Raw genomic sequence first — 87,837 nt, 5'->3', positions numbered from 1 at the left:
TTCCTCCCAAATCATACAGTTCTCGACAAACTTATGATAAGGGATGGGTGTTAAGGGTGGTCAACTTTTTGGTTAGCGAAAACCGCTAAAGTGGTCAACTTTTATTTTAGCGTTTACATATAATTTGTGAACAGATGTATTTAAAGAAAAGGGGGCATTATTCTAGAAGGATTAATGTTCTTTATTATGGAGACTCTTATGCTTAAACGGGGCGGGTTTGCCGAAATAAACCTTTTGCTTAGTTAGAAACTATCTATAGAAGTTGTATTTTGAATTGTAAAAATTATTGGCGAGCTGGTTTAAAAGAAACGATTCTTTATAGTGATTGACGGAAGCTAGTTTAATAAAAAGTAAGCAGCAGCCACTTCAAGAGTAGCAGCTCTTTGATTCAATATATGTTTAGTAAGAAATGAAAATCATTAAAAGAATATTAAATTATGTTTTTCTTAAATAAAAATAAGGCTTGAGGAGTTCCCCAAGTCCCTAGGTTGTTCTTTATCTCCAAATTTTCTTACCTCTAAGCACTGAAGTTAGCATTTTTTATCGCAGTAAAAGCTTGCCCCCACAATGATAAGTAAAATAAACAGAACTACAATTAAGAAAAAATCGTTCCGGTGACTAGGGCAGCTATAACTATAAGCAGGATATGGAGCTCCATAATCATATGCTGGGGATGTATAGGTAGGCATTGGGGCGACATTTGGAGCAACGTTTGGAGGAACATTTGCACTAAGAGTCGGCGGGGCGTTAAGATTTGAATACATGTATCATACCTCCCTCGAGTAATGAATTTCTCTATATAGTACTCTCGAAGGTGAGTTTGGAGCCCGTCTATAAAAAAATGGGCGAATGTCCGGGATTTTTGATATGTCCGGCTATTAGATTGAATAATAGAGATAGTGTACATATGAAATGGAGCTTTGGTTATGATGCACGATTGGTCGATGGGGTTTGTATGCTGCACTGTTCCTTTGCCAGCCTGCAGCTCTTAATAAATACTTAAAAGAAGGCCTTGTCACCAATTTTGTTATATATGCTGATTGCTGACTGTCCGGTTTTCTCGTCTCATTAAGGAGCCGAATCATCTCTTCTGATGTCCTTATATTAAATCCGTGTCCAAACAACCTGCCATCCTCAAGGAGCACAGCATTAACACCTCTGAAATGTGGTGTTTTTCGATCAAAGTCAGGATTATTTACGTACAGGACATCTCCAGGTATAAAATGATCAGAGTAAAAGGTGATGATGCCCAGGTCTGTATCTGTATGCCAGCTGTAGAGATATAGATTCTGAAACAGTGAATTAAACCCTTCGCTGCCGATACTATTCAATATGGCATGGTAATAGATGATTGGAATAGCTGTCGCACATTCAAATGCATAAAATGAACCGTTCCGATAAATATCTATGATTGCATCAGCCGGCCGCACATCTGGCCTTAATAGGAATCCGCCCGCTCTTGTTAATTGCCAGTACCTGGGATTGCAGCGGGCATATTCAAAGCTTGTAAACACAGCCTGACTTTTGTCCATTTCTTTCGCGCTTTGAATGATGTTCCTTCGCACTATAAGTTCAAAAAATAATTCATACTCGGAATTATAAGAAAACAAAACTGGTGCAGTCTGCATTTGTTCCATAATCGTTTTCTCAACACTTCCAAGGTGCCCATTTCCTTGATTTTGAAAAGGTACCCCTGATACTTGGATCATACAATCCCCCATTCCTGTTTCACTTTTCATTTGCACTCATAACTATCGTATTCTCTTATTTATGAATCATGTTAAAAAGAGCCAAGGGGTCAGGTCCCTTGGCTCAACAAACAAATCCGTTAAGGTAAATGATGTTCAGATTAGGAGTCCTAGAAAAATGAAGATACAGCTGCTTATGCTTATCCTACAGAACTTCTGCTCGGTGAAGGTTCTAATGAGGAAATAATTAAAAACAATGGACAAGTACTCGTTTCATCTGAAGTTGGCTTGAAAATTATTAGGGACTGGGAAGAAGAAGCCCATTTTATTCAAGATTTGCTGCCAAACCAGGCAGCTTTTATTATTCCAGAAAAGGGGCGCAGGATCGTGAAGGAATGGTTTTAAGAAAAACAGGAAGTTTGAGTGACCAGCAAGCCTTAACATAAGCGGAGATTCTCCAGTTAGGCCGCTGAATATGGCACGGGTGGGTGAAAATAAGCGGAGAATTTCCGGTTATTCGAAGCGAAGTAGTCCATTTTCCTGTTTTTTGAGTCGATAGGCGGAATTTCTCCATCTATTTGAGCTATTTTTAGAGGTTTTTTGAAAATAGGGGGAATTTCTCCGCTTATTTTTTAAACTGTCCCTGATCTCCTCATTGTGGTCCTGGAAGGTCCGCTCTTTTATGGCTGGGCGGGTAAGATGGGGGCTAACTGAAGAGGGTAGATTGAATTTAGTATTTTTTTCTCAGACTAAAGTCCAGCTTAATTTACACTTACATATAAACTATCCTCTAAACCGTGTCTTTCTAGTATATAATATCTACTAAACAAAATTATTAGAAAGCCAAGGAGAGTAGATCATGCAATACCAATATGAACAAATTAACTATCAAGCTGATCTGCCGGTTAATATATTCACCCAGACGGTCGAACGTTTTCCATATCATTGGCATGAAGATACAGAAATCCTTCTTATCTTGGATGGAGAACTCGAGATACGGATTGGCCAGGATCGTTACCAACTGAAGACTGGGGACATTTTTCTTGTTAATGGGAATGAGCTTCATTTTATTCATTCTCATACTAGCTATGGAAAAACTCAGGTATTAGCCATGCAGATGGATAGCAGGTATCTTAAAGATTTTGGTATTGATATGGAGTACAAACGATTCTACCTAAACTCAAGAGATGAACAAAACGCACCAAAAGCGATTATGGATGAACTGAAATTTATTCTTGCGAATATGATGGATTTGGTCATAAATAGGAAGAGTCACTACCATCTCAAAATGAAAAAGTGGTTATTGGAACTTGCAGTCATTCTTTTGGAGCATTTTGAGGTAAAGTCCAAAGCGGATTACAAGCAGCCTGATAGTGATCAGAGGCTCTTGGATATTTTAAAGTTTATGAATAAGAACTGCATGAAAGCAGGATTAAGCTTACAAGATACCGCAAATGAATTTACACTGAATCCTCAATATTTATCCAGATATTTTAAAGCGAAGGTAGGCATGTCATTCAAAAAGAAGCTGGATAATATGCGATTGAATAAGTCGCTGCAAGCGCTGCAAATAACGGATCAGACAGTTACGGAAATAGCATTGGAATATGGATTTCCCGATAGTAAAGCTTATTACCGTGTATTCAAAGAGGTTTTGGGAATAACACCCAAAGAGTATCGGAATGCTTATAAGGTGGAAATCGAAAACAGCATTTCTAAGGATTATCTTAGTATTAACAGCAGTGAGTCACTAGCCAGTTTGTTTAGGTATCTCAAAAGAGAAAGTAGTAACCAGGAAGTATTTAAGCGTGAGGCTCAGTTTGTTATCGTTGATCTGCACAAATTAAAAGAACCAATCCTTCATACATTTACTAATTTGCTGACTTTTGGGTATGCGCCATTAGCTTTGAGAAATGATTTTAACCAGCAGCTAAAACAGATTCAAAAGGAAATAGGCTTTAAGTATGTTCGATTTCATGGGATTTTTGCAGACCAGCTGCGTGTATATAATTCAAAATCCGATGGAACTTACTATTTTAATTTTAATAACATTGATGTGATTTTAGATAACTTGCTCGAGGCAAAGGTTAAACCGTTTATTGAAATAGGGTTTATGCCTAAGGAATTGGCAACGACAGAGCATACGATCTTTTTATGGGAAGCTTACGTGTCACCACCAAAAAGAATGGATAGATGGAAAGAGTTAATTGAAGCATTTGTCAGGCATTTGATTAATCGATATGGATTGGATGAAGTGAGAACGTGGTATTTTGAGTTTTGGAACGAGCCGGAAGTCCCATTCTTCTGGAGGGGGACCAGAGAGGAATTCTTCACCCTGTTTGCCGAGACATATAAAACAATTAAATCAATCGATGCCAAAATTAAACTAGGTGGATTTGGTGGTATTAACTTTAGTAACTACCAATCATGGATGGATGATTTTAATCATTATGCATCAAGAAATGATATAGATCTCGACTTTTTCACTTTTCACGTCTACAATCTTGCTCGAAAACCAGATACCGATGCACAAGTGAATCATAAAACGTCAAGTGCGGATATCAATAGTGTGACTGATTTTAAGACCATCATGATTGGTGATGAAAAAAATCTAATGTTAACTATTGACTCAGTGGTTGAAAAAAGCAGGGCACTCCACAAAGATCCCAAAGAGATTTGGATTACTGAATGGAACGGAAATAGTGACAGCCAGGATTTACTTCATGACACATGTTACATGGCAGCTTTCATTGCAAAAACGGCGGTTGAAAATTTCGGAAAGGTAAGTGGAATGGGATATTGGACATTTACCGATTTGTTTGAAGAGTTTAGGCAAAAAATGCCCCTATACCATGGAGGATTCGGCCTCATGACCTATAACGGCATTAAAAAAGCCGGCTATCATGCTTTCTATTTTTTAAGTAAGCTAGGAGATAAATTAGTAGCGAAAAACGAAAATATGATCGTTACTAAAAGAGGCGAGGATTATCAAATTTTGATTTATAACTATAGCCATCCTAACTATTTATATCGCACCTTTGATTACTCCCAATTGTCGCAGACCAGCCGGTATTCTGTCTTTGATAATGAGAAGGTCCAGGCATATCAGGTTACTTTAAATGGCATTGATGGCAACTATCGCATTAAAAAACAATATGTAAACCGAAAGCAAGGTTCATCCTACGATGCCTGGGTCGAGATTGGAGCTCCCATCGATATTGACGATGAAACGGTTTCCTACTTAAAGGGAAAAGCAGAACCTGGTTTAAAAATAGAGAATATAATTGCAAATCAGACCTATACACTGAATACAGAACTGCAGGCCCATGAAATACAATTAATTGAGATCAAAAAAAGTTATTGAACATCTGTTATTAAGCCATTCGCCAAAGGTTAAGCGAATGGCTTTTTTTACTTTAGGTCACTAATGGGTAAAAAGCACCTTCAGGTCAGTTCAATGTCAAAAATCGTAACAATCTTTTAGAAGATTTTCTTAAATATTTTTAAAGGCAGTCAACAATTGGAATTTAAATTCTATTGTATTGGAATGAAGTATGCCAAAAGTCTCTATATACTTGGCTTACCTGCTTCGATTGTTTCATCTGAAATTTGGTACCGCTTTCTGTTTACAACATCAATATCCAAGGAGAAAGACAAAATGCTTAAGCGGTACGATATAATTCATACTCTTTCAGACAATAATGGAAGCGTTAACTTTTTGGATTTAAAGAGAAGATTCATCAGAAATTATTTGTTTGAGTTGGAAAAGTGGCTCTTTCTAATAGCGAAAGCAGGTATCTGTGCACTTAATAAAAGTTCACCATGATGTTTATTTGAAATGAAATAAGGGCGATAGGGCAGGAGGGGTTCATTATGTTTGATTACTATAAAAAGAGAAAAGCCTGGAAGAGAGAAATTTTGGATCGAGTGAAAGAAGATAAAGCAAAGCATAAAGAAAGAAAGCAAGAAATTTCTGCTTTGCCTGAAGCAGAAAGAAAAGAAGCCATAAAACGTGAAAAGCTATGGCAAAAAGAACAGAAACTTCAAAGAAAAAAAGAATTAAAATCATTAAGCCGCAAGGAAAGAAAAGTAAGAAAAAAAGAAAATAAAATGTACAAAAAAATGAAAAATAGACCAGCAAGGGCTACAGCCTGGTCAGTTGCTGCTCTGCTGTTGCTGGCAGTTGGTATAACAGCGGGACCAACAGTTTCCAGCATCGCCGGGAACGTGACTGGCAGGCATATTACACTTAATACCACAACTGCAGAAGGTGTCAAAGCCAGAGAAACTGCTGATGCTGTCGCAGAAGATATTTCGAATGAGGGAATCGTGTTATTGAAAAATGAGAATAACTCACTCCCGCTTGCAGACAAAAAGATCAATGTATTTGGTACTGCTGCATTTAGTTTTAAATATGGCGGGGGCGGCTCTGGTGCTTCAGATCAATCTCGGGCTGTAAATTTATTTGAAGCACTTAAGAATGCTGGAATTGATTATAATCAGGAATTATATGATTATTACGCAGGGTTGCTAGAACTGAAAGAGGTTTCAGGCAAGTCTGATACTGGAGTTGTTCAAGTCGTTAAAGGAATGGTAAGCAGTGAAGAGGCAGCTGGAGAACCAGATGTAACGGATGAAGCTCTAAATCAGGCGAAAGAGTACTCTGAAAATGCGATGATTATAGTTCAAAGTGATGCTGTTGAAGCATCAGATGTAAGCAGTGATCAATTAGAGTTATCAGATGAAATGCATGATCTAATTGGAGAAATAACGGAGAACTTTAGTAATGTTACAATCGTCGTAAATGCTGGAAACACTTTGGAATTAGGATTTGTGGATGAATATCCAAGTATTCAATCGGTTCTCTGGGTGGGAACCCCGGGACCATTTGGAACCAATTCACTTGCCAAAGTATTATCAGGTGAATTAAACCCTTCTGGCCGCATTACTGATACGTATGTCTATGACGTAAATTCTTCGCCGGCGAGTGAGAATTTCGGAGACTATCAGTATGAGAATTTAGATAAAGCTTATCTTAATTATGAAGAAGGAATCTATGTAGGCTACAGATTCTACGAAACTTATTATCAAGGAAATGAAGAAGGATACCAGCAAGCTGTTCAATTTCCTTTTGGTTCAGGCTTAAGTTATACAAAATTTGATTGGAATATAACAGATCAGCGATTAAATAATGATTCTATTGAAATAAAAGTAGAGGTGAAAAATACTGGTGCAGCTGCCGGTAAAGATGTTGTTCAAGTGTACTATTCTCCTCCCTATTCACCAGGAGGAATTGAGAAGTCTGCCATAAACTTAGCTGCATTTGCAAAAACAAAAACTCTTGAGCCAGGAGAGTCTGAAGTATTAACTATAAATTTTGACACAAGAAATATGGCTTCATACGATATGGGGAATGAGAAATATATTTTAGAAAAAGGAACTTATCAAATAAAACTTGGTAAAAATGTGCATGAGATTGACACCACTATAAACTTTGCACTATCTGAAGACATTGTGTATCAAACAGATGCTGACACAGGAACTGAATACAAAAATCGGTTTACACAATCAGAAAATGAACTAACTGTACTTTCCCGTAATGATTGGGAAGGAACATACCCATCAGATAAAGATGATTCAAAAATTGCTTCAGATAAAGTCATTGAGAGAGTACAAGGGAATGATATTGGTGAAGATGCAGAAATGCCTGCCACGGGTGCTGACAATGGTCTCAAGTTAGAGGACTTAAAAGGACTGGAATATAATGATCCTTTGTGGGGTGATTTCTTAGACCAGCTAACTATTGAACAAATGATCGATTATGTGACGGAAGGAGCATACCATACAAGAGCTATCGATGAACTTGGGGTACCGAGGACGGTGTTATTGGATGGACCTGCCGGATTTAATTTCTTTTTTAAGAAGTTTGAAGCCGGTGCTTATCCAAGTGAAATCGTCATAGCCTCAACCTGGAATAAAGATTTAGCCTACGATATGGGAGAAGTAATTGGAAAAGAAGCAAGGGCTTACGGAATTCACGGATGGTACGCTCCAGCTCTAAATGTTCACCGCACTGCACAAGGCGGGAGAAACTTTGAATATATGTCAGAAGATCCTGTATTAAACGGCAGAATTGGTGCTAATTTATCAAAAGGTGCTCAAGACCAGGGGATTATTGTATTCATGAAACACTTTATCATGAATGAGCAAGAAACAAATGCCCGTTCCGGTATGCTTGTATGGTCAAATGAACAAGCCATGCGGGAGATACACCTGCGTCCATTCGAAATCACTGTAAAAGAGGCTGGTGTAACTGGGGCAATGTCCAGTTTCTCTTATATTGATGGAAAATGGGCAAATCCAGAATTATTGAATGGAATGCTAAGAGATGAGTGGGGGTTTGAAGGGATCGTATCATCGGATGCTGTGTTCGGCTTCATGGAACCGCAAAAAGCCATTACTTCGGGCAATGATTTGATGTTAGATATTCTGTCGGTTCCAAAAAATAAAAAGCTCTTAGAAGAATCATATAATGAGCATCCGGAAGCGATTACAGCAGGACTGCGGAATAGCATGCATCATTCACTATATGCAATACTTCAAACGTACCTTTTTGACTAAACAACTTAGATATATGGGGAGGGCGGATCCGCCTTCTTCCTATTTTTTATGAAAGAGCGGCGGTGTAGAATGAAACATACAGATCTAATTAAACAAATGACATTGGAAGAGAAAGCTTCCCTTATGTCTGGACAAAACTTTTGGAATACGAAGCCGATTGAACGTCTCGGCATTCCTTCCATTATGCTGACCGATGGACCGCATGGACTGCGCAAACAAGGCGGGAAGGCTGATCATCTCGGATTAAACAAAAGCTTGCCGGCAACTTGTTATCCAACAGCCGCAACCCTGGCGAATAGCTGGGACAAGTCACTTATATATAAGGTAGGACAAGATATTGGCAAGGAAGCCCGCAGTGAAAAAGTAAGTGTTTTACTTGGACCGGGATTAAATATTAAACGTAACCCACTATGCGGACGTAATTTTGAATATTTCTCTGAAGATCCGTACCTGACTGGTGAGCTGGCCAGTGAAATGGTAAAAGGCATTCAGTCAAACAGTATTTCAGCTTGCCCTAAGCATTATGCAGTCAATAGTCAGGAGCATATGCGAATGACGATTGATGAAATTGTAGATGAACGTTCGCTACGGGAAATTTATTTAACAGGTTTTGAGAAGGTTGTAAAAGAAAGTAACCCATCTACAATGATGTCTTCTTATAATAAGGTGAATGGAGAATATGCAAATGAAAATCAGCATCTTGCTGATATCCTATATTCTGAATGGGGATTTGAAGGTGTCGTCGTAACTGACTGGGGAGGAAATAATGACCGTGTTGCAGGGTTAAAGGCTCATAATCAGTTAGAAATGCCATCTACTAACGGAATAACAGATAAAGAAATTGTTGAAGCAATAAAAACAGGAAGACTTGATGAATCAATATTGGATGAAGCAGTGGATCAATTGCTGAATCTAATTTATAAAGTTCATGTTGATGATAAAGAAACAGTGCAGGTTGATTATGAAAATCATCACAACAAGGCAGTTGAAGCTGCCCGTCAGTCTATAGTACTTCTTAAAAATGAAAATAATATACTCCCACTTAAAGCAGGAACGGAAGTAGCAGTTATTGGTGATTTTGCGAAAGATCCAAGATATCAAGGTGCAGGAAGTTCATTGATAAATCCCTATAAACTAAGTAATCCGTTTGATAGTTTACAAAAGTCTTCTTTGAAAATAGCTGGCTATGCACAAGGTTTTAAGCGAATGGGAGCCAAGAGCAGCACATTACTTCAAGAAGCAACACGCCTTGCGGAATCTGCTGAAGCAGTGCTTTTATTTATTGGGCTTGATGAAAGTAAAGAAGCAGAAGGGGTAGATAGAAAAGATTTAAAACTAGCGCAAAATCAGTTAGAACTTGTTGAATCTTTAGCTAAGGTAAATGAGAATGTGATTGTTGTATTATCTGGTGGCGGAGCCCTTGAATTACCATTTGCAGATAAGGTATCAGGAATTATACACACTTATCTTTCCGGACAAGGCGGAGGGGAGGCTGTCGTTGATATATTGCTCGGAAAATCGAATCCAAGCGGAAAATTAAGTGAAACATTCCCAATCCGTTACACCGATGTTCCATCCTCCTCGTACTACCCTGGAAATCAAGCGACCAGTGAACATAGAGAAGGGCTGTTCATTGGTTATAGATATTATGAAACAGCAAATATCCCTGTACGTTATCCATTTGGATTTGGGCTTTCGTATACTACTTTCGAGTACACTGATATTGCAATCGATGGCTTAGCTGTAAATTTTAATCTAACAAATACAGGCAAATTCGCTGGGGCAGAAATTGTTCAACTGTATATTGAAAAAGAAGATTCGGTCATTTTCCGTTCAAAAAAGGAACTCAAATCGTTTGAAAAAGTCTACTTGGAACCAGGTGAGACGAAGCAAGTAACTCTAGTTTTAACAGAACGTGATTTCTCTTACTATAATCCTGAAATCAAAAATTGGGAGGTAGAGTCAGGGAATTATAAGGTTCAAATAGGAAGCTCAATTCAAGATATTCATCTAGAGAAAATGATTGAGATGGCTGGTGTTTCTCCATCTGTGTTCTTAAAAAGTGAATATCCCCATTATGCATCGGCTAACGTAAAGGACATCCCTGATTTAGAATTTGAAAAGGCGTTAGGAAGAAAACTCCCCGCTGCAAATTGGGATCCTCATAAAGAATTAGGGATGAATGATACGATAAATCAAGCACAGTATAAAAACTGGTTAGGAAAATTGCTATATCGTTCTATTATGTTTTTCCATTACTTTTTTAACAAAATAGGAAAACCATTAACGGCAAATAACGTGTACTTTGTTATTAATATGCCATTTAGGCAAATTGACCGCTTCTCAGGCGGGAAAGTAAGTAAAAAGAATGTCGAGAGATTACTGCGCTGGATAAATCGATAATATTCAACTCTTTCACCAATAGTAATGTTAGGATGGCAAAATGTTATTGTACTGACATGAATCTTAATCGGCCATCAAGAAATTAGATGCTTTGTTATTCACCTAAAAATGCGTTCATATTTTAGAGTTAACCAGTTTTTACTGGTTGCTCTTTTTTATTGGACAAGTTTCAGTATTTACCTAAAATGCAAAAAACAACAGCTCAAGAAAAACATTTTCAAAAGCTGGCGTGTCCCTAATTGATGTAATTTACAGGTTCACTCTAAATGTTTTAGATCAACATCTTATATTTCGAAAAACGAAATTTTCTTCTAAAACTAAAAGGAATTTGTCTCAATCTGCCGAAATATGTACGTATGATATTTTTACTACATAAGGAGGATACCTTCATGAACTTTAATGACTACCCATACACAAGACCTAATATGGAAGAGGTTGAAGGAAATTTCAATCAATTATTAGAGAGGTTCCAATCTGCTGAGTCCTTTGAGGTACAGGACGGGGTCATGCAGGAAATCAATGAGCTGCGTTCTGAGTTTGACAGCATGAGAACGATTGTTCAGATCCGTCAGACGATTGATACGACGGATGAGTTTTATAAGAAAGAAAAGGATTTTTTCAATGAAGTGGGGCCAGCCTACAAGGGTCTGATCACAAAATTTTATGAGGCCCTCACAGGTTCAAAATTTCGCTCTCAGCTGGAAGATAAGTGGGGTAAGCAGTTATTCTTATTGGCGGACAGTCAGTTAAAGACGTTTTCTCCTGATGTGCTGAAGGAAATGCAGGAAGAAAACAAGCTGGTTAGTGAGTATGTTGATCTGCTTGCTTCAGCTAAAATCCCATTTGATGGGGAAGTAAAAAATCTGGCCCAGTTAGTTCCTTACCACCAGTCACCTGACCGCAGCATCAGGAAGGAATCCAATGAAGCGAAGTACAGCTTTTTCGTTGAGCATGCCGATCAATTGGATGAATTATACGATAAGCTTGTAAAAGTGCGTACTCGTATTGCCAAGAAGCTGGGATTCTCTTCTTTTACAGAGTTAGCTTATGCCAGGCTTTCCCGTACGGATTATGATGCTGAATTGGTAGCCAAGTTCCGTGACCAGGTGAAAGAGTACATCGTTCCTTTGGCAACCAAACTAAAGGAAAGACAGCAGGAACGCATTGGCGTTGATACATTTAGGTATTATGATGACAGCTTCAGCTTTAAGACGGGGAATCCTGATCCGAAAGGCGATGCAGAGTGGATTGTCGATCAGGCGAAGAAAATGTATGAGGAAATGTCCCGGGAAACGAATGAGTTTTACACTTATATGGTGGAAAACAACCTGATGGACCTGTTAAGCAAAGCAGGTAAGGCTGGCGGTGGGTACTGCACTTATATCCCGCAACACAAGTCACCATACATATTTGCAAACTTTAATGGGACAAAAGGGGATGTTAAAGTATTAAAGCATGAAGTGGGGCATGCGTTCCAGGTATTTGAAAGCCGTGGATTTGAAGTGCCTGAGTATGGTTTCCCTACGCTGGAAGCATGTGAAATCCACTCGATGAGCATGGAATTCTTCGCCTGGCCTTGGATGGACCTTTTCTTCGGGGAAGATACGGATAAGTATAAATTCTCTCATTTAAGTGAAGCGGTACTGTTTATTCCTTATGGTGTAGCAGTCGATGAATTCCAGCATTTTGTGTACAGCAACCCGGAAGCAAGTCCAGCTGAGCGCAAGCAGGCCTGGAGAGAAATCGAGAAGAAGTACTTGCCGCATCGCAATTATGAAGGAAATGACTTCCTGGAAAATGGCGGCTTCTGGCAGCAGCAGGGACATATTTACAAAGTTCCTTTCTATTATATCGATTACACACTGGCTCAAATCTGCGCACTGCAATTCTGGAAGCGTACGCAGGAAAATACTGAAGAAGCCTGGAAGGATTACCTGCACTTAAGTAAGCTGGGCGGAAGCCAATCGTTCACAGAACTTGTTAAAGAAGCGAATTTAATTTCACCTTTTGAAGATGGCTGTGTGAAGTCTGTGATTGATGAAATTGAAGCTTATTTGAATACAGTTGATGATAAGGCACTTTAAAAGGTATTATTTTGGGGATTGGCCGATATAAGGGGCCAATCTCCTTTTTTGCTGCCTCTAATTGTAGTTTATAATATTCAAAATTTACTTTAGTTTGATAAAAACTGCCTGCTCGTGCTATAAGTGTATATGGAGCAAAAACTTTTGCCTAAGTTCTGGGATGAAAGTATGATAGAATATCCCATGATGAAAGGATTTGATTTTCAACATGACTAACAATTTCTGGCGTGAATTGCCACGGCCATTTTTTATACTTGCACCAATGGAAGATGTGACGGATGTTGTGTTCCGCCATGTCGTGAGCGAAGCAGCTAGGCCTGATGTGTTTTTTACTGAGTTTACGAATACGGAAAGCTATTGCCACCCGGAGGGAAACCAGAGTGTGCGCGGGCGTTTGACTTTTACGGAAGATGAACAGCCGATGGTTGCCCATATTTGGGGAGACAAGCCAGAATTTTTCCGGCAGACGAGTATTGGTGTGGCGGAGCAGGGTTTCCGCGGCATTGATATCAATATGGGATGTCCGGTCCCAAATGTGGCTCAAAGAGGAAAGGGAAGCGGCCTGATCCTCCGTCCTGATGTGGCTGCAGAGATTGTGCAGGCAGCAAAAGCGGGCGGATTGCCTGTCAGTGTGAAGACTAGGCTTGGCTATACTGAAGTAGATGAGTGGCAGGACTGGCTCACACACATTCTGGAACAGGATATCGCTAATCTTTCAATCCATCTTCGGACTCGCAAAGAGATGAGTGAAGTAGATGCTCACTGGGAGCTGATCCCGGAAATCAAGAAGCTTCGTGACCGTGTGGCTCCGGATACTCTTTTGACAATCAACGGAGATATCCTTGACCGCCAAGCCGGCCAGCAGCTCGTTGATCAATATGGTGTCGATGGTGTGATGATTGGCCGCGGTATTTTTAAAAATCCATTTGCCTTTGAAAAAGAGCCGAAAGATCATACTCCTAAAGAACTGCTTGATCTCTTGAGATTGCACCTGGATCTTCATGATAAAAATTCGAAAGAACTGGAAGCACGTCCGTTCAGGGCCCTTCACCGCTTTTTCAAGATTTATGTGAAAGGGTTCCGTGGTGCGGGTGAATTAAGAAATAGACTGATGAACACGGATTCCACAGATGATGTACGTGCAATGCTTGATAATTTTGAGGGTACGATAGAGTGATGTGATTAAGACTTCAACTATAGGTTGAGGTCTTTTTTCTATGTGTTCAGTGTGCCTCAACGTCATATATACCAATCATTACCTCATCTTTTATCCACACTCCAATGACAATTTCTGCAAATAATATGCTACCATACACAAGGGTATTATTACTTATAACAGCTAGAGATATTACACAGGGGGAAACATCAGGTATGGACAAGTGGATTGGGAACCACCCGACAGTGCGGCAGAAGGCGCTTAAGGCGAAATATAAAAAAATGTTAGAGGGGGATAAATGGGGGTTCCTTGGTGAACATGAAATAGTTCTAAAGATCATCGAGGGTGAGATTTGTAAAGAAAAGCAAGGCATTTTGGCACTTACTGATAGACGCGTGATATTAATCTCACAATCTGATAATAGTTCGCATCCTTATTCCTCTATACATAGCATCCGTATGACGCAGGATGAAAAAAATAAGCATGAATGGAAGCTGAGCTTTTATTCGCGCATAGGTTTTGTTGCTGTAGATAAGATTTCGAAGAATGATGATTTTGAAGAATTTTTCTTTATTCTCAACCAAAAGGTGCAAAATCCGGAGCGCAGTGTTAGAACATCAGTGACACATGACTTCAATTACTTTTTGCATGCAGAGCGCTTGAAAGAATTAAGGAAGCAAGGTGTGGTCCTTACACCTTTTTTGAAGAAGAGGGATGATCAGGGAACCAAGTCAAATGGTCTGCGGCTGCTGAAAGAGAAGCACCCTGATGCTCTATTTATAGTCCAGGGCAATTGCGTTAAAGAGAAGACAGAAGGCAATTTTATTGTTGTTGATGATGCAGTGTATCTCTATCAATATGATGATAAAGAGCGGATTGCAGCCGTTCTATACACCTGGGCTCTTAGGGCTTTCAATGGAAGCACGATCGATTATTTTGCCCTTAAAACAGTCGTTGCTTTTGATGGCGGGGAGCTGACTTTCCATTCCAAAGGGAAAGAGTTTGCTGAACTGCTCAATGGAAAAGGCGCCTTTTTCACGGTTCAAAAAAGGAAGTGGCATCAGAAATTACTCGGTTTTCGGAGCGGTAAGCTCTGGAAGAAGGGCATAGCCTCTCTTTCTTACCTTCTCATTTTAACTTTATGCCTGACGATGATTTTTTGGGAAGCAGAGGCTGAGGATAAGAAACCTTCACACCAGGAAAGTGTGAAGGTGAATGCCGATTCTGATAAAGCTGCGGCTGAATCAGAAGAAACAGCACGTTTAGCTGCTGAACAAAAGAAGAAGGAAGAAGAAGCTGCACGACTGGCTGCAGAGAAAAAAGCGAAAGAAGAAGAAGCTGCCCGGATTGCAGCTGAACAAAAGCAAAAGGAAGAAGCCGCGCGTCTTGAAGCAGATAGAAAAGCAAAAGAAGAAGCAGCCCGTCTTGCAGCGGAGCAAAAGAAAAAAGAAGAAGCTGCAGCAGCCAGAGTGACTTATAAAAATTGCTCTGCTGTAAAAGCTGCAGGAGCCGATCCAATCAGGACCGGTGATCCCGGGTACTCAAGAAAACTTGACCGTGACGGGGATGGAGTAGCCTGTGAATGGTAAAGAGTGATTTTATCGGTCTATTGTTGTAGTTAATCTTCATTAATTCGCCGGAGCCATTTAATGCCTTTTCCTTCTAAAATTAAAGCATCACTTATAGGAAGGAAGAGGCATATGAAAAACGCTGGACTATATGAAACACACGTTAGCACGAAAAATCTAAGCAATGCTATTCAATTTTACCAGGAGCTGCAATTGGAATTGGCTTATACAGTTGAAGAAAGAGGAGCTGCCTTCTTTTGGCTGGGGGATCCATCCAGGAAAGAACAAATGCTGGGTATCTGGGAGGTGCCTGAAGACAGGTTCACACCTTCTCACTTCGCTTTCTCAGTGTCACTTAAGGAGCTGTTGGAGGTACCTGATTATCTGGCCCGGAAAGGGATAGACCTTTCCCCATCATTTGGCTTAGATGCGAGCGAACCTGTAGTTCATCCATGGATGCCTTCTGCCAGTTTTTATTTTATGGACTTGGATGGTAATTCATTGGAATATATAACAGTACTAAATCAGGAGCCTAATTATAATCTTAATGCAATGCATCTCAGTAAGTGGTTAGAGATAAATAATCATTTTGCAGGTTAACAGGTGCCTGTCACATGTGGAAATTGTCGCTCAATCAATTCCCGCATGTGATGGGCATCTTTTTTTAGAAAGATGGACTGTTATTTTTTTGATAATAAGAAGGTCTTTGTAAAAGGAATCTTGTATTAAATATAAAGAACCGCATCATTAGTAACTATGAAGATCATCTCTGTGAAAATAACAAGTCTCTTTATGTATGTTTTCAAATACTTTTTTGTCGGAGGAGAAGAAAAAGTGGAGATTGAAATAGATAATTACAATATAATAAAAGCAGATGGGTTTAAGGGATTTGAGATCAATTTTGAAGTAGAGGACCAAGCTTTTTTATTCATACTAGGCGATAACAGTGAACCTTTTACCATAGGAGTAAAACATCATTTTAGAGTTAAAGCCATTTGCACACGCTGTGGTAAAGTTATTTATCCATCACTTTTTGGACAACAGCTTTGTACATATTTTTCTTATAATAAGCAGCAGGAATTAATGGATTATTTTGCTCCATCTTTGCCAAAATAATAAAATTCTCTCTGCAGAAGATTTTTATTTTTTTATAAATGTTTAAAGTAAACTATTTTCTAATAAAATGGCAAATTAAATTATCTGATAATTAAGATAACTTAACATTCCTTATTAGTCTTAAAACGCGAACTATAAATGAAATCACTGTTTGGTGGGGGAGGAATTAGAATGCTGAATGCCCGAATGAGCAGTATTCTAAAAGCTTTAATAGAGACAGATGATGTTATCACAAGCGAATACTTGGCAAATATCATACAGGTTACTTCCCGTACAATTAGGAACACGATTAAAGAGTTAAATCTGCTGCTTGCTGAAAATGGAGCTGAAATTAAATCGGTCCGCGGAACAGGATATAAATTGACTGTTGGGGATGATGCCAAATTTCAGAATTTGCTGGCTCAAGTTGCAGGTGAAGATTCATTAAAAAGCGGGCATATACCAAACCTTCCGGAAGAACGTGTCCAGTTTCTGATCAAGCGGCTCCTTTTTGCTGATAAATATGTAAAACTGGATGACCTGGCTGAAGAATTATTTATTAGCAAATCATCCATTCAAAATGATTTAAGAGAGGCCAAAAGGATTTTACAGCAGTATGGGATAGAAGTTGAGAAGCGGCCGAATTATGGTCTCAAGTTAAAGGGAGATGAAGTTAAACTTCGCTTTTGCATGTCCCAGTATATATACAATCGTGAAAGAACGGTTCTTGACATATTTGAAAGCCGCATATCTATTCTTCCAAAAGAAGAAGTGCAGCTCATCCGAAAAATTATTCTTGATCAAGTCAGGGTAAACCATATATCACTTTCCGATATGGGCCTGAATAACTTGATCACTCATATTGCCATTGCTTGCTGCAGAATACGAAGTGAAAAATATGTAATGATAGTCCCGAAGGACATGCAGGAAATAATAAACCAAAAGGAGTATATGGTAGCTTCTGAAATAGTCCAGGGAATAAACAAGCATCTATGCGTAGAGTTTCCGGAATCAGAAATTGTTTATATAGCCATTCATTTAATGGGAATCAGAATGATTGCTCATTTAAATTTGGATGAAACAGAAATACGCAGTTTTGTTGATGAGGAAGTCTTTAATCTGGCTAAAAAGATACTGAGTATGATTGAACAAAAGCTAAAGCTGGGGATTAAAAGTGATAAGGAACTGTTTGTTAGTATGTGTTTGCATCTAAAGCCGGCATTAAATCGGTTCCGCTTCGGCATGAACATCCGGAACCCGATGCTGGATGCGATAAAATCCAACTATCCGGTAGCCTTTCAGGCAGGCCTCCTGGCTGGAATTTGTATTAAAGAAGAACTTGGATACCAAATTGGTGAAAGCGAGGTCGCCTATCTGGCTCTTCACTTTGGAGCGGCGATGGAGAGAGTCAAGGCAAATCATTCAGTCAAACGCTGTCTGATTGTCTGTGCTTCAGGTGTTGGCAGCGCACGGCTTTTATATCATAAGCTGGAGTCCCAATTTGGTTCCAGGCTTGAGCTGGCAGGCACAACAGAATATTATAAGATAAATGAAATTCCGCTGGAAACGATCGATTTTATTGTCAGTACAGTTCCCATTACCTGTGAATTCCCCGTCCCGGTCATTCAGGTAAACACAATACTTGGAGGGACTGATTTATTAAAGATTGAAAAAGTATTGGAGGATCATACCGAACAGTCTTTTGCTTATACAAGAAAAGAGCTGGTTTTCCTTCAGAAGGAATTCGAAACAAAGGAAGAAGTATTAAAGTTTTTAGCAAATGAGTTAATAGATCTAGGTTTGACTGATGAACACTTTTTGCCAGCTGTTTTGGAAAGGGAGGAAGTTTCACCCACTTGCTTTGGAAATTTGGTTGCCATACCCCATCCAGTCATGCCGCGAACTGATGAAACCTTCTGGGCCATATGCACACTCCAGAAACCTGTCGGCTGGGATGATAAGCGGGTCCAATTTGTTTGTTTGCTATGTGTCAGAAAAAACAGTAAAGAAGACTTAGTCAATATGTACAAGCTACTGATAGAAGTGGTAGAGGACAGTACTCTGGTACAGCAATTACTAAAGTGTAAAACCTATAAAGAGTTTATATCTGTTTTTCTGAGCAAAAAAGAATAAATAAAGTTCCGCCATGCTATTTAATTCAGCATGGTGTTTTTATTTTGAAAACAGGAGAACTGACTAAAGAGACTTGCTCCAAAATTTACATTACGGAAGAAATTAAAATAATCTGAATTATCTAACATATTTTTTCCGTTATCCAACGGAAAAAGTGTAAGTGTAAATGGAAGCGTTTTCAATTTATGATTAAAGTACGAGCAAGGAGATTCCACTTAAAAAAGGGGTGATAAAGTGGTGAACATATTGCTGTGCTGTTCAGCCGGGATGTCTACAAGTCTGCTAGTTACAAAGATGGAGAAAAGTGCATTTCAACAAGGTAAAGAATATACAATTTGGGCCGTTTCAATCGATGCGGTGCACCATCATATTGACAGGGCGGATGTTCTGCTTCTAGGGCCTCAAGTGCGTTTTATGCTTCCTCAATTGAAGAAGCTGGGTGAAGAAAAAAAGATCCCGGTTGACGTAATTAATATCGTTCACTATGGCACATGCAATGGTACCGAAGTATTAAGCTTTGCAGAAAAATTAGTAAATAAATAGGGGGAGTGAGTTTAATGAGCAAAATGAATGATTTCCTTGAAAATAAGGTAATGCCTGTTGCAGGCAGGGTAGCGGGCCAGCGCCATCTTCAGGCACTGCGTGATGGAATAATCCTGACTATGCCGTTGATTATTGTTGGTTCATTGTTCCTGATTCTCGGTTTCTTGCCTATTCCTGGCTATGCCGATTTCATGGCAAATACATTCGGCGATCAGTGGCTGACCAAGCTGATGTACCCAGTGGGTGCGACCTTCGATATTATGGCCTTAATTGCCGCCTTTGGCATAGCTTACCGCCTTGCTGAAAAATATGGAGTGGATGCGCTTTCTGCAGGCGCAATTTCTGTTGCGGCCTTTTTATTGGCAACTCCGTACCAGGTCTCCTTTACTCCGGATGGTGCTTCAGAAGCAGTACTTGTAGGCGGAGCGATCCCGGCCGCTTTAATGGGAAGCAAGGGACTTTTTGTAGCTATGCTTATTGCCATGCTTTCTACAGAGATCTACCGTTTTATCATCCAGAAAAATATTATTATCAAAATGCCTGACGGCGTACCGCCTGCTGTCAGCAAATCATTCGTTGCACTTATTCCAGGTTTTATAGTTATCGCGGTAATTTGGGTTCTTCGCCTGCTGGTAGAGCAGACCGATTTTCAGAGCTTGCATAATATCATTGGCGAAGTGCTGGGAAAACCACTTGGCATTCTGGGCGGAAGTTTGATTGGCAGCCTGGTTGCAGTATTTCTTGTACAGCTTTTATGGTCATGTGGATTACATGGAGCTTCCATTGTTGGAGGGGTAATGGGGCCAATTTGGCTGTCAGCAATGGATGCAAACCGCCTGGCGTTCCAGGGAGGCGAAACTTTGCCAAATATATTCACACAGCAATTTTTCGATATCTTTGTATATATAGGAGGAAGCGGCGCAACTTTAGCATTGGTGCTTGCGATGATTTTGAGGGCACGGAGCAAACAGATGAAGCAACTGGGCCGTTTAGCTATCGGGCCGGGACTGTTCAATATTAACGAACCTGTTGTATTTGGAATGCCGATAGTGATGAACCCTATTTTGATCGTTCCATTTATACTTACACCGCTTGTAATGGTCTTAACCACCTATATTGGCATGAGCACAGGTTTGGTCGCAAAACCGGCAGGAATTGCGGTTCCATGGACAATGCCTCCCATTATCGGGGGATATTTGGCAGCAGGAGGAAAGATGTCAGGAGCTGTCCTGCAACTAATAAACTTTGCCTTAGCGTTTACCATCTATTATCCATTCTTCCGCATCTGGGATAAACAAAAGCTCGTTGAAGAAGGCGGTTTTCAGCCTCCCGTCGATGCCAATAAAAAAGTTGCAAACATGTAAGGAGCTGAATGAATGAATGACTAAGTTAATCATCAATGCCGATGATTTTGGCTACTCTAAAGGAGTTAATCTGGGAATTATTGAAGCCCATCAAAATGGTGTTGTTACTTCGACTACATTAATGGCAAATATGCCTGGAGCACAACACGCTGCCGACCTGGCGAAGAAAAACCCTGGACTGGGAGTGGGTATCCATTTCGTGTTGACCTGCGGAAGGCCTGTAAGCAATGAAGCGGCATCGCTTGTAAACAGTAAAGGGGAGTTTAACAGGATATCTGAAATAAAGGAGCTCGGAAAGGCAGAGGAAATTGAACTTGAATTAAGAAGCCAATTTGAAAAGTTCATTTCTTTTAACATAATACCCACTCATATTGACAGCCATCATCATGTGCATTCACTTCCCAATGTGTATCCCGCTGTAGAAAAGATAGCAAGGGAAAACCAATTGCCGATTAGAAAAGTAAGTTCAGATCCAAATCCATTGCAGCCTGTCCAATATTTTAATCATGAATTTTATGGAGATCAGCTGACGACTGAGTATTTAATCGGACTGCTGGATAAAGCCCTTCCATATGAAACTGCAGAGTTAATGACACATCCCGCTTTTGTTGATGAACAGGTCTATGCTGGCAGTTCATATGCTTTACAGCGTGTCAGAGAACTAACCATATTAACCGACCCTGCTGTCCAGGAGGCCATTGCTGAAAGAGGCATTGATCTTATAACCTTTAGGGAGGTTTCGATTAAGTCCGTGGTTTGAAAGGGCTGAACAGGTTCCTGGGCTGTATAGTTCGGAGCCTGTTTAGATGATTTTTTTGCAAGATAATCCCATCTTATTTTTTGTAATATTCTAACAATAAACAATTATCACTAAGAGAACAAATTAGGGAGGAATAAGAGGATGAATATTTTGTTATGCTGCGCAGCAGGAATGTCTACAAGCTTATTGGTGACTAAAATGGAAACAGCAGCTAAAAGCCAGGGCATTGAGGCTAAGATTTGGGCGGAAGGGGCAGATGCAGTTAAACGGCATATTGACAGCGCAGATGTGTTGCTCCTTGGTCCGCAGGTGCGCTATTTGATGCCTCAAATGAAAAAGCTATGCGAGGAAAAAAATATACCTGTAGATTCTATCAACCCTGTTCATTATGGAATGTGCAATGGTCCGGAAGTCTTAAAGGCAGCTATTGATCTGATCAACGGTCAAAAGGGATAGTTTCATATAGTTCTTCATGCGCATGAAAAGGTAGTATGACTCTTTTTTATAAAAATCTTAGAAGGAAGTGATGTTTTCTTTATGGCTAGCATCGAAGAGACAATCTTTCAGATCATCCTTCATGGCGGCAATGGCAAAAGCTCTGCTATGGAAGCAATTGCTGCTGCCAAGAGCGGGGACATTGCTGGTGCAAGAAAAAAAATAGAGGAAGCTGCTAATGAGTTAAATAGCGCGCATCTAATCCAAACATCTTTGATCCAAAGAGAAGTGAGAGGAGAAAGTACAGAGATTACTTTGTTAATGGTGCATGCTCAGGACCATCTTATGAATGCTATTACAATAAAAGACATGGCAGGCGAATTTGTAGACTTGTATGAGCACGTAAACTTATCCGGAGGTGTGAATGCATGAAAAAAGGTTTAAAAATCGCTACCATTGGCGGGGGATCAAGTTATACCCCTGAGTTAGTTGAAGGTTTTATTAAGAGGTATAATGAATTGCCGGTAAGTGAGCTCTGGCTGGTTGACGTAGAAGCCGGGAAAGAGAAGCTTGAGATTGTAGGAAATCTCGCTAAACGAATGGTTCAAAAGGCAGGGCTCCCTATTGAAGTTCATTTGACGCTTGATCGTAAAGAAGCTTTGAAGGAAGCAGATTTTGTAACAACACAATTTCGTGTAGGTTTGTTGGATGCACGGGCAAAGGATGAAAGAATCCCTTTAAAATATGGAGTGCTGGGGCAAGAGACAAACGGTCCTGGAGGATTGTTTAAGGGATTGCGGACAATACCGGTTATTTTAGATATTTGCAGAGATATGGAAGAGCTGTGCCCTGATGCCTGGCTGATTAACTTTACAAATCCTGCAGGAATGGTAACTGAAGCAGTGCTCCGCTATTCTAATATAAAAAAGGTAGTAGGCCTATGCAATGTACCTATAGGAATGGAAATGGGAATTGCTAAATTGCTTGATGTGGAACATTCCCGGATCCGGATCGATTTTGCGGGACTGAATCACATGGTATATGGTCTTGATGTGTACCTGGATGGGGAGAGTGTGAAAGAAAAAGTGATAAACCTTCTCACAGATCCGCAGAACAGCAGTTTTGTAAAAAATGTACAGGGACTAGGATGGGAACCATCTTTTCTTAAAGCCTTAAATGTTCTTCCATGTCCATATCATTTGTATTATTACAAAACGAGGGAAATGGTTGAGAAGGACCTGAAAAATTCAGAGATGGAAGGCACCCGTGCAGAAGTGGTTCAAAAACTTGAAAATGACCTTTTTGAACTTTACAAGGATCCCAATCTGGACATTAAGCCGCCGCAGCTTGAGAAACGGGGAGGAGCATACTATTCTGATGCAGCTGTCCGTTTGATTTCTTCTATGTTCAATGACAAACGTGATATCCAGCCTGTCAATACATTGAATAATGGAGTAATAGCGAGCATTCCTGATGATTCAGCAGTCGAGGTAAGCTGCATTATTACTAAGGACGGCCCTAGACCTATTGTCATGGGCGACCTCCCTGTGCCGGTCCGCGGATTGGTCCAGCAGATTAAATCTTTTGAACGAATCGCTGCAGAGGCTGCTGTTACTGGTGATTATGACAAAGCTGTCCTGGCACTGACAATCAATCCTTTAGTGGCATCTGACAAGCTTGCAAAGCAGATTGTCGACGAAATGCTTGAAGCCCACAAAGAACATCTGCCGCAGTTTTTTAATAAGGTAGAAGCATAGAATACATAAGAATCTGGCTGACAGGGCTGGATTCTTTTTTTTTGCTTCAAGGCCAGTGTAAGAAGTATTTATTCGCAAGAAGGATTCAATGGATTATTGCTGTAGAATGCCTTATAATCTTCTGAAACACCAGCTGGACATAATGGAGGATTGTGCACCACATATAATATATCTTTAAAGCAGAAAAACTCTTTGTAAAGGAAGTAACCATGACACTACAACAGCTAAAATACGTAATCGAAGTAGCCAGAAGCCGCTCGATCAATAAAGCGGCACAAAGGCTTTTTATCAGCCAGCCCAGTCTTTCGAATGCACTGAAAGAGCTGGAGGAAGAAGTAGGTATCACGATTTTTTCGCGTTCCAATAAAGGGATTTTGATCACTCCTGAAGGGTCGGAATTTCTTGGCTATGCCAGGCAGGTGGTTGAGCAGGCGGAGCTTCTGGAGAATCGGTATACGAATGCGCGTTCTCCGCAGCAGCATTTTTCTGTTTCTGCCCAGCACTATGCCTTTGCGGTCAGTGCGTTTGTCCGCCTGTTAAAAGAATATGATCCGGAGGAATATGAATTCAGTCTGCGGGAAACGAAGACCTATGAAATCATTGATGATGTGAAAAATCTGCGCAGTGAGATCGGCATTTTGTATGTGAATGAATTTAATAGAAATGTGATTTATAAGTTCTTGAGGGAAGGAAGCCTGGAGTTTCATGAGCTGTTTGAAGCAGATCCCCATATATTTATCAGCTCCACAAATCCGCTTGCTGAAAAGAATTATGTCACTTTACCTGATTTGGATCCGTATCCATATCTTTCTTATGAGCAGGGAGACTATAATTCCTTCTACTTTTCCGAGGAGATACTCAGCACCCTTTCAAGGCCGAAGAATATCCGGGTGACGGATCGCGCTACTTTGTTTAACCTGCTGATTGGTTTGGATGGCTATACTATTTCAACAGGTGTCATCAGCCATAAATTAAACAGCAAGGATATTATTGCCGTTCCATTAAAAGTGGATGAGAAGATTAATGTTGGTTATATAACGCATAAAAACGTGACAAACAGCCCGCTTGCAAATATCTATATCCAATACCTAAAAGAAAGCATAAAAGAAGAGCTTGGCGGGTTATAGCTTTAAGCTATAACAAGGCATAGCGACATTGTGTTACGTTATAAGAATTTCCCTGTGCTACACTTACTTTAATTAAAACAAGCCAACTTCCAGGGCAGCATTTTTTTAAAAGATAAGAGCCTTCGAATTTTGGGGAGAGGGAGTTCACTATGACTAAAACACTTGTTAAAGCACCATTCAGAGCAGATCATGTAGGAAGCTTATTGCGTCCCGAGAGGATCCATAAGAGCAGGAAGGAATTCCAGGAAGGCACGATTACAGCCCAGGAGCTTCATGCGATTGAAACAGAAGAAATTAAAAAGATTGTGGACAAGCAAATCGAGGTCGGCCTTCAGGCTGTCACAGACGGGGAATTCCGCCGCAGGTTCTGGCATACCGATTTCCTTGAGCATTTGAATGGGGTAGAGGGCTATGTGCCGGATCATGGCTTTGCCTTCAAAGGGGAAGAAACGGAAAGATACGATGTCCGGGTCACAGGAAAAATTTCATTCAATCAAGATCACCCGCATGTTAAAGACTTTATCGAATTTAAAGAAATTGTCGGTGACCGTGCGGTTGCAAAGCAGACCATCCCGAGCCCGAACCAGCTGTTTAACGCAGGCATCCGCAACCTTGACATTTATCCGGATGTTGAAGAATATGCGAACGATATTATCCAGACTTACAAGGATAGCATCCAAGCATTCTATGATGCAGGCTGCCGCTACCTTCAATTTGATGATGTATACATCACCGGCCTGAATGCGCCGGAGATTCCTTTCAATGACAGCGGCTATTCACGTGAGGAATTGATCAGCCTGGCATTAAGAGTTGTGAACGGTGTGCTCGAGGATAAACCGGAGGATCTGACTGTAACCACTCACCTTTGCCGCGGGAACTACCGCTCGAAGTGGGCATTCGAAGGCAGCTATGCCAAGATTGCGCCTGTATTATTTGCCAAGGAAAAGGTAAACGGATTTTTCCTGGAATATGATGATGACCGTTCCGGCGATTTCGGTCCTCTGGAGTTTGTTCCAACTGGCGGCCCGTTGGTGGTGCTGGGTGTATTCACGTCCAAGCATGGCACTCTGGAAGACAAAGAAAATATCAAAGCGCGCGTTGAAGAAGCCACAAAATATCTGCCGCTGGAGCAATTATGCATCAGCCCGCAATGCGGATTCGCTTCTACCCATCACGGCAATATCCTGACAGAGGAAGAGCAGTGGGCGAAGCTGAAGTATATTGTAGATATTTCTAAGGAGATTTGGGGATAAAATATTTAGCGGACAGCTCTTGGCGGCTGTTCGCTTTTTTCGTACTGATTATAAAAAGGACATCCCCATTCCACAAACACTAACATTCAAACAGGCCATCCCATCATACACTGTCATGGAGGTGAGAAATATGCCACGAGTGAATTACCGAAGTGCTGACGTGGACCTGATGGCCAGGATGATGCGGGCAGAGGCAGAAGGGGAAGGCAAGCAGGGGATGCTGTATGTAGGAAATGTAATTGTGAACCGTCTTTTAGCCAATTGTTTGGACTTTAAGGATTTGAGATCTGTTCGGGATGTCATTTTTCAGGTGCAGGGCGGGAATTTTTCTTTTGAAGCTGTCCAAAAGGGGAATGTGTTTTATCAAAGGGCAAGAGAAGCGGAGAGAAGATTAGCCAGACAGAATCTTGATTATTGGAGACAGCATCCGGGGAAATATGCTCTCTGGTATTTTAATCCTTACGCCCCTTGTCCTCCTACCTGGTATGATCAGCCATTTGCCGGCCAGTTCAAGAATCATTGTTATTATGAACCGAAGGCAGGGACTTGTGAGGCTGTTTATAGTGGTTAAAAAAGAAGGATCCGGATCTCAAAATTGTAGGGCGGCCATAAAGTCAGATTCATTCCGGCTTTATGGCCGCCTGTTTTTTGTTAACCTTTAAAAGAATGCTCTATAGAATCTGCATTAGTGTGCAGGATCTTTTTAACAGCTTCATCTATACTGCTTTTGTTCAGATGTTTTCGATATTCTTCAAGATGCTTTATAGCTTGCTTTAAGTTTCCTTTCCTGTAATGATGGTCAGCTTGTTTTAACGAGTTTGTCAGCTGCTTAGAAAGGGGGTGTGGAAGAACACCTTCTTCTTCTAATCCAAGTATTTGACTGAATAAGCTCTCGGCAGTTGCTTGAATTGTGATAGTAATTTTATTAGTGATCACTTTTTCGCCATTATAGGAGACCTCTGCAAATATCTCTACTGTTCCTGCATTGGCTGCATGCACCATTCCTTCTTTAATGGTTGCAGCCACTGGATTGGATGTAAACCACTTAATCTCCGCACCGGCGAGATTGATTTCATTTCCATTTGAGAGGGTGACGGATAGCTCCAGCTGCTGCTGACTTCCTTGAATAATCACGTTATTTTCTGCGGATAAGGCACCTTTTTCTAATTTAACAGGCAATTGATATAAATTATGGTCTGCCGTATAGTATATATTTCCTTCATTGTCTACATCCATTAGTTGGACAGTTCCTGTAACCAATTGTTTGCTTTTCATAGTATCAGGGTCTATGACCGTTAACTTGCGGCCAGCTGTTGTGTAAAGATACCCATTATTATCCCAGCGAAGGAAAAATGGCCGCCATTGGCTTCCACGGTTTTCACCCTTATAAAGTTGTGTGCTTTTTATAACTTCTCTGCTTTTGGGGTCCATTGCAAATACAACAGAGTTATATTGACCTTTTTCATCTAATCCCCAAGCGATTCCCCAGACTTTCCCGTCAGGGCCAATAGATAGCTCGCCAATCATTTCCGGCTTTGCCAGCCCCTCTACATTAAGTTCAAAGACTTCATGCTTTTCTGTTTTCACATCATATTGGAACATTTTGGCGGTCGTCTCAGTAGGCTCTATCCCCAACCCGCCTGATATTGTTGATCCGCCAAACACGACCCCATTTTGGTAGGCTAAGCCAATAATAGCTTGATTTTTAATAATGTTACGGATTGTTTTCCATTCTTGATTGACAGAATCATAAATAGTAAAGGCACCGCCTAACTTTCCGTAATCAGGTATTGTTCCTGTGAATAGCTTATTATCCCCTGATGTAAAAGTAAAAGGCCTGCTTTGGTCATCACCCATATCATAAACCATTTCCGGATTATCCCCATTACTGCCATTAGAATATTTAAATGGCAAGTCAGGGTCAAATTTAAAGATTCTGGCACCGCCATACGTTCCCAAATAGACATCGCCATTCAGAAAGCCTATTCCTTCAATTTGGTGAGGGTCACGTTCATGTAGCGTGAATTTATCTATAGATGTATCAAAAATGCCAAAGGAACCTTGATAGCCACCCATGTATATCCTCTGGTCCTCCCCAATTTCCAGGCTTTGCATCAGCAAGCCTTGCATATCCACTTCAGGATATTTTACTTCAAGCGTTTTCTCTGCAGGATCAAAGAGGGAATATTCAATCTGGTGATGAAGAATTGCCAGCACGTCTTTGCCGTTCTCATCCTTAATCCAGCGGATTGCTTTAGCAGGAGAAGCTGGCAGCTGTATGGCAGGTTCCACTTTTGATGTTTCATGCGTTCTCATATCATATGTCCATAACTGCTGTGTGTTTTTGTTAATATAATAAATTAAATTTTCGTTATATGGAGAGGGAGGGGATATTAAACCGTCAAATGCATTTTCATCCTGCCAGCCCATAGTTTTTTTAACTTCTCCAGTTGTTTTATCTATAGTGACCATAGATGTTCCGTAGGCAACAAAAATATTGCTGCCATATTCCCATATATTTGATATTTGGGTAGAGGTGCCGGTAATCGGTGTGGTGATTTCAGTTCTCTCTCCTGTTTCCAAGTTCATTTTCATAAGGTAGGCAGTGGTGCCTGTTCCAACATATAGATTTTCATTAGTTATTCCGAGCCCTCTTGCATATTGCTGCCCGTCATAAAACGTACCTAAGTCAGTGAATTCACCACTGGCTATATCAAACTTAAAAACCTTTGCATTTGGATATGTTGCACCATAGATGACCCCATCGTGCGAAGCTTCCAGCTGCCAGACCCAATTGTCAGAAGGGTTTTTTCCCAGTTGTTCAATCCGCTGCTCTTTAACCAAGTATCTGTAAAGGATGCCATTTTGAGTACCGGCAAAATAAACATTGCCATCCGAACCGATAACCATCCCCCATATGACATCATTCCCGGGCAGGCTTTGAGAGAATATCTTTTTGCCGGTAAGAGCGTTTGCAGCATAGAAGGTTGAAGGTGAGCCGTTAGTAGCGTAATATAATTCACCCTCACCAATGGCTACGCCTTGTGACTTTGCAGCAAGCGCAGCCGGACCGTGATTAATGGTTTCTCCATATTTTATTGGAAATTCCAGTACGTCTGATTCTAATTCGAATAGTTTAATATCATCATAATACCCTTTCATTTTAGCTGTCGAGGCTTGATAGATAAAAATCTTTAAAGCTTTGGCACCAGCTGGGGCTGTCGCTTTAATATCAACACTTTTCCATTCGTTAAAAGAGCTGATATCGAAATATTGCGGGGTGTCAGACATAATCTTTCCTTGCTCATTTATCCAGCGAAGCCAAATTCCTGGCCTTCCTTTTAATTCTTCAACATAAATCTTTGCAGAAAGTTGATATTTACTTCCTTCTTTTATTGATATTTCCTGGCTGAACAAACCAACTACTCCAGTGTTTTGCACTGACAGACTTTGATTGCCTGTATTTACGACTTCCTTTGATACCGACATACCCGAACGATATCCGCCAGTCCAATAATCCCATGATGGAATCACTGATGTGGAGGAAGATGCGGTTTCAAAATCACCATTTGGAACCAAGAGCTCCTTGCCTATTCCATCATCAGCAGAAATTGGAAGGGGAGTAATGGAGAGAGAAGTTAAAAATAATAGAATAGTAAGCAAAATACACAAGAAATTTTTATTCAAATACTTCATTGGGGAGTACCCTCCTATAATCTTTATATAGATACAAGATAAAGAATCTCTTGATCCTCAAGAGTAAGCTTTATAAGTGTTCACCTCCAATTTTTGGATATTAAATAGAAGTTAATACAGATAGAGTTTAGAAAATTCTGAATTAATATAAGGATATATAAAGTGCCTTGTCTTTAAAACGTCTAAAATTGGGGGCTCTTTCAGCGGATTGCTAATAAAAATCATAATAGGCCACCATAAAAAATGGTGGCCTTTGTCAACTTTTATTCTTTACCAAATGTCGATTCCATACGTTGGACTGGGTCATCCTCGATTGTCTCATCCCACTCAAGAACCTGCCCATATTTGACAAGCTCCTCTTTTAAGAGTTCATATGGAACTGCTTGAACCGCTGAACCCATTCGCAGAGCTAGAGCTGCAGCTGCGCCGGCAGATTGCCCGAGTATCATGAAGACTGGCTCCATCCTGATTGATCCATAGGCAATATGGGAACTGGATAAACAAACAGGAACAAGTAAATTTGTACATTCCTTTGATTTCGGAAGGATTGAACGATATGAGATTGGGTAGGGGGAAATCGGAATTTCCACATCACCTTCATTGTAAACTCTGCCGTCTATGACCATTCGTCTGCAATGGTGCGAGTCCATCTGATAGGAGGCAAGGCCGATTGAATCTGTCACCAAGGCTTCGCCCAGGCAATTATGGTCAGTCATTATATAGTCTGATATCATTCTTCTTGCTTCCCGGATGTAAAGCTGATGTGGCCAGTTACCGGTATCTGTAAATTCGTCACGGGCCAGTCCCCATTTCCTTACTTCATCTTTTATGCCTTGAGGAACCTCATCATCATTAGCCAAAAAGTACAGCATGCCAAGATTATATACAAAATGATCCTGAAATATTTTTTCCCGGGTATCATAGCTTCCTTCAGGCCATTCATAATTCCGGCCAATATTATCAGTGGAGAATCCTCCATAGTTATTCAAGTCTGTTTTTTCGTTTGGGAGCATAGTATGCAGATTCATGGCATCCCATACCCCTGCCTTTATATAACGCAGCAATAGCTTGAAACGATCCCTGCTGTATGAAGGCGGTTTTGGAAATGGAATTAGGTTTTTCCTGTTTTTTGTCAGGCAGATACGGAAATTGTAAGCCTGTATCCGATGGTCGCCTTGTCCTTGATATCCTATAGTGTCAGGATTGTTTTCTGTGATTCCTTGAAGAAAACCGCTAGATGGATCACCTTCAACGATATATGGATCGACCCATTTTTCAAATTGATGATGCGGGTGGCCGAATTGGATCCCATTATATGTTTCTTTGTAAGTGGCGTTTGACTCTCTTCCTACAAAGTAAGAAACATTAGATTTAGCCATCAGGTCGCCTTCGTAGCTGGCATCTATGAAATAACTTCCTTTGTATACAGTCCCGTCCTCCATGATAGCTTCAGTAATTCTTTTGCCTATAATTTTTACTGCCTCTAAATGCTGGTTGTAAAATACCTCAATTTTGTATTTATTTATCCAATCTTCAAATACAGATTTAGCTGCCTGTGGTTCGAAGGTCCATTGTTCATCAGTGTTGTAGTAATTCCCCAACTCACGGAAAAACTCCCTTGATAATCCTCCAATCGCTTCCTTTGCCCCACAATCAGAAGCACCCAGTCCACTTGCAGTAATCCCTCCAATATGCTGTCCGAATTCAGCAATCACCACTGAGGCGCCCATCTTTTTTGCTTGTATAGCTGCTGTAATGCCGGAAGGAGTTGCACCATATACAATAACATCACTTTTCACTACTTCGGCAGACAGTTTTGGGAGGGGCTTATAATAATAAAGCTTACTGAAATCCATCTATTAACCTCCTTGGCAGGGAATCCACGATACTCTGAAGAAGAATAGAGTATAACTTTAACCGCACTCGGCGAATCAGTGGAATTTATACTAAAGTCTAAAAGAAAAAAGTGATTTTTCAAGACTATAATGGGTCTTTAAATCCTCGGATTTTTAAAATTCTTTTATAAAAGGAGTGCCAATCGTTTGGCACTCCTAAGATGAGGGACTGTTAATCATATTTTTGCGGGCTGCTATTTTCCGCAGGGCTCGATTGCTGCACCAGGTTATTAATAATGCCAGTACGCTTCCGGGAAATAAAGGAATGATGCCTGGTATTAACCTCACTGTTACGATAACCCCCATCACTGTAACGAATAAAAGTACTGTTTCAACTATACATGTTGCCCCGATGAGGAATGATTGCTTGATATACTGAAAAAACTTTAAATCAAATTGATTGTAAACAGGGAAGAAGTAGAGAAGTGTCATAGTATAAGAAAGAGCCGCGCAGATAATTAGCGGTAGTAATAATTGCAGGTTAATGCCATTTAAGTGTAAGAATAAAAAGTCATAAACTAAAATATAGCCAATTACAATAAAAAACAAGCCAAATTTATTAAGGGTGAAAAATTCTTTTTTATAAGTATTCCAAAACGCAGAAAAAATCTTTTCCATCGGCTCTTTCTGCAGCCATTTACGTGTAATGGCAAACATGGCACCAGTGGATGGAAACAAACCAAATAGGCCCAAACCTAAAAAAGTAAAGCCGATCCAAAGGATATTTAAGTAGGCTGCCTTTAGCATCCAAATTGAAAAGAGATTGAACTTTTCCCAACCACCCAAGAAGTTTCCCCCATTCCCTTTCAGTTACAAATATTGAGAAAAATTTACATAAAGTAGAAATTTATTGTATGTATTATAACACGGTTTTGGTAACAGGGGCTTGAATTTAGATAAGTACATAAGAGGGAACAAGCAGGCAAATAAGTTTTTTGATAATTTAGAATTAAAGACCTTTTATAGACTTGTCACAATATTAAGAAAAAAATAAAATGGATTTAATAAGTTTATTTGATTCATTGTTACCGCTTTCATGGCTCATAAAGCAATTTCAAGGAGGGATCAGAAACAGATTTGGATTAAAGTTGAAAAAGGTGATAGCTTTTCAATCCAATAATCGGGGGGTATTTTTAAATGAAAAAGAAAAAAATATGGTTTTTGGCTCTTTTGATGACATTCTGCCTGGTAATGGCAGGGTGCAATAATGAAACTGGAACAACATCTGATGAAAAATCTGACGGCAAATTAGGCGGAGAGATCACTGTCTGGGTTCATCCTTATACAGGTGATGCCAAGAAAGAAGAAGAAATGTGGAAAGAAATCGTTGCAAATTACAATAAAGACTTTCCTGATGTAAAAGTGAATATTGAGACGATCCCCTGGTCTAACCGTGACCAAAAAGTCCTTACAGCATTAGCAGCCAATAATGGACCGGATGTGTTCTATGCCATTCCTGACCAAATGCCGCAATATGCTGATGCAGGAATGCTGTTAGAATTGGATCCTTATTTGGAAGATAGTGACCTAGAAGGATTTGTTGAGTCTTCCTTGGTATCAACAACATGGAAGGATAAAAAATATGGGCTCCCAATTTTACAAGAAGCTTATACATTCTTCTATAACCTGGATGTTGTTAAGGCGATTGGGGAAGACCCATCCAAGCTTCCGGCAACATGGGATGAGTTTGAAGATTGGGCTGCTAAGGCAAAAGCAAAAGATTTCTATGCATTGTCTTATGCTGGCGGAGGTTCCATGAATGGTACGATCTATCCATGGATCTGGCAGGCTGGCGGAGATGTTGTGACTGAAGATAACAAAGTACTTATCAATAGCGATAAGAGTGTCAAAGCCTTCGAAATGGTAAACAATATGTATAAGAATAAATATATTCCTGAAGACTCAGTAACAGCAAGCAACCACAATGAACTGTGGTTCGGCGGGAAAATACTGGCGATTCTTGGATCCGGAATTGATATTACCATGCTTCAAAAAGAGGGAAAATTCGATTTTGCTATTGCGCCTCCTTTAAAAAATGAAGAGCAATTAACCTACGGAACTACAGGAATGTTCACAGTGCCATCTAACAGTGATAATCCTGATGCGGCAGCGGAATTTGTAAAAGCTGTCACGAATGCAGATAATCAGCGGATATTCAACACTGTAACCCAGTACATCCCAACTCAGGAAGAAGCAAAAGATATCTTTGATTCTAACGAATATATGAACCAGTTATCCGGATATACCCAATATGCGCTCCCGGGAGTCATCCACCCAAAAGGCCGGGCAATCATGCCATTTATCCAGGCAGAGGTGCAATCAATGATGGCAGGAGAGAAGACTCCTCAGGAAGCAGCAGACGCAGCGGCTGAGCAGATCGAAGCAGAACTGGCTAAGCCGTAGAATTATAGTCATAGCATAGAGGGTTTTATTCCATTGCGGATAAAGCTCTCTATTGCTTAATAGCATAGTTCCATGAATTGGGCAATTATTCTCATGACCTCAGCTGTCTGCCTATTAAAAATTGAAATTAGGTGATTCCTTGGAAAAGATCTTAGCAAATGATAGCAAGATGCCAATCATAGCCAAGAAGCCTCTGGTAAAAAGAATAAAGGATGAATGGAGGAAGAATGCTCTTGTTTATATTATTCTCGTACCCATCCTCATCCATTTTCTTATCTTTCAGGTTTTCCCGTTTGTTTACAGCTTTATTTTGACTTTCCTGAATTACCGTATAATCGGTACTTCTGAATTTGTAGGGCTGCAAAATTGGAAGCAGTTATTCCAGGACAAAATAGCATGGAAATCCATATGGAATACAGTTTTATTTTCATTTTATTATATTGCGCCAACAATGGCGTTAGGACTGATCCTTGCACTCGTTCTGAAATCCGGGGTCAGGTTCACAAAATTTTTTAAAGGTATTTTCTTCCTTCCGGTCGTCACTTCATTCGTTGTTGTGGCTGGCATTTGGGAATGGCTTTTTTCAGGGACAGATTCCGGCTTTATTAATTATTTGCTTGGTTTTTTTGGTGTAGATACCCAATTATTTCTTTCTGATTCTTCACAGGCTCTCATTGTATTAGCTGGTTTAAGCATTTTCAAAGTATCTGGAAGCACCATGATTTATTATTTTGCCGGGCTGCAGTCAATACCTAAAGATATGTATGAAGCAGCAAAAATTGATGGAGCTTCTGCTCTGAAATCATTTTGGATGATTACATTCCCATTGTTGAAACCAATCCATTTTTATGTGCTGATCATTACAACGATTGGTTCCTTCCAAATCTTTGACTCTGCATTTTTGTTAACGAATGGGGGACCGAATTTCTCAACCAGTACAATCGTTTATTACCTATATTCGATCGGCTTTACAAATTTGAACTTCAGCTATGCGGCGGTATTATCTTATGTACTATTTATCATCATCTTAATTATATCGCTTATTCAGAGGAAATATTTTGGTAATGATCAAAGCATTTATTAACAGCAGTGTGGCAGTAAGGGGGATGAATCCGTTTTGGGAAAAAAGACACTGAAGTATTTATTGACATTCTTTCTGGCTTTTTGTTTCCTGCTTCCTTTTTTAATCATGGTCTTGAGTTCATTTAAAGTAACAACTTTCGCTGCTTTGGATCCCTTGTTTTGGATCCCGACAGATCCTTCATGGAGCAACTTTGCCTACCTGTTCAGGAATGACAATTTTCTTCGCTGGATCATAAACTCTATTATTGTGACGGTAATACCAGTTTTTTCTCAAATGTTCTTTGCCGGGATACTGGGTTATATTTTTGCCAGAAAGCAATTCATTGGAAGGGAAGTTATATTCTGGACGTTCATGGCGGTCATTATGATTCCATCCCAATTATTAATCATTCCGAAATTCATCATGTTCTCTAAGTTTGGCTGGATAAATGAATATCAAGCATTAATTGTTCCGGAATTGTGGGCGATCATGGGAGTTTTTCTGGTCCGTCAATTTATGCAGGGAATTCCTATGGAACTTGATGAGGCAGCCCGGATGGATGGGGCCAATGATCTTCAGGTATTCCGCAAGGTTTATATGCCATTGGCATTCCCGGCAATTGCAACTGTAGGGACTTTTGCTTTTGTAAGCAACTGGAATGATCTTTTTCAGCCATTGATTTATATGACAAATGAAAAAATGTACCCTATTACAGTAGGGCTCGCCTCAACTTTAAACAAAGAAGGAAATTTCGGGATTGAAATGGCAGGAGCTACAATATCCTTTATTCCAACCTTTCTGATATTCCTTTTCTTCCAGAAATATTTTACAGAGGGCATCCAGTTATCAGGGTTAAAATAAGTCTTCAAACCTGGAGGAATAGACTATATGGCCACACTTAACATAGGTATGATCGGACTGGATACTTCCCATGCTGCTATATTCACAAGACTGCTGAATGACCCTACGGACCCATTTCATGTTGGAGGGGCTAAAGTGGTCATAGCCAGCCCGGTCGGATCACCGGACTTTGACTTAAGTTCATCTCGTATAGAAGGGATTACAAAGGAAGTTGCAGCTTATGATGTAGAGATAGTTAAAACTATTGAAGAGGTGGCAGAAAAGTGCGATGCCATATTGGTTGAGTCTGTAGATGGAAGGGCTCATTTAGAGCAGGTGAGAAGACTTGCTCCTTTTCATAAGCCGCTTTTCATTGATAAGCCATTTTGTTTAAGTGCAGCGGATGCAGCCAGAATGATAGAGATAGCAGAGCAGAATCAGGCTCCAATTATGAGTGCTTCTGCATTGCGTTTTGCTGATGCGCTGCAGAAGTCCCTGGCTGCTTTGGAAAAAAGTAAAATCACCGGGGCAGACTGCTTTGGCCCCATGGAAATGGCTGTGACTCAGCCAGGGTACTTCTGGTACGGAATCCATGCCATTGAAATGCTTTATGCCATTTTAGGGAGAGGTATGCATCATGTTACAGCTGTAAGCAATAGAGATCATGATCTGATTGCGGCCCAATGGGAAAATGAAAGAATCGGTACGGTTAGGGGAAATAGAAGGGGCAATTACACATTTGGAGCGGTTATACACCATGAGCAAGGAAGTGAATATATCTTGATTGATTCATCTGCAAAGCCTTTCTATGCAAGTCTTTTGGAGCATATTATTCATTTCTTCTCTACTGGAAAAACAGCTGTCCCTTTGGAAGAAACCCTTGAAATTATCCGTTTTATCGAAGCAGCGAATAAGAGCAGGGAGACAGGAATGAAGATTTTTCTGTAAAAGGATCTGGGGTAGGAAAAGGATTCAGCAGCGATAAATATGCAGCTTCCTCCTTTTGTAACTCTTTTACCAGTTTTCTTTCTGATGCTCATCGATAATGAAGCTGAGGGAATAAATGCGTCTTGGCCTTCCTTTATAAGTGATTTTTTCTTCTCCAGCAATATCTACCAGGTTGGCATCCATCCATTTTAGCAGAATCCGGTGAGCGCTTCGGATAGTGATATTTAGCGTATCGGCCAATTCCTGTGCTGTGTAATCGTATTTCTTGTGCCGTGCTACACGAGCCATCAGTTTAGTCATATATGCTGCTGACATTCCGGCTTTTTCAGCTTTTTCAAGCAATTCGGCATCAGTAATGGAAAGGTCATATTTTTCATATTGAGTGTCTGTGATTATATCAACCGGGCCAATGACACTTTGATCTTCACGGACTATATAGCAGACGTTCCCATTCAATTCTTTTGATTGGCGCAGTGCAAGCCTGGCATGATTGCCTGCTTCCGCTGCGGAACGGCCAAAACCGACTCCTATGCTGATTGTAACTCCAAGCTGGCTCTTGACTGAATTAAGCAGCGGTATATATTTATACCCGCGTGTTTCTCTCTCAAAGATACCGCGCGTTGTGATGAATGAAAATTCCTCTCCTCCTGAATTGATTAAATGTCCATCCAGGAGTTTTGTATAATTCAACATGATTTGCTGGAACTTCAGCTTAAATAATTGCACCTCATGTTCTGTCGTATATTTCTCTGTAGCTTTATCAAACTTATCAATGTCGATGATACCGAACACTATTTGAGATTCTTTATTTTTCCTTGCTTCCGTTGCCAGCAATGCCCTTTCAAGTGAAACCATTAAATCTTGATAGGTTGGTGTCACCCACTCGTTGGGAACTTTCAGTAGAGTGAGCTGCAGGGAAACTTCAAGAATACCGGTAATTGCAATGGAGTCGAATTTTTCATGGTTTTCTTGGTGAAAAGCAATAATTGATTCAATTGAATCAGGCTGATCATAATCAGGCAAATAAGATTTCCATTCATATTTGTCTGCTTTTAATTCAAAGAGGATTCTTTGGATATATTTTTCTTCTACGGTATCAATAGAAAAGTGATTAAATTCATTATGCGTCTTAATTAGGAATAAAGAGCGGTAAAGACCTGTTCCCATAAGCGGTACATATTGAGCCGGAATCGGAAAATTTACAAGCTGCTTAGCTTTAGAGTAGCATGGAAACTCGGTGAAAAGCAGGACTTCCACTTGCGAAATCAGTGAAGACAATATTCCTTGTTCAATCGTTGAAGATGTTGCTTCGAGAAAGACCGGCTTGAAATTCGGGAAAGCTTCCAATGCTTTTAACATTTCCTTCTTTAAGGCATCGGGACCTACAATGCCAATGATAATTTCCGTCCCGTAATCAATAAAATGGCTGTTTTTCATATTTTTCACTCCATTAAAAGACTTTATAAAGAAATGTCTTTAATTATGATAATACTAGATTAGGTTTAATTTTTGTAATTGTCAAATTATTTAGAGGGCTAGCGTTCATTAAAAGACCTTTAAGTGACTTGTCTTTTATTAAAGCCCTCTATAGAATTAAAATAATTCTAAATTATCTGTAAAAATAGGAGGCATTGGAAAAATGCGAACAATCGAAGAATTAGAGGATTTTATGACTGAACCAAGTAAACAGTTAGTCAAAGATATAGAGCAGGTTGATGGAGACATCATGATTTTGGGTGTTAGCGGTAAGATGGGGCCAACGCTGGCAAAGATGGCAAAAAGAGCAGTAGACCAATCTGGTATTGAGAAAAAAGTAATTGGGGTTGCAAGATTTTCCGAAAAAGGTTTACAGGAAGAATTAGAGAGCTTGGGCATTGAGACAATCAGGGCAGACCTTTTAAAGGAAGACGATCTCAGCAGCCTTCCATATGCCAAAAATATAATCTATATGGCGGGAACCAAGTTTGGAACTGTCGGCAATGAGCATTATACATGGGCAATGAACGCTTATCTCCCTGGAAGAGTTGCTGAAAAATTCAAAGACTCACGCATTGTTTCTTTCTCAACAGGTAATGTGTATCCATTCACGAACGTTGCAAGCAATGATTGTACAGAGGATATCCCGCCAAACCCGGTAGGCGAGTATGCACAGTCATGTCTGGGCAGAGAAAGGATTCTTACGTATTTCTCAAAGAAGTATGATACTCCGATGGTGATTTTTCGATTGAATTATAGCATTGATCTTCGCTATGGTGTGCTTCTTGAAATTGCAAAGCAGGTTTATCAAGAAAAGCAAATCGATCTGACCATGGGGAATGTAAATGTCATTTGGCAGGGGGATGCAAATGAATATGCCATACGCTCGTTATTGCATACAAATCATCCTCCTAAAATAGTAAATGCCACCGGACCGGAAACTTTATCAATAAAATGGCTGGCAAAGGAGTTTGGTAAACGGATGGGCAAGGAACCTTCATTCATTCACTCGGAAAGTCCGACTGCCTTACTGAATAATGCTTCAAATGCTCATAAATTATTCGGCTATCCTAAGGTAACCGTCCAGCAGATGATTGATCTGATTGCAGACTGGGTGGTTAAAGGAGGTCATACCATCAACAAACCGACTCATTTTCAAGAAAGAGAAGGTGCTTTTTAATGCTGAAGGAAGCTGTTAAAAGAAAGCTTTATTCAGGAACAATGATTCCGGCTCATCCACTTGCTTTAACAGAAAACAGACAGCTGGATGAAGTTAGCCAGAGGGCCTTAACCCGCTATTATATTGATGCCGGAGTGGGAGGAATAGCCGTCGGGGTCCATACCACTCAGTTCGAAATTCGCGATTCAAGGTTTGGCCTCTATGAAAAAGTGCTTGCCATAGCCCTGGAAGAAACAAAGCGGGCCAATGTGCCCGATGATTTTATAAAGGTGGCGGGTATTTGCGGAGAGACAGAAGAAGCGATTAACGAAGCAAAGTACAGTAAATCGATAGGCTATGATTTAGGTCTCTTAAGTATGGGCGGGCTGGATCATTTGTCTGAGGACGAACTGCTGGAGCGGGCTGAAAGAGTCGGGGAAATCATCCCCTTATTCGGTTTTTATTTACAGCCGGCTGTAGGAGGAAGGGTGTTTTCATTTAATTTTTGGGAGCGCTTCGCCTCCCTTTCTAATGTTTTTGCGATAAAAATTGCACCTTTTGATCGGTATTGTTCAATTGATGTAGTCCGGGCGGTTTGCCATTCTGCCCGCAACAAGGAAATCGCTTTATATACAGGAAATGATGATAATATCGTAAATGATCTCACAGCCAATTATGAATTTAATGTAGAAGGGCAGAAGGTTCAGAAGCAAATTGTCGGCGGCTTGCTTGGACATTGGTCTGTCTGGACAAAACAGGCAGTTGAAATATATGAACAAGTAAAAAAAACACAGACAGAGTCCATGATACCCAAGGAACTGCTCACCTTGGGACAACAGATAACAGAAGCCAATGCAGCAATTTTTGATGCTAAGAACAGATTTAAAGGAAGCATTGCAGGAATAAACGAGATATTATCCAGGCAAGGGTTATTGAAAGGAAACTGGTGTTTGTCTGAACGAGAAGTATTAAGTCCAGGCCAGGCAGAAGAACTGGATCGTATATATGCCAGCTATCCGCATTTGCATGATGACGAATTCGTTAAAGCAAATCTATCTAAATGGCTGAGAGAATAATTGGGGAGGCTGTCCCGGATGAAGAGGATCGTAGCACGCAACAAGCAAGTGGAAATTATTGATGAAGCAGTGCCAAGTATTGAGGCAAAACCGTCTTATGTGCTGATTAAAACATTATATTCCGTCATTTCACCCGGCACCGAACTGACGATACTATCTAATAGTGAAGATAAACAAGTTCACCTTGGCTATAGCGCAGTCGGAGAAGTAGTCGAGTGTGGAGAAGAGATTACCAGTATGAAAAAAGGAGATTTGGTAGCCTGCTATGGCGCGCCCTATGTTCATCATGATGAGTATCTGCTCGTTCCGAAAACCCTTTGTGCCTTGGTGCCGGAAACAGTCGATCCTAAAGAAGCAGCGTTAGGCGGTTTAGGTGCGATTGCAATTCATGCACTCAGAATCGCCGGACTCCAATTTGGAGAGACGGCCGTAATCGTCGGGTTAGGTGTACTTGGTCAGTTGATTGCTCAAATTGCACATGCAGCAGCATATAATGTCATTGCGTATGATCTGCAGGAAAGCCGGGTCGAAATGCTGCAGCAGGAAAATATCAAAGCATATCCATCAGCTGAGGAAATGGAAGAAGCGATACAGGCTGAAACAGATGGCCGGGGAGCTGATGCCGTCCTATTATGTACGGGGGGAAAACATTCTCCACTTACTCATGAATGCCTGAAATGGATACGTGTTAAAGGGAAAGCGGTCATTGTAGGAGATATCGAACCGGATTTCCCGAGAAGCTTAATGTTTGCAAAAGAAGCACAGCTGCTGATATCCAGAGCGGGTGGACCGGGGAGATATGATGCAGTCTATGAACAGGAGGCAATTGATTATCCTTATGAATATGTTCGCTGGACGGAAGGAAGGAATATAGGGGAATACATCAGATTAGTCCATGAAAGGCGCATTAATGTTCAACCCTTCATATCAAAAGTCATTGAGGCCGATCATGCAGCTGGAGAATTTAACAAGTTATTGGATAAGAATTCTACTACCTTGACGGCATTAATACGATACTAATCTAAAGAGGCAGCGAAAGCCTTTCGAGTGAGAGTACCAGAATTCGGCCGGAATCCATTACTGGTTTAATAGAGTGAGGTCTTGGTCTTTTATTCTTGTTATTTAGCCAAATCCTTTTTTGTTTAGAGGGTTACCTTAATAAGAAAAGAGGTGTTGTCTGTATGCAAATTAATTTGACAGGAGACACAGTTGCAATAATAGCAGGCCTGGAATCTTTGGCTGATCAGCTGGATATTCAATTACATAATGATGGATATCCTATTGAAGTTAAACAAAGGGTTGGTCCGATTACCTTCAGCAATAATGGCGGGAAAGGTGAAATATGCTTTCAGGAAAAAATTCATTTCTTTCGGGCCATCGGGCTTTGGATAGAGCAATATCAGAAGAATGGTGAATTCAGTCTTTCAGAGCAGCCGCAATTTCAAACCAGCGGGGTCATGCTGGATGTATCCCGAAACGCAGTTTTAAAGGTTGAAGAAGTACAAAAACTGTTAAAGCTTATGGCAATTATGGGGCTGAATGTCGCAATGCTTTATACCGAGGATACCTACGAGGTCCCTGATTATCCTTATTTTGGTTATATGCGAGGCAGATATACGGAGGAAGAGCTGCGGCATTGTGATGAATATGCGGATATATTTGGAATTGAAATGATACCCTGCATTCAAACTCTCGGGCATTTGGCAATGGCTTTAAAATGGGGCTATGCACAGGAAATCAGGGATACTAATGATATTATACTGGCTGGTAATCCTAAGACCTATCAATTTATCGAAAGTATGATGGCTGCAGCTTCACGTCCATTTAAGTCCAAGCGGATCCATGTAGGAATGGATGAGGCGCATCAGCTTGGTCTGGGCCATTTTTTAAAACAAAATGGGTATAAGAATCGTTTTGATATTATGAACCAGCACCTGCAGGAAGTAGTTTCAATCGCAGATCGTCTAGGCTTGAGCCCTATGATCTGGAGTGATATGTACTTTCGCTTAGGCTCTAAGGATGGAGAATATTATGATCCTGCCGCATGCATTCCCGAAGAAGCAGCCAAGTCCATCCCTGCCAATGTTCAACTGGTTTATTGGGATTACTATCATGATGATGAAGAGTTTTACAGAAGCTTCATTAAAAAGCATACAGAGCTGGGAAGGAATACGGTGTTTGCTGGCGGTGCATGGACTTGGAATGGAATCGCTCCCAATTACGGCAGGGCTTTTAAAACAACAGAATCGGCTTTATCAGCCTGCAAAAAGGAAGGGATTCAAGAAATCTTTACAACATTATGGGGTGACAATGGTGCGGAAACCCCACTTACAGCAGCATTGCCAGTCATGCAGCTTTTTGCTGAACATACCTACAAAAAAACAGTTGATATGGAGCGGATCAGAGAACGTTTTCTATTTTGTACGGGCTGTTATTTAGATGATTTCCTTCTATTAAACAGTCTTGATGAAACGCCAGGTGTCATGGCAAATAATCTTTACTCTTCAAACGCTTCAAAATTTTTATTATGGCAGGATGTATTAATTGGACTATTCGATGAAAACATCAAGGGGCTGGAAATGAATGAACACTACAAAAATCTTGTACCTATGCTTAAAGCAGCAAAAGATAGAAATCCAGGGGCATCAGAAATATTTGGATTTTATGAACAGCTTGCTGTCTTGCTGAGTCTGAAGTCAGAAATCGGAATCCAGGTAAAGTCAGCCTATGATCAGGGAGATAAGTCTGCTATGGCTGGTCTTTCAGAAACTATCCAAAAGCTGATAAATATAGCGGAAACCTTGCATGCTTTACACAGATCCATATGGTTTTCATTGAATAAGCCGTTTGGCTGGGAAATAATCGAGCTTCGTTATGGCGGCCTTGCAGCGCGGCTGAAAACAGCACGCTTCCGCATTCAGCAGTGGCTGGAAGGCGAGATTAATAAAATCGAAGAGTTGGAGGAAACCAGACTGAAGCATGATGGCCCTAATGGAATCCCCGAAGGATCCTTAGGCAATCATTTCTATTACCGTATTGTGACAGCGGGAAGCATGAACTGAATTGACGGCAATTCGTTCCATTGCTTTTGTTTGACGGCTAAAACCGATTGGCGGAAAGGGGGGCTGCAGGATGCAGAATATCTTATTGATAGGTGCAGGAACAATGGGGATGGAGCATGCTGCCCACTACTATTCAATGAAAGATGTCCATATTGCCGGCATAGTCGATATACGCACCGAACAAGCACAAAATCTTATTGAACACCATGAAACAAGGGTTTTTCAAACATTGGAAGAGGCAGTTAAACGCCTGGCTCAAATCGATGTAATCGATATTTGTGTTCCGACTCCCTTCCATAAGGAATTTGTTTTGCAGGCGGCAGACTTAGGGATCAATATCATTTGCGAAAAGCCTCTTGCTTACAGGGCACAGGACGCCAGAGAAATGATAGAGTATTGCCGGCAAAAGAATGTGAAATTATTTTTAGGGCATGTGGTGCGATTCTTCCCTCAATACAGCAAGGCACGTGAACTTGTGCTGAAAGGGACGATTGGGGAAATTGGTGTAGTACGCACCAAACGAGGTGGAAGCTTCCCGGCTGGCTGGGATGATTGGTACTCAGACCTGGGGATGAGCGGGGGTGTTATCCTTGATTTAATGATCCACGATTTCGATTTCCTGCGCTGGACTTTTGGAGAAGTTGAGAGGGTATTTGCAAAGGGGCTTGCTGAACACAAGCTAAAACATCTGGATTATGCGCTGGCAACTATAGTCTTCAAATCAGGAGTCATTGCACATGTCGAGGGCACTTGGGCTCATCAGACTTTTTCTACTCAATTTGAAATAGCCGGTAAGAGCGGCATTATTGAATATGACAGCTCTAAAGAAGAGCCAGTCTTATTTTCTCCCAGAAAGGCTCCTGCTGAAAAAGTGGGAGTGGCTGTCCCGTACAGCCCTTTAAAGAAATCCCCGTATTTTATCGAACTGGAGCATTACCTGCAGTGCATAAAGCAAAATGAAGAGCCTCTTGTCACAGCTGAAGATGCATTAAAGGCAATGGAAATATCTGCAGCAGCACTCCAGTCAATAAAAACAGGGAAGCCTGTGTACCTGGAACAAAAAGGTGGCGAGCAGTATTGAAGATAGGAATCATAAGTTTTGCCCATATGCATGCCATCAGCTATGCAACAGCGATAAAAGAGCTGGATGGAGTGATACTGGCAGGAATTGCTGATGAAGACGAGGAGAGGGGAATCAAGTATTCGCAGCAATTTAGAACTGCCTACTACAAAGACTATCGGGAATTGCTGAAAACTGATATTGATGGAGTGATCGTTACATCCGAGAACAGCCTCCACCATCAGCATGTGCTTGCTGCGGCATATGCAGGGAAGCATGTGCTGTGCGAAAAACCTCTTGCTGTCAATATGAAGGATATGGAAGAGATGATTCAATCATGCCGACAAAACAATGTTTTTCTGGGGACTGCCTTCCCTGTTCGCTTTAATACCCCAATTCAGCATGCTAAAGAACTGATTGATAGAGGTGACCTTGGGACCATTCTGGCTATAAAAGGAACGAATCGGGGCTCCAACCCAGGGGGATGGTTCATAGATAAAGAAAAGTCAGGAGGCGGAGCGGTCCTTGACCATACTGTGCATGTCGTTGACATTATGAGGTGGTTTACGGGTGCTGAGGTAAAGGAAGTCTACGCTGAAATTGGCTGTGTCTATACCGGCCATCATATTGACGATTGCGGAATCCTTACTATGGAATTTACAAATGGAATGTTTGCTACATTGGATTGCAGCTGGTCAAGGAATACAAGCTATCCCACTTGGGGCGATGTAACAATAGAAATCATCGGAACTGCGGGAACGCTTAAAGTTGATGCTTTCTCGCAGAAGGTAGATTTATATTCCAACCAGGATGGAGTCAAATGGCTTAGCTGGGGAGACGATATGGACGCTGCCCTCATCTATGACTTCGTGTCCTCCATTAAGGCAGGGCGATCGCCGCTGGCTTCCGGATATGCAGGCATGAAGGCTGTTGAGGCAGCATTGGCAGCCTATGAATCATACGCAAAGAAGGAACCCATAAAGTTATAAGCAGGCAGAGATCAGAGTTTCAGGGCTTATGACAGCCGAAGGAGGCGTAACATGGATTCTATATTGGAAAATCTAAAGGGAGGTTTGATCGTCTCCTGCCAGGCTCTTGAACATGAACCTCTTTACGGCTCATCCATGATGGGAAAAATGGCGCTGGCTGCCGCGGAGGGAGGAGCTGCTGCAATCAGGGCGAATACCGGTACAGATATTATGGAAATAAAAAAGACGGTTGAGCTTCCTGTTGTCGGCTTGGTGAAGAGAAATTATATAGACAGTGAAATCTATATCACTCCGACTCTGAGAGAGGTGCACGAGGCAGTGGAGGCGGGTGCAGATATCATTGCCTTTGATGCGACTGGCCGAATCCGCCCCGAAGGCCAGGTGCTTACTGATTTCATTAAAGTAATAAGGCAATGCTATCCCGGCCATTTGCTGATGGCTGATATATCAACACTTGAGGAAGGTATATTGGCAGCCCGTTTAGGAGTAGATCTCATCTCCACCACACTTTGCGGCTATACCCCTTATACAGCGCATATCGGCACATTCTGCAAACATCTATTAGCAGAACTGCTGCAGAAAACCGATGTGCCCATCATTGCAGAAGGCAGAATTTCTACTCCTTCCCTTGCTTTGGAATGTATAAAATTAGGGGCCCATGCGGTAGTAGTTGGCTCTGCGATAACCAGGCCACAGGAAATCACAAGGAGCTTTGTAAGGGAAATGAATTCTTAAAAGGAAGTGTAGCATGCTTACATTAGGGGTTGATATAGGCGGTACAAAGATAAAGGCAGGTGTAATCAACCAGGAGGGCCGGATAACCGCTCACATTGAAGAACGGACTGATAAGAACAGACTTATGGATCAGGTATTTTCATTATTAGATCGGCTGGCCGGCAAAGAAAATGACTTTTGGGGGATCGGGATTGCCACTGCCGGGATGGTGGATGCAGAGAAGGGCACAATTCATTATGCAACTCCCAATCTGCCTGGCTGGACCGGCACTCAAGTAAAGGAGTTAGTTGAAAAGCGCTATCGAATACCTGTTTATGTTGATAATGATGCCAATTGTGCTGCATACGCAGAGATGAAATTAGGAGCGGCAAGATATACTAAGAACTTTATGTGTCTCACCCTGGGCACAGGCGTTGGTGCGGGAATAATACTCAATGGCCAATTATTTCATGGGGGAAAAGGCGGTGCAGGGGATATTGGGCATATGATTTATATGCCAAACGGAACCCCTTGTAATTGCGGAAAAAAAGGGTGCTGGGAGCAATATGTCTCTGGCACTGCTTTGGAATCGGAAATAAGGAAGTCCTTTGAGGGGGAAGTCACACCAGAAGAAGTCTTCAGGCTGGCGGGAGAGAAGCATCCCGATGCTGCCCATATTGTCGACAGTTATCTCACAAACCTGGCTACAGGAATTATCTCGCTTCAAAGCATATTGGATCTGCAGTTATTTGTGGTAGGAGGAGGCGTCATTAACTCAAGCCAGTATTGGTGGAATCCTTTTCTGGGTAAACTGCGAAGCATCTCTAAATCTGCACCAATGGTAAAAAAAGCTATTCTGAAAAATGATGCAGGAATGATAGGGGCTTCTCTAATGCTGAGCGGCAAGGTTCATTGCTCTGCCACCATTCCGGCAGACGCAGGGGAACTCTAGTTTCTTTAAAATAAAGGGGTTGGCAAAATGAAAGTCTCTCAGAAATTATGTGCAGATCTGATCGTTATTGGCGGGGGACTCGGTGGGATCGCCGCCTCCCTGGCAGCACTGGAATCAGGAAAAACGGTCATTTTGACAGAGGAAACCAAATGGATTGGAGGGCAAATCACCAGCCAGGGTGTCCCGCCTGATGAACATCCGTGGATTGAAAGCTTTGGTGCTACGAGAAATTACCGCACTTTTCGAAAAAATATCAGAGAATACTATTTCCGCAGTTATCCTGTGAAGAATAGTGAACGCTTGAATGATCGCTTTAATCCCGGGAATGCCTTGGTCAGCAGCATCAGCCACGAACCCAGAGCGGCATTGCAAGTGTTCCACGAAATGTTAGCACCCTATTTGAGCACAGGGAAACTCACCCTTCTGACCGAATATAAGGCTGTAAATGCGGAAACACACGGCGATCAAGTGCAGGCTGTGGCAGTACAGAATGTAAGTACAGGCCATACATATCTTCTACAAGGTAAATTCTTTATGGACGCATCTGAAATGGGTGATTTGCTGCCTCTTGCGAATGTAGAATACGTAACTGGAGCAGAGGCACAGGCGGAAACCGGGGAAAAACATGCTCCGCCAAATCCGCAGCCATTCAATATGCAGGCATTTACCTATTGTTTTGCAATAGACTATCTAGAAAATGAAGACCATACAATCGAAAAACCTGAACAATATGACTTCTGGAAAGATTATCAGGCAGCCTTTTGGCCAGCTAAGCAGCTAAGCTGGTGGGGAGTGGTTCCTCACACGCTGGAACCGATAGAGTATTCCTTTTTTTATGAGCCGGATCGGTTTTCATTATGGAATTACCGCCGAATCATCGACAAAAGCAACTTTGAAGCGGGAACATTTAATAGTGATATAACCATTGTGAATTGGCCGCAGAATGATTATTGGCTGGGACCTATCATTGATGTTGCTGAGGAAGAACAGAAAAAGCATTCTTACAATGCAAAACAATTGAGCTTGTCTCTGCTTTATTGGATGCAAACGGAAGCACCGCGTCCAGATGGCGGGTTTGGTTTTCCGGGCATCCGTCTCCGCAAAGATATACTGGGTACAGAAGATGGTCTCGCCATGTACCCATACGTCCGTGAATCAAGAAGGATAAAAGCAGAATTTACTGTGAAGGAGCAGCATATAAGCGCTGAAGCAGAAGGGAAGGAGAATGCAGCATTCTTTGAGGACAGTATTGGCATTGGATGCTACCGCCTTGACCTTCATCCAAGTACAGGGTTGGATACGTATATTGATATATCCGCATTTCCTTTCCAGATCCCTCTAGGCAGCCTCATACCTGTAAGGGTGAAAAACTTCCTTCCTGCCGGCAAAAATATAGGTACGACTCATCTAACGAACGGATGTTACCGTCTGCATCCAGTTGAATGGAATGTTGGAGAATCTGCAGGCCATTTAGCAGCCTATTGCATTGAGAACAATCTTATTCCCAGTGAAGTTAGAAGTAATGAGATTCGGTTGAGAGATTTTCAGTCTCGTCTAGTAAAAGCAGGGATTGAATTGGAATGGCCGAAAGTTCATCAAGTGTGAAGGGGGATAACGAGTTGATCGCGTTAGTAGATGGAAGCATGAAAATGAAAGACCGTGTCCGCTTTACCGACTACTACTCTTCGCCAGAGCAGCTGCTGGCTGAAAATCTGCAAAAGTTTAACGTGATACTAATTAATGGAAATCAAAATGGGCACCCGCAGCTGCTTTCTTATCCATTGATTGAAAAGCTCTATAATTTTGTTGAGCAAGGCGGTATCTTATATGGTGAATTGATCAATTGTGAGAATTTCCCGGCTTCACGCCTCTTTGGGTTTAAACAGGACTTTGGTATCACCAGCCGCCGCCTTGAGAAATTAGTTATATCCCGTGAGCATCAATTTGCCCGCAAAGGCCAGCTAATGGAATGGCAGGGGCCGTTTTTAACAGGCTTCACCTTTGATACAGATAGATTGATAGATATCGGCCATTTTAAGGAAACTCACCTAACTGAAGTAAGGAAAGCTGACAGCTACCCTGGAATAGTCACAAAAGAGTATGGGAAAGGAAAGGCAATTTTCTCGAGTTTTTCTTTCCTGGGAACTGAAAAGAGCTGGGTGCTAAGGCCTAATTGGGCATGGAATAAAGTGATTGCCTGGCTGAATGAAGAGTATGGATTGCCTATCACAGAGCTGGAGCCAGTCATCCTTTTATCCGGATCTCAGGATGTTGATAAAGTTTTGAAAAAAGGGGTGGAGTGGTTTTTGCACTCAGGCATTCTGCCGGAGGAAAATGGCCGTTTGGGAGTATATGAAAATGTCCATTCCATCCGCAGTGATATCAGCAAGGATCTTCGCCCTGATTGCCATGCGCATACTGCATTATTTTTTTACTTATATGGAGAGTACACAAAAGAACGAAAATGGAGTGCCATGTCTGATAATATACTATCCTATTTGTTTAAGTCCGGTTATCAGGACAGCGACCCCGAATCAGCAACATATGGGTTTTGGAAATGGTTCCAGAGTCCAAAGGAAAAGCCGGATCAAATATTTTCTGATGACAATAGCTGGGTTGCGCTGGTTCTCCTCTATCTGTACCGGAAAACAGGCAATAAAGAATATAAGCGAAGAGGCCTGATGACTGCGAGAGCTTTATTAAGCACTCAAAATAAAAAAGGTCTCCGTCCGGAATGTATCCGTGAAAACGAATTAATAGTAAAAGGGGCTGATTACTTTAAAACGTCTGCACAAGCCAGCATGAACCCGCATTTTGAATCAATCGTGCACGCTGCCTTTATTCAAGCGTATTACGTAACAAAAGACGAAGCATTCCTTCAAACAGCCTATCTGGGTACACTGGCTTTGCTGGAGAATAAAGCAGAATTAAAGTATATGTACAGTCAAACAGCAGGCTGCAGCCGTTTTCTTTTATCACTGGCCCATCTATTTGCTGTAACAAAGGATGATCGAATAAAAGAGGGTTTATATGAAACAATTGAATATTTGAAAGACAATCAGCATAGGCTTGGCGGTATTGAAGAGAGTGATAATCCGGATCCGGACAGGTATGGGACAGAGGACACAGGCGTCTTCAGGCAGAATCATGAGGGAATTGCCGATCAGCTGTACACGAATAATTTCTTAATGATGAATGCTTGGGAGGCCTGGAAGGCAACAGAAGATCCGGTTATAAGAAATTTTCATGAGAATCTGGAAACCTTTATCACCCGAATTCAAATCAACTCAGCAAAAAATGAATTTAATGGCGGTTGGATGCGTTCTTTTCATTTAGACAGCGGCGAGTATTTTGGGAATAATGGCGATACAGGCTGGGGGGCGTATGTCATCGAAAGCGGATGGACAAATGCCATCATCTTATCAGGGTTGCTGTTAAAGAAGATGAATCAATCTTTACTAGAAATGTTGGAAGGTGTCTGAATGACTAGCATTCAATGTTCCATTTTAAAAGACGAAAAGACTATCAGATTTGCAAAAGAAGAATTGCAGAAATATGCAGAAGCAGCACGTATGGAAATTCCGTACTCTTTCGTGTTGGATATAGAAACTGAAGGTGAATCCCTCGCAGATCACGTGAGAACGGATTCTTTTAAACTCCTTAACAAGGGGGAGGAGATCCAAATAATAGGATCAAATCCCCGCTCTGTCCTTTTTGGCGTCTATCATGCCTGCAAAAATCTATTCGGATATAAATGGGTAAGCTTCTTATCTGCTGAGTCTTTAAGTGATTCTCTTTTCCATTTTGATAAGATTTCTCATAAGGGAAAAATGGAACGAAGAGGGCTGGTTGTTGAAAATTACAACGATGCTGCTTTTCTCATAAAGCTGGTTGACTGGGCGGCAAAACATTATATCAATGATTTATTTTTTACATTTATGCTCTGGGATAAAGTGAAGAATATTTTGGCTCCAGAGATTGAGAAACGCGGCCTGACTGTCACAATTGGCGGCCATAGCATGCACTACCTGGCAGGTGGGAGTGCATCGGAAAAGAACCAGTTCGATTTCCGGGACGATACCTGGAAAAGCCGCCTGCTTAAAAAAATCAAGGAAACATGTGAAGATTCAGCTTCCATTAAGCGGGTATCATTATGGCCCGCGGATGTTGGAATTGGTGGGGATCAGCATTTTATAGCCCAATATATCGAATTCACTGAAACGATTAAAAGGCAGCTGCCACACCTTGAAGTAGAGCATATTGCCTATAATGCAGGATTATCCTGGAATATGCTGGAGATTCCAGAAGACCTGGAAGGTGCCGAAAAAGTGGATACCTTATTTGCATACTGGGGCAGAAACTATAAACAGTCATTCGCAGATGAAGATAGAGCTTACAAAGCCATGCAGAAGTGGTGCAAATATACTAAGGAAAGCAATAATCGGATCACCATATTCGAATATTATAGCGATCATTTCATGCTGGGTGATTTATATCCGCCGCTGTTTCACCGTATCCAAGCGGATATTGAATTGTTTAGCAGAATGGGGATAAAGAGGATCGTAAATCTGATCGTACCATTTATTCCAAAAGAATCAGCTGCTGAGATGGATTATTTATATCCTTGGCAATCGATCCAGCTGATGAACAGCTATTTTTTTGCCAGATTGGCATGGGGTGATGACTTCCACGAGATTAAGAATGATTTTTATTCTATCTTTGGCGATAAACAAGCAGAGATTATGGAAGCTTATGAAAAAATGGAAGAAATACTTTCTGAAGCATCTAAAATGAATGTTCCATTATTTCCACAGCGCATAATCGATCCAGAAAAAGTAACAAAATATAATGATATACCAAAAGTGCTGAATGATATGAAAAAGTGGAGAATCGAGATAGAAAAAATCAGTTTGAAACCAACCGAAAACACGAATGAGGTATACAGTATGGCAGTTTTTTATAATGATTTTATCAAACAAAAATTAACAAGGTATATAACAATGTGGGAGGAAAAATAAATAGGATTACGGAGGGGCTGTATAGTTCATTTTATAGAAGGATTTAGTAAGAAACCGGGATCATATAGGGGGAAACCATGAAAAAGAAGGTAGTTTTTATTGGTGATAGTATTACATGGTCGGGAGTAAGTGAAAATGATAGCATTGGCAACGGCTATGTACGCCTAATTCATGATTATCTGACAGTCACCTGCCCCCGGCAGGACTTTGAGATACACAATAAAGGGGTAAGCGGTGATCGGATCATCGATCTTGCCGATAGGTGGGAAAGAGATGTCATACAGTTGAACCCAGATATCCTGTCAATCTCAATTGGCATAAATGATGTGGCAAGGCAGATGGATTCACCAGACATAAATCAAATGTTTCCTGACAAGTTTGAATCAATCCTTGCAGATCTCCTTGAAGAGGTCAAAAAGCGTACAAATGCGAGAATCATTTTGATGGAGCCCACAGTGATAAAAGAAGATATCACATCGGTTGGGAATTTGAAGCTCAAGCCGTATCTTGGCATCATTCACAAAACAGCGAAGAGATTTGGAGCAGCTACTGTTCCAACACACCAGGCATTTATATCTTATTTGGAAAAGAGGAAGAATCAGCCGCTCACCATTGATGGAGTACACATGAATGCATTGGGGAATATGCTGATGGCCATGACCTGGTTAGAGGCTGTAAAGGATATTCTGAAATTAAATGTTTTGATCCCAAATGTATCTGAATAAACGAATTGAATCCCAATAAGTTGATTAATATATTTTCCAGGCGCATAAACCATTCTGATCAGCAGAACTTGTTTATGCGCTTTTTGTTCTTAATACGCAATACTCCAGACTTGTTAACGCTTACTTTTTATTTTAATATAGGAATATAATGTTTAGTAAATTCTAATCCTGATATAATGAAAAAAGTACAGAATTTTTGATTTTTCCTGTATAAAGTGAACCTTTGCACTTTTTTCCAAACGAAAAATAATATATAATTATCAGATAATAGTAGATAAATTAACCAATAAATCATTATAATAGAATATGAAAGGGTTTTAATTGAAACGGAAGAGTGAATTTCTAGGTGAAATAGCGCACAATCTTTTTTCACATATAGGAGGCAAAGAACGTATTATGAGCAGCGTACAGAAAGCAACAGACGTAATCTTAATTGGTGCCGGGATCATGAGCGCAACATTGGGTTCTTTTCTGAAGGAGCTTGCTCCTGAGTGGGAGATCAAGGTTTTTGAGAAGCTTGCGGGTTCAGGGGAAGAAAGCTCGAATGAGTGGAATAATGCGGGTACAGGCCATGCTGCCTTGTGCGAGCTGAATTATACGCCAGAGAAGCCGGATGGCTCTATCGATATAAAGAAAGCGATTGATATTAACGAACAATTCCAGCTGTCACGCCAGTTTTGGTCTTATTTAGTCAAAAAGGACCTTATCCGAAATCCGCAGGAATTCATCATGCCTATACCGCATATGAGCCTTGTGGAAGGTGAGAAAAATGTAGAATTCCTGCAAAAACGATTTAAAGCGCTTTCAGGTGTCCCGCTGTTTCAGGGTATGGAATTCTCAAGCGACCCAAAGAAATTAAAGGAATGGATTCCTCTTATTATGGAGGACCGGAAATCAAACGAACCGATCGCCGCCACGAAAATTGATTCCGGTACAGATGTGAACTTCGGTGCTTTGACTAGGATGCTGTTCGACTATTTGAAGAAGCAAAATGTAGAAATGAATTACAAGCATACGGTGAAGGATATCAAACGCAACAGCCAGGGCATGTGGGACGTGAAGGTGAAAAATCTTGAAAGCGGCTCTGTGGAACACCATACTGCCAAGTTCGTGTTCATCGGAGGCGGGGGCGGCAGTCTGCCGCTGCTGCAGAAAACCGGGATTCCTGAGTCGAAGCGAATCGGGGGCTTCCCTGTCAGCGGTCTTTTCCTTGTCTGCAATAACCCTGAGGTCATTGCCAGGCACCATGCCAAGGTATATGGGAAAGCAAAGGTCGGAGCGCCGCCAATGTCGGTACCCCATCTTGATACAAGGTATATCGATAACAAGAAGTCCCTCCTGTTCGGGCCTTTTGCCGGATTCTCGCCTAAGTTCCTGAAAACAGGCTCTAACTTTGATTTAATCGGTTCTGTTAAACCGAATAATGTCTTTACAATGCTGGCAGCGGGAATGAAGGAATTTCCTTTGACCAAGTATTTGATCGAGCAGGTGCTGCTGTCTCATGAGAAGCGGATCCAGGAACTGCGCGAGTTCATCCCGAACGCTCAAAGCGGTGATTGGGATACAGTCGTAGCCGGCCAGCGTGTTCAGGTTATCAAGGACACAGAAGCAGGCGGCAAAGGAACGCTGCAATTTGGGACAGAGGTTGTGAGTGCTTCAGACGGTTCGGTTGCCGCATTGCTCGGAGCATCCCCAGGTGCATCAACTGCTGTACAGGTTATGCTTGAAGTTCTTGAGAAATGCTTTCCTGAGAATATGCAGAAATGGCAGCCAAAAATCAAAGAAATGATTCCGTCATTCGGTGTATCGCTGGCCAGCAATCCAGCACTTTTCCATGAAATCCAGACGTCAACAGCCGAGACGCTTGGCTTAAGAAAAAAGGAACTGGTTTCCTAGAAAAATATTATGTTAACTAAATACACCAGGAGCCTTTAATCGTGATAAGATTAGAGGTTCTTTTTCTATTTAAATGAGAAGGAAAATGGGAGGGAAAATGGATTATATAAGAACGATGAGAAAAATGATTGGACACGAAACGCTGTTCACTGTCGGCTGCGGCATCATCATTGAAAACGAGGGTAGAATTCTGCTGCAGCACCGTACAGACGAAGATAATTGGTGCATACCCGGCGGGGTGATGGAGCTGGGCGAAACGTTTGAGCAGACGGCTAAAAGAGAAACTTTTGAAGAAACAGGACTTGAGGTTCAGGAGCTTGAACTGTTCGCGATCTACTCAGGGGAGAAATGTTTTGTTGAATATCCCAATAAAGACAGGGTATTCAGTGTCCAGATTATATTCAAAACCAGCTCTTTCAGCGGGACCTTAAAGCAAACGGGAGACGAAAGCAGGGAGCATCGGTATTTTGAGAAGAACGGCCTGCCAGGGAATTTAAATCCAAGGCAGAAGGAGTTTATTAAAGATTGGGCTGAGGGGAAGAAGACACCTGTGCTGGATTAACATGAAAAAGTCGTACAAAGTTGACCAATTTTTGGGGTTATAGAAGTCAATGGCATTGAACAGATTCAACTATAGACATGACCAGTTTATATTTAGGATTTTTAAAAACCTCTCGTTGACATCCTTTACCTCAAGTGATAAAGTCGATCTTATTACAGATATCAAGAGTCTTTAATGTCTTTTTTATTCAAGGAGGTTATTATGAAATATTCAAACGCAACAAACTATGCTCTGCATACGATGGTCCATCTAATGCTGGAGCCTGGGGAGGGCACAGTGGGGGTACAGGAATTAGCAGAGATGCAGCATCTTTCCCCGACGTACCTTTCTAAGGTTTTAACCAAATTAGCGAAAGCGGGTTTGATTGAATCAACTCCTGGGGCGAAGGGAGGCTATAAAATTTCCAGAAAAAAACATGAAATATCCTTTTTGGAAGTTATCCACGCGATTGAAGGGGAGACTAGCTTATTCGATTGCTCCATTCACCATGAAGGCTGCTTGATTGAGAACGTCATGAGACAGGCAGAGGAAAATATGAAAAGTGAACTGGCATCAAAGCTTCTAATCGATATTGCTAAAGAGGCAGAATCACAACGGTAATAAGAAATATTAAATTCATTGAGGGAGTGAACACAATGATATTAGACTGCGCGGTGATTGGCGGAGGCCCGGCTGGGTTGAATGCTGCTTTAGTGCTTGGAAGATCCAGACGGAAAACGATCCTGTTTGATGACAACAAACCGAGAAATGCGGTAACTTCTGAGTCCCACGGATTTATCACTAGGGATGGCATACATCCGCAGGAATTCAAAAGGATTGCTCAAGGAGAATTGAGCAAGTACCCGAACGTGAGGCTTGAACGGCAGCGGGTGCATCGTATTAATAAAGAAAACAACTTGTTTCAAGTAGAGACAGAAAACGCGGAAGTATATAGTGCCAAAAAAATTATAATCGCCACAGGATTCAAGGAAATTCTTCCAGATATTCCAAAGGCGAAAGAGTTCTATGGCCAGAGCCTTTTCGGCTGTCCTTACTGTGATGGCTGGGAATTAAAAAGATCGGCCGCTGGCAGTGATCGCTGAAGAGCAGCAGGCGGCGTTTCATATGGCGAAAGTGGTGTCTAACTGGACGAATGATTTAATTATTTTTACGAACGGCAGGAAAGTCCTTTCGCCCGAAGAAAAAGAATTGCTCAAAAATAATGGCATCGGTATTAACGAAAAGAAGATTTCCTCTCTCATTGGAAAAGAGGGGCTGCTGGAAAAAATCCAGCTTGAAGATGGAACTTCAGTGCTTCTTGAAGGAGGGTTTATCGCATCGGAATGGAAACAGGCTGCTTCCTTTGATTCACTCGGCTACACACTAAATGAGCAGGGAGGAATTACAACTGACAGTTGGCAGCGCACGAACACAGAAGGGCTGTATGCCTGCGGGGATACGCGAATTGCCGGTGCTTCCCAGTTAATCATTGCGGCAGCGGAAGGCAGTATGGCTGCCATTGCTGTGAATGCAGCTCTTATAGAAGAGAGATATAGCCAGGATAAATAGAAGTTAAAGATAGGAGGATTTAAATGAACCATCATTCGCATGGCAAGCACGATAAAGGAAAAGTATCCTACTTGGAAAGCCCCGAGCGAAGAAAGGTATTATCTCCCGAACAATTACTGAACATGATTCCTTTAAAGGAAAATGATAGCATGCTGGATTTTGGCGCTGGGACCGGTTATTTTTCCATCCCTGCAGCGAAAAGGATCAATGGCAGCGTATATGCGCTGGATATCGATGCGGCTATGCTGGAGATAATAAATGAGAAAGCTTTGGAGGAACAGGTGACAAATATTGTTCCAGTGCTGGGGAGTATGGAGGCACTTCCTTTAACAGACAGTTCTATTGATATCATCATTGCTTCCCTTGTTTTGCATGAAATTCAGCCACTCGCACCGCTATTACAGCAAATGAGAAATGTACTTAAAAAAGAAGGTTATCTAATCTGTCTGGAACTTGAACCAAAGGAAGGTTCAGGGAAAGCGCCGAGAATTTCCTTGGAAGGAATGGAGTGTGAAATGAACGAAGCTGGATTTACAGTAACTGAGAGATCCTTTCCAGCAGCATCTTTATACATGCTAATTGCGCAGAAAACGGAGTAAGCATATATTTTTTTATCGAATTAAGGATATTAAGTGTCTCTAAAGTATTTAATTAGTAAAGTAAAGTGGTCTTTCCCTTTAATAGAGGGGAGACCCTTTTTCTTATGTCACAAACGTGGCAAGTTAGTTAGTAATATACATCAAGCCTGAGAAGTAAATTATGGGAGATCGAATCAAAACGACAAGCCTTAAAATAAGAGTAGAATTTCCTGCTATGTTGCTGAATATGACACGGGAGGGTAGAAATAAGCGGAGAAATTCCAGTTAAGAGGAGCAAAATTACCTATTTTCCTGTTTTTTAATCTGATAGGGGGAATTTCTCCGTCTATTTTGGCTATATTTAGAGTTTTTTTGAAAATAGGGGGAATTTCTCCGCTTACTTTTTCCACCTGTCACTGATTACCTCATTCAGAAGGTGGAACGCTCTCTACTTACTGCTTATAGGAGGCGTTAATTTTTGACAGCAGTATCCCTGAAATCACTTTAAAACAAGGGTTTTCACCTTATTGACGGACTATTTTCTATTTTGATTCATTTTATCCCTGCCGGCTCTTATGTGTATAATAGTAGATTGGAAATGTACATGTATTCATTAATGAAAAAATCGATGATTGATTGTGAATGAATAAGAGAGAAAGGAGTACATATACATGAGCGGAAATGCAGTACTTGAAAAACAGGTGAATAAGATTCTGGACGGATTGAAAGATTTGAAGAAAAGCCAGGAAGTGAAGCAGTTCAAAAAGCACTGGAGTGAACTGAGTGTCCCTTTTACACTGAATGAAGGGCTGAGCAGTTTCACAAAGGGTGAACTTGATCAAATAAGAAAAAATCTGGCTATTAAAAATGCGAGCAGCCTGAAAAAGGCGGAGCTGATCATCCTGCTCCAGGAAAAAATCGCTGAAAACCTTGAAAGCATTCCTCTTAACTGGGACAGCGAAAGGTTTAAGCTGCTGCTGGATATAGCCGGAAGTGGCGGAATAATGCCAGCTCCTGATCTTGATGCGCAGCAGATTGAATACTTCCGAGGAACTGGCCTTATTTACAGCGGTATTGTTGAAGGGGAGCCAGTTTTGGCTGTACCGGATGAGCTGGTTGAAAAAGTAAAAGAATTAAAGAACAGTATACATATCAGGTCTGCCGTCAGCAAAAATACAGAATGGATTAGGCTTACAGGCGGGCTTCTGTATTATTATGGAACACTATCATTTGTTCAGCTGGCAGAATTCCTGGAAAAACACCTTAAATATCAAATAAGGCTTAAAGAATATCTTAATGTCATCCATAACGCCAATTCTTTCCGCACTGAGCTGCAGATTAACGGAGATGGCTATTCTAATCGCAGGGTGTTTGATGCTAAACGAGTGATCCAGGAGCATCAGGCAAGGAAGAATCTATCATACTATCCTTTTACCAAACAGCAGCTGCTGGCAGCTGGTGAGCCTGGTTTTGTGGAAAGAAATAAAAGCTATATGGAGCTCGTCCAATTCCTGGCGCAGCACTTCGAAATCTCGAAAGAAGATGCGGACCAGGTCGCCGAAGAGTGTGTTTTTGCTACAAGAGTAGGCGATACACCTGAAGATCTGATGAAATACTTAACAAGCATGTTTAAGTTCGACAGTGTTGAAAAACTGCAGGCACTGATGGACATAGTGGTGGAACTGATGAACAGCACAAGGGAATGGTTCCTCAAAGGCTATACCTCCCTGGAGCTGAGCAGCATGGAGAAAAAGCAGTTAAAGCCGCTGCCGGCTGCCAATAAAGACAGCAATGTCGAAGCTAAAGTGGGAAGAAATGACCCTTGTCCATGCGGAAGCGGAAAAAAGTATAAAAAATGCTGCGGAAGATAATGAAAGTTAACTAGTCTAGCCGATGAAATTAAAGACGCCTGCCCTGATCAGTCAGTGGCAGGCTCTTTTTGTGCTGCGAAATCTAATAATATTTTTTGCAAAAACTTCATTCATCCCTCACATTTTCACATTATATTGTTTTATAGAATTTGATTATGAAAGGATTGCAGCCTCTATGGAAAATAAAACAAAACCGGAGGGCTCCCTCTATAAAACGATTTGGAGATGGCATTTTTATGCCGGCATTATTTTTGCGCCGTTCCTGATCATTCTGGCAGTGACAGGGTCGGTGTACTTGTTCAAGCCTCAGATTGAGCAGGTGATCTATAAGGAATATTATGAAGTCCAGCCGCAGGGGGATCGCATTCTTCCTTCTGAACAGCTTGAAGAAGTTAAGAGACTGTATCCTGATGCTTTTATATCGAAATACCGGCCTGGAGAAGAAGACGCCCGGTCCAGTGAAGTAAGCATCATAAATGGGGAAGAGTCACTTACTGTATTTATTGATCCTTATACGGGAAAGTCATTGGGGACATTGAACAATGAGGATCGGATCATGGATAAGATTGAGGAAATCCATGGCGAATTGATGGCAGGAACCCTTGGCGACCGGATCGTCGAATTGGCTGCCTGCTGGGCGGTTGTCCTGATTGTTACTGGACTCTTTTTATGGTTTCCGAGGAAATCAAAAGGGCTGGCAGGCGTGCTGCTTCCCCGTTTGAATAAGGGAAAAAGAGTTTTCAGAAGAGATCTGCATGCGGTGCCTGCATTTTGGGTGACGGCAGGAATGCTTTTCTTAATCATGACCGGCCTGCCCTGGTCAGGCTTCTGGGGAGTGAACTTCCAGAATTGGGCCACGAACACAGGGGAAGGATATCCGCCTTCCATCTGGACCGGCAGTGCTCCTGAGTCTCCAGTAAAAACAAAGGATATTGCAGAAGTGCCTTGGGCAGCCGAGAATCTCGAGGTGCCAAAATCGGAAGTGGAAGGCTTTATCCCGCTTTCCATTAATGATGCAGTCACGATTGCCCAGTATGAAGGCATGGATCCGGGTTATACAATCATTTTCCCTTCAACGAAGGAAGGCGTTTTTACACTCTCTGCTTTTCCGGCAAAAGCCCAGGATGAAGCGACAATCCACCTTGATCAATATTCAGGCGCGGTGCTCGCCGATTACCGCTATGATAATTACGGCTTTATCGGGAAGCTTGTGGCCTGGGGCATCACTCTTCATAAAGGAACCCAATTTGGACTGATCAACCAGCTGATAAGCCTGTTCATTTGTCTTGGCATCATTCTTGTCGCCGCCAGCGGGCTGTATCTCTGGATGAAGCGGAAGCCGAAAAAAGGGATGGGCGCCCCTGCAGGTCCTTCAGCAAGGAAAATGAAGATGTTCCTGCTCATATTGATTGCACTTGGGATCATGTTTCCGCTTGTCGGCCTGTCGCTTATCGTGGTCTGGCTTGCGGACTGGCTCGTCATCAGACGGATTCCAGCTGTCAAAAAATTTATGAATGCATAGGGGAGTCTTATTGTGAAAAGAGTTTTATTTTTAATCGTAATGGGAGTGCTGCTTGGCGGCTGCTCCCTTGATGAAAATACCGAGGAATTATATAAAACAGAACAGCCGCTCCACGCTGACATCATCCTGCCAGAATCATTCTCCGCAGGTGAGGAAGTGCCGATACGTGCAGTGCTTACGCAGAACGGTAAGAAAGTGGCAGATGCAGATTATGTCCATTTCGAAATCTGGAAGCGGGACGGGACTGTCCATTATCCAATGGAAGAAGCGGCTGATGCAGGAGAAGGCGTTTATCAGCTTGTCAAAAAGTTTGAACAGGATGGAATCTACATCATTAAAGTACATGCCAGCAGCGCCGGATCGCTCATCATGCCGCAAAAACGCTTTGTTGTCGGTGAGCTAACCGAAGCAGAGCTGGAAGAGCTGATAAAAGAAGGAGAGGCACCTTCCGGAAGCCATGAGGGGCATCATTAGGAAGCGAAGGAAAAGATCCCTTAACAGGTTCAATGGGTCTTTTTTCTGAATGGCTGTTTTCGTATAGATTGTTGCTTTCGAAAAAATCCCCAGAGCCGGATTTTTTCCCTTCATACAAAAACTTTCTCTTGAAAAAAGAGAGCAGCTCTTTTCCTATCATGATATTTCATGGTAAGCAGGGTGATATCTGAAAAAATTTTTTTATAGAAAACAACAAAGTTTAAGAAAAGAGCCTTCTGAATAAAGGATTTCACCAATCATTCCAGAATAGATGAATTTGGCAATTTTATGGTAAAGTATCCTAAAGGAGGCCAGATTCATGACCTTTCAAAAAAAGTACTATTTAGGATATCTCATTTTTGTCCTGATGCTGCTGATTGTTTATGTTACGATTCCTGTTGAATACGGCTTTTACGCTCTTATGGGGCTAACCATACTGTTTGTCCTGTATCAGTTCATGATTTTGCGTAAGAAAAGCAATAGAATGAAGGATCATTAGCGAATTTACATTTTGGCTGCCTTTCCCAATTATGGGGGGGAGCCATTTTTATTGAAGTCTTCACCTTATCTCATTCACCGGCTTCACAATTGAATCCGCCTGCCTGTGCCTTATGATTTCCAGCAGCTGCTGGGCCATATAGGATGGGCTGTATTTGAATCCGCCATTGACCCATTCAACGATCATGCCAAGGATGGCATATGCCTGGTAGCTGGCCTGCATTTCACGGTTGGTCTGCGGAACCGGAAAGGGAATATCCAAATCATTCAGGGCGAGATCCTTAAGGACAAGGCAGAACTGGGCTTGAAAGCCTGCCATTGTGTTCGACTGGACAATCAGCGAATAAAAGCCTGAGAATCTGCTGACATGGTCGAATACCTTGATGGCTGATGTAGTGAGCTTATTGACTTCCAGCACTTCCACACTTTTATAAGGCTCCCTGAATGATTCGATCAGGTCGGCGATCACCTCATCAATCATTTCCTGCAGCAGATCTTCTTTATACTGAAAATGCTTATAAAATGTCCCTCTGTTAAGGTCTGCACTTTTAACAATTTCTGTGATCGTTATATCCTTGAAGTCCTTCTCCTGCATCAGGCAGACGAGCGCTTCCTTCAGCGCCCGCTTGGAACGGAGTATTCTTCTGTCAGTATAATCATTTTTAATAGACATAAAAGGCCTCCCATGTTCAATAAGTCTTGTAATTCAACAGGCTGGCATTTCTTTGTTCATTAACAGACATTCTTCTTCTCTTTTGCTGATTGAACAGCTTGCTTAAGTAAAATTATACTATAAGTAGCTGTTCGTTAGTAAACAGCTGTTCATTAAATAGGATACATTCTATCATTTGGAGGAATGGTTATGAGACTTCAAAACAAAACAGCAGTTGTAACAGGCGCAGCATCAGGAATGGGAAAGGCGATCAGCGTCCTTTATGCAAAGGAAGGAGCAAAGGTTGTCGGATCTGATATAAATGAAGAAGCTGCCAGGCTGACAGTGGAAGAAATCAAGTCTGCAGGCGGGGAAGCTATCGCTGTTAAAGCGAATGTAGCGGATGAAGAAGATATCCAGCAGCTGATCGACAAGGCTGTCGAGGCTTACGGCACATTGGATATTCTCGTGAATAACGCCGGGATCATGGACAACTTCGAACCGGCAGGCGATATTACAGATGAGAATTGGGAGAGGGTTTTTGCCATTAACACGACAAGTGTGATGCGGGCAACGAGAAAGGCCCTCCAGATCTTTTTGGAGAAAAAGTCAGGTGTCATCATCAATGTAGCTTCAGCAGGCGGCCTGCAGGGAGCGAGGGCAGGTGCAGCCTATACTGCCTCCAAGCATGCAGTCATTGGCTTCACAAAAAATACAGGCTTTATGTATGCGAATGAAGGCATCCGCTGCAATGCGATTGCACCGGGCGGCGTTGAAACCAATATCAGCAGCTCCATGACCAATGTCAATCCATTCGGAATGGGACGGATTCAGCCTGGGCTGGCTGTCAATCCGCGTGTAGGCAAGCCTGAGGAAATCGCTCAGATTGCCCTGTTCCTGGCATCAGAAGATTCCAGTTTTGTGAATGGGACTGTCATTACCGGTGATGCCGGGTGGACGGCATTTTAAGCAATAGGCTTTTGGGGGGATTTCTTCCTTCCGGAGGCCTGTTTTTATTTCAGTGAAAAAGTCCTTCTTTTTTATTTCAAGAAATTTTATTAGACCAAAAGAGCTTCAAAAAAAAGAAGTTTTCCCAACTTTTTATGGACACCTTTCACAAAATCAGTAAAATCCGATTATTTTTTATTTCTCTTTTTTTCGAAAACCGATTCTTTCTGCTACAAACCTGCCGGATTTCTTTCCATTGTCCCATCATAGCTTTCCCAATTCAATCATGAAAGGAAACTGGAAGAAATAGAAGAATACCTCCTTTGAATAAAAATTCAAGGAGGTATATCTATGAAAAAACAGTTGAAGGTCTTATCATTATCATTGCTCAGCACCCTTGTAATCAGCTCAAGTGCTTATGCCGGGTCCGGGGAGCACCATCATGAGCATCCAACAGGCGCCGTACAATACATTGGCAATTCCTTGCCGAAAGCAGCGGATTTCAAGGATCTTGAAGAAGAAGCTATAGTGGAAAGAGATGCATCAGTCAGTATCCTTAATGAAAAGGGGACTGTGACTGGTATCATGAAGACAGACAAAAATACACAGGATGGAAAAGCGTCGCCTCAGGATACGGGCACCCGGAAGGTAACAGTCCTTGCTGTGGCAGATGAAGAGTACCGGAGCGCCTATAGCGATTGGCAGAATCGGATTCAAAATATCATCGAAACCGCTGACAATGCTTTTAACAGGGACCATGGCGTGGACTTTGTTGTTCAGGCGGTCGCAAGCTGGAGTTCACAAGGATCAAACAGTTCACAGATTCTCAGCGACCTGCAAAGGGACTGGGATGGGAGAGGCTATGATTTCGTAGCCGGTTTTACAAGAGATGCTGCTTTTGATGCAGGCGGTATCGCTTATGTGTATCAGGCTGCGCCATCAGGAAGTGCCATCAGTGTGAACCTGGACCAGGGGACTTCCAATACAGCCAAGGCAGCGCAGCATGAGTTCTCCCATAATTTCGGCCTCGGCCATGATGCACAGGGAAGCGGGATCCGCTGCATCATGAACTATGACTATTCTTATTCCATCGACTATTGGCACTCTCAGCATAATTCACAGATTGCAGCGAATAAATATTGGTATGGGAATTAGAAGACCTGCTCCTCCAATTTTGGGGGAGCTTTATTTCAGTTCTGCGCCTCAAAATTGGAAGGCTGCATAAAAGACAGCTTAATATTTAATTACTTAATATGCAGGCTTGTCTGGAATCTGGCTATAAGCTTTTGAACTGATCTTTGGTTATTACCATCATTTAATCGGGAGAAAGAATTGCTGCCCTTCCTGAACGGAAAAAAGAGCTTTTGGCGGGGTGATTAACAGGGTCCGGATAAGAGTTATATTGAAATAGTTTTTTTAGGCGCGTTTTATATTGATAATACTCCTCCTTTCCAAATGTATCCTTATGTTTATTTGGCTGTTTACCCTAAAAAACCTTATTCCATTGACGATATTAAGATTAAGAAATTATTCTAAATATAATGTATATGGAGGAAACTAGTGAAAATTAAAACGCGGTTAATCACAACTATTTCAATCCTGGTAGGGTCAATTGTCCTGCTTGGCAGTTTTTCGATCTATGTAATTAACGCACAGGTAAAAAGAACAGACCTGCTTCAGGATAAAATGGATTTTCAAAAAGATATTATAAAAATCCAACACCGCCTCGCCGGAATTTCAAACGATGAAAGAGCTTTGATTTTGACGGGCGATAAGCAGTATGCAGAGAGTATGAATGAGAAGGCTGAGGATGTCCAGTCCCTGATCAGGCAGGCAGAGGGCAAAGCGCTTGAAAAAAAGAATCTTGAGCAGATCGAGAAAATGGAGTCCAGCTTCAACATGTTTTGGGATATCAATCAGAGGGTCATTGGGCTTTATGAAACTGATCCGGAGGCAGCCAGGGACCTTCATTTCGGAGAAGAGCGCATGCTGAGAAAGGATGTGCTCGACCCGGCTGTGAATGAACTTGTTTCTGTCCTGGATAAAGAACTCGAACAGATTAATAAGATTAAAGAAGAGAACTCAGAAGGAAGTAAGGAGATTCTTATCGCCCTGGCTGTTGCGGCATCGCTGGCAGGCGGCATTTTAAGCTTCATGCTGCTTCGGTCCATACTGATTCCATTAGGAGCACTCAACAGGCAATTGAATAATATTGCATCAGGAGATGCCGACTTGACACAAAAGGTGGATGTAAAGGGCAACAATGAATTCGGTCAGCTTGCCCAATCTTTTAATGCTTTTGTAGGTTCGCTTAGAGGGATGATTGCGCACATTGGCATGTCCTCTGAACAAGTGGCGGCCGCATCTGAAGAGCTCTCTGCAAGTGCTGAGCAGTCAAAAGCTGCGTCAGGGCATATAGCAGAAACGATGCAGACTATTTCCAATCACAACCATATACAAACCGAGATGACTTCAGGCAGCCTGAGAACTGTAGCAGGTTCTCTGGACGGCCTGAAATCTGTAGCAGCCAATACGGATAAAGCTGCGGAGGTATCCGCAGAAATGAGGAAGCAGGCGGAAGACGGAGCTTCTGCGGTTAAGGAAATGCAAAAGCAAATGAATTCAATCAGCCAGTCAGTCGAGCGTGCAGGTGATGGTGTATCTTCGCTGGTTTCAAGTTCAGCTGAGATACAGAAGATTTCCTCGCTGATCGCTGATATTTCAGGACAGACTAACCTTTTGGCCCTGAATGCAGCCATCGAAGCGGCAAGAGCTGGAGAGCAAGGGAAAGGATTTGCTGTGGTTGCTGAAGAAGTGAGAAAGCTGGCAGATGAAACCAATTCTTCAGCCGTGCAGATTCACAAGCTGGTAGCAAAGATTCAAGAGGAGTCAAGCGAAACAGTGCAGGACATCCGTGTGGTAAAAGAAAATGTCTCTGCAGGCATCACCCTCTCGGAAGAAACCGTTTCTAACTTTGCCAGGATACTGGTACAGATTGAGCAGGTAACCTCCCAAATTCAAGAGGCGGCAACAGCAACCAGATATCTGACAGACGAGTTTGGGGGAGTCCACGAAACTATTGAAGGAATCGCCGCCGGCTCCCAGCAGACACTGGAAAGCTCTGAAACAGCAGCAGCTGCCAGTCAGGAGCAGCTTGCTTCTGCAGAAGATGTATCAAATGCAACACAATCCCTTGCCCGATTAGCAGAGGAATTGCAGCAAATGATCTCACGATTTAAATCATAACAAAAGGGGAAAGCAGACTTTATCGTTTGCTTTCCCTTTTTTTTTACTTTTTTAGGAAGCTCCTGATTGCTTTCTCCAGCCTCGCTATACCTTCCTCGATCCTGTCAGGCGTCAAGCTGCCGTACCCAAGCACAATCTTATTACTATGATGGCCTTTCATGATGCTGTAATCCTCTACAGGATATACCCGGACAGAATGGCTGAAGATCCAATCCAGCAGCTTTTCGTCAAAAACAGTGGAGGGAAATTCGGCAACCAGGTGCATCCCTGCCGCATGCCCCCAAATCCTGCAGTCAGGAAAATGGTTTTTCAAGCTGTCCACTAAAGCCTGACGCCGCTGCTTGTAGATTCTCTTCATCTTCCTGATATGCTTGTCAAAATGGCCGTCTTTCAAGAAACGGGCCAGAATCAGCTGTTCTATTCCTGAATGATGGCGGTCGGAATACCATTTAAGCTTCTTAAAGTCTGCCAGTAAATCAGCGGGCAGGACAGCATAGCCAATTCTTAGACCAGGAGAAAGAATCTTGCTGAAGGTCCCGACATAAATGACCCTCTCAGGATCCAGTCCCTGAATGCTGTGGACCTGAGAACCTTCATATGTGAACTCGCTGTCATAATCATCTTCGACTATATAAGTGCTATGTTTCCTCGCATACTCGATCAGCCTGATCCTTCTTTGAATGGTCAATGTACTGCCCAGCGGAAATTGATGTGATGGAAGTGTAAAAATAAAGCCTGGAGGCTCATCCTCAGGAAGATGTTCGGGCTTAAGGCCTTTTTCGTCTACAGGGATAGGGTCCAAAACAGCTCCATGATAGGTGAAAATATTCCTCATTTCATCCGTAACAGGATCTTCGACTGCTATGGATTGCTTGTTTTTGACCAGCAGTCCTGTTATAAGCGAAAGCGCCTGTGTGGCACCGCTGGTAATGACAATTTGTTCGGCCGTGCAGTTTACACCGCGTGTATGAAACAGGTATCTGGACAATTCCTCCCTAAGCTCCGGCATGCCTGACGAATCATGATACCCAAATGCCTGTTCAGCAGCTTCAGAGCATACATCCTTTGCCAGCCTGCCCCATACTTTTCGTGGAAAATGATCCATGGCCGGGGTGGAAGCTTTGAAGTCTATGATTTCCTCTATTGAATCTGGCAGCTTCTCCTTTTCTTCCCGTGGATGGGCCGTTTCTGACGGCAGAAAGGCTGCACCAGCAGCTATGTATGTCCCTGACTTCGGCCGGACTTCCAGGTACCCTTCTGATGCCAGCTGATCATAGACTTCCAGTGTGATATTACGGGAGACATGCAAAGAGGCTGCCAGCTCGCGTGTCGAAGGAACCTTTTCTCCTTCCTGCAAATCTCCATTTAAAATATATGTTCTCAGCTTCTCATAAATCTGCTGAGTCAATGTTTTTGTGCCTTCCCGATCAATTTGAAACCACATGAACATCTCTCCAATCCTCTAACTGGTACTATAAAAGCAGTTGAATTGTGGCTCTTTTTCCATCCAGTATAACATGTTATCTTTACAGTAACATTAGGAGGGTGATCACATGAAAACAATCGGATTAATCGGAGGAATGAGCTGGGAATCAACAAGCGTGTATTACTCATATATCAACCGCCTTGTTCAAAAAGAATTAGGAGGACTCCATTCAGCCCGCTGCCTGCTGTATTCTTTTGACTTTGAAGAAATCGCTGCCCTGCAAAGAAGCGGAGATTGGGAAATGGCAACTGAAAAAATGATTGAAGCAGCCAAGTTCCTTGAAAAGGGAGGAGCAGACTGCATTGTCATTTGCACCAATACCATGCATCTGATGGCTGAAGATCTGCAAAAAGCCTGTAAAATTCCAGTTATACATATTGTAGAATGTGCAGTGGAGGAGATTAAGAAACAGGGCATAGATTCTGTCGGCTTGCTTGGCACCAAATTCACAATGGAGCAGCCTTTTTATAAAAAAATCCTTGAGAAAAACGGCATTGAGGTTCTCGTTCCAGAAGAAGAAGATCGGGAACTGGTTCATGAGGTGATTTTTGGGGAATTATGCAGGGGTGAATTTAAGGGAGAATCAAAAACTGCGTACCTCGATATCATTAACAGGCTGGAAAAGAAAGGCGCCCAGGGAATCATCCTCGGATGCACGGAAATTCCCCTGTTGATCAGCCAGGAAGACTGCCGGCTGCCTTTATTCGACACAACCTTTATACATGCATCAAAGGCAGTAAGATTTGCACTGAGTCACTCTGAGAGATAGTATGGAGAGCCAGTCGGTGCATGATGGCATACAAAAGAAGCTGTTCATGTATAGAAAAGGGCCCAATCAATGCACGACTGCAATTAAGAGAAGCCGCTCATGTATAGAAAGAGGCCTAATCGATGCATGACGGCCCTCAAGAGAAGCCGCTCATGTATAGAAAGAGCCCCAATCAATGCATGAATGGCACTAAAAGAAGCCACTCATGTATAGAAAGAGCCCCAATGAATGCATGACGTGCACCAAAAGAAGAAGCTCATGTATAGAAAGAAACCCAATGAATGCATGACGGCCCTCAAAAGAAGCCGCTCATGTATAGAAAGAGGCCCAATCGATGCATGACGTGCATCAAAAGAAGCCGCTCATGTATACAAAGAAGCCTAATCAATGCATGACGGCCCTCAAAAGAAGCCACTCATGTATAGAAAAAGGCCCAACCAATGCATGACGTGCACCAAAAGAAGCCGCTCATGTATACAAAGAAGCCTAATCTATGCATGACGGCCCTCAAAAGAAGCGGCTCATGTATAGAAAGAGCCCCAATCAATGCATGACGTGCACCAAAAGAAGCCGCTCATGTATACAAAGAAGCCTAATCGATGCATGACGGCCCTCAAAAGAAGCCGCTCATGTATAGAAAGAGCCCCAATCAATACAAGACTATCACCAAAAAAAGCATTTCATGTTTAAAAGCGTCTTCCCCAAAAAAATTTTACATCTGCAGCTGCTTCAACTCATAAAAGCTCCCTTGCTGATGCATCAGCTCCTCATAGGTGCCGAACTCTATGCATCGGCCATCCTGGATGACGGCGATTTTGTCGGCGCTGCGGATGGTGGAGAAGCGGTGAGCCACGATAAAAGTAGTGCGGCCCCTGGTCAAGGTGTCCAATGCTTCCTGGATTTTTTTCTCAGAGTGGCTGTCAAGGGCCGAGGTTGCTTCATCAAGGATGATGACCTCCGGATCGCGGATCAGTGCTCTGGCTATGGATATTCTCTGACGCTGTCCGCCGGAGAGCTTATCTCCGTGTTCACCTATCCGTGTGTCGAGTCCGTCAGGAAGTTTCTTGACCACGTCCCACAGATTTGCGGCTTTCAAAACCCGCCTCAATTCTTCCTCGGATACCGAGAGCCTGCCATAGGTTATATTTTGCCGGATGGTTCCTGAAAAAAGAATCGTTGATTGCGGCACAACCGCGAGATGGTTGCGGAACGATCTTAGATCGATCTCAGACATATCATGTCCGTCCAGAAGGATCTTTCCTTCGCTCGGCTGAATAAAGCCAATCAGCAGATTGAGAATCGTTGATTTGCCGGAGCCGGATTCACCGACAAAGGCGATGGTTTCGCCTTGTTTGATCTCTAGGGATATATCCTGCAGGGTGTTTTCATAGGCACTGGGATATCTGTAGCTGACATGCTGGATGGAAAAGCTGCCGTTCACCTTTTTTAGCTTCGGTTTGTTTTCGTAATTTTCCACCTCTCCAGCGGTCAAAATTTCGCCGATTGAGTTGACTGACTCCAGTCCCTTGGCAATCGTCGGTATCAAAGTAATCATGCCGGATACCGAGTTTACTACAGTTGTAAAATAGGTCTGGTACATGACGACTTCACCCGGTGTGATAGAGCCGCGATAGGCAAGGATGCCGGTGAAGACCAGGCAGATGATCTGGAAAATCTGGAAGCTTGCCCAGCTGACTGAGCCGAATAAGGATTGGATGATGTCCAGGTGGAAGCCTTTTAATAAAATTTGCTGAAAGCGGTGGTTAAGGCGTTTGACCTCCTGCTTCTCCAGGGCATGCGCCCTAGCGATCGGAACAAGTTCAATCATTTCAATGACCCGGGCAGAGGTTTCCTCCATTTCCTGCCTGAATTCAGAATTCGAGTTTTTTATTTTTTTCCGGAAAACAACAATGATAAGAGCGGAAATCGGAACGGTAAGAATAAAAAATAAAAAGACGACAGGGCTGTTGTAGAGTGTGATGGCAAGCGCTACGATCAGATTGATAAATATATTCAGGAGGCTCACAAAAACCTGGGAGGACAGAGTTTGGACCGCTTCAACGTCGCGCATGATTTTCGACTGCAGCCGGCCTGACTGCATTTCCTTCTGGTAGGGGATGGAGAGCTCCTGCAGTTTTTTGATGAGCGATGCACGCAGGCCGGATTCAACGCTGCGGATCGCATAGCTGTGCAGCTTTGTATGATAATAGTTTGATATGATATTCTGCAGCACAAGGATGATCATCACGATGGCATTGAGATAGATGGTGCGGATGCCGTTTCCCCCGTGATTGGTGGCTGCATTGATGACATTGGCAATGGCGATGGGCATGACCCATGCAGGAATATGCTTGATCGTGAATAGGACGGCAGAATAAAACAGCTTTAAAGCATGGCCTTTATAAAGACCCAGCAGCACTTTAAGGGAATTCTGCTGATTTTGTTTATAAATATTTTGTATAAAAGAGTCCTCCAAAGCATTCCTCTCCTTAATGCCCATGTTAGCTGCTATTTCAGCAGGTTTTTTAATGGCAGATTGCTTTCTTTGATCTTTTCAGCAATTAAACGCGCTACTGCCTCGGCGCCTTTTTCATTGAAATGGGTGTTATCTTCAAGTCCATCCGGATAATTCGGTGATTCACCTGGAGCCAGATGCAGGAAGTAAGAGGCTGATTCCCTATGTCCCATGCTATTAAAAAAATCACGTGTGGCTTTGTGGATGTCCAGGAGCGGCACCTGATTTTTTTCGGCAAACTGCTTCATGGCTTCAGGAAAATCCCCGACTGACAGCTCATCAATGGTATCGCCGCCGTCATACTTTCTCCTTGTGACGGAAGTGAAGAGCACAGGATGAGCTTGATTCCTTCTGGCGGTTTCCACATACTCCAAAAGGTTTTCCTGATAGTCGCCATAGGGATGAGTTCCGCGTTCCGGGTCCTCTGTTTTCTGGTCGTTATGCCCAAACTGGATGATCAGGTAATCGCCTGGAGAGATGCTGCTTTCAATAGAAGCCAGATGTCCCTGGCTGATGAACGATTTTGTGCTTCTGCCATTGATGGCCCGGTTATCCAGGACAGCCCCCCTTTTGAGGTAATGTTCAAACGGTTCACCCCAGCCGGTTTCCGGCCGCTTCTCAGGCAATTTGACAGCGGCAGTAGAGTCGCCGGCGATAAAAATGGTGGTTTTTTGATCCATAATCATGCACTCTCTTTCCGGTAAATTTACCAGTCCGTCAATATGTTAACGTTAACATTTTTAGGGTAAGTTGAAAAAGCCACTATATTAATAGATCATATTATGCTATCATCTATTTAATGACGGACAAGTTCGAAATTTCTGTATATTTATGTTAACGCTCACATTATATAAAACCGGCTATCAGAAAGTCAAACAAATTGAAGCAGGCATCTAATCATTTCGTTTGATTCATTTACAGATTGTTGATAACGCTTTCATTCATGATATGGCGGAAAACAAGGAGTTGAACATTTTGAGGAATGGCAGAGTGTTTTACAAGCTGTTTATCCCGTTCTTTTTATTGGGGATAGGTCTAGTGGCAGGCTTCAGCATTTTTATCTATAACTCGACTTACAATTCAGTTGAGGAAAGCTTCCTAAAGGATAAGGAAAGCTACACCAAACAAATTCTGCATAATGTCGAGCAGAAGGTCAGGACCATTGAATATGGCTATACCGCCTACAGCTCTACAGCAAGCTTTAAGGAAGTGTTCACAAGGCCGCTTTCAGGCAGGGACTTTGAGGTATACCAGGATATCATCAAAGAAATGAGCTATATAGAGATGATGGGAATCGAGGGCAGCAAATACAGGCTCATCAGCCTGGCGGAAAAATGGGGAATCGTTAATGAATCTTTAAAGAAGCTGACCCCTGAAGAATATAAAGCGTATAAGGACCAATACATAAATGAAAATGACCGGAATCTCTTCTGGAAGCCGACGGATGAAGGCATAGAAATGGTCATGACACTCCCGATCTATCAGCGCGAGAAATTTGCCCTGGGAATTGCCAATATCCCGAGAAGGAGCATTGATCAAATCGTCGGGGAAAAAGATAACAGGGTTGAAATTTATAACAGTCAGGATAAGCTCTTATATTCCAGTTTGAATGAGGGAAGCAGCCTGTCAGAAACAAGCTTTAATGAGGTGAAAGCTGCCGCCGGAGCAGGGGGGGAGAAAGCGGAAGTCTATAAAGCTGAAAACGGAAAAACGTATGTTTTCCTTGAGGCTGATTATAACCATTGGCTGTATCTTGTGGAAATCAACGAAAACGAAATCGGAAGCATCATTCACAATACAAGGCTGGGGCTGATTCTTGCTTCTGTCATATTAATCCTTCTTGTTGGCGGCATATCCTATCTTTTGGCAGACTCTTATTCCAGGCCAATCAAAAAAATCCAGGATAGATTGTCACAGGGCGGGACCAGCCGTGAGCAAAATGGGCTTTCCTTCCTTGCTGCCTCTGTCGACCGGATCGTCGATCAGAATGAACTGCTCACTGAAAGCTTATCTAAGCAAAAGCCGGAGCTTGAAACATTGTTTGTACTGAGTCTGTACAGGAAGCGAATTGCTGAAAAGGATATCCAGCACAGGCTTGAGCAGTTTGACTATCATTTTGGGGCAGACAAGGTCTTTTATACCGGTCTTATCCAGATTGACCATATGGACGGCGGGCAGAATGCAGATAAAGATATCTTCCTGCTGGCAATCAATCATATTGTGCGCGAGGTCGTCCCGAAGGAGGAAAGGCTGATTCCGATTGTTCTCAATGATGAGATGCAAGCGACGATCTTTGCCTGCGACAATGAACAGGAAGCTGAACGCAGGATCATGATGTATTACGAGGAAATCCAGGAAAAAGTAAAGGAAACGCTCAATTTAATTGTAAGCGTTGGCGTCAGCCCGGTGTATCATTCACTGATCGACAGCAAAAAAGCAGTGGATCTGGCAAAAGAATCGCTTCATTACCGCGTAAATGTCGGGCCTGAAAGCATCATATTTTACCACGATATTTCCTCGATGCTGAATGATTCTTCTATTTCCAAATTTCCGATCGAATTGCACAATGAATTGATGAGTGCAATCCGCTCCGGCAGGGAGGAAGAGGTCCGGAACCTGACAGGTTTGCTTGTCGATGAAATTTTCAGGCTGAACAAAAACCGGATCAGTCTGGGTGTCACACTGGTCAGGGTTATCAATGATCTTGTCCAATTAGGACAGCTGCTTGGGGCGGAGTCGAATATCTTTGAAAATATCAAGAAGCTCTACCAGACAGCCATGAATGCCTATTATCCGGAAAAAATCAAAGACATGCTATTCCAGCAGCTGATTCAGCCGGTCATCATCAGTACACAGAGCAACACTGAGCAGGGCTTCAAAAACATATCCGATAAAATTGTCTATATTATCCAAAGTGAATTTGACCAGGAGATTTCCCTCGAAATCATTGCTGACAGGCTTCATTACAATCCGAATTATTTAAGCAATGTGTTTAAGAAGGAATATGGGGAGAATTTTGTTGATTATTTAATGAATTACCGGCTTCAGATGGCCCAGATGTGGCTGAAGGAAACAGAAATGACTGTTAAAGAGATAGCCGAAAAGCTGCAATACCGGAACTCGCAGAATTTTATCCGCTTTTTCAAAAAGAAATTGGGTAAGACTCCCGGGGACTACCGGAAGGAGTACCGCCGATAATAGAACAGCGCAAAAGCTTCTTTCTTTTGAAGAAGCTTTTGTTATGCTGCCACTGTAACTGAGCTTACCAGTAACTTTTATAAAAAAATTTTTGCACATACGCAATCCGCTAAAAGATATCTGTCTGCCATCATGGAAGGCTTCACCTTATAAAACAGCCTATATATATAAACAGTTTCCCGGCTTAAAAGTATCATTATTACGCAAATATATCTTGAATCCTTGATTTATCAGTATTTGTAAGCGTAATCATAAAATGATTATATACGGAATTTTCTTGCTTTTAGTATTCTTAAAGTACTGTTAGCCAGAAGGTCACACTTTGCCAAAAACGCTGCCAAGCACGAAACGCGCAGTGTAATGAAAGAAGAATATAAGGAAGCACAACGCAGCCGGAAAACAGAGATGGAGGCTAAGCAAAACTCTATGTCAACTTAAAACCGCAGTTAGAAACTGGAGGGATTTTACAGATGCAGGATAGAAGTTGGTCTGTCAGGACAGCCGATTCCATTATGGAGAGAACTCCCTTATTGTTCGAAGACAAGGGCTATAATGGCAAATGGGCATATGATTATGGTGTGGTTCTAAAAGGATTCGATCTCGTATGGAAGAGTACCGGAGACCGGAAGTATTTTCAGTTTATAAAAGAAAATATGGATCACTTCATCAATGAAGACGGCTCCATCAACCGGTATGAGATGGAAGAGTACAATATTGACCATATCAACAACGGGAAGCTGCTGTTTGTTTTATATCGCGAAACAGGAGATGAGAAGTACAAAAAAGCAGCCGGCCTTCTCCGCAGGCAGCTGGAAACACATCCGCGCACCTCAGAAGGCGCTTTTTGGCATAAAAAGATCTATCCCTATCAAATATGGCTTGATGGTTTATATATGGCTGCCCCTTTTTATGCGGAATACCAGAGGGCATTTATGGATGGAGAAGGGCTTGAAGATATCATCAGCCAATTCAAGATAAGCTTCAGCCATTTATTAGATGAAAAAACCGGACTGCTTTATCACGCGTGGGATGAGAAAAAGGAGCAGCCTTGGGCAGATAAAGAAACGGGTCTGTCGGCCAATTTTTGGGGCCGTTCCATGGGCTGGTATCTGCTTGCGCTCACTGATGTGCTGGAGGCCATTCCTGAGGGCACTGCAGGAAGGGGCTTTCTTGTCACAACGCTTGAAAATACGCTTGAAGCGCTGGTCAGCTATCAGGATGAAGAAAGCGGTGTGTGGCATCAGGTCGTCGATAAGCCAAATGAAAAAGGAAACTACCTCGAATCATCCTGCAGCAGCATGATAGTCTGTGCAATTGCCCGGGGAATCCGGCTGGGGGTCCTCGATCGGGAAAAGTGGGAATCGCAGCTGCAAAAATCCCATCAAGGTCTGCTGGATGAATTTGTTCTTTTGACAAAAGATGGCTGGGTGAATTTGAACAAAAACTGCCAGGTGGCAGGTCTCGGCGGCCCGGATAAGAGGGACGGGACATACGCCTATTATATTAGTGAACCGGTTACCTGCAACGACCAGAAAGGGCTTGGGGCATTTTTGCAGGCAGCGGCTGAGTTTGAATATCTGATGAACAGGAGCGTTGATCATGGCAGTCTATCATATTAGCGAATATATAAACGGGAATGCCGGACTTGCAACCGAAGGCATCCAAAAGGCAATTGATGAAGCCTATCAGAATGGCGGAGGCAAGGTGGTGATTCCAGCCGGCGAGTTCCTCACAGGCGCATTATTCCTTAAAGATAATATTGAACTTCATCTGGAGATTGGCGCCCTTTTAAAATTTTCCGACAAGCAGGAGGATTATCCGGTAGTAACATCGCGCTGGGAGGGTGTTAAGCGTGAGGTGTACGCATCGTGCCTGTTTGCAGAAGGAGCGAGGAATATTGCTGTAACAGGATTTGGCACGATTGACGGTAATGGAATGGAGTGGTGGGATGTTTTCAGGAACCGCAGGGAGGAGCTGAAATATCCGCGTCCGAAGCTGATCAGCTTTGACCACTGTGAGCATATTACACTGCGAGATGTACGCCTGATCAACTCTCCAAGCTGGACAGTGAATCCGATCTGCTGCCAGGATGTGACAGTCGATAACATTAGCATCCTCAATCCTGCCGACTCACCTAACACGGACGGAATCGACCCGGAATCATGCAGGAATGTAAGAATCAGCAATTGCCATATTGATGTCGGGGATGACTGCATTGCCATAAAGTCGGGCACAGAGGATACCGAAGAAAGAGTATCCTGCGAGAATATCACAATTACCAATTGTACGATGGTCCATGGCCATGGAGCTGTCGTGTTCGGCAGTGAAATGAGCGGAGATATCCGCAATGTGGCAATCAGCAACTGCGTCTTCCAGGATACAGACAGGGGAATCCGCTTTAAATCAAGGCGCGGCCGCGGCGGGGTCGTAGAGGATGTCCGTGTCGACAATATTGTAATGGAGGGTGTCATTTGCCCATTCATTATCAATCTCTACTATTTCTGCGGACCGCGCGGGAAAGATCAATATGTTTGGGACAAAAATCCATATCCCGTTACAGCTGAAACCCCTATGTTCCGCCGCCTCCATTTTGCCAATATTACGGCGAGGAATGTGCACGCGTCAGCCGGATTCATATACGGCCTGGCAGAACAGTATGCGTCCGATATTACGTTTAGCCAGATTGATATTTCACTTGCCGAAAATGCCGTACCAGGCAAGCCCGCCATGATGGCCGGGATTGAGGATATGGCGAATCGCGGCTTTTATGTCGGCTTTGCGAGGGATGTCCTGTTCAGCCGGGTGACGATTGGAAATCATGAAGGGCCAGCCTTCCATATAGAACACAGCGAGGATGTTGAAGTCATCTCCTGCAAATCAAGGAACACAAAGGAAGGAGAAGAGCTGGTCAGGGAAGTGGCGGCAAAATGACAGCTGCAGATAAACGCCGGAAGCTTCTGAACCTGCTGGGTGACCGCTCTGTTCCAGAAAATAATGAGCACCAGGTGCTGATGATTGAGAAAAGGCAGGGTTATGTTCTGGAAACATTGATGCTGAGCCTGAATGGCCTGGAAACAGTGCCGGCCTATTTTGCAAAGCCTCTTAATGCCTCTGCCCCTTTGCCTGCTGTCATTTACTGCCATTCTCATGGCGGGAATTTTGACAACGGTAAAGACGAGCTGCTGACAGGCAGCCCATACCTGGTTGAACAGCCTTTTATTGAAGAGATCACCGGGCTGGGATTTGCCGTTTGTGCCATAGATATGTGGGGCTTCAATGAAAGACAAGGAAAGCAGGAAAGCGAATTGGTCAAGGAGATGCTGCTGAAGGGCCAAACATTGTGGGGGATGAGGATTTTTGACAGCATGTCCCTGATTGATTATCTTCAGAGCCGCCCGGATGTAGACGGAGAACGCCTTGCCTCCATCGGGATGTCGATGGGCGGACTGATGAGCTGGTGGCTCTCCGCCCTGGACGAAAGGATCAAAGTATCAGTTGATATTGCAGCACAGGTGCATATCGAAACACTTATCGGCAAGCGCGGCCTTGACCATCATGGCTTCTATTATTATGTCCCTGGTCTGCTGAAGCATTCTTCTACTTTAGCTGTCCAGGAGCTGATTGTACCGAGAGCACGCCTTAGCATGATCGGCAAGGATGACCGCCTATGCCCGGCAGAAGGGGCTGTATTTTTGAACAGCCGCCTGAAGGATTTTTATGAAGAGCAGCAGGCTCCCGGGAATTGGGAAGGACGGATCCTGACAGGCGGACATCAAGAAACGAAAGAAATGAGAGAATTATGGAAAGCCTTTTTAATAGATCATCTGTGAACATCTCAAAAAAGATTTCAATAGAATGACATACACTTCGGACTTGGGCAATCGGCCTTTTGCGGTCCTGAGTAAGAAAGGCTTAAAAAGAAAGGGTATCGGAATAAACTATTCCGGCCTTTTTTTTTTTGCCAGCAACTTCCCGGGCCTATTGTCTGTTTCTCTATTTTACATATGTTTAAAACAGCATCCGCCTAACTGCCCGCTCACAAGCTAGCAAAGATTTCCTGCAAATAGGAATAACGAATGTATGGAAGGGTAATTTAAATAAAATTACAGCGCTTACATGAACAGGAGGAGAAACGGATGAGAAAGAAAATCACCCTTGTTGGCGGTTCGGGTACGATTGGCACGATCTTATATAACGGCCTTAGCTCCAAATACGATATCGTCATTCTTGATAAAAATAAACCTGAACAGACAGCAGCGTTTATTCAAACAGATGCTGCAGATTATGAGGACCTTGTGGAAAACATTCCAAAGGATACCGATGTGCTTGTTAATCTGCTGACAATCAAGACAGACAATGATCTGGAGAATCTCAAGGAATTCCACATGATGACCAGCATCCATTTTATCGCTTCATTTTATATCCTCCATGCTGCCGCTTCTCTCGGAATTCCCAAAGTCGTATTTGCAAGCAGCAATCATGCAGCTGATTATTATGAAAAGGATGGCTATTCTTCTTTGGGCAGAGAGATCACACCGCAGGATTTTCCTATATCCATAGGGCTGTACGGTGTTTTAAAGTATGCATCTGAAGGCATCGGGCGAATCATGGCCCGTAATGAGAACAATGGCCTTTCAGTGATCAATTTAAGGATCGGAAGCGTTCATCCAGATGAAAAGGAAGCCGTTAAGGATGATGACAGGCTGCACAGAACTCTCTTATCACATGAAGATGCTGTACAGCTGTTTGATCTGGCCATCCAGTCGACTGTTAAAAATGGCACCTATTACGGTGTGTCAGATAATCCTGACAAACCATGGTCTACAGAAACAGCCTGGAAAGAGCTTGGGTTTGTCTCGAAGAAAAATGCAAAGCAGGTATTGAAAGAGAGTCATGAATAAACCAAGGAGGCTGGTCCCGGAAGGGGGGCCAGCCTTTTAATATGGCACTTGAAATTAAAATGGCCTATGTCTGGCTGGAGGAATCTGATTGTATGACCCTGATTAATATTAAAGCAAAAAAAAGCAGCTGTAACAGCTGCTTTTTTTTGTTTTTATGCTTCTTATTTCATTGAAAATTGCAGGTATGCCAGGGAAAGGTTTTTAAGCCTTAACAGAACCAACCATTGCTCCTTTAACGAAGTATTTTTGCAGGAATGGATAAACGATAAGCATTGGAACAGTTGCAACCGTTATAACAGCCATCTTAACGGTTTGAGCAGGAGGTACAACATCTACTGCAGAAGAGTCTGCCTGCATGCCGCTTGATACGATAACAATCTGGCGAAGCAATACTTGAACCGGCCACTTATTGGAATCAGTCAGATAAAGGATGGCGTTTGTATACTGATTCCAATATGCCACCGCATAGAACAAAGAAATGGTAGCGATCGAGGGAAGCGATAATGGAAGCATGATTTTAAAGAAAATCATCAAGTCGTTGCATCCATCCACTTTAGCTGATTCTTCCAGGCTATCAGGAATGGCTGAAAAAAAGTTTCTCATGATAATAAGATTAAATGCATTAATCGCGATCGGCAAAATTAAGGACCAGTACGAGTCGATCAAGCCAAGGCTCTTTACTACTAGATAGGTAGGAATCATGCCGCCGCTAAATAACATTGTAAATACTACAAGAAAATTAATTGCACTTCTTCCTGTTAGATACCTTCGTGACAATGAATAGGCCATAAAAGCTGTTAAAACCATACTGACAAATGTTCCGACTAATGTTACGAGAATGGAGACAGTCATACTTTTAAAAATCGTTGGTGTCGAAAAGATATACTCATATGCACTCAGTGAAAATGTAGTAGGGAACAGGATGAAGTCTTTAGCCACCATCTCTTCTGTAGTTGCGAACGAGCTGGCAATTACGTTAATAAAGGGAATTAGGCAGGCTAAGGCGATGAGCAGCAGGATCGCATGGTTAACAAAGTCAAATATGCGATTCCCAAAAGATTTGTCGTGCATTTGAGAATCCCTCCATAATGAAGTTAATTTTTTCTTGTGTTAACTATATCAGCATAAAAAATGGTACGTCCATAATCATTTTCCACCACCTTGTAATATGGACAGGATGGAACAAAAATTGAGTTCTTTTGTCACTCTGCAAGAATTCTCAGGTAAATACTCATTTACAAAAATGGATAATCATTTTATATGATTGATGCCGGAAAGCGCTTTCATATCAGCCTTTTCAACTCCATCTAACTGAATGATTGTAGACGTTATACCTGTTTTTTTATACCTTTAAATTGTACTCTGAAACACAAAAGCCAAAACTTAATAAAAAATCTTTAAGAAGGAGGAATTTCTGGTGAGAGAGTCCGTTACTGTTGCAGAGGATCAGCAAAGTGTATTACCGGGTCTCAATAAGAAAGCAGTCAAAAAGTCCAGGAAAAAGACTTTCGCTGGCATTATGCGAAATAAGTGGCTGTATTTAATGATGATTCCCGGTATCTTATACTTTGTTATCTTTAAATACCTTCCTATGGGAGGAATCATAATCGCCTTCCAGGACTATCAGCCATTTTTAGGAATAGCGAATAGTCCATGGGTTGGCTTGAAACATTTTGAGCGGTTATTTACTGAACCTACATTCTTTATGCTGCTTGGGAATACGCTTTTGCTATTTGCATTAAATTTATTCATTTTCTTCCCAATTCCCATATTTTTGGCACTTATGTTAAATGAGGTGAAAAATAAATATTTCAAAAGCGGTGTTCAAACGATTATTTATATACCGCACTTTATGAGCTGGGTTATCATAGTTTCCATTTGTTATGTATTTTTAGCGCAGGACGGCGGAGCAATCAATGCATTAATTGCTGGCATGGGCGGAGAGAAAATACCTTTTCTGACAGATGGCACATGGTCAAGGATCATTTATATCCTTCAAATCATATGGAAAGAAATGGGCTGGTCCACCATCATTTACTTAGCAGCTGTAACGGCAGTGGACCCAGGGTTATATGAAGCGGCCAAAATGGATGGTGCGAGCCGGCTCCGTCAAATTTGGCACATTACATTACCGGCTATCCGGCCAATTATTATTATTATGCTGATTCTAAAAATTGGCCAAACTTTGGATTTAGGGTTTGAACATGTTTACCTGCTATTAAACTCTATCAACAGAGAAGCAATGGAAATATTCGATACCTATGTATATACAGCAGGTATGAAGAACGGACAGTTAAGCTTCAGTACCGCCGTAGGATTATTTAAAGGTATTGTCGGTCTGATTCTCGTCGTTGGCGCGAACCGGTTTGCTAAAAAATTTGGTGAAGAAGGTCTATATTAGAATCAATATTTTAACAGGGGAGGTCCCGATGATCTTATGAGCAGGATTGGAGAACGTTTTAACAACTTTTGCATCAATCTACTCAAGCTGGTTTATATCCAGCTGTTATGGTTCTTATTCACCTTTCTGGGATTAGTAGTATTGGGGATTGGACCTTCTTCTTACGCAATGTTTACCGTACTGAGGCAATGGATTAGAGGCAACAAGGATTTTCCCATTTTTAAGGCATTCTATCGTGCATACAGGGCAGGTTTTAAAGAAGCTTCAGTAATCGGCCTTCTTTACACAGCAGGAGGAATGATCCTTTACGTTGACCTGCTGTATGTAGAGTCGCAGGTATTAAGAGGTCTGCTGACTGTAATCGGTGTACTTTACTTCATTTCATTAACCTACATTTTTCCTTTATTGGTTCACTATGATTGGAAGAGTGTCACGCTGAAGCTGAAGTGTTCCCTGCTGTTCGGCATTTCGTATCTGCAATATACCTTGATGTTATTTGCTGCTCTCGCTGTGGTCTATTTTATTCTTTTAATGTTCATTCCAATAACGGTGGTTCTCTTCGGAGTCAGTATAGGAGCTTATATCATAATGTGGACGGCCAATCAGGTGTTTAGAAGAATAGAATTGCAGGCAGATGCGATAAATGATCCCATTGAAGGAGGTGGTGAGGCTAACACGCCTTCTCTAAGCAAGAAATTTAGCCAGTAGATTAACTTTTGCTTTTCTCTATAAATTTTTATTATCTAGGAGGATGTAAACATGGCGAAATCCAAAAAGTTTGGAAAAGTCTTAGCAGCCGGCACTTTATTGGCCTCATCACTAATTCTGGGTGCTTGCAGCAAGGAAGATGAGGCAAGCAGCACAAAAGCAGCTGTTGACTCGGACGGAAAAGCAAATATCAGCTGGAGCCCTATCCTGTATGTAGCAACAGCTCCAAACGATGTGATAGAGAAGAAAATTGAAGAAGCGACAAATACCAATCTTACATTTAATTGGATCCCGGATGCTACTAAAGATGAGCGGCTGATTGCGTCCATTGCTTCCGGCGAATTGGATGATATCATTTCTTTGCCATCTACTCTTGTAACCAATTCATCAGTCAGACAGGCATTGAAATCAGGTGTATTTTGGGAAGTGAGCAAATACCTCGATGATTATCCGAATTTGAAGAAAATCTCTGAGGATCGCCGCACAGCAGCTTCTATCGAAGGGAATCTATACGGTGTTCCATTTCAAAAGGATTTCGCCCGCGGCGGTGTGCTGATCCGAAAAGACTGGCTCGATAATCTTGGCATGAAGGTTCCTGGGAACCTGGATGAGTTGTTTGAAGTGGCGAAAGCCTTTACTGAGGATGATCCTGATGGGAATGGCAAAAAGGATACGTTTGGCTGGAGTGACCGGAATGAGCTGAGATACGGCAGCTTTAAAACACTTGCTTCTTACTTTGGTGTACCAAACGGCTGGGCAGTAGACGACGATGGAAAATTCACACCAGAGCATGAAACAGATGAATATATGGAAACGATGAAATATTCAAGAGAACTATACAAAAATGGATATCTTGATCAAGACTTTGCCGTTACTTCAAAAGATGATCAGCTGCAAAAATTTGCTCAAGGCAAAGCAGGTATTTATGCAGGTCTAATAAGTATTACACAGTTAAAGAATCTGGCTGAAGGAATCAATAATAATGTGGCAATCGTTCCGCAGAATAAAATTGCCGGCCCGGACGGTGAATACCGTATTTGGTCTGAAGGCAACGGTGTTAACGGATTGCTGGCGTTCCCTAAATCAGCTGTTAAAACAGAAGAGGAATTAAAAGCAGTCCTCCAATTTGTTAACGATTTAATAAATGAAGACGTTTTCATGCTGATGACGGGCGGTATAAAGGAAACTCACTATACCATTGACGATAATGATGCCTATACCTTCTTGGATAATGAACTGTGGCAAAAAGAGGTTCAAGGCTTCTCAGGCTCCAGACCAAGTGAAATTACTTATAAACTAACTGACGCTGATCCTGATAAGCAATTGGTAAATGAGATGATTTCAGAAAATGACGAATTTGCAGTCATGGACCCATCTGTTCCGCTTGAGTCACCAACTGCCAGTGAGAGGGGTACAGAACTTCAAAAACTGATCATCGATGCCACGATCAAGTACATCATGGGCGAAATTGATGATAAAGGATTTAAAGCTGAGGTCAAAAGATGGAAAGAATCAGGCGGAGACCAAATGAAGAAAGAATACGAAGAAGCCTATGAAAAATCAAACAAGTGATAACAAGCTTTAATATGAGGTCCTTCCTTTATCATGAAGGAGGGACTGTTCCTGTTTTTTGTTTAATGCCTTTTTTAAAAAAACTTACAGGGTGATACAAATGATTGTTGCACAAGACGGGACAGGTCAATTTTTAACGATTCAAGAAGCTATAGACAGTATTCCGGAAGATAACAGCAGCCGGATAAATATTTATATAAAGAATGGCGTGTACAAGGAAAAGCTCGATATCAATAAGCCGTCAGTATCCCTGATCGGAACACACCGGGATCTGGTGAAAATTACTTTTGATGATTATGCGGATAAAATATTAGATAGCGGCAAAAAAATGGGTACATTCGGGTCTTATTCCTGCATTGTTACCGGTGATAGGTTTTTGGCTGAAAATATCACTTTCGAAAATAATGCAGGCAAAGGCAGTGAGGTTGGACAGGCGGTGGCCATGTATGTGGATGCCGATCAGACTGAGTTTCACAATTGTGCTTTTTTAGCCAGGCAGGATACTGTGTTTACTGCTCCTCTTCCGCCAAAGCCGATTGAAGGCAGTTCGTTCGGCGGGCCGCGTGATGGATTGGAAAAACGGCATTGCCGCAGCTATTTTAAGCACTGCTGCATAGAGGGCGATGTGGATTTCATTTTTGGTTCGGCAACTTCTGTTTTTGAAGATTGTGAAATTCATAGTTTGGATTTGAACCGAACAGATGTAAATGGCTATATCACAGCTGCATCCACCCCTTTTGACCAGGATTATGGCTATGTTTTTATCAATTGCACCTTATTAAGTAAGGCAGCAGCCCATACCGTCTACTTAGGAAGGCCTTGGCGTGATTATGCCAGGACAGTATTTATCAATACATGGATGGGTGAGCATATTAAATCTGAAGGCTGGCATAACTGGGATAAACCCCATGCGGAAAACACAGCATTTTATGCTGAGTATAACAGCCACGGCCCGGGCGGCTGTATGGACAAACGGGTCAGCTGGGCAAAAATCCTGACAGATGAGCAAGTTAAAGAATATAAGCTTGAAAACATTTTTGGATCTTTGAAGAGCTGGCCAACTTTGGGGACCGCCTTACAGCACAGCGGGCTAAATGAGCCTCACAAAAATGATTAAGGACATCTTACACTAGAAAAGAAATGAATATAAAAGGCTGTGTCAGCGGGATCAATTATTTCCCGCTGTTTTTCTTATCTTCATAAGTTAACCTCAAAGATTAATTAAAGAACCTTACTCGGTGACTGAATAAAAGACCAGAACTGAAGCTGGCATAAAGAATTTCGCTTTGCAAAGTAATAACTTTTGTCATCCAACGGCCTAAAAAATCGGGTTAAATATGCGAAATGAAGAATCCAGGAAAAGGAGTGGTGAGATAGTGGCTTTAAAAGAAAGCATAACAAAACCATTAAAAATGACTGTAGCCAAAGACGGAAAAGGTGCATATAAAACCGTTCAAGAAGCGATTGATTCTATTCCGGCTGATAATAAAAATAAAGTGGAAATTTTTATTAAGAATGGAGTATATAAGGAACGAATCGCAGTTCCGGAAAATAAACCATTTGTGACGCTGATTGGAGAAAGTGTCGACCACACAATCCTCACTTATGATAATCACGCAAAAATGATGTCCCTGGATGGCGGTATCATTGGAACACGCAATAGCGCAAGTGTATTCCTTTACGCGGGGGATTTTACAGCCAGAAACCTTACCTTTGAAAACTCATTCAATCCAAAACGCATGGAAGAGGAAACACAGGCGGTAGCTGTCTATGCCAGCGGTGAAAGAATGGGATTTAACCAGGTGCGGTTTCTGGGAAATCAAGACACACTTTACCTGAAAGAGGGGTCTCAGTATTTCAGCGGGTGTTATATTGAAGGTGATATTGATTTTATTTTTGGAGGGGCAAGAGCAGTTTTCGAAGAATGTGAGATCTTTTCTTTGAATAGAGGGTCTTCTGCAGAAAACGGATATATATCAGCTGCAAGTACCCATAAAAATGAGCCATATGGATTCCTGTTTTTAAACAATCGATTTACAAGCTCAGCGGCCGAAGGAACGGTCTATCTTGGAAGGCCATGGCACCCTGGCGGGGATCCGGATGCCATAGCAAGCGTCATATTCAAAAATAATTATCTTTGTGCCCACATTCATCCGGACGGCTGGACTGACATGTCAGGCTTCAGTGCCAAAGATGCAAGATTTTATGAATATAAGAATGAAGGACCTGGCTCAAATACCAATAGGCCGCAGCTTACAGATGAAGAAGCTGAAGCAGCCAGCATCGAGGCTGTGTTAAAAGGGTGGAATCCGGAATAGAGAAAAAGGGAGCAGTCTGAAAATGACTGCACCCTTTTTAAAAGGATAATATCGATACATATTCTTACTGACAAAATGCATGCTGAGCGAGCCATACAGCACAAAGCTCAGTCCATTTGCCTGCAGCATGGTTGTCGCCGACAAGTCCTAGGCCATGCCGTCCATGCGGAAAAACGTGTAACTCATATGGCACTTTTAATTTGCTCAATAATGATGCATATAAGAGGCTGTTTTCAACAGGAACAGCTGCATCATCGGATGTATGCCATAAAAAGGTCGGCGGCGGAAAAGTTTTATTACCTTCACGTTCGCAGGATAACAAAGCCCTGATTTCCTCATTGGGCTGGTCCCCTAGAAGATTAGTCATCGATCCTTCATGATAATGCTCTAATAATGATATGACCGGATAGCATAAAACAGCTAAATCCGGACGGCAGTTTTCTAAGTCAATGTTATCCCATTCTTTTGTTGTGCGCAGATGTGACAAAGTCGAGGCACTGGCAGCTAAATGTCCGCCAGCCGAAAACCCCAGGACTCCTATCTTTTGCTTGTCGATATTCCACTTTTCAGAGTGGTGCCTTACAAAGCGTATAGCCCGCTGCACATCTGCTAAAGGAACTGGATGCCTGTAGGGAGCTACCCGGTAATGCAGTACAAATGCTGAGATGCCAAGAGAGTTTAGCCATTTGGCAACCGGTTCTCCCTCATGATCAGCTCTATGGTGGTACCCCCCTCCGGGACATACAATCACTGCACTTCTGCTGGTATTGTTACTTGCAGGATAGAAAGCAAGAACAGGCTTATTATCCTCATCTCCAGACTCCAGAAAGGGAATCTTTCCTGTCCACAATGAATAAATCAAAAGGTAGTCCTCCTAAATTAATCGTTTGGAAAAGAACGGTACAATACACTTGCCGCAATTAAATTATATAGTAATTATTAACATAGAAGAATAATCATTATTTAGTATCGTGGATGTTATTCTGCTTTTTCTGTAATCGTCAACCCAAAAGTTGACCATGTCGCTCATATAAAAGTTGACCACCCTCTTGTTATTTCGAGTACGTCTCTTTGAGACGATAGCTTTCTCCATTCATAGGGATGATATGGG

At 42.1% G+C, this 87,837-nt stretch carries 70 protein-coding genes; 58 read left to right on the top strand and 12 right to left on the bottom strand.

What is annotated here, in order from left to right:
• Positions 1-530 precede the first annotated feature (530 nt).
• Both LCM00_RS24790 and LCM00_RS20210 read right to left on the bottom strand, forming a co-directional pair.
• Entirely contained in the window at positions 531-689 is a 159-nt protein-coding gene (locus LCM00_RS24790) for a YjcZ family sporulation protein (protein ID WP_276537478.1), read from the bottom strand.
• A 189-nt stretch (positions 690-878) separates the two neighbouring features.
• Entirely contained in the window at positions 879-1,709 is an 831-nt protein-coding gene (locus LCM00_RS20210) for a protein-glutamine gamma-glutamyltransferase (RefSeq protein ID WP_224905413.1), read from the bottom strand.
• A gap of 838 nt (positions 1,710-2,547) precedes the next feature.
• Here LCM00_RS20210 and LCM00_RS20205 point away from each other — a divergent pair.
• The 18 genes from LCM00_RS20205 to LCM00_RS20120 all read left to right on the top strand — a co-directional run bounded on the left by LCM00_RS20205 (position 2,548) and on the right by LCM00_RS20120 (position 26,558).
• Positions 2,548-5,052 carry a GH39 family glycosyl hydrolase gene (locus LCM00_RS20205; protein WP_224905411.1) on the top strand — a complete coding sequence of 835 codons (2,505 nt, stop codon included), beginning with the start codon at positions 2,548-2,550 and terminating at the stop codon, positions 5,050-5,052.
• 509 nt (positions 5,053-5,561) lie between these two features.
• On the top strand, positions 5,562-8,309 hold the full coding sequence (locus LCM00_RS20200; RefSeq protein WP_224905409.1) for a glycoside hydrolase family 3 protein: 2,748 nt from the start codon (positions 5,562-5,564) through the stop codon (positions 8,307-8,309).
• A gap of 69 nt (positions 8,310-8,378) precedes the next feature.
• A complete protein-coding gene (locus tag LCM00_RS20195; RefSeq protein ID WP_224905407.1) occupies positions 8,379-10,712 on the top strand; it encodes a glycoside hydrolase family 3 C-terminal domain-containing protein in 2,334 nt (777 codons plus the stop codon).
• Positions 10,713-11,101: 389 nt separating this feature from the next.
• The gene (locus LCM00_RS20190; RefSeq protein WP_224905405.1) at positions 11,102-12,796 is read left to right on the top strand and encodes a M3 family oligoendopeptidase; all 1,695 of its coding nucleotides are present in this window, start codon (positions 11,102-11,104) and stop codon (positions 12,794-12,796) included.
• Positions 12,797-13,004: 208 nt separating this feature from the next.
• Entirely contained in the window at positions 13,005-13,973 is a 969-nt protein-coding gene (locus LCM00_RS20185; RefSeq protein WP_224905403.1) for a tRNA dihydrouridine synthase, read from the top strand.
• Positions 13,974-14,167: 194 nt separating this feature from the next.
• On the top strand, positions 14,168-15,541 hold the full coding sequence (locus tag LCM00_RS20180; RefSeq protein ID WP_224905401.1) for an excalibur calcium-binding domain-containing protein: 1,374 nt from the start codon (positions 14,168-14,170) through the stop codon (positions 15,539-15,541).
• Between the two features lie 111 nt (positions 15,542-15,652).
• The gene (locus LCM00_RS20175; RefSeq protein WP_224905399.1) at positions 15,653-16,120 is read left to right on the top strand and encodes a VOC family protein; all 468 of its coding nucleotides are present in this window, start codon (positions 15,653-15,655) and stop codon (positions 16,118-16,120) included.
• A 234-nt stretch (positions 16,121-16,354) separates the two neighbouring features.
• The gene (locus LCM00_RS20170; RefSeq protein ID WP_224905397.1) at positions 16,355-16,636 is read left to right on the top strand and encodes a hypothetical protein; all 282 of its coding nucleotides are present in this window, start codon (positions 16,355-16,357) and stop codon (positions 16,634-16,636) included.
• Positions 16,637-16,807: 171 nt separating this feature from the next.
• On the top strand, positions 16,808-18,748 hold the full coding sequence (locus LCM00_RS20165; protein ID WP_224905395.1) for a BglG family transcription antiterminator: 1,941 nt from the start codon (positions 16,808-16,810) through the stop codon (positions 18,746-18,748).
• A 237-nt stretch (positions 18,749-18,985) separates the two neighbouring features.
• A complete protein-coding gene (locus LCM00_RS20160) occupies positions 18,986-19,291 on the top strand; it encodes a PTS sugar transporter subunit IIB (RefSeq protein WP_224905393.1) in 306 nt (101 codons plus the stop codon).
• 14 nt (positions 19,292-19,305) lie between these two features.
• A complete protein-coding gene (gene celB, locus LCM00_RS20155; protein ID WP_224905391.1) occupies positions 19,306-20,655 on the top strand; it encodes a PTS cellobiose transporter subunit IIC in 1,350 nt (449 codons plus the stop codon).
• A gap of 16 nt (positions 20,656-20,671) precedes the next feature.
• The gene (gene chbG, locus LCM00_RS20150; RefSeq protein WP_224905390.1) at positions 20,672-21,415 is read left to right on the top strand and encodes a chitin disaccharide deacetylase; all 744 of its coding nucleotides are present in this window, start codon (positions 20,672-20,674) and stop codon (positions 21,413-21,415) included.
• A gap of 141 nt (positions 21,416-21,556) precedes the next feature.
• A complete protein-coding gene (locus LCM00_RS20145; protein ID WP_224905388.1) occupies positions 21,557-21,871 on the top strand; it encodes a PTS sugar transporter subunit IIB in 315 nt (104 codons plus the stop codon).
• Between the two features lie 81 nt (positions 21,872-21,952).
• Positions 21,953-22,282 (top strand): PTS lactose/cellobiose transporter subunit IIA, encoded by a 330-nt coding sequence (locus LCM00_RS20140; protein ID WP_148975580.1) that lies wholly within the window; start codon positions 21,953-21,955, stop codon positions 22,280-22,282.
• Positions 22,279-23,607, top strand: a complete 1,329-nt coding sequence (locus LCM00_RS20135) for a 6-phospho-beta-glucosidase (RefSeq protein ID WP_224905386.1) — start codon at positions 22,279-22,281, stop codon at positions 23,605-23,607. The genes LCM00_RS20140 and LCM00_RS20135 overlap by 4 nt, the downstream gene beginning before the upstream one ends.
• A gap of 209 nt (positions 23,608-23,816) precedes the next feature.
• Complete coding sequence (locus tag LCM00_RS20130; RefSeq protein WP_224905384.1) at positions 23,817-24,734, top strand: LysR family transcriptional regulator; 918 nt, start codon at positions 23,817-23,819, stop codon at positions 24,732-24,734.
• Positions 24,735-24,883: 149 nt separating this feature from the next.
• Positions 24,884-25,987, top strand: a complete 1,104-nt coding sequence (locus LCM00_RS20125; protein ID WP_224905382.1) for a 5-methyltetrahydropteroyltriglutamate--homocysteine S-methyltransferase — start codon at positions 24,884-24,886, stop codon at positions 25,985-25,987.
• 130 nt (positions 25,988-26,117) lie between these two features.
• The gene (locus tag LCM00_RS20120; protein WP_224905380.1) at positions 26,118-26,558 is read left to right on the top strand and encodes a cell wall hydrolase; all 441 of its coding nucleotides are present in this window, start codon (positions 26,118-26,120) and stop codon (positions 26,556-26,558) included.
• A gap of 80 nt (positions 26,559-26,638) precedes the next feature.
• On the opposite strand, the gene LCM00_RS20115 is transcribed toward LCM00_RS20120, so the two are convergent.
• The 3 genes from LCM00_RS20115 to LCM00_RS20105 form a co-directional block, all read right to left on the bottom strand.
• Positions 26,639-29,683, bottom strand: a complete 3,045-nt coding sequence (locus LCM00_RS20115) for an FIMAH domain-containing protein (RefSeq protein WP_224905378.1) — start codon at positions 29,681-29,683, stop codon at positions 26,639-26,641.
• A 263-nt stretch (positions 29,684-29,946) separates the two neighbouring features.
• A complete protein-coding gene (locus LCM00_RS20110; RefSeq protein WP_224905376.1) occupies positions 29,947-31,539 on the bottom strand; it encodes an FAD-dependent oxidoreductase in 1,593 nt (530 codons plus the stop codon).
• 195 nt (positions 31,540-31,734) lie between these two features.
• Entirely contained in the window at positions 31,735-32,364 is a 630-nt protein-coding gene (locus tag LCM00_RS20105) for a YesL family protein (RefSeq protein ID WP_224905374.1), read from the bottom strand.
• Positions 32,365-32,715: 351 nt separating this feature from the next.
• Here LCM00_RS20105 and LCM00_RS20100 point away from each other — a divergent pair, with 351 nt between their 5' ends.
• The 4 genes from LCM00_RS20100 to LCM00_RS20085 all read left to right on the top strand — a co-directional run bounded on the left by LCM00_RS20100 (position 32,716) and on the right by LCM00_RS20085 (position 36,832).
• The gene (locus LCM00_RS20100) at positions 32,716-33,981 is read left to right on the top strand and encodes a sugar ABC transporter substrate-binding protein (protein WP_224905372.1); all 1,266 of its coding nucleotides are present in this window, start codon (positions 32,716-32,718) and stop codon (positions 33,979-33,981) included.
• A gap of 169 nt (positions 33,982-34,150) precedes the next feature.
• Positions 34,151-35,065, top strand: coding sequence for a carbohydrate ABC transporter permease (locus LCM00_RS20095; RefSeq protein WP_224905370.1), 915 nt, complete (start codon positions 34,151-34,153; stop codon positions 35,063-35,065).
• A 33-nt stretch (positions 35,066-35,098) separates the two neighbouring features.
• Positions 35,099-35,905, top strand: coding sequence for a carbohydrate ABC transporter permease (locus tag LCM00_RS20090; RefSeq protein WP_224905368.1), 807 nt, complete (start codon positions 35,099-35,101; stop codon positions 35,903-35,905).
• A 27-nt stretch (positions 35,906-35,932) separates the two neighbouring features.
• Entirely contained in the window at positions 35,933-36,832 is a 900-nt protein-coding gene (locus tag LCM00_RS20085) for a Gfo/Idh/MocA family protein (RefSeq protein ID WP_224905366.1), read from the top strand.
• 66 nt (positions 36,833-36,898) lie between these two features.
• On the opposite strand, the gene LCM00_RS20080 is transcribed toward LCM00_RS20085, so the two are convergent.
• The gene (locus LCM00_RS20080; protein WP_224905364.1) at positions 36,899-38,269 is read right to left on the bottom strand and encodes a hypothetical protein; all 1,371 of its coding nucleotides are present in this window, start codon (positions 38,267-38,269) and stop codon (positions 36,899-36,901) included.
• Positions 38,270-38,471: 202 nt separating this feature from the next.
• Here LCM00_RS20080 and LCM00_RS20075 point away from each other — a divergent pair, with 202 nt between their 5' ends.
• From LCM00_RS20075 to LCM00_RS19975, 22 genes are all read left to right on the top strand, one after another.
• Positions 38,472-39,488, top strand: a complete 1,017-nt coding sequence (locus tag LCM00_RS20075) for an NAD-dependent epimerase/dehydratase family protein (RefSeq protein WP_224905362.1) — start codon at positions 38,472-38,474, stop codon at positions 39,486-39,488.
• Positions 39,488-40,543 (top strand): dihydrodipicolinate synthase family protein, encoded by a 1,056-nt coding sequence (locus LCM00_RS20070; protein ID WP_224905360.1) that lies wholly within the window; start codon positions 39,488-39,490, stop codon positions 40,541-40,543. The genes LCM00_RS20075 and LCM00_RS20070 overlap by 1 nt, the downstream gene beginning before the upstream one ends.
• 18 nt (positions 40,544-40,561) lie before the next feature.
• Complete coding sequence (locus LCM00_RS20065; protein ID WP_224905359.1) at positions 40,562-41,563, top strand: zinc-dependent alcohol dehydrogenase; 1,002 nt, start codon at positions 40,562-40,564, stop codon at positions 41,561-41,563.
• Between the two features lie 161 nt (positions 41,564-41,724).
• Positions 41,725-43,605, top strand: coding sequence for a beta-N-acetylhexosaminidase (locus tag LCM00_RS20060; protein WP_224905357.1), 1,881 nt, complete (start codon positions 41,725-41,727; stop codon positions 43,603-43,605).
• Positions 43,606-43,675: 70 nt separating this feature from the next.
• On the top strand, positions 43,676-44,686 hold the full coding sequence (locus tag LCM00_RS20055) for a Gfo/Idh/MocA family protein (RefSeq protein WP_224905355.1): 1,011 nt from the start codon (positions 43,676-43,678) through the stop codon (positions 44,684-44,686).
• Entirely contained in the window at positions 44,683-45,654 is a 972-nt protein-coding gene (locus LCM00_RS20050) for a Gfo/Idh/MocA family protein (protein ID WP_224905353.1), read from the top strand. Before LCM00_RS20055 ends, LCM00_RS20050 begins: the two co-directional genes overlap by 4 nt.
• 51 nt (positions 45,655-45,705) lie before the next feature.
• A complete protein-coding gene (locus LCM00_RS20045) occupies positions 45,706-46,389 on the top strand; it encodes an N-acetylmannosamine-6-phosphate 2-epimerase (protein ID WP_224905351.1) in 684 nt (227 codons plus the stop codon).
• Between the two features lie 13 nt (positions 46,390-46,402).
• Complete coding sequence (locus tag LCM00_RS20040) at positions 46,403-47,320, top strand: ROK family protein (protein WP_224905349.1); 918 nt, start codon at positions 46,403-46,405, stop codon at positions 47,318-47,320.
• 27 nt (positions 47,321-47,347) lie between these two features.
• A complete protein-coding gene (locus tag LCM00_RS20035; protein ID WP_224905346.1) occupies positions 47,348-48,925 on the top strand; it encodes an FAD-dependent oxidoreductase in 1,578 nt (525 codons plus the stop codon).
• 14 nt (positions 48,926-48,939) lie between these two features.
• A complete protein-coding gene (locus LCM00_RS20030) occupies positions 48,940-50,802 on the top strand; it encodes a hypothetical protein (protein WP_224905344.1) in 1,863 nt (620 codons plus the stop codon).
• Positions 50,803-52,338: a hypothetical protein gene (locus LCM00_RS20025; protein ID WP_224905343.1), complete on the top strand. Its 1,536-nt coding sequence runs from the start codon at positions 50,803-50,805 to the stop codon at positions 52,336-52,338.
• Positions 52,339-52,415: 77 nt separating this feature from the next.
• Entirely contained in the window at positions 52,416-53,063 is a 648-nt protein-coding gene (locus LCM00_RS20020; RefSeq protein ID WP_224905341.1) for an SGNH/GDSL hydrolase family protein, read from the top strand.
• Positions 53,064-53,438: 375 nt separating this feature from the next.
• Positions 53,439-54,959 carry a malate:quinone oxidoreductase gene (locus tag LCM00_RS20015; protein WP_318247638.1) on the top strand — a complete coding sequence of 507 codons (1,521 nt, stop codon included), beginning with the start codon at positions 53,439-53,441 and terminating at the stop codon, positions 54,957-54,959.
• Between the two features lie 97 nt (positions 54,960-55,056).
• Complete coding sequence (locus LCM00_RS20010; RefSeq protein WP_224905337.1) at positions 55,057-55,521, top strand: NUDIX hydrolase; 465 nt, start codon at positions 55,057-55,059, stop codon at positions 55,519-55,521.
• A 201-nt stretch (positions 55,522-55,722) separates the two neighbouring features.
• The gene (locus LCM00_RS20005) at positions 55,723-56,121 is read left to right on the top strand and encodes an Rrf2 family transcriptional regulator (protein ID WP_224905334.1); all 399 of its coding nucleotides are present in this window, start codon (positions 55,723-55,725) and stop codon (positions 56,119-56,121) included.
• Positions 56,122-56,156: 35 nt separating this feature from the next.
• Positions 56,157-56,603 carry an NAD(P)/FAD-dependent oxidoreductase gene (locus LCM00_RS24985; RefSeq protein ID WP_318247637.1) on the top strand — a complete coding sequence of 149 codons (447 nt, stop codon included), beginning with the start codon at positions 56,157-56,159 and terminating at the stop codon, positions 56,601-56,603.
• Between the two features lie 22 nt (positions 56,604-56,625).
• The gene (locus LCM00_RS24980) at positions 56,626-57,069 is read left to right on the top strand and encodes an FAD-dependent oxidoreductase (RefSeq protein ID WP_318247636.1); all 444 of its coding nucleotides are present in this window, start codon (positions 56,626-56,628) and stop codon (positions 57,067-57,069) included.
• A 23-nt stretch (positions 57,070-57,092) separates the two neighbouring features.
• Positions 57,093-57,668, top strand: coding sequence for a class I SAM-dependent methyltransferase (locus LCM00_RS19995; protein WP_224905332.1), 576 nt, complete (start codon positions 57,093-57,095; stop codon positions 57,666-57,668).
• 650 nt (positions 57,669-58,318) lie between these two features.
• Positions 58,319-59,518 (top strand): YecA family protein, encoded by a 1,200-nt coding sequence (locus LCM00_RS19990; RefSeq protein ID WP_224905330.1) that lies wholly within the window; start codon positions 58,319-58,321, stop codon positions 59,516-59,518.
• Between the two features lie 175 nt (positions 59,519-59,693).
• Positions 59,694-61,040, top strand: coding sequence for a PepSY-associated TM helix domain-containing protein (locus tag LCM00_RS19985; RefSeq protein WP_224905328.1), 1,347 nt, complete (start codon positions 59,694-59,696; stop codon positions 61,038-61,040).
• Positions 61,041-61,052: 12 nt separating this feature from the next.
• Positions 61,053-61,514 carry a FixH family protein gene (locus LCM00_RS19980; protein ID WP_224905326.1) on the top strand — a complete coding sequence of 154 codons (462 nt, stop codon included), beginning with the start codon at positions 61,053-61,055 and terminating at the stop codon, positions 61,512-61,514.
• Positions 61,515-61,833: 319 nt separating this feature from the next.
• Positions 61,834-62,013, top strand: coding sequence for a hypothetical protein (locus LCM00_RS19975; RefSeq protein ID WP_224905324.1), 180 nt, complete (start codon positions 61,834-61,836; stop codon positions 62,011-62,013).
• 60 nt (positions 62,014-62,073) lie between these two features.
• Here the strand turns inward: LCM00_RS19975 and LCM00_RS19970 are convergent, their stop codons facing one another.
• Positions 62,074-62,685: a TetR/AcrR family transcriptional regulator gene (locus LCM00_RS19970; protein ID WP_224905322.1), complete on the bottom strand. Its 612-nt coding sequence runs from the start codon at positions 62,683-62,685 to the stop codon at positions 62,074-62,076.
• Between the two features lie 189 nt (positions 62,686-62,874).
• On the opposite strand from LCM00_RS19970, the gene LCM00_RS19965 reads away from it, so the two are divergent.
• The 3 genes from LCM00_RS19965 to LCM00_RS19955 all read left to right on the top strand — a co-directional run bounded on the left by LCM00_RS19965 (position 62,875) and on the right by LCM00_RS19955 (position 66,858).
• On the top strand, positions 62,875-63,633 hold the full coding sequence (locus LCM00_RS19965) for an SDR family oxidoreductase (protein ID WP_224905320.1): 759 nt from the start codon (positions 62,875-62,877) through the stop codon (positions 63,631-63,633).
• A 330-nt stretch (positions 63,634-63,963) separates the two neighbouring features.
• Positions 63,964-64,767, top strand: a complete 804-nt coding sequence (locus LCM00_RS19960; protein ID WP_224905318.1) for a zinc-dependent metalloprotease — start codon at positions 63,964-63,966, stop codon at positions 64,765-64,767.
• Positions 64,768-65,172: 405 nt separating this feature from the next.
• On the top strand, positions 65,173-66,858 hold the full coding sequence (locus LCM00_RS19955; RefSeq protein ID WP_224905316.1) for a methyl-accepting chemotaxis protein: 1,686 nt from the start codon (positions 65,173-65,175) through the stop codon (positions 66,856-66,858).
• A 43-nt stretch (positions 66,859-66,901) separates the two neighbouring features.
• Here LCM00_RS19955 and pdxR read toward each other — a convergent pair whose 3' ends face one another.
• Positions 66,902-68,302, bottom strand: coding sequence for a MocR-like pyridoxine biosynthesis transcription factor PdxR (gene pdxR / locus LCM00_RS19950; RefSeq protein ID WP_224905314.1), 1,401 nt, complete (start codon positions 68,300-68,302; stop codon positions 66,902-66,904).
• Between the two features lie 109 nt (positions 68,303-68,411).
• Here pdxR and LCM00_RS19945 point away from each other — a divergent pair, with 109 nt between their 5' ends.
• Positions 68,412-69,113: an aspartate/glutamate racemase family protein gene (locus LCM00_RS19945; protein WP_224905312.1), complete on the top strand. Its 702-nt coding sequence runs from the start codon at positions 68,412-68,414 to the stop codon at positions 69,111-69,113.
• A gap of 712 nt (positions 69,114-69,825) precedes the next feature.
• Here LCM00_RS19945 and LCM00_RS19940 read toward each other — a convergent pair.
• Positions 69,826-71,613: an ABC transporter ATP-binding protein gene (locus LCM00_RS19940; protein ID WP_224905310.1), complete on the bottom strand. Its 1,788-nt coding sequence runs from the start codon at positions 71,611-71,613 to the stop codon at positions 69,826-69,828.
• Positions 71,614-71,621: 8 nt separating this feature from the next.
• Positions 71,622-72,308, bottom strand: a complete 687-nt coding sequence (locus LCM00_RS19935) for a rhamnogalacturonan acetylesterase (RefSeq protein WP_224905308.1) — start codon at positions 72,306-72,308, stop codon at positions 71,622-71,624.
• A gap of 295 nt (positions 72,309-72,603) precedes the next feature.
• Between LCM00_RS19935 and LCM00_RS19930 the strand changes: the two genes are divergently transcribed.
• From LCM00_RS19930 to LCM00_RS19910, 5 genes are all read left to right on the top strand, one after another.
• Positions 72,604-74,826 carry a helix-turn-helix transcriptional regulator gene (locus LCM00_RS19930; protein WP_224905306.1) on the top strand — a complete coding sequence of 741 codons (2,223 nt, stop codon included), beginning with the start codon at positions 72,604-72,606 and terminating at the stop codon, positions 74,824-74,826.
• A 470-nt stretch (positions 74,827-75,296) separates the two neighbouring features.
• Complete coding sequence (locus LCM00_RS19925; protein WP_224905304.1) at positions 75,297-76,445, top strand: glycoside hydrolase family 88/105 protein; 1,149 nt, start codon at positions 75,297-75,299, stop codon at positions 76,443-76,445.
• Positions 76,426-77,757 carry a glycoside hydrolase family 28 protein gene (locus LCM00_RS19920; protein ID WP_224905301.1) on the top strand — a complete coding sequence of 444 codons (1,332 nt, stop codon included), beginning with the start codon at positions 76,426-76,428 and terminating at the stop codon, positions 77,755-77,757. The genes LCM00_RS19925 and LCM00_RS19920 overlap by 20 nt, the downstream gene beginning before the upstream one ends.
• Positions 77,754-78,656, top strand: a complete 903-nt coding sequence (locus LCM00_RS19915; RefSeq protein WP_224905299.1) for a dienelactone hydrolase family protein — start codon at positions 77,754-77,756, stop codon at positions 78,654-78,656. The genes LCM00_RS19920 and LCM00_RS19915 overlap by 4 nt, the downstream gene beginning before the upstream one ends.
• Before the next feature lie 306 nt (positions 78,657-78,962).
• Complete coding sequence (locus tag LCM00_RS19910; protein WP_224905297.1) at positions 78,963-79,727, top strand: NAD-dependent epimerase/dehydratase family protein; 765 nt, start codon at positions 78,963-78,965, stop codon at positions 79,725-79,727.
• A 201-nt stretch (positions 79,728-79,928) separates the two neighbouring features.
• Here the strand turns inward: LCM00_RS19910 and LCM00_RS19905 are convergent, their stop codons facing one another.
• Complete coding sequence (locus tag LCM00_RS19905) at positions 79,929-80,798, bottom strand: carbohydrate ABC transporter permease (protein ID WP_009791026.1); 870 nt, start codon at positions 80,796-80,798, stop codon at positions 79,929-79,931.
• A gap of 448 nt (positions 80,799-81,246) precedes the next feature.
• Between LCM00_RS19905 and LCM00_RS19900 the strand changes: the two genes are divergently transcribed.
• The 5 genes from LCM00_RS19900 (at position 81,247) to LCM00_RS19880 (ending at position 86,726) form a co-directional block, all read left to right on the top strand.
• Positions 81,247-82,128, top strand: a complete 882-nt coding sequence (locus tag LCM00_RS19900; RefSeq protein WP_224905415.1) for an ABC transporter permease — start codon at positions 81,247-81,249, stop codon at positions 82,126-82,128.
• Positions 82,129-82,164: 36 nt separating this feature from the next.
• Entirely contained in the window at positions 82,165-82,836 is a 672-nt protein-coding gene (locus LCM00_RS19895; RefSeq protein ID WP_224905295.1) for a YesL family protein, read from the top strand.
• A 51-nt stretch (positions 82,837-82,887) separates the two neighbouring features.
• Complete coding sequence (locus LCM00_RS19890; protein ID WP_224905293.1) at positions 82,888-84,408, top strand: extracellular solute-binding protein; 1,521 nt, start codon at positions 82,888-82,890, stop codon at positions 84,406-84,408.
• A 100-nt stretch (positions 84,409-84,508) separates the two neighbouring features.
• Entirely contained in the window at positions 84,509-85,525 is a 1,017-nt protein-coding gene (locus LCM00_RS19885) for a pectinesterase family protein (RefSeq protein WP_224905292.1), read from the top strand.
• A 259-nt stretch (positions 85,526-85,784) separates the two neighbouring features.
• Positions 85,785-86,726: a pectinesterase family protein gene (locus tag LCM00_RS19880; protein ID WP_224905290.1), complete on the top strand. Its 942-nt coding sequence runs from the start codon at positions 85,785-85,787 to the stop codon at positions 86,724-86,726.
• Positions 86,727-86,790: 64 nt separating this feature from the next.
• Here LCM00_RS19880 and LCM00_RS19875 read toward each other — a convergent pair whose 3' ends face one another.
• Positions 86,791-87,588 (bottom strand): alpha/beta hydrolase, encoded by a 798-nt coding sequence (locus LCM00_RS19875; RefSeq protein WP_224905288.1) that lies wholly within the window; start codon positions 87,586-87,588, stop codon positions 86,791-86,793.
• Between the last annotated feature and the right edge of the window lie 249 nt (positions 87,589-87,837).

This window comes from Bacillus infantis, assembly GCF_020171945.1.
GTDB classification, from domain to species: Bacteria; Bacillota; Bacilli; order Bacillales; family Cytobacillaceae; genus Bacillus_AB; species Bacillus_AB infantis_A.
The sequence above is the reverse complement of the archived record's forward strand: the minus strand, read 5'-3'. Positions and strand labels throughout refer to the sequence as shown.

Bases quoted from the DNA above. Each gene is read 5' to 3' on its own strand.
- LCM00_RS24790 (WP_276537478.1), bottom strand. From the start codon at position 689: ATGCCTACCTATACATCCCCAGCATATGATTATGGAGCTCCATATCCT.
- LCM00_RS20210 (WP_224905413.1), bottom strand. From the start codon at position 1,709: ATGATCCAAGTATCAGGGGTACCTTTTCAAAATCAAGGAAATGGGCAC.
- LCM00_RS20205 (WP_224905411.1), top strand. From the start codon at position 2,548: ATGCAATACCAATATGAACAAATTAACTATCAAGCTGATCTGCCGGTT.
- LCM00_RS20200 (WP_224905409.1), top strand. From the start codon at position 5,562: ATGTTTGATTACTATAAAAAGAGAAAAGCCTGGAAGAGAGAAATTTTG.
- LCM00_RS20195 (WP_224905407.1), top strand. From the start codon at position 8,379: ATGAAACATACAGATCTAATTAAACAAATGACATTGGAAGAGAAAGCT.
- LCM00_RS20190 (WP_224905405.1), top strand. From the start codon at position 11,102: ATGAACTTTAATGACTACCCATACACAAGACCTAATATGGAAGAGGTT.
- LCM00_RS20185 (WP_224905403.1), top strand. From the start codon at position 13,005: ATGACTAACAATTTCTGGCGTGAATTGCCACGGCCATTTTTTATACTT.
- LCM00_RS20180 (WP_224905401.1), top strand. From the start codon at position 14,168: ATGGACAAGTGGATTGGGAACCACCCGACAGTGCGGCAGAAGGCGCTT.
- LCM00_RS20175 (WP_224905399.1), top strand. From the start codon at position 15,653: ATGAAAAACGCTGGACTATATGAAACACACGTTAGCACGAAAAATCTA.
- LCM00_RS20165 (WP_224905395.1), top strand. From the start codon at position 16,808: ATGCTGAATGCCCGAATGAGCAGTATTCTAAAAGCTTTAATAGAGACA.
- celB (WP_224905391.1), top strand. From the start codon at position 19,306: ATGAGCAAAATGAATGATTTCCTTGAAAATAAGGTAATGCCTGTTGCA.
- chbG (WP_224905390.1), top strand. From the start codon at position 20,672: ATGACTAAGTTAATCATCAATGCCGATGATTTTGGCTACTCTAAAGGA.
- LCM00_RS20145 (WP_224905388.1), top strand. From the start codon at position 21,557: ATGAATATTTTGTTATGCTGCGCAGCAGGAATGTCTACAAGCTTATTG.
- LCM00_RS20140 (WP_148975580.1), top strand. From the start codon at position 21,953: ATGGCTAGCATCGAAGAGACAATCTTTCAGATCATCCTTCATGGCGGC.
- LCM00_RS20135 (WP_224905386.1), top strand. From the start codon at position 22,279: ATGAAAAAAGGTTTAAAAATCGCTACCATTGGCGGGGGATCAAGTTAT.
- LCM00_RS20130 (WP_224905384.1), top strand. From the start codon at position 23,817: ATGACACTACAACAGCTAAAATACGTAATCGAAGTAGCCAGAAGCCGC.
- LCM00_RS20125 (WP_224905382.1), top strand. From the start codon at position 24,884: ATGACTAAAACACTTGTTAAAGCACCATTCAGAGCAGATCATGTAGGA.
- LCM00_RS20120 (WP_224905380.1), top strand. From the start codon at position 26,118: ATGCCACGAGTGAATTACCGAAGTGCTGACGTGGACCTGATGGCCAGG.
- LCM00_RS20115 (WP_224905378.1), bottom strand. From the start codon at position 29,683: ATGAAGTATTTGAATAAAAATTTCTTGTGTATTTTGCTTACTATTCTA.
- LCM00_RS20110 (WP_224905376.1), bottom strand. From the start codon at position 31,539: ATGGATTTCAGTAAGCTTTATTATTATAAGCCCCTCCCAAAACTGTCT.
- LCM00_RS20100 (WP_224905372.1), top strand. From the start codon at position 32,716: ATGAAAAAGAAAAAAATATGGTTTTTGGCTCTTTTGATGACATTCTGC.
- LCM00_RS20095 (WP_224905370.1), top strand. From the start codon at position 34,151: ATGCCAATCATAGCCAAGAAGCCTCTGGTAAAAAGAATAAAGGATGAA.
- LCM00_RS20085 (WP_224905366.1), top strand. From the start codon at position 35,933: ATGGCCACACTTAACATAGGTATGATCGGACTGGATACTTCCCATGCT.
- LCM00_RS20080 (WP_224905364.1), bottom strand. From the start codon at position 38,269: ATGAAAAACAGCCATTTTATTGATTACGGGACGGAAATTATCATTGGC.
- LCM00_RS20075 (WP_224905362.1), top strand. From the start codon at position 38,472: ATGCGAACAATCGAAGAATTAGAGGATTTTATGACTGAACCAAGTAAA.
- LCM00_RS20070 (WP_224905360.1), top strand. From the start codon at position 39,488: ATGCTGAAGGAAGCTGTTAAAAGAAAGCTTTATTCAGGAACAATGATT.
- LCM00_RS20065 (WP_224905359.1), top strand. From the start codon at position 40,562: ATGAAGAGGATCGTAGCACGCAACAAGCAAGTGGAAATTATTGATGAA.
- LCM00_RS20060 (WP_224905357.1), top strand. From the start codon at position 41,725: ATGCAAATTAATTTGACAGGAGACACAGTTGCAATAATAGCAGGCCTG.
- LCM00_RS20055 (WP_224905355.1), top strand. From the start codon at position 43,676: ATGCAGAATATCTTATTGATAGGTGCAGGAACAATGGGGATGGAGCAT.
- LCM00_RS20045 (WP_224905351.1), top strand. From the start codon at position 45,706: ATGGATTCTATATTGGAAAATCTAAAGGGAGGTTTGATCGTCTCCTGC.
- LCM00_RS20040 (WP_224905349.1), top strand. From the start codon at position 46,403: ATGCTTACATTAGGGGTTGATATAGGCGGTACAAAGATAAAGGCAGGT.
- LCM00_RS20035 (WP_224905346.1), top strand. From the start codon at position 47,348: ATGAAAGTCTCTCAGAAATTATGTGCAGATCTGATCGTTATTGGCGGG.
- LCM00_RS20025 (WP_224905343.1), top strand. From the start codon at position 50,803: ATGACTAGCATTCAATGTTCCATTTTAAAAGACGAAAAGACTATCAGA.
- LCM00_RS20020 (WP_224905341.1), top strand. From the start codon at position 52,416: ATGAAAAAGAAGGTAGTTTTTATTGGTGATAGTATTACATGGTCGGGA.
- LCM00_RS20010 (WP_224905337.1), top strand. From the start codon at position 55,057: ATGGATTATATAAGAACGATGAGAAAAATGATTGGACACGAAACGCTG.
- LCM00_RS20005 (WP_224905334.1), top strand. From the start codon at position 55,723: ATGAAATATTCAAACGCAACAAACTATGCTCTGCATACGATGGTCCAT.
- LCM00_RS24985 (WP_318247637.1), top strand. From the start codon at position 56,157: ATGATATTAGACTGCGCGGTGATTGGCGGAGGCCCGGCTGGGTTGAAT.
- LCM00_RS24980 (WP_318247636.1), top strand. From the start codon at position 56,626: ATGGCGAAAGTGGTGTCTAACTGGACGAATGATTTAATTATTTTTACG.
- LCM00_RS19995 (WP_224905332.1), top strand. From the start codon at position 57,093: ATGAACCATCATTCGCATGGCAAGCACGATAAAGGAAAAGTATCCTAC.
- LCM00_RS19990 (WP_224905330.1), top strand. From the start codon at position 58,319: ATGAGCGGAAATGCAGTACTTGAAAAACAGGTGAATAAGATTCTGGAC.
- LCM00_RS19985 (WP_224905328.1), top strand. From the start codon at position 59,694: ATGGAAAATAAAACAAAACCGGAGGGCTCCCTCTATAAAACGATTTGG.
- LCM00_RS19975 (WP_224905324.1), top strand. From the start codon at position 61,834: ATGACCTTTCAAAAAAAGTACTATTTAGGATATCTCATTTTTGTCCTG.
- LCM00_RS19970 (WP_224905322.1), bottom strand. From the start codon at position 62,685: ATGTCTATTAAAAATGATTATACTGACAGAAGAATACTCCGTTCCAAG.
- LCM00_RS19965 (WP_224905320.1), top strand. From the start codon at position 62,875: ATGAGACTTCAAAACAAAACAGCAGTTGTAACAGGCGCAGCATCAGGA.
- LCM00_RS19960 (WP_224905318.1), top strand. From the start codon at position 63,964: ATGAAAAAACAGTTGAAGGTCTTATCATTATCATTGCTCAGCACCCTT.
- pdxR (WP_224905314.1), bottom strand. From the start codon at position 68,302: ATGTGGTTTCAAATTGATCGGGAAGGCACAAAAACATTGACTCAGCAG.
- LCM00_RS19945 (WP_224905312.1), top strand. From the start codon at position 68,412: ATGAAAACAATCGGATTAATCGGAGGAATGAGCTGGGAATCAACAAGC.
- LCM00_RS19940 (WP_224905310.1), bottom strand. From the start codon at position 71,613: ATGGGCATTAAGGAGAGGAATGCTTTGGAGGACTCTTTTATACAAAAT.
- LCM00_RS19935 (WP_224905308.1), bottom strand. From the start codon at position 72,308: ATGGATCAAAAAACCACCATTTTTATCGCCGGCGACTCTACTGCCGCT.
- LCM00_RS19925 (WP_224905304.1), top strand. From the start codon at position 75,297: ATGCAGGATAGAAGTTGGTCTGTCAGGACAGCCGATTCCATTATGGAG.
- LCM00_RS19920 (WP_224905301.1), top strand. From the start codon at position 76,426: ATGGCAGTCTATCATATTAGCGAATATATAAACGGGAATGCCGGACTT.
- LCM00_RS19915 (WP_224905299.1), top strand. From the start codon at position 77,754: ATGACAGCTGCAGATAAACGCCGGAAGCTTCTGAACCTGCTGGGTGAC.
- LCM00_RS19910 (WP_224905297.1), top strand. From the start codon at position 78,963: ATGAGAAAGAAAATCACCCTTGTTGGCGGTTCGGGTACGATTGGCACG.
- LCM00_RS19905 (WP_009791026.1), bottom strand. From the start codon at position 80,798: ATGCACGACAAATCTTTTGGGAATCGCATATTTGACTTTGTTAACCAT.
- LCM00_RS19900 (WP_224905415.1), top strand. From the start codon at position 81,247: ATGCGAAATAAGTGGCTGTATTTAATGATGATTCCCGGTATCTTATAC.
- LCM00_RS19895 (WP_224905295.1), top strand. From the start codon at position 82,165: ATGAGCAGGATTGGAGAACGTTTTAACAACTTTTGCATCAATCTACTC.
- LCM00_RS19890 (WP_224905293.1), top strand. From the start codon at position 82,888: ATGGCGAAATCCAAAAAGTTTGGAAAAGTCTTAGCAGCCGGCACTTTA.
- LCM00_RS19885 (WP_224905292.1), top strand. From the start codon at position 84,509: ATGATTGTTGCACAAGACGGGACAGGTCAATTTTTAACGATTCAAGAA.